At 55.1% G+C, this 114,825-nt stretch carries 111 protein-coding genes, 1 other RNA gene and 2 pseudogenes (2 of these 114 cut by a window edge); 82 read left to right on the top strand and 32 right to left on the bottom strand.

The window, feature by feature from the left end; genetic code table 11:
- The 6 genes and pseudogenes from MELB17_RS02455 to MELB17_RS02430 form a co-directional block, all read left to right on the top strand.
- Window positions 1–209, top strand: partial view of a DUF411 domain-containing protein gene (locus MELB17_RS02455; RefSeq protein WP_007348546.1) — the 3' end only. The gene continues 304 nt to the left of window position 1, outside the view; 209 of the gene's 513 nt are visible here — the last part of the coding sequence; the start codon falls outside the window, past its left edge; its stop codon occupies window positions 207–209.
- Between the two features lie 10 nt (window positions 210–219).
- Complete coding sequence (locus MELB17_RS02450) at window positions 220–1,074, top strand: hypothetical protein (RefSeq protein ID WP_007348545.1); 855 nt, start codon at window positions 220–222, stop codon at window positions 1,072–1,074.
- The gene (locus MELB17_RS02445) at window positions 1,067–1,495 is read left to right on the top strand and encodes a c-type cytochrome (protein WP_007348544.1); all 429 of its coding nucleotides are present in this window, start codon (window positions 1,067–1,069) and stop codon (window positions 1,493–1,495) included. The genes MELB17_RS02450 and MELB17_RS02445 overlap by 8 nt, the downstream gene beginning before the upstream one ends.
- Before the next feature lie 6 nt (window positions 1,496–1,501).
- Window positions 1,502–1,771 (top strand): annotated as a pseudogene (locus MELB17_RS02440) (cytochrome c biogenesis CcdA family protein); the annotation flags it as partial.
- 132 nt (window positions 1,772–1,903) lie between these two features.
- Window positions 1,904–2,152, top strand: a complete 249-nt coding sequence (locus MELB17_RS02435; protein WP_007348542.1) for a hypothetical protein — start codon at window positions 1,904–1,906, stop codon at window positions 2,150–2,152.
- Between the two features lie 22 nt (window positions 2,153–2,174).
- Window positions 2,175–3,761 carry a multicopper oxidase family protein gene (locus MELB17_RS02430; RefSeq protein WP_007348541.1) on the top strand — a complete coding sequence of 529 codons (1,587 nt, stop codon included), beginning with the start codon at window positions 2,175–2,177 and terminating at the stop codon, window positions 3,759–3,761.
- Window positions 3,762–4,247: 486 nt separating this feature from the next.
- Here the strand turns inward: MELB17_RS02430 and MELB17_RS02420 are convergent, their stop codons facing one another.
- Window positions 4,248–5,678 carry a sigma-54 interaction domain-containing protein gene (locus MELB17_RS02420; protein ID WP_007348539.1) on the bottom strand — a complete coding sequence of 477 codons (1,431 nt, stop codon included), beginning with the start codon at window positions 5,676–5,678 and terminating at the stop codon, window positions 4,248–4,250.
- Between the two features lie 255 nt (window positions 5,679–5,933).
- Between MELB17_RS02420 and speB the strand changes: the two genes are divergently transcribed.
- The 4 genes from speB to MELB17_RS02400 are packed head-to-tail and all read left to right on the top strand — an operon-like array spanning window position 5,934 to window position 11,006.
- Window positions 5,934–6,884 carry an agmatinase gene (gene speB / locus MELB17_RS02415; RefSeq protein WP_007348538.1) on the top strand — a complete coding sequence of 317 codons (951 nt, stop codon included), beginning with the start codon at window positions 5,934–5,936 and terminating at the stop codon, window positions 6,882–6,884.
- A gap of 50 nt (window positions 6,885–6,934) precedes the next feature.
- A complete protein-coding gene (locus tag MELB17_RS02410; RefSeq protein ID WP_007348537.1) occupies window positions 6,935–8,320 on the top strand; it encodes a YjiH family protein in 1,386 nt (461 codons plus the stop codon).
- A gap of 11 nt (window positions 8,321–8,331) precedes the next feature.
- Entirely contained in the window at window positions 8,332–9,951 is a 1,620-nt protein-coding gene (locus MELB17_RS02405; RefSeq protein ID WP_007348536.1) for a 5-guanidino-2-oxopentanoate decarboxylase, read from the top strand.
- An 11-nt stretch (window positions 9,952–9,962) separates the two neighbouring features.
- Entirely contained in the window at window positions 9,963–11,006 is a 1,044-nt protein-coding gene (locus MELB17_RS02400) for an aldehyde dehydrogenase family protein (protein WP_227498763.1), read from the top strand.
- Window positions 11,007–11,152: 146 nt separating this feature from the next.
- On the opposite strand, the gene MELB17_RS02395 is transcribed toward MELB17_RS02400, so the two are convergent.
- Window positions 11,153–11,887 (bottom strand): UTRA domain-containing protein, encoded by a 735-nt coding sequence (locus MELB17_RS02395; protein ID WP_007348534.1) that lies wholly within the window; start codon window positions 11,885–11,887, stop codon window positions 11,153–11,155.
- A gap of 282 nt (window positions 11,888–12,169) precedes the next feature.
- Here MELB17_RS02395 and MELB17_RS02390 point away from each other — a divergent pair, with 282 nt between their 5' ends.
- A complete protein-coding gene (locus MELB17_RS02390) occupies window positions 12,170–13,078 on the top strand; it encodes an EamA family transporter (protein WP_007348533.1) in 909 nt (302 codons plus the stop codon).
- A 38-nt stretch (window positions 13,079–13,116) separates the two neighbouring features.
- On the opposite strand, the pseudogene MELB17_RS02385 reads toward MELB17_RS02390, so the two are convergent.
- Window positions 13,117–13,886 (bottom strand): annotated as a pseudogene (locus MELB17_RS02385) (inositol monophosphatase family protein).
- 1,058 nt (window positions 13,887–14,944) lie between these two features.
- Here MELB17_RS02385 and MELB17_RS24900 point away from each other — a divergent pair.
- The 11 genes from MELB17_RS24900 (at window position 14,945) to MELB17_RS02330 (ending at window position 29,238) form a co-directional block, all read left to right on the top strand.
- Window positions 14,945–15,331 (top strand): DUF4102 domain-containing protein, encoded by a 387-nt coding sequence (locus MELB17_RS24900; protein ID WP_007348531.1) that lies wholly within the window; start codon window positions 14,945–14,947, stop codon window positions 15,329–15,331.
- Window positions 15,332–15,343: 12 nt separating this feature from the next.
- Window positions 15,344–16,156 (top strand): tyrosine-type recombinase/integrase, encoded by an 813-nt coding sequence (locus MELB17_RS24895; protein WP_413540274.1) that lies wholly within the window; start codon window positions 15,344–15,346, stop codon window positions 16,154–16,156.
- 24 nt (window positions 16,157–16,180) lie between these two features.
- Window positions 16,181–17,749 carry a hypothetical protein gene (locus MELB17_RS02370; protein ID WP_007348529.1) on the top strand — a complete coding sequence of 523 codons (1,569 nt, stop codon included), beginning with the start codon at window positions 16,181–16,183 and terminating at the stop codon, window positions 17,747–17,749.
- 377 nt (window positions 17,750–18,126) lie between these two features.
- Window positions 18,127–18,342, top strand: a complete 216-nt coding sequence (locus tag MELB17_RS02365) for a helix-turn-helix transcriptional regulator (protein ID WP_007348528.1) — start codon at window positions 18,127–18,129, stop codon at window positions 18,340–18,342.
- A gap of 294 nt (window positions 18,343–18,636) precedes the next feature.
- Window positions 18,637–19,314, top strand: coding sequence for an inovirus Gp2 family protein (locus tag MELB17_RS02360; RefSeq protein WP_007348527.1), 678 nt, complete (start codon window positions 18,637–18,639; stop codon window positions 19,312–19,314).
- Window positions 19,315–19,995: 681 nt separating this feature from the next.
- Window positions 19,996–21,972, top strand: coding sequence for a type I restriction-modification system subunit M (locus MELB17_RS02355; protein WP_007348526.1), 1,977 nt, complete (start codon window positions 19,996–19,998; stop codon window positions 21,970–21,972).
- Entirely contained in the window at window positions 21,969–23,303 is a 1,335-nt protein-coding gene (locus MELB17_RS02350; protein WP_007348525.1) for a restriction endonuclease subunit S, read from the top strand. Before MELB17_RS02355 ends, MELB17_RS02350 begins: the two co-directional genes overlap by 4 nt.
- Entirely contained in the window at window positions 23,300–24,220 is a 921-nt protein-coding gene (locus tag MELB17_RS02345; protein ID WP_007348524.1) for a GIY-YIG nuclease family protein, read from the top strand. The genes MELB17_RS02350 and MELB17_RS02345 overlap by 4 nt, the downstream gene beginning before the upstream one ends.
- Window positions 24,221–24,255: 35 nt before the next feature.
- On the top strand, window positions 24,256–27,444 hold the full coding sequence (locus tag MELB17_RS02340) for a type I restriction endonuclease subunit R (RefSeq protein ID WP_007348523.1): 3,189 nt from the start codon (window positions 24,256–24,258) through the stop codon (window positions 27,442–27,444).
- 121 nt (window positions 27,445–27,565) lie between these two features.
- Window positions 27,566–28,171 carry a DUF6088 family protein gene (locus MELB17_RS02335; protein ID WP_227498762.1) on the top strand — a complete coding sequence of 202 codons (606 nt, stop codon included), beginning with the start codon at window positions 27,566–27,568 and terminating at the stop codon, window positions 28,169–28,171.
- Window positions 28,172–28,233: 62 nt separating this feature from the next.
- A complete protein-coding gene (locus MELB17_RS02330; RefSeq protein ID WP_227498761.1) occupies window positions 28,234–29,238 on the top strand; it encodes a nucleotidyl transferase AbiEii/AbiGii toxin family protein in 1,005 nt (334 codons plus the stop codon).
- A gap of 89 nt (window positions 29,239–29,327) precedes the next feature.
- On the opposite strand, the gene MELB17_RS02325 is transcribed toward MELB17_RS02330, so the two are convergent.
- From MELB17_RS02325 to MELB17_RS02315, 3 genes are all read right to left on the bottom strand, one after another.
- Complete coding sequence (locus MELB17_RS02325) at window positions 29,328–30,131, bottom strand: GIY-YIG nuclease family protein (RefSeq protein ID WP_007348520.1); 804 nt, start codon at window positions 30,129–30,131, stop codon at window positions 29,328–29,330.
- A 271-nt stretch (window positions 30,132–30,402) separates the two neighbouring features.
- Entirely contained in the window at window positions 30,403–30,813 is a 411-nt protein-coding gene (locus tag MELB17_RS02320) for a hypothetical protein (protein ID WP_007348519.1), read from the bottom strand.
- Window positions 30,814–31,092: 279 nt separating this feature from the next.
- Entirely contained in the window at window positions 31,093–31,974 is an 882-nt protein-coding gene (locus tag MELB17_RS02315; RefSeq protein WP_036183192.1) for a hypothetical protein, read from the bottom strand.
- A 116-nt stretch (window positions 31,975–32,090) separates the two neighbouring features.
- On the opposite strand from MELB17_RS02315, the gene istA reads away from it, so the two are divergent.
- Together istA and istB are read left to right on the top strand one after the other, a co-directional pair.
- Entirely contained in the window at window positions 32,091–33,557 is a 1,467-nt protein-coding gene (istA, locus tag MELB17_RS02310; RefSeq protein WP_007348517.1) for an IS21 family transposase, read from the top strand.
- Window positions 33,554–34,309 carry an IS21-like element helper ATPase IstB gene (istB, locus tag MELB17_RS02305; RefSeq protein ID WP_007348516.1) on the top strand — a complete coding sequence of 252 codons (756 nt, stop codon included), beginning with the start codon at window positions 33,554–33,556 and terminating at the stop codon, window positions 34,307–34,309. The genes istA and istB overlap by 4 nt, the downstream gene beginning before the upstream one ends.
- A gap of 153 nt (window positions 34,310–34,462) precedes the next feature.
- Here the strand turns inward: istB and MELB17_RS02300 are convergent, their stop codons facing one another.
- From MELB17_RS02300 to MELB17_RS02290, 3 genes are all read right to left on the bottom strand, one after another.
- Entirely contained in the window at window positions 34,463–35,464 is a 1,002-nt protein-coding gene (locus tag MELB17_RS02300) for a YqaJ viral recombinase family protein (protein ID WP_007348515.1), read from the bottom strand.
- 85 nt (window positions 35,465–35,549) lie between these two features.
- On the bottom strand, window positions 35,550–36,512 hold the full coding sequence (locus MELB17_RS02295; RefSeq protein WP_007348514.1) for a DUF932 domain-containing protein: 963 nt from the start codon (window positions 36,510–36,512) through the stop codon (window positions 35,550–35,552).
- A gap of 29 nt (window positions 36,513–36,541) precedes the next feature.
- Window positions 36,542–36,892 carry a hypothetical protein gene (locus MELB17_RS02290; RefSeq protein ID WP_007348513.1) on the bottom strand — a complete coding sequence of 117 codons (351 nt, stop codon included), beginning with the start codon at window positions 36,890–36,892 and terminating at the stop codon, window positions 36,542–36,544.
- 264 nt (window positions 36,893–37,156) lie between these two features.
- Here MELB17_RS02290 and MELB17_RS02285 point away from each other — a divergent pair, with 264 nt between their 5' ends.
- The gene (locus MELB17_RS02285) at window positions 37,157–38,446 is read left to right on the top strand and encodes an AAA family ATPase (RefSeq protein ID WP_007348512.1); all 1,290 of its coding nucleotides are present in this window, start codon (window positions 37,157–37,159) and stop codon (window positions 38,444–38,446) included.
- A gap of 1 nt (window position 38,447) precedes the next feature.
- Entirely contained in the window at window positions 38,448–39,182 is a 735-nt protein-coding gene (locus MELB17_RS02280; protein WP_007348511.1) for an HNH endonuclease, read from the top strand.
- 301 nt (window positions 39,183–39,483) lie between these two features.
- Here the strand turns inward: MELB17_RS02280 and MELB17_RS02275 are convergent, their stop codons facing one another.
- Window positions 39,484–40,368 (bottom strand): helix-turn-helix transcriptional regulator, encoded by an 885-nt coding sequence (locus MELB17_RS02275; RefSeq protein ID WP_007348510.1) that lies wholly within the window; start codon window positions 40,366–40,368, stop codon window positions 39,484–39,486.
- Window positions 40,369–40,483: 115 nt separating this feature from the next.
- Here MELB17_RS02275 and MELB17_RS02270 point away from each other — a divergent pair, with 115 nt between their 5' ends.
- The 7 genes from MELB17_RS02270 (at window position 40,484) to MELB17_RS02240 (ending at window position 46,086) form a co-directional block, all read left to right on the top strand.
- Window positions 40,484–41,182 carry an ABC transporter permease gene (locus MELB17_RS02270; RefSeq protein WP_007348509.1) on the top strand — a complete coding sequence of 233 codons (699 nt, stop codon included), beginning with the start codon at window positions 40,484–40,486 and terminating at the stop codon, window positions 41,180–41,182.
- Window positions 41,179–41,922 (top strand): ATP-binding cassette domain-containing protein, encoded by a 744-nt coding sequence (locus tag MELB17_RS02265; RefSeq protein WP_007348508.1) that lies wholly within the window; start codon window positions 41,179–41,181, stop codon window positions 41,920–41,922. Before MELB17_RS02270 ends, MELB17_RS02265 begins: the two co-directional genes overlap by 4 nt.
- A gap of 70 nt (window positions 41,923–41,992) precedes the next feature.
- Entirely contained in the window at window positions 41,993–42,799 is an 807-nt protein-coding gene (locus MELB17_RS02260; RefSeq protein ID WP_007348507.1) for a substrate-binding domain-containing protein, read from the top strand.
- Window positions 42,800–42,864: 65 nt separating this feature from the next.
- Window positions 42,865–43,734: a formate dehydrogenase accessory sulfurtransferase FdhD gene (gene fdhD, locus MELB17_RS02255; protein WP_007348506.1), complete on the top strand. Its 870-nt coding sequence runs from the start codon at window positions 42,865–42,867 to the stop codon at window positions 43,732–43,734.
- A 32-nt stretch (window positions 43,735–43,766) separates the two neighbouring features.
- A complete protein-coding gene (gene mobA, locus MELB17_RS02250) occupies window positions 43,767–44,354 on the top strand; it encodes a molybdenum cofactor guanylyltransferase MobA (RefSeq protein ID WP_036183186.1) in 588 nt (195 codons plus the stop codon).
- Entirely contained in the window at window positions 44,330–44,842 is a 513-nt protein-coding gene (gene mobB, locus MELB17_RS02245) for a molybdopterin-guanine dinucleotide biosynthesis protein B (RefSeq protein ID WP_227498759.1), read from the top strand. The genes mobA and mobB overlap by 25 nt, the downstream gene beginning before the upstream one ends.
- Window positions 44,839–46,086, top strand: a complete 1,248-nt coding sequence (locus tag MELB17_RS02240) for a molybdopterin-binding protein (protein ID WP_007348503.1) — start codon at window positions 44,839–44,841, stop codon at window positions 46,084–46,086. The genes mobB and MELB17_RS02240 overlap by 4 nt, the downstream gene beginning before the upstream one ends.
- Window positions 46,087–46,102: 16 nt before the next feature.
- Here the strand turns inward: MELB17_RS02240 and MELB17_RS02235 are convergent, their stop codons facing one another.
- From MELB17_RS02235 to MELB17_RS02220, 4 genes are read right to left on the bottom strand one after another with little or no spacing between them, the layout of a single operon-like run.
- Window positions 46,103–46,579, bottom strand: coding sequence for a DUF6505 family protein (locus tag MELB17_RS02235; protein WP_007348502.1), 477 nt, complete (start codon window positions 46,577–46,579; stop codon window positions 46,103–46,105).
- On the bottom strand, window positions 46,576–47,280 hold the full coding sequence (locus tag MELB17_RS02230; protein WP_007348501.1) for a biotin/lipoate--protein ligase family protein: 705 nt from the start codon (window positions 47,278–47,280) through the stop codon (window positions 46,576–46,578). The genes MELB17_RS02235 and MELB17_RS02230 overlap by 4 nt, the downstream gene beginning before the upstream one ends.
- Complete coding sequence (locus MELB17_RS02225) at window positions 47,277–48,122, bottom strand: Mrp/NBP35 family ATP-binding protein (protein WP_007348500.1); 846 nt, start codon at window positions 48,120–48,122, stop codon at window positions 47,277–47,279. Before MELB17_RS02225 ends, MELB17_RS02230 begins: the two co-directional genes overlap by 4 nt.
- Before the next feature lie 19 nt (window positions 48,123–48,141).
- Window positions 48,142–50,121 (bottom strand): 4Fe-4S binding protein, encoded by a 1,980-nt coding sequence (locus tag MELB17_RS02220; protein ID WP_007348499.1) that lies wholly within the window; start codon window positions 50,119–50,121, stop codon window positions 48,142–48,144.
- Between the two features lie 137 nt (window positions 50,122–50,258).
- Here MELB17_RS02220 and MELB17_RS02215 point away from each other — a divergent pair, with 137 nt between their 5' ends.
- The 10 genes from MELB17_RS02215 (at window position 50,259) to MELB17_RS02170 (ending at window position 58,238) form a co-directional block, all read left to right on the top strand.
- Window positions 50,259–50,837: a DUF3305 domain-containing protein gene (locus tag MELB17_RS02215; RefSeq protein ID WP_007348498.1), complete on the top strand. Its 579-nt coding sequence runs from the start codon at window positions 50,259–50,261 to the stop codon at window positions 50,835–50,837.
- Window positions 50,837–51,460: a DUF3306 domain-containing protein gene (locus MELB17_RS02210; protein WP_007348497.1), complete on the top strand. Its 624-nt coding sequence runs from the start codon at window positions 50,837–50,839 to the stop codon at window positions 51,458–51,460. Before MELB17_RS02215 ends, MELB17_RS02210 begins: the two co-directional genes overlap by 1 nt.
- An 89-nt stretch (window positions 51,461–51,549) precedes the next feature.
- Window positions 51,550–52,161, top strand: a complete 612-nt coding sequence (locus tag MELB17_RS02205; protein ID WP_007348496.1) for a molecular chaperone — start codon at window positions 51,550–51,552, stop codon at window positions 52,159–52,161.
- A 41-nt stretch (window positions 52,162–52,202) separates the two neighbouring features.
- A complete protein-coding gene (locus tag MELB17_RS02200) occupies window positions 52,203–52,391 on the top strand; it encodes a hypothetical protein (RefSeq protein WP_007348495.1) in 189 nt (62 codons plus the stop codon).
- 85 nt (window positions 52,392–52,476) lie between these two features.
- Window positions 52,477–55,362 carry a formate dehydrogenase subunit alpha gene (locus MELB17_RS02195; RefSeq protein WP_036183183.1) on the top strand — a complete coding sequence of 962 codons (2,886 nt, stop codon included), beginning with the start codon at window positions 52,477–52,479 and terminating at the stop codon, window positions 55,360–55,362.
- 15 nt (window positions 55,363–55,377) lie between these two features.
- Window positions 55,378–55,986: a formate dehydrogenase FDH3 subunit beta gene (fdh3B, locus tag MELB17_RS02190; protein ID WP_036183180.1), complete on the top strand. Its 609-nt coding sequence runs from the start codon at window positions 55,378–55,380 to the stop codon at window positions 55,984–55,986.
- Window positions 55,987–56,071: 85 nt separating this feature from the next.
- The gene (locus MELB17_RS02185) at window positions 56,072–57,244 is read left to right on the top strand and encodes a formate dehydrogenase subunit gamma (RefSeq protein WP_007348492.1); all 1,173 of its coding nucleotides are present in this window, start codon (window positions 56,072–56,074) and stop codon (window positions 57,242–57,244) included.
- Window positions 57,241–57,366: a hypothetical protein gene (locus MELB17_RS26030; protein WP_007348491.1), complete on the top strand. Its 126-nt coding sequence runs from the start codon at window positions 57,241–57,243 to the stop codon at window positions 57,364–57,366. The genes MELB17_RS02185 and MELB17_RS26030 overlap by 4 nt, the downstream gene beginning before the upstream one ends.
- A complete protein-coding gene (locus MELB17_RS02175; protein ID WP_007348490.1) occupies window positions 57,359–57,610 on the top strand; it encodes a sulfurtransferase TusA family protein in 252 nt (83 codons plus the stop codon). The genes MELB17_RS26030 and MELB17_RS02175 overlap by 8 nt, the downstream gene beginning before the upstream one ends.
- A 190-nt stretch (window positions 57,611–57,800) precedes the next feature.
- A complete protein-coding gene (locus tag MELB17_RS02170) occupies window positions 57,801–58,238 on the top strand; it encodes a VOC family protein (protein ID WP_007348489.1) in 438 nt (145 codons plus the stop codon).
- 278 nt (window positions 58,239–58,516) lie between these two features.
- Here the strand turns inward: MELB17_RS02170 and MELB17_RS02165 are convergent, their stop codons facing one another.
- On the bottom strand, window positions 58,517–61,030 hold the full coding sequence (locus MELB17_RS02165; RefSeq protein ID WP_007348488.1) for a CoA transferase: 2,514 nt from the start codon (window positions 61,028–61,030) through the stop codon (window positions 58,517–58,519).
- Between the two features lie 343 nt (window positions 61,031–61,373).
- Here MELB17_RS02165 and MELB17_RS02160 point away from each other — a divergent pair, with 343 nt between their 5' ends.
- The 4 genes from MELB17_RS02160 (at window position 61,374) to MELB17_RS02145 (ending at window position 66,874) form a co-directional block, all read left to right on the top strand.
- Window positions 61,374–63,002: a BCCT family transporter gene (locus MELB17_RS02160; protein ID WP_007348487.1), complete on the top strand. Its 1,629-nt coding sequence runs from the start codon at window positions 61,374–61,376 to the stop codon at window positions 63,000–63,002.
- Between the two features lie 76 nt (window positions 63,003–63,078).
- Window positions 63,079–64,236, top strand: coding sequence for an iron-containing alcohol dehydrogenase (locus MELB17_RS02155; RefSeq protein WP_007348486.1), 1,158 nt, complete (start codon window positions 63,079–63,081; stop codon window positions 64,234–64,236).
- 75 nt (window positions 64,237–64,311) lie between these two features.
- The gene (locus MELB17_RS02150) at window positions 64,312–65,808 is read left to right on the top strand and encodes a CoA-acylating methylmalonate-semialdehyde dehydrogenase (protein WP_007348485.1); all 1,497 of its coding nucleotides are present in this window, start codon (window positions 64,312–64,314) and stop codon (window positions 65,806–65,808) included.
- Between the two features lie 154 nt (window positions 65,809–65,962).
- Window positions 65,963–66,874: a LysR substrate-binding domain-containing protein gene (locus MELB17_RS02145; protein WP_007348484.1), complete on the top strand. Its 912-nt coding sequence runs from the start codon at window positions 65,963–65,965 to the stop codon at window positions 66,872–66,874.
- 208 nt (window positions 66,875–67,082) lie between these two features.
- Here MELB17_RS02145 and MELB17_RS02140 read toward each other — a convergent pair whose 3' ends face one another.
- Complete coding sequence (locus MELB17_RS02140) at window positions 67,083–67,541, bottom strand: DUF4124 domain-containing protein (protein WP_036183165.1); 459 nt, start codon at window positions 67,539–67,541, stop codon at window positions 67,083–67,085.
- Between the two features lie 188 nt (window positions 67,542–67,729).
- Between MELB17_RS02140 and MELB17_RS02135 the strand changes: the two genes are divergently transcribed.
- Window positions 67,730–68,626: a chemotaxis protein gene (locus MELB17_RS02135; RefSeq protein WP_007348482.1), complete on the top strand. Its 897-nt coding sequence runs from the start codon at window positions 67,730–67,732 to the stop codon at window positions 68,624–68,626.
- Window positions 68,627–68,738: 112 nt separating this feature from the next.
- On the opposite strand, the gene mqo is transcribed toward MELB17_RS02135, so the two are convergent.
- A complete protein-coding gene (gene mqo, locus MELB17_RS02130) occupies window positions 68,739–70,223 on the bottom strand; it encodes a malate dehydrogenase (quinone) (RefSeq protein WP_007348481.1) in 1,485 nt (494 codons plus the stop codon).
- Window positions 70,224–70,523: 300 nt separating this feature from the next.
- Here mqo and MELB17_RS02125 point away from each other — a divergent pair, with 300 nt between their 5' ends.
- Complete coding sequence (locus MELB17_RS02125; protein ID WP_007348480.1) at window positions 70,524–71,504, top strand: calcium/sodium antiporter; 981 nt, start codon at window positions 70,524–70,526, stop codon at window positions 71,502–71,504.
- Here the strand turns inward: MELB17_RS02125 and msrB are convergent.
- The 4 genes from msrB to MELB17_RS02105 form a co-directional block, all read right to left on the bottom strand.
- Entirely contained in the window at window positions 71,501–71,932 is a 432-nt protein-coding gene (gene msrB / locus MELB17_RS02120) for a peptide-methionine (R)-S-oxide reductase MsrB (protein WP_007348479.1), read from the bottom strand. The two genes, MELB17_RS02125 and msrB, sit on opposite strands and share 4 nt — an antisense overlap.
- Window positions 71,933–71,943: 11 nt before the next feature.
- Window positions 71,944–72,606 (bottom strand): peptide-methionine (S)-S-oxide reductase MsrA, encoded by a 663-nt coding sequence (gene msrA, locus MELB17_RS02115; RefSeq protein WP_036183162.1) that lies wholly within the window; start codon window positions 72,604–72,606, stop codon window positions 71,944–71,946.
- A gap of 164 nt (window positions 72,607–72,770) precedes the next feature.
- Window positions 72,771–74,150 (bottom strand): class II fumarate hydratase, encoded by a 1,380-nt coding sequence (locus MELB17_RS02110; RefSeq protein ID WP_007348477.1) that lies wholly within the window; start codon window positions 74,148–74,150, stop codon window positions 72,771–72,773.
- Between the two features lie 122 nt (window positions 74,151–74,272).
- Window positions 74,273–75,682: a WS/DGAT domain-containing protein gene (locus MELB17_RS02105; RefSeq protein WP_007348476.1), complete on the bottom strand. Its 1,410-nt coding sequence runs from the start codon at window positions 75,680–75,682 to the stop codon at window positions 74,273–74,275.
- 231 nt (window positions 75,683–75,913) lie between these two features.
- Between MELB17_RS02105 and MELB17_RS02100 the strand changes: the two genes are divergently transcribed.
- Window positions 75,914–76,834, top strand: coding sequence for an alpha/beta fold hydrolase (locus tag MELB17_RS02100; protein WP_007348475.1), 921 nt, complete (start codon window positions 75,914–75,916; stop codon window positions 76,832–76,834).
- A 93-nt stretch (window positions 76,835–76,927) separates the two neighbouring features.
- Entirely contained in the window at window positions 76,928–77,677 is a 750-nt protein-coding gene (locus MELB17_RS02095) for an FFLEELY motif protein (RefSeq protein WP_007348474.1), read from the top strand.
- A gap of 19 nt (window positions 77,678–77,696) precedes the next feature.
- Here the strand turns inward: MELB17_RS02095 and MELB17_RS02090 are convergent, their stop codons facing one another.
- Window positions 77,697–77,975: a polyhydroxyalkanoic acid system family protein gene (locus MELB17_RS02090; protein ID WP_007348473.1), complete on the bottom strand. Its 279-nt coding sequence runs from the start codon at window positions 77,973–77,975 to the stop codon at window positions 77,697–77,699.
- A 113-nt stretch (window positions 77,976–78,088) separates the two neighbouring features.
- Between MELB17_RS02090 and ubiE the strand changes: the two genes are divergently transcribed.
- The 9 genes from ubiE to MELB17_RS02045 all read left to right on the top strand — a co-directional run bounded on the left by ubiE (window position 78,089) and on the right by MELB17_RS02045 (window position 84,278).
- Complete coding sequence (gene ubiE, locus MELB17_RS02085) at window positions 78,089–78,880, top strand: bifunctional demethylmenaquinone methyltransferase/2-methoxy-6-polyprenyl-1,4-benzoquinol methylase UbiE (protein ID WP_007348472.1); 792 nt, start codon at window positions 78,089–78,091, stop codon at window positions 78,878–78,880.
- Window positions 78,880–79,542, top strand: a complete 663-nt coding sequence (locus MELB17_RS02080; RefSeq protein WP_007348471.1) for an SCP2 domain-containing protein — start codon at window positions 78,880–78,882, stop codon at window positions 79,540–79,542. The genes ubiE and MELB17_RS02080 overlap by 1 nt, the downstream gene beginning before the upstream one ends.
- Entirely contained in the window at window positions 79,539–81,182 is a 1,644-nt protein-coding gene (ubiB, locus tag MELB17_RS02075) for a ubiquinone biosynthesis regulatory protein kinase UbiB (RefSeq protein WP_007348470.1), read from the top strand. The genes MELB17_RS02080 and ubiB overlap by 4 nt, the downstream gene beginning before the upstream one ends.
- A 21-nt stretch (window positions 81,183–81,203) precedes the next feature.
- Window positions 81,204–81,647 carry a phosphoribosyl-AMP cyclohydrolase gene (hisI, locus tag MELB17_RS02070; protein ID WP_007348469.1) on the top strand — a complete coding sequence of 148 codons (444 nt, stop codon included), beginning with the start codon at window positions 81,204–81,206 and terminating at the stop codon, window positions 81,645–81,647.
- Complete coding sequence (locus tag MELB17_RS02065) at window positions 81,640–81,969, top strand: phosphoribosyl-ATP diphosphatase (protein WP_007348468.1); 330 nt, start codon at window positions 81,640–81,642, stop codon at window positions 81,967–81,969. Before hisI ends, MELB17_RS02065 begins: the two co-directional genes overlap by 8 nt.
- 86 nt (window positions 81,970–82,055) lie before the next feature.
- The gene (tatA, locus tag MELB17_RS02060; protein ID WP_007348467.1) at window positions 82,056–82,298 is read left to right on the top strand and encodes a twin-arginine translocase TatA/TatE family subunit; all 243 of its coding nucleotides are present in this window, start codon (window positions 82,056–82,058) and stop codon (window positions 82,296–82,298) included.
- A gap of 11 nt (window positions 82,299–82,309) precedes the next feature.
- The gene (gene tatB / locus MELB17_RS02055; RefSeq protein WP_007348466.1) at window positions 82,310–82,777 is read left to right on the top strand and encodes a Sec-independent protein translocase protein TatB; all 468 of its coding nucleotides are present in this window, start codon (window positions 82,310–82,312) and stop codon (window positions 82,775–82,777) included.
- Complete coding sequence (gene tatC / locus MELB17_RS02050) at window positions 82,774–83,562, top strand: twin-arginine translocase subunit TatC (protein WP_007348465.1); 789 nt, start codon at window positions 82,774–82,776, stop codon at window positions 83,560–83,562. The genes tatB and tatC overlap by 4 nt, the downstream gene beginning before the upstream one ends.
- The gene (locus MELB17_RS02045; protein WP_007348464.1) at window positions 83,559–84,278 is read left to right on the top strand and encodes a 16S rRNA (uracil(1498)-N(3))-methyltransferase; all 720 of its coding nucleotides are present in this window, start codon (window positions 83,559–83,561) and stop codon (window positions 84,276–84,278) included. The genes tatC and MELB17_RS02045 overlap by 4 nt, the downstream gene beginning before the upstream one ends.
- Before the next feature lie 13 nt (window positions 84,279–84,291).
- On the opposite strand, the gene MELB17_RS02040 is transcribed toward MELB17_RS02045, so the two are convergent.
- The 5 genes from MELB17_RS02040 to MELB17_RS02020 form a co-directional block, all read right to left on the bottom strand.
- A complete protein-coding gene (locus MELB17_RS02040) occupies window positions 84,292–85,215 on the bottom strand; it encodes a DUF808 domain-containing protein (protein WP_007348463.1) in 924 nt (307 codons plus the stop codon).
- A gap of 23 nt (window positions 85,216–85,238) precedes the next feature.
- Window positions 85,239–86,498 carry an FAD-dependent oxidoreductase gene (locus MELB17_RS02035; protein WP_007348462.1) on the bottom strand — a complete coding sequence of 420 codons (1,260 nt, stop codon included), beginning with the start codon at window positions 86,496–86,498 and terminating at the stop codon, window positions 85,239–85,241.
- Window positions 86,491–87,777, bottom strand: coding sequence for a 2-octaprenyl-6-methoxyphenyl hydroxylase (ubiH, locus tag MELB17_RS02030; protein ID WP_007348461.1), 1,287 nt, complete (start codon window positions 87,775–87,777; stop codon window positions 86,491–86,493). Before ubiH ends, MELB17_RS02035 begins: the two co-directional genes overlap by 8 nt.
- Window positions 87,778–87,779: 2 nt before the next feature.
- Complete coding sequence (pepP, locus tag MELB17_RS02025; RefSeq protein WP_036183157.1) at window positions 87,780–89,099, bottom strand: Xaa-Pro aminopeptidase; 1,320 nt, start codon at window positions 89,097–89,099, stop codon at window positions 87,780–87,782.
- Window positions 89,100–89,216: 117 nt separating this feature from the next.
- Window positions 89,217–89,825 (bottom strand): UPF0149 family protein, encoded by a 609-nt coding sequence (locus tag MELB17_RS02020; protein WP_007348459.1) that lies wholly within the window; start codon window positions 89,823–89,825, stop codon window positions 89,217–89,219.
- A gap of 151 nt (window positions 89,826–89,976) precedes the next feature.
- Here MELB17_RS02020 and MELB17_RS02015 point away from each other — a divergent pair, with 151 nt between their 5' ends.
- Window positions 89,977–90,555 carry a DUF2796 domain-containing protein gene (locus tag MELB17_RS02015; RefSeq protein ID WP_007348458.1) on the top strand — a complete coding sequence of 193 codons (579 nt, stop codon included), beginning with the start codon at window positions 89,977–89,979 and terminating at the stop codon, window positions 90,553–90,555.
- A gap of 14 nt (window positions 90,556–90,569) precedes the next feature.
- Here the strand turns inward: MELB17_RS02015 and MELB17_RS02010 are convergent, their stop codons facing one another.
- Entirely contained in the window at window positions 90,570–91,028 is a 459-nt protein-coding gene (locus MELB17_RS02010; RefSeq protein WP_007348457.1) for a DUF3299 domain-containing protein, read from the bottom strand.
- Between the two features lie 137 nt (window positions 91,029–91,165).
- Here MELB17_RS02010 and MELB17_RS02005 point away from each other — a divergent pair, with 137 nt between their 5' ends.
- From MELB17_RS02005 to MELB17_RS01970, 9 genes are all read left to right on the top strand, one after another.
- The gene (locus MELB17_RS02005; RefSeq protein ID WP_007348456.1) at window positions 91,166–91,936 is read left to right on the top strand and encodes an ABC transporter ATP-binding protein; all 771 of its coding nucleotides are present in this window, start codon (window positions 91,166–91,168) and stop codon (window positions 91,934–91,936) included.
- Window positions 91,921–93,219: an ABC transporter permease gene (locus MELB17_RS02000; RefSeq protein ID WP_007348455.1), complete on the top strand. Its 1,299-nt coding sequence runs from the start codon at window positions 91,921–91,923 to the stop codon at window positions 93,217–93,219. Before MELB17_RS02005 ends, MELB17_RS02000 begins: the two co-directional genes overlap by 16 nt.
- A gap of 254 nt (window positions 93,220–93,473) precedes the next feature.
- Window positions 93,474–94,727, top strand: coding sequence for a site-specific integrase (locus tag MELB17_RS01995; RefSeq protein WP_007348454.1), 1,254 nt, complete (start codon window positions 93,474–93,476; stop codon window positions 94,725–94,727).
- A complete protein-coding gene (locus MELB17_RS01990; protein ID WP_227498758.1) occupies window positions 94,706–95,671 on the top strand; it encodes a tyrosine-type recombinase/integrase in 966 nt (321 codons plus the stop codon). Before MELB17_RS01995 ends, MELB17_RS01990 begins: the two co-directional genes overlap by 22 nt.
- Window positions 95,668–96,678, top strand: coding sequence for a tyrosine-type recombinase/integrase (locus MELB17_RS01985; RefSeq protein WP_007348452.1), 1,011 nt, complete (start codon window positions 95,668–95,670; stop codon window positions 96,676–96,678). Before MELB17_RS01990 ends, MELB17_RS01985 begins: the two co-directional genes overlap by 4 nt.
- A 113-nt stretch (window positions 96,679–96,791) precedes the next feature.
- Window positions 96,792–96,998 carry a TIGR02449 family protein gene (locus MELB17_RS01980; RefSeq protein ID WP_007348451.1) on the top strand — a complete coding sequence of 69 codons (207 nt, stop codon included), beginning with the start codon at window positions 96,792–96,794 and terminating at the stop codon, window positions 96,996–96,998.
- A complete protein-coding gene (locus tag MELB17_RS01975) occupies window positions 96,998–97,276 on the top strand; it encodes a cell division protein ZapA (RefSeq protein ID WP_007348450.1) in 279 nt (92 codons plus the stop codon). Before MELB17_RS01980 ends, MELB17_RS01975 begins: the two co-directional genes overlap by 1 nt.
- Window positions 97,277–97,371: 95 nt before the next feature.
- Window positions 97,372–97,551: non-coding RNA, 6S RNA (gene ssrS / locus MELB17_RS23515), on the top strand.
- A 4-nt stretch (window positions 97,552–97,555) separates the two neighbouring features.
- Window positions 97,556–98,197: a 5-formyltetrahydrofolate cyclo-ligase gene (locus MELB17_RS01970; RefSeq protein ID WP_007348449.1), complete on the top strand. Its 642-nt coding sequence runs from the start codon at window positions 97,556–97,558 to the stop codon at window positions 98,195–98,197.
- Here MELB17_RS01970 and MELB17_RS24890 read toward each other — a convergent pair.
- Window positions 98,179–98,319: a hypothetical protein gene (locus MELB17_RS24890; protein ID WP_198136420.1), complete on the bottom strand. Its 141-nt coding sequence runs from the start codon at window positions 98,317–98,319 to the stop codon at window positions 98,179–98,181. The genes MELB17_RS01970 and MELB17_RS24890 overlap by 19 nt on opposite strands.
- Before the next feature lie 167 nt (window positions 98,320–98,486).
- Window positions 98,487–100,028, bottom strand: a complete 1,542-nt coding sequence (gene ilvA / locus MELB17_RS01965) for a threonine ammonia-lyase, biosynthetic (RefSeq protein ID WP_007348448.1) — start codon at window positions 100,026–100,028, stop codon at window positions 98,487–98,489.
- Window positions 100,029–100,226: 198 nt separating this feature from the next.
- Between ilvA and rpiA the strand changes: the two genes are divergently transcribed.
- Window positions 100,227–100,901: a ribose-5-phosphate isomerase RpiA gene (gene rpiA, locus MELB17_RS01960; protein WP_007348447.1), complete on the top strand. Its 675-nt coding sequence runs from the start codon at window positions 100,227–100,229 to the stop codon at window positions 100,899–100,901.
- 123 nt (window positions 100,902–101,024) lie between these two features.
- On the top strand, window positions 101,025–101,552 hold the full coding sequence (gene ppa, locus MELB17_RS01955) for an inorganic diphosphatase (RefSeq protein WP_007348446.1): 528 nt from the start codon (window positions 101,025–101,027) through the stop codon (window positions 101,550–101,552).
- A gap of 84 nt (window positions 101,553–101,636) precedes the next feature.
- Here the strand turns inward: ppa and MELB17_RS01950 are convergent, their stop codons facing one another.
- Window positions 101,637–102,686: a DUF2333 family protein gene (locus MELB17_RS01950; RefSeq protein WP_007348445.1), complete on the bottom strand. Its 1,050-nt coding sequence runs from the start codon at window positions 102,684–102,686 to the stop codon at window positions 101,637–101,639.
- A gap of 7 nt (window positions 102,687–102,693) precedes the next feature.
- A complete protein-coding gene (locus MELB17_RS01945) occupies window positions 102,694–104,724 on the bottom strand; it encodes an EAL domain-containing protein (protein ID WP_198136419.1) in 2,031 nt (676 codons plus the stop codon).
- A 338-nt stretch (window positions 104,725–105,062) separates the two neighbouring features.
- Between MELB17_RS01945 and aroQ the strand changes: the two genes are divergently transcribed.
- The 10 genes from aroQ to MELB17_RS01895 form a co-directional block, all read left to right on the top strand.
- The gene (aroQ, locus tag MELB17_RS01940; protein ID WP_007348443.1) at window positions 105,063–105,500 is read left to right on the top strand and encodes a type II 3-dehydroquinate dehydratase; all 438 of its coding nucleotides are present in this window, start codon (window positions 105,063–105,065) and stop codon (window positions 105,498–105,500) included.
- Window positions 105,501–105,530: 30 nt separating this feature from the next.
- Window positions 105,531–105,995, top strand: coding sequence for an acetyl-CoA carboxylase biotin carboxyl carrier protein (gene accB, locus MELB17_RS01935; protein WP_007348442.1), 465 nt, complete (start codon window positions 105,531–105,533; stop codon window positions 105,993–105,995).
- Between the two features lie 18 nt (window positions 105,996–106,013).
- Entirely contained in the window at window positions 106,014–107,360 is a 1,347-nt protein-coding gene (gene accC / locus MELB17_RS01930; protein WP_036183150.1) for an acetyl-CoA carboxylase biotin carboxylase subunit, read from the top strand.
- A gap of 28 nt (window positions 107,361–107,388) precedes the next feature.
- Window positions 107,389–108,282 (top strand): 50S ribosomal protein L11 methyltransferase, encoded by an 894-nt coding sequence (gene prmA / locus MELB17_RS01925; RefSeq protein WP_007348440.1) that lies wholly within the window; start codon window positions 107,389–107,391, stop codon window positions 108,280–108,282.
- A gap of 80 nt (window positions 108,283–108,362) precedes the next feature.
- Window positions 108,363–109,484: a DUF3426 domain-containing protein gene (locus MELB17_RS01920; protein WP_007348439.1), complete on the top strand. Its 1,122-nt coding sequence runs from the start codon at window positions 108,363–108,365 to the stop codon at window positions 109,482–109,484.
- 224 nt (window positions 109,485–109,708) lie between these two features.
- Complete coding sequence (gene dusB, locus MELB17_RS01915) at window positions 109,709–110,707, top strand: tRNA dihydrouridine synthase DusB (protein ID WP_007348437.1); 999 nt, start codon at window positions 109,709–109,711, stop codon at window positions 110,705–110,707.
- A complete protein-coding gene (gene fis, locus MELB17_RS01910) occupies window positions 110,704–111,021 on the top strand; it encodes a DNA-binding transcriptional regulator Fis (RefSeq protein ID WP_007348436.1) in 318 nt (105 codons plus the stop codon). Before dusB ends, fis begins: the two co-directional genes overlap by 4 nt.
- 31 nt (window positions 111,022–111,052) lie before the next feature.
- Window positions 111,053–112,633: a bifunctional phosphoribosylaminoimidazolecarboxamide formyltransferase/IMP cyclohydrolase gene (gene purH, locus MELB17_RS01905; protein WP_007348435.1), complete on the top strand. Its 1,581-nt coding sequence runs from the start codon at window positions 111,053–111,055 to the stop codon at window positions 112,631–112,633.
- Between the two features lie 17 nt (window positions 112,634–112,650).
- Window positions 112,651–113,937, top strand: a complete 1,287-nt coding sequence (gene purD, locus MELB17_RS01900; RefSeq protein WP_007348434.1) for a phosphoribosylamine--glycine ligase — start codon at window positions 112,651–112,653, stop codon at window positions 113,935–113,937.
- Between the two features lie 103 nt (window positions 113,938–114,040).
- Window positions 114,041–114,825, top strand: partial view of an alpha/beta fold hydrolase gene (locus MELB17_RS01895; RefSeq protein WP_007348433.1) — the 5' portion only. The gene runs 163 nt beyond the window's last position; 785 of the gene's 948 nt are visible here — the first part of the coding sequence; its start codon is at window positions 114,041–114,043; its stop codon lies beyond the right edge, outside the window.

Below are 114,825 nucleotides of genomic sequence, written 5' to 3'. Positions count from 1 at the left end.
TTGGTGACCTGGTGATTGAGGGGCATGTGCCGGCAGATGACATTGTCGCTTACCTAGAAAATCCCCAGTTCAATACAGTAGGGCTTTCAGTGCCCGGCATGGTCCAGGGCAGCCCCGGTATGGAAACCGGCAAGAAGGATAATTACCAGGTCATCGCCTTCAGTGCCAACGGCCAGCAAACTGTATTCCGCGAACATAACGATTACTGAGGTCGGCGCCATGAGTGCGATAGTTTATCACCTGAAATCCGCGCTCTCGCGCGTTTTCCCAGTCATACTTGCTGTGCTCATGCCCGTTCTGGTTCAGGCCCAGCCCGCGGTCGATACCCTTCCAATGAAGGCACTTACGACCAACTCGTCAGGTAACCTTCTGGTGTTGCGGGAAAGTGGCTTGACTGTCATTGAAAACGGAATAGCTACCGGGATGTCATTACCGCCGTCAGATTCGGACGCTAAGCCCGCTTCACTGGCCAAGGGTGCGGATGGAAGCATCTATCTGGCCGGCCCGGGCCTGGGCGTCTGGCGGTACGACGGTGCCGGTGAGCGCTGGCAGTCGCTCAACAACACCCTGCCCAATCTCGGTGTCACTGCCATGGCGGCCCACGCCACCCAGCCCGAAACCCTCTACGCATACCTTGAGGAGGGCGGAATGTTTCGGTCCAGGGACGGTGGCGCCAAGTGGGTGAAAGTGGATAACGGTCCCGAGGAGCCGGTGCAGGCATTCCTGCACTCGGATATGCCTGGCAGCATGGAAAGTGGCTGGCTTTTCGCAGGCACAACCCGCGGTGTCGCACGTTCCATGGACTGTTTCTGCTTCTGGGGCGATGCGGGTGATCTGCGAGGCACTGTGTCCGCCATCAGCTATGATCCTGCAGCTCCGGAAAACATCTACGCCGTGGTCGAAGGGCAGCTCCATCATAGTGCTGATGGCGGTGAAACCTGGATAAGCCTCACAGTACCCCAAGACGTGACTGCTCTTGCCTTCTCCCCAGTTCAGGGACTTGTAGTAGGCACCGCCAGCGGAGACCTGCTTGCCCCTAGTGCAGATGGCAAATGGTCGCCTGTCCATGACTAAGTTGATTGGTTTGCTGGTCTTGCTCGTTGTACCCGCCCTTGCGGGTGCCTCAGGCGGGTCTGTGAGTGCGTTCAGTGCGCCCCCGGAAGTCGCCCAGGGGCGCCAGATTTATGAGCAATACTGCGCAGCCTGCCACGGAGGGCAGGGTGAAGGTGCCACCGCCTGGAAAAAGCCGGATGAGAAGGGAGAAATTCCCCCGCCACCTCACGATGAAACCGGCCACACATGGCGCCACAACGATGGCATGCTGTTCAAGATGATTGCCGAGGGGTGGCGGCACCCCTTCAATAAATCCGACAGGCTTACCATGCCTGCTTTCGGTGAAAGTCTGTCTGACCAGGAAATAGGCGCGGTAATAGAGTATCTCAAGACCCTCTGGACGGATGAACAACTGGAGTACCAAGCGACGGAAAGCCAGTAGCCATGTCTGGCGCCTTTCTTTTCACCTTGCACTCTGCCGCTCGTACCCGGCTATTTGTCCGTCGGTACCGTCGGAGCGGTGAGTGAGGCTTCGAATCGCCTGAAAGGTTTGTGGCTGGGCGTCTGTTTTGCACTCGGGTTCAGCATGGTTTTCGTCGCGCGGGGCGCGAACGCCAGTCTCTTCGGGCAGTGGCGAATGGCCTACCGGCAGGAAGCCAATCTGGTGGCTGGCGTACTGATTGTGCTGATGGGCCTGTTCATGCTGGGCCGGTGGTCATGGTCTGGGAAATTACCACAGGTTTGATCTAGTTTAGCGATTCGCTGCCTTAACAACTGCTGCCTATTGACCATTGAGCTAGTCATAGGTTTAGGCTAGCAGAATTACATACCCTCTATCGAGGTCTCAACCATGAAAAAGCTCACCCGATACACCGCACTCATACTGTTTGCTTTTTACTCTGTTTTGGCGTTTGCCGACACATCGTCCGGCCCTGGACGTATGGGCGAATCCGGAATGATGAACAGTGGAATGATGGATAGCGGCATGATGGGCAGTGGTATGGTGATGGTCTGTGTGCTTGTCGGTCTATTGGTTTTAGCGTTGCTGGTGCTCGGGATTCTGGCGCTTGCCAAATTCTTGCGGCGCAGAAAATCGTAAACCACAGCGGGGATCCGTCACGATGCGGGACTTTATTCCGGCTCGGCGAACCTTTTTAAAATCGGTGGGCGGAGCGGCGACTTTTGCGCTGCTGCCAGCGCCGCTGTTGCTCAGTGGCTGTCAGCAAGGCGCCGCCGAAACCGATGCGAAAGACTCAGGCCTGGATGAGGGGCCTTTCGACGTAGAATTGACATTGTTTGCTCGCCCCGACGTCACGCCCATTCTCCCCGGCGCCGCCAGTGAAGTCTGGCGTTACACGGCCAGGCTGATCAAGGGACCGGACGATACGCTCACTCACTCAGACGACAGCTATGTCGGTCCATTGATACGGTTGCGCCGCGGCCAGCACGTCAGAGTCCATATTGAAAACCACCTTCCTGAAGCCACAACCGTGCACTGGCATGGGCTGCACGTGCCACCGGAGGTCGATGGCCAACCGCGCTTTCCAATACAGCCGGGCGCTACCAGAACGGTCGGCTTTTTGGTGGATGACCGTGCGGGGCTCTACTGGTACCACCCTCACCCGCACGGGGAGGACGGTGGACGCGTTGGTTTTCAATCCTACGCTGGGCTTGCAGGCCCTCTTATTATTGAAGATGACCATGAACGCGAACGTAATTTTCCAAACGGCAACCAGGAACTGGTCATGGTGCTGCAGGACCGCAACTTTGCCGGCGAGAATGAATTGACATACCTCAGTGACGGCATGGGGTCGATGATGACCCGGATGCAGGGATTCAAGGGCGATCACCTGTTAGTCAATGGCAAACCGGCTGCAGTGAAAGAGGTTTCAGCAACGGCTTATCGCTTGCGCATACTTAACGGTGCCAACGCGCGTATCTACAAACTGGCCTGGAGCGACGGTCGTCCGGTAACCGTTATTGGCACTGGCGGTGGGCTGTTGGAAACGCCCGAAGAACGCCCCTACGTCACGTTGGCACCCGCCCAGCGCATTGACCTGTGGGTCAGTTTCCAGGATGACCCCAAAGGCGCCGAGATTCAGTTGATCACTGAACCGCATCGCGCGAGTGACATGATGGACGGCGGCATGATGATGGGCGGTATGATGGGAGGCTCCGACAACACGTCGGACAAACCCACGCCATTGTTGACACTGGCTGTTAATGGCGCAGCCCAAAAGGCCGTGCGCCCACTACCGGGGCGACTGAGCAGTGATCTGGATAGCTTGCCCCGGCCAGATGACACCACGAAAATCCGGCCTTTCAGGCTCAGCATGAAAATGATGCGGGGCTTCGCTATCAATGACCGTCAGTTTGAGGGTGCGACCGTCGCCGATGATGAAGTGGTTTCACTGGGTACGACCGAAATATGGGAATTCTTTAACGACACCATGATGCCCCATCCGATACATGTACATGGGCTGCAATTTATGGTGGTTAGCCGCCGAAACGCCAACGCTCGCTCCGCTCGGCAACTCAAAGCAGGGATCGTAGACTCGGGATTGCACGATACCGTGTTGGTATTGCCTGGTGAGCGGGTCCAGATTGCTCTGACCTTCAAGGATTTCAAAGGACTCTATCTTTACCACTGCCACAACATGGAACATGAGGATAACGGAATGATGCGCTACTATGAGGTACGAAAATGATAAGAACGTGAGAGTCCGACTGAGCCCGCTGTTGTTCAAGGGCATCGCACACGCCGGTCAGCTTGAGTTGGCGCAAGTCGAACGCCAAACGCGTTGCCGCGCCGATGTCGGCGGCGACATCAAGCAAGACAAGTGGCTTGGAAATGGTTCGGTCGGCTTAATCAGCGACGCCGGCTCATGCCTATTGGCCGCCTGTTATGGATCGAGGCCGAAGATCGGGGCTATCGCGCCCTTGTTCTGGGGTGCGGCGCTTTCTCACGGAGGTAACCTCGTGTTGAGAAATGTGAGGTTACTGTAGGGTGAAATTCGCTGGCGTGGCAGGTCGTCTTGGAATGGACAGTCACTATTTTCTTACTCGTATAGAGCGCTGCCAGGGTGTGGTCTTGTTGGGATGTTAAGGCGTGGCCGCCTGGGTCAGTGGTTTAGGAAATACACCTCATCGAGTGTCGCGTCGTCCAATCCTTGACTGGGCCTCTCCACAGCCCCTCAATCGCGCTGCTTGGTGGCCTTGAGTCCGTGACGTTTAAGCTTGCGCACCACGCTGGGCTGGCTGATGCCCAGGCGCTCGGCAATGGCGTAGGTCGTCGGCAAGGTGTCGCACAGGTCGGCCAGTACCTGTCGCTCGGCGCGTGCCAGATAGCCTTTCAAGGTCTCGCCGTCCGCCATGCCGGTCAGCATCGTTTCCTCACTCGCCACGCCCGCAGGCGCAGGCTCGTCAGTGATCCCACGCACCCTTACCGCCGATGCGTCGATCTGATCCCCGGGCGTTGACAACCAGGCCCGCTCCAGCCAGTTTTCCAGCTCGCGCACGTTGCCCGGCCATTCACCGCCCATCAGCTCGGGCCAGACACTGGCATGCAACAGCTTCTGACGCCCATAGCGTTGGTTAAGCTGCGCCAAGCACACCTCGACCAACGCCGGAATGTCCTCACGGCGTTCGCGCAGTGGCGGCAGAGTGATCGGAATCACATTCAAACGATAATACAGATCAAGCCTGAAACCGCCCTCCTCAACCCTGCGCGCCAGATCCTGATTACTGGCCACCACCAGCCGGAAGTCGACCCGGCGAGGTCGCGTGTCACCCAAACGGGTCAGAATTCCGTCCTGGATGGCCCTGAGCAGCTTGGTCTGCATCAACAGCGGCAGCTCACCGATTTCGTCGAGAAAGACGGTGCCACCTTCGGCCTGCTCAAGCAGCCCCGCCTTGCCCTGGCGCGCCGCACCACTGAATGCACCAGCCTGATAACCGAACATTTCCGATTCGAACAGGTTGTCGGGAATCGCCCCGCAGTTGACCTCGATGAAAGGGCCATCGCCACGTCGGCTCCAGCGATGGAGCTGCCGGGCGAACGCCGTTTTGCCAACGCCGGACTCCCCCAGCATCAGCACGGTGGCATCAGAGGGCGCCACCCGCTTGAGCAGCAGAGCGATTTCCCGCATGACGCCGCTGCGCACGCGCAGCTCGCCCAAGGCATCGTCCAGCGCCTGGTCATCGGCACTGTGCGGCAAACGGTGACGCTTGAGATGCTCGCTGAAGCGCTTCTGCAGCAGCGCATATTCGTCTTGAAGCAACTGGAGATCCGTGAGGTCCCGCGAACGGCTGACTATTCGTTCGAGGCGGCCAGCAACGAACACCGGATACGCTTCGGCAATTACATTCCGCCCGGTACCGGTCACCTGCATCAGCTGCGCCATCTTACCGGTTCGCATGACTTCCAGGGTGATGGAGGGCTTTAATACGCCACGCGCCTCCAACGCCTGCACCGTTGTGCCCATCAGTTCTCGACGTGAAAGACCGTAGACCGCGGCGGCGCCCGGGCTTACGTCCAGCACCCGGCCGTCGCCGGCGACGATAAAGAAGTGATCGCTGGCCGTCTCGACGATGGTCTCCAGCACATGCTTGTCGATGTCGCTCACCTGGAGCTCCCTTTCCAATACCGTTGATTCATTATGGTATCGATGATTCATTTGCGAATCAAAACTCCGTGCTATTGATTCGTTTATGCATCAATCGCGGTGACCATGTGCCTCACGGCGGGCTTCCGTACTTGGCACGAGAACTGCTGAGTTATGGAGTACTTAACGATCTATAAGAACAAAGTCACGATATCAGGCCGGATATTCAGCCGACTCGATAACAATGCCTCGAAAGGGCTTCAACAAGGAGAGAACATGAGCGATTTCAACCAACCCATGGGTGGCAACGAGATGCCCCGCTTCGGTGGCCCCGCCACCATGATGCGATTGCCCGCGCAGGACACCGCCGAGGATCTGGATGTTGCCTTCGTCGGCATTCCCATGGATATCGGCACCTCCAACCGCCCAGGAACGCGCCTGGGGCCGCGGCAAATTCGCGATGAGTCGCGCATGCTGCGCCCTTACAACATGGCGACCCGAGCCGCCCCCTTCGACAGCTTGCAGGTCGCCGATATCGGCGACGTGCCGATCAATACCTTTAACCTGCTTAAGAGCGTAGAGATCATCACTGCGTTTTACGACCGGCTGCTGGAACACAACTGCATACCCTTGACCCTGGGTGGCGAGCACACCATCACGCTGCCCATCCTGCGCGCCATCGCCAAGCGTCACGGCCCGGTGGGACTGATTCACATCGATGCCCATGCCGACGTCAACGATCACATGTTCGGCGAGCCGATCGCCCATGGCACTCCCTTCCGTCGTGCGCAAGAAGAGGGGCTGCTTGATGCGCAACGGGTCGTCCAGATCGGCCTTCGTGGCACCGGCTACTCCGCCGATGACTTCGATTGGTGTCGGGAGCAGGGCTTCCGTGTGGTCACCGCCGAGGCTTGCTGGTATCGCTCTCTCGCGCCACTGATGGCCGAGGTGCGTGAGCAGATGGGCGATGGCCCAGTCTATATCACCTTCGACATCGATGGGCTCGACCCCTCGGTCGCCCCCGGCACCGGCACGGTGGAGATGGGTGGCCTGACCGCCTCCCAAGGGCTCGAGATCGTGCGCGGTGCGGCCGGTCTGAACATCGTGGGCGGCGACTTGGTCGAGGTCTCGCCACCCTATGACACCAGCGGAAATACCGCCCTCATGGGCGCCACCCTGCTCTACGAGATGCTTTGCGTGCTGCCCGGCGTCATGCGCCGCGATTGAGATTCCCGGCCACGCCGATACAACAACGATAATTCAAGCTGAGGTACTGTATGTCATCTTCCCTCGATATATCCGACAACATAGCGCTTGAGGGCGCCCCTCTATCTCGGCATGGACTGATTAAGTTCCTCGTGCCTTCGCTGCTCGGCGTGCTGCTTTTCTTGGTGCCCTTCTCCGTGGGCGGTACCATCAACATCGGCATGGGGTTCGCCGCCGATGGCCTCAAGGCCCTGCTGGGGAATGCCCTGCCGGCCATCGCTACGGTAGTACTATGCCTGTCCGTGGCACTGACCCTGGTGGTCAAGTTTACCCATCCAGGCTGGGCGCGTGAGGGCAAGGTCGAGGAACTGTTCGACGTGGCGCCGCTGTGGGTTGTCATGCGGGCGTTGGGTGCCGTCTTCGCGCTGATGACCTACTTCCAGGTCGGACCGGAATTCATCACCGCCTCTTTCACCGGCGGGGTGATGCTTAACGACCTTGCACCGGTGCTGCTGACCTTCTTTTTCTTTGCCGCCATCCTGCTGCCATTTCTAGTCGACTTCGGCTTCATGGAGTTCATCGGCAGCATGGCAAGAAAGCCGTTTCGCCTGATCTTCAACTTGCCGGGGCGCAGTGCCATCGATGCCACCGCCTCGTGGATGGGCTCGGGCACCGTCGGCGTGCTGATCACCACTCAGCAGTACGAGAAAGGCTTCTACAACTGTCGCGAGGCGTCGGCCATCGCCACCAACTTCTCCATCGTCTCCATTGCCTTCGCGATTCTGGTGGCCAGCTTCATCGGCATCAACCACCTCTTCGTACCTTTCTACCTGACGGTGGTGGTCGCCGGTCTGGTAGCTGCGGTGATTGTGCCACGGTTGCCACCGCTGTCGCTCAAGCCCAATACCTACTATGAGCCGGTAGGCTGCCGCTTGCAGGAGGAGCCTACCGGCGACCAAGGCCTGCTGCGCTTCAGCCTGGGCATGGCCGTGGCCCGCGCGGAGAAAGCCCCGAGTCCGCAGCAGCTGGTGCGCATCGCCCTATTCAACGTCGCTGATATCTTCTTCGGCCTGCTGCCGCTGGTCATCGCCATTGGTACCGTAGCGCTGATCCTGGCGGAATTCACGCCGCTGTTCACTTGGCTGTCGATGCCTATCGTGCCGGTACTGCAGTGGATGGGCCTGCCAGAGGCAGAGGCCGCGGCTCCCGCTATCCTGGTAGGCTTTGCCGACATGTTCCTGCCGGCGGTTCTGGGTAGCAACATCGAGAGCGAGCTGACGCGCTTTGTGATCGCCTGCCTGTCGTTGACCCAGCTGGTCTACATGTCAGAAATCGGCGCCCTGCTGCTGAAGTCGAAGATCCCGATGAAACTTTGGGAACTGTTAGCCATCTTCCTGCTGCGCACGGCCATTACCCTGCCGATCATCGTCGTCATGGCCCACTGGCTGGTAGGATGAGGAACTCTGACATGACTTGTGCTGAACTGCTGATTCGATTGCTACGTGATACCTATGGCCTCGACACCGTCTTCGGTATCCCAGGCGTGCACACCATTGAGCTCTACCGCGGCCTGGAGGGAGGCGAAGCCGCGGGCATCCGCCACGTATCGCCGCGCCACGAACAGGGCGCAGGCTTCATGGCTGACGGTTACGCACGCGCCACCGGACGCCCCGGGGTGTGCTTCATCATAACCGGGCCCGGAATGACCAATATTGCCACGGCGATGGGTCAGGCGCTTGCCGACTCCATTCCCATGCTGGTGATCTCCAGCGTCAATCGTCGCGCCACCCTAGGAATGGGTCAGGGACGCCTGCATGAGCTACCCAGCCAGCAACAACTGATCGCCGGGGTCTCGCGCTTCAGCCACACCCTGCTCGATCCCGGCCAGCTACCCGAGGTGCTGGCCCGGGCCTTCGTGGTGTTTCGCAGCGAGCGACCCGGACCCGTCCATATCGAGATTCCCATCGACCTGTTCGATGCACCGGTCGCGGCACCGAGCCAGTGGCTACCGCCGATTCTGTATAGGCCGGCGCCGGACCCCCAGGGTCTCGCCCAGGCAGTAGACTGGCTCACGGCCGCCGAGCGCCCCCTGGTGCTCCTCGGTGGCGGCTGCGTGGATGCCCCCGACGCGGCGCGCCATCTGGTCGAACGTCTCGACGCGCCGACCGTAACCACGATCAATGCCAAGGGGCTGCTGGGCCGACACCATCCGCTCGACCTGGGCGCCAACGCCGCCCTGCCGGCGCTGCGCGAGCTGGCGGCGAATGCCGACGTGATCCTGGCGGTGGGCACCGAACTCGGCGAGACCGATTACGACGTGGTGTTCGACGAGGGCTTCGCCTTGACCGGTCGGCTGATCCGTATCGACCTGGATGCCCAGCAACTGGTGCGCAACCAAGCGCTGGCGCTAGGCTTGGTGGGCGATGCCGGCCGCAGTCTCGAGCTGCTGGTCGAGCGTCTGCCGCACCCCATGCAGAAGGGAGGTCGGGAACGCACGGCGCTGGCCCTTGCCAAACTGGACCTAGCCAACGATCCGGCCTTCGCGCCCTTCGTGCCACTCTATGCAGCCCTCGCGATAGCACTACCGGAGGCCATTCTGGTCGGCGACTCGACGGCCCCGGTGTATGCCGGCAATCACCTGGTCTCGCAGCCGGCGCCACGGCGCTACTTCAACGCCTCCACCGGCTACGGCACCCTTGGCTACGGCCTGCCTGCCGCAATAGGCGCCCAGCTCGGCCAGCCGGCACTGCCGGTGATCGCACTGGTCGGCGACGGCGGCGTGATGTTCACCCTGTCGGAACTCGCCACCGCCGTGGAAGAGCGCCTGCCGGTGGTCGTTCTGCTGTGGCACAACGCCGGGTACGAAGAGATACGCCGCTTCATGGATGCCCACGGTGTCGAACACCTCGGCGTCGACCTCAAGGCCCCCGACTTTCTGACGCTCGCCCGCGGGTTCGGATGTCGGGCGACTCGCGTCGACAGCCCCACCAGCCTCAGTGCTGCCCTAGCCAGCCGGCCTCTGGACGGCCCGATGCTGATCGAAGTGGACGCGACCGGTTGGCAGCGCTCGCTGGCGACCCCTCAATGACGGATACCCCCATGACAGGACTCGACATGCCCTGTCTCGACAAGCAGTTCATCAACAACCAATGGGTGGCCAGCCACGGGCAGCGCCGCCTGACAGTCACCGACCCGTTCCGCGAGAGCGTGATTGCCGAGGTCACCGCAGGCGACCCGGCAGACGTGGATGTTGCGGTGGCAGCCGCCCGGCTCGCCCTCCCCGCCTGGCGGCGCCTGAGCGGTACCCGCCGGGCCGACTATCTTGACGGCTTCGCCGACGCGCTGACGAAACGCCGCGAGGCGCTGATCCGTCTCTCCTCGACCAATAACGGCAAGGCAATAGCGGAAGCGGCGATCGATCTGGACGATGCCATCGCCTGCTATCGCTACTATGCGGGACAGGCGCGGGCGCTGGATGCCCGTCAGGGAGAATCCGTCGCACTGGAGATGAAATGTGTCGTGGCGCGCTGCTATCACGACCCGGTCGGTGTCGTGGGACTGATTACCCCCTGGAACTTTCCGCTGGTGACCAGCGCCTGGAAGCTTGCGCCGGCGCTCGCGGCCGGCTGCACGGTGATACTCAAGCCCTCCGAGGTAACGCCGCTGCCCGAGCAGGTGCTGGCCGATATTGCCCTGGACATCGGTTTGCCCGCCGGTGTTCTGAACCTCCTGCATGGCGATGGACAGGGCATCAGCCGCCATCCCGGCATCGACAAGGTCTCGTTCACCGGCAGCAACCGGGTCGGCGAAGCCGTCATGCGGGCGGCAAGCGACACGACCAAGGGCATCTCGCTAGAGCTGGGCGGCAAGTCGCCGATTCTGGTTATGGAAGAAGAGGCCATCGAGCTGGCCAATGACAGCGACTTCGGCCTGGTCGCCACCGTGATCAGCGGCGACAGCGAACGCGCCCAACGAATCGGCCGTGAAATGCAAGCCGGCAGCATCTGGTTCAACAGCGAACAACTGGTGCTGTCAGAGACCGGCTGGGGCGGCTTCAAGCGCAGCAGTATCGGCCGAGAGCTCGGGCCCTGGGGGCTCGCAGCCTACCTGGAGGTCAAGCACATCATCGGCCCTGCTTCCTAATTTAATGGAGCAAACAGCAGCGCGATGCCCGTAAAACCATCTAAAAGCTGAAGTTCGCCGTGAAGATCAGGCTCTGGCAGAAACGACCTCATTGCTGGTGCTGTCAAAAAAGCTCGAAGCCTTGTACGGCGAGAACCCGGACAGCTCTATTCTGAGTCGGCAGCGTTGTTTAATACGTCCAACGCAATTTCAATTATATCATGGCGCCAGAACTCCTGATCGAACTCAACGACCTGATCATTCTGATCATAACTGGTTCGGGTAAGAAATAGCCCTGGCGCACCCGCAACCACATTAAGTTCTGCAGCCTGATCACCATTCAATGGTGCTGGGTACATATTCACCCGTGTTCTGCTGATACGAATGCCATAATGTTCGCGAAGAAGTGCAGTCAATGAGCAATCCAGAGGCAAATCCAGCAAACCCGGACATAATGTTGCATTAACATGAATGTGTTCGACCAAGACTGCACGCCCATCAATCGTCCTACATCGACGAAGCAAGTGTACTGGGGCTCCGAGCTCAATGCCCATAGTGCGATTTGTCCAAACAGACGCTGCCAATTCACTCTTTGAAAGAATTATCGTCTCCGGCACGTGGCCCTGAGCACGAACGTTATCCATGAAACTGATATTCTTGGACGGATCATAAAAAAGTCTTGGCGGTGAAACATACCAACCGCGACGAATTAAGCGATAGATCAGGCCCTCTGACTCCAGCTGCATTAAAGCCTGGCGCACGGTTACTCGGTTAAGATCATAAGTTTTACTAAGTTCTCGCTCTGACGGCAACTTCGCATGGTGTTGCAGCACAGATCTCTCAATATCGCCTGCCAGCTTATCCCTGAGCCTCAGATAAAACGGTATATGGAGATCTTTCATGCGGTGTATACCTGTGATTATAATCAGTAATCGGCGGAATTATACGTAGCGATTCGTACTTAAGCAACGCACTAACCCATGAGTTTGCCATGATATTCCGCTAAGTCCGGGGGCATTAAAAGCAGCCCTATTGGCTACGTAAAAATTCGAATAGAAGACTCCATTAGCGCAGATTTTCAGCTTGCAAGGGATACTGGTCTACACCATAATTACGGTACCGCTTTAAGGTAAAATATCTTCAAACCCGCAGCTCTAAACAAATCAGTAGAATGGAATCGTGGTATGAGCGTTTTTGCAGGGTTTCTGCTGGTTACTTCGGCATTTTTACACGCAGGCTGGAACCTACTCGGAAAAACCGTTCATCCGTCTCCAGCCTTTTTCCTAATTGCCACTTTGTTTTCCTGCCTATTATTGACTCCCGCTATTCTGATCAACGGCGAAGACTTGTTGTCGCTGCCGCCTCTGATATGGCAGCTTATTTTGCTAACCGGTTTTTTTCAGGCTATCTACATGTGGGCGTTGGCAGGCGCTTACAAACACGGTGCGATTTCCATTGCCTATCCCCTATTACGTGCGTTACCGGTATTACTTATCGCAATCATGACAGTTCTTCTGGCTCAGGGAGAAAGTCTTGGGCTGCTTGCCATGAGCGGCATCATACTAGTCTCGATCGGCTGCCTGATAATACCCATCCCATCTCTGCGAGGGATCAGCTTCCGTACGTTTATAAATATGTCGTGTTGCTTTGCATTAGTAAGTGCTCTTGGCACTGTCGGATATACACTTGTCGATGACAAAGCACTGACCCTACTCAGAAACAACGAAGCCTTGCAATTGTCTGTCAATGAAATAAGCCTGATCTACCTATTTTTTGTAAATATGAGTGCTTCGGTATGGTTATGTTGCATAGTGTTACCTAATAGGACTAGCCGCGAGCATGTGCGCGAGATTGTTCACAAACATCTTTCAAAAACCGCATTAACCGGCTTCGCCATGACACTCACCTATGCGCTGGTGCTGATTAGCATGGCCTACGTAGATAACGTCAGTTACGTAGTCGCTTTTCGCCAGCTCAGCATTCCCATTGCCGTCATTTTTGCCATCTATCTGCTTAAAGAGCCAGGCACACCGTCGAAATTGATCGGCACTCTGACCCTCTTTACAGGGATCGTTTTAATCAGCCTTGCCTAATATGAATGAAACCCGTTTCCAGGTTTTAAACCTCCCGTTTACTGGTTCGCGCCGGCGAGCAACGCCAAGGCTGCAGAATGCAATTCTGGGGTCCCTGCCGCTATCACGGAACCCTCACTATTTCGATGCAGCGCGTTTCCCTGCCAATCCGTTATGACGCCTCCTGCTTCTTGAATAATTGGCACAGCCGGCATCCAATCATAAGGATGAAGACTCGCCTCGACTACCAGATCAATATGGCCAGAAGCCCGTAGCTGTAGCAATCGCCGCCATACCTGCGCAGCCTCACCGCAGATTCCAATTTTTTGAGGCGTGCAGCCTGACCAGTATTAAACATATTTGGTTCAGTGCTGAAAAGTGTGGCTGAACCGATGTCAGTAACATCGGATACGTTACAGGGGGCGCCGTTAAAGGTGGAGCCTTGCCCCAAAACACCAATCCAACGTTCGTTTAAGATCGGGATATCAATGGCGCCTATCAGAAACTGCTCTTCTCGCGACACACAGATCAAAGTCCCGAAAAGTGGCAGGCCGCTGATAAAACTTTTGGTGCCATCAATGGGGTCCAGCGTCCAGGTATAAGAGCCCGCTCCTAACTGATCCTCCCCTTCCTCCCCTACAATGCTGTACTCAGGGAAATGCTGGTGTATCACCTTGCGCATGGCTGCCTCAATTTCCTGATCGGCCAGAGTTACCGGGCTTAAATCTCTTTTGGCAGTTACTGCAAGCGACTGACGAAAATAATGCCGTGCTATGGTGCCCGATTCGGCAAGAGTCTCGTGCACAACCTTCAAAAGGGAGTCCTTCATATTCATGGCAATTTCCCAAGTCGAGAGGCCGTCTAAGACCGCCCGTGAGTTTAAGGAATTTGTGGCGTCTTAAAGCGCTGGTGTTCGCCAGAGCGAGCAGCCGCGAACGTAACTTCATAGTCAACAACCAGTGTATTATCCTTACGCTGGCAGACGTAATCACAATCATCATGGCCATGGCAGCAGCCGGCGCAATATCGCCGGCCCCTTCCATATTCAGAACGGACCAAGTGTGCCGTTTTCTATTCGCCAGTCTCAAGAACTGAGCGCGGCTACACGCTAGCAAGGCAGGGCAGCGTTGGTGTTCTACCTCGCGGTGCAACGCTATACTTTAGCCTTGATGATGTTTTCGAAATCACAACGACGGTTGCGTCGTAAAAGCCTGCTTAGCGACATTATTCAGGGGATTGACTCGGGTCGTCGCCCTAGAGGAAAAATCCGGCGGACTAGCGATTTTTGCAGGTTCGGTAACGCATAAAAAAACCAACCTCGTAACGAGGCTGGCACAAAGGCCCGGGTAGATGCTTCTGTCGGGCGAACTGAGCAGTGATCAATCTGCGTAATGCTGTGGCCACTGGGGTGGTTCACGTAGGTTGAGAACGAGAAACTCCCCAAAGCCGTTCCCGGTGTGCCATCAGCTTCGCGGTTGTACTGTTCGCGCAAATCTCCAATGGCATTCGGTTGGGCTGCTGCAATGCCCGCTTCCTGCAGAATGTCTGCCCAGTAGTTGGCCGGCGCTGTCTGGAAAGCTGCGCGTAAGAACTCGCTTCTTGCGCCCTGGCCTTCGGGTAGCCTGAAGTTAAATCAATAGAAGGACACAAGCATGTAGATCCTAAAGCACAGTGCTGCCGGACGCGGGTTCAATTCCCGCCGCCTCCACCAACCAAGAGTTTCAAGGGGTCCAGCGAGATCTACTGAAACGCCCTAAAGCCCCGATTTCGGGGCTTTTTTTATGCCTGCCTTATCCATATTGATCCACTGGCATCCACGCTCACTTGTGGGTAACATTGTGGGTAACAGCACTTTTTCAGAAGTCGTTACCCACAAATTGGACAATCATGGCCCACCAGCTCAACAAACTCTCTGCCAACGAAGTCAAAAATGCCAAGGGCTCCGGTAAGATACGGAAGCTGGCAGACGGTGGCGGCCTGACACTGATCCTCAAGGGCGAGTCCAAATATTGGTGGCTAAGGTATCGTTTTGCGGGTAACGAGAAGACACTATCGCTGGGCAGTTACCCACAAGTGACTCTCGCAGCTGCGCGCCGGGCTCGCGATGAAGCCAAAGCATTACTCCAGCAGAACACCGACCCGAACTCTCACCGACAGCGGGAATCCACACGGAGGATATCAGACAGCGAGAATACTTTTCGCACGCTCTGTGAGGACTGGTATAAGCAGAAACACTCTGTTGAAGTGACGGAGGCGCATGCAGTCCGGAACTAGAGAAGACTAGAGATCTACACCTTTCCTCTACTGGCCAGGCGCCCTATCCGTTCCATTCTGCCCGCAGATGTCCTGCAAGCCCTGGATGCCATTGTCAAAAAAGGCAACACAGAGACCGCTCACAGGGTCAAAACCCTCATTAGCCTGGTATTCCGGTATGCAGTTGCAACATCGAGGGTCGACTCCGACGTTACCCGCGATCTGACCGGTTACTTACCCAACACGCAAGTGAAACACCAGCACGCGTTGGTTCGCCCCGAAGAAGTCTCACAGCTATTAAAAGATATCCATGCTTATCAGGGCCACTTTGCAACCTCAGCCGCCTTGAGGATTTCCCCGCTAGTGTTTACGCGTCCCGGAGACACCAGACAGATGCTCTGGGAGCAAGTAGTTTTCGACAAGGCGCAATGGGAGCTACCATCGACAAAAAACGGCGCACCCTTGATTGTCCCCCTGTCGCATCAGGCATTAGCCATACTCAAGGAATTAGAGCCAGTCACGGCGCACCGCAGTCGTTATGTATTTCCCAACGCCAGGGATGCAAAACGGCCTATGAGCAATGTTGCTATCAAAGCTGCACTTGATCGAATGGGATACGGGGGAAAGATGACCGCCCATGGATTTCGGGCGATGGCCCGGACTCTACTGCAGGAAGAACTCAAGTACCCCGTCCACCTGATCGAAATGCAATTAGCCCATCGTGTTGCGGACATGCACGGCCGCGCCTATAACAGGACAGAGTTCATCGATGATCGCAAAGAGATGATGCAAGCTTGGGCAGATTACCTAGACAATCTCAGGCACCCGCCTGACTCCACCCATTAATTGACATCGTGAGCCCGAAACAAGATGAGCAACCCAGCGAACCCATACAAATACCCGCCACGAGTTAAAATTCCTAAGCCAATACCCCCGACGAAGAGCGATCAGGTAAGGGCAATTGTCGACCTCACATTGTCCGTCATGCAGAAACGCTTGCATAAAAACGGAAATGTTTACCTCGTAGATACTGAAACCAGAAAGGTCTTCTTCATTGACGAGGAGACAATTTTTAACAAGATTACATGCTTAGCATTCTCCAGGTACGGTATCGTTATTAGCAATTCAGCAATAGAAACAGCGAAACGTATTCTCAAAGCTGAAACTGACGCTAATCCGAGCAAGATAAGTATTAGAGTTGGTATAGGGCAGCACTCTTATTTTTTGGATCTAGCTGACGGAACGAATTTTATTCAATATTCATCAGATGGCGCTGAACAATTCCTCCTTAACCCCCAGTCTAAGCACCTCCTAGATGTTGATTTTTTACGACCGCCCAACCTTTCCCGCATCGACGCTAGAGTTCGCCATAATTCAGGTTTACCTGGGGCCTTGCTGTCGAACCCTGATGAAAAAGAATTTCCTTATCTGCTATCACAAAAATCGCCTTATCTGACTTATATACTAGGCCTGACCAACATTCCAGAAACATACTACAGCACTGTGATAACTTGGATGGTTTGCACACTTTTTCCGGAGAGAGACCAAACAATTCTGGAAATAACCGGTGCAGAAAACTCTGGAAAAAGTACCGCAGCCTGGATTATTAAAAGCTTGATAGATCCGACTGATAAAACATTAAATGAAGCACCAAACTCGTCAAAAGAATTACTTTCCCTCGCTCAAAATAATTACATAATTGCAATAGATAATGCAGACGACATTCCAGAGCCTATGCAAAAGCAGATTTATGAGCTATTAAACAATGGAATAAATAACCAGATCAACCACGGAAACTCGGGAAGTAACTGGACCATCAATCTAAGGAATCCGGTTATTGGTGTGAGTACATCCTCAATGCTTTCAAATCCACTTCTTATCAAAAAAGGAATATCTATTGATCTTCCAACACTAGATGCAGAAACCTTAAATGAAAATTTAGATCAGCTATTTCAAGAAACCAGATATCAGGCCTTACTTGAATTGGTAAATATTGCAGCCGGCACACTTAATAAGCCAAGATCACCATCACTTAAAATTAATGACGTAATATATTTTGACAACTTTGCACTAACGGGGGCAATGGTCTGCAAATATTTTCATGCCAATATTAACTCATTCACAAAAACACTTAGTGAGTTAAGAAGCGAAAGCAACGAAAATATCATAGATGAATCTGTTGTCGCCAGATCTCTTCTCTTATGGGCAGCTGAGAACCCTAAATATAAAGAACCAAAGCCGTTAAATGATTGGCAAAAATACCTCTTTAAAAACCTTCCAGAAGAAGACCGTAATGACTGGCCAAAAAGCACGCGGAAATTTGGTGCTGAATTAAAGAAAATTGCCCCTCGGCTTAAGAAAAAAGGAGTCTTTTGCCAATCATTAGGAAAGCAAGGATCGAACGTTTTTTGGGAGATTCGAGTCAGTGAGATCACTTGAATCCGCTAAAGACATTTAAGACATATAAGACATTAAAACGTAGTTTGGAACAATATTTTTTTATAAAGGCCAAGAACAGACCTGGCATTGGCCTAATCCGTGCGGATTTTCTCACGAATTCACTGTGCTTTTGCCTGCACCGTCCCACCGACGCTCCACTAAGTTTGTGATTATTTCTGCTTGAGCCGAACACACGACTTCCGAGTTGAGCATCGATTAGCGCTTCAGCTTATGATCATCAAAAAGCCCAATTCCCGCCCAACACCTCACTTTCTAGCGATACCTAAACTGGGGCCTGTCTCCATCGATTCATTGGCATCTATTATTGTTTACACGCTTGCCAGATCCTCTGAACCCATACGCTTTGGAGGACATACATGAGAGTACTGAGACTTAAAGACGTCATTGAAAAGACCGGTCTAGCGCGTTCGACTATTTACAAGTACGTTGACGCGGGCACTTTCCCCAAACCCATCCCTCTTGGCGGCCGGAGCGTTGGCTGGCTCGATTCCGAGATCCATGACTGGATCACAGGACGAATTGAAAAACGTGACACCCAAGACCACCCAATGAACTGCAACTCGGTTGCTTAACCGAATCTCCCGAAAATAACCGGTGCCTGCCCAAACAACCTTGATATTGATGCAGAGTAACGTCGTTCTGAAATACTTGTGCTCGCTCGAGCAACTTTAAATCAACAGTAACGGCACATCAGAAAAACAGGTGTAGGTTTTAAATAGTATTTACTTACTGGCTCCTATCTATCTATATCATCGTTATATAAAAACCAATTAAAGAACTAGATCAGACAACTTTAGGAAGCCTATCCATCAAACAGGTGAACTAGATGTTGTTGTGTCTGGCAATTGGATAACAAGGAAACAATCATGACTGAGACACCTTTTCTCTACAGATGCCCTAATGATCCAAACCTCTGGATTTATAATGGCTACTACTACAGTGGAATGCCGCTTATTTGGCAGCAGGGCCCGTTCATTCACAATTACCTTCAGCGTATTGATGAAACGATTCAGGGAGCAGTACGGGAGCATGCCAGTATAATGGCCGTTAGAGTAGACCTCAGACTTCCTCTGCGGTTTGACTGGACGCGTCAACCAGACTGGCGCCCTGTATTCAGCAGGTTCATAGCTTCACTGAAAGCCAAAATAGAAGCGAGACAGTCGAAGACCATACGAGATGGAAAAAGATTCCATTCGACTAAACTCCATTTCGTTTGGACCCGAGTGTTTGGACAAAGCGGCAAACCGCACTATCACTGCGCTTTGTTTTTCAATAAGCAAACCTTTCGCGGACTGGGTGAGTTCAAACCCTACTCAGGAAGCCTCTACGACATGATCAGCAGCGCCTGGGCCGGCGCACTCGGAATGGACCAACATGAGGTAGACGGGCTCGTGAGCATCCCCAAAAACCCCATCTATAGAATCAGGAGAGGAGAAAGATACGACGACCTTTTTCGCCGCCTAAGCTACTTCGCAAAGCTCGCAAGCAAGCTATTTGGATCAGGCAACCACAACTTCGGCTCGAGCAGGACTTCTAGCAACTGAGTAGTTGTATACTCCCAGCCCCTTCTCGCCTCCCCGCTTTGCCTCCCCGCTTTGCCTAAAAGAATAGCCCCTATAAAAAAGAAACCAAACCACCGCCAACGGGTGCGGAATTCGCCAAGTGTTTTAAGGGTGATATCGCCACAGAATACCAAGCAGGTATAACTAGTGAGTGTGGGTGCCGCACGAGAGCTACCCCAATGATCGAGTGGCCACGCTCCTCGAGTTGTTTCCCTGCCATCATCGATATTGCACAGTCTGCCCGTCAATTAGAATTCCGGTGGGTATACCATCGATCAATTACTCGCCATTCACCTTTTAGATGCATCAAGCGGAGCCTATCGTATAGATTAAAACAGAGAGCCGGCGCCGTGAATGCAGTGGTCGTTCATGGGCACCGGTAGACGGCAAACACGGGGTCAAGCAAGCCCCCTGTAACAGTTCCGACCGGAAACATTGTAGCCAACAAGGGGTTAGGCCCACACTAAAACACCATCAACACCGACATCGGGTATAACAGGCCTGGCACTCATCCAAGCTGCTGAATTCTGGTATGGTATTGCCTCAGGAAGAGTCTGGGACTTGTTGCCCTAGCCCCAGCTCACGCCTCACAAAACAACCTTCTCTGGGCTACCCTTGGGCAGTCACCAGTCAAGCATATCAACCGCATGGAGTAGTCCCCGAGTGAACGCCGAGAACAATAGTCAGATCGCCGCCTTTATCTGGTCCGTAGCAGACCTTCTGCGAGGCGATTTCAAGCAGTCCCAGTATGGCCGAGTTATTCTCCCCTTCACTCTATTACGGCGCCTGGAGTGCGTACTGGAGCCCACAAAGGACCAGGTACTGGTCGGCGCCCGCGCGCATGTTGATAAGCCAGACGCCGTTCGCGAGAAATTGCTGCTGCGCGAAGCAGAGCAGACTTTTTTCAATGCCTCACCGCTGTCATTGGGTTCGCTGTCTGACACTCAAACCGCTGACGATCTGATGAGCTATGTGCAGTCCTTCAGCCAGGATGCCAGGGAAATCTTCGAGCATTTCCATTTTGAGGATTTTGTTCAGCAGCTCAGTGCTAACAACCTGCTCTACCAGGTGGTGCAACGCTTCGCCAGCATCGACCTGAACCCCAAGCGCATCTCCAACTTCGGTATGGGGTTAATCTTTGAAGAGCTGATTCGCAAGTTTGCTGAAAGCTCCAACGAAACCGCCGGGGAACACTTCACCCCCCGTGACATTGTGCATCTGACCACCTCATTGGTGTTGACAGGCCAGGAACATAAGCTGCAGCCCAACAGCATCGTCACCATTTATGACCCCACCGCTGGCACAGGCGGCTTTCTCTCAGAAGGCGACGAGTACATTCAGCAGGTCAGCGATAAGGTGACCGTCTCCCTGCACGGCCAGGAGCTGAACCCGGAGTCTTACGCCATCTGCAAGGCCGACATGCTGATCAAGGGCCAGAAAGTCGAGCAGATCAAACTGGGCAACACCCTCTCCGACGACCAGCTTTACGATCTAAAAGCCGACATTATGCTCAGCAACCCACCGTTTGGGGTGGAATGGAAAAAGGTCCAAAAGCAGGTTACTGATGAACACAAGTTCAAAGGCTTTGATGGCCGCTTCGGCCCGGGCCTGCCCCGGGTCTCTGACGGCTCCCTGCTGTTTCTACTGCACCTAGTCAGCAAGATGCGCGATCCCCGGGATGGCGGCTCGCGCATTGGCATCATTCTGAATGGCTCACCGCTGTTTACCGGGGGTGCTGGCAGTGGCGAATCCGAAATCCGCCGTTACCTGCTGCAAAGCGATATGGTGGAAGCCATAGTCGCTTTGCCCACGGACATGTTCTACAACACTGGCATCTCCACCTATATCTGGATTCTGTCTAACAACAAGCCTACAGAACGGAAAGGCAAGGTTCAGCTGATTGACGCTTCAGACCGGGCCTCCAAGATGCGCAAATCCCTGGGCAGCAAGCGCCAGCTTGTCAGTGAGACCGACCAGGATGAGATTGTTCGGCTTTATGGGGAATTCCAGGAAACCGAGAAGAGCAAGATCTTCCCCAACGACGCGTTTGGCTACCGTCGCATTACGGTGGAGCGCCCCTTACGCCTGAACTTCCAGACATCTGATGAGCGCATTGCGCGCATCACGGAAGAAAAAGCGATCCAGAAACTGGAAGAAGAGGAGCAGGAGAAAATCCTCGCCGCCTGTCGCGCCATCGACAGCAACACCCTCTACCAGAATCGCCCAAGGTTCCAGAAGCTGCTGAAAGCTGCGCTGACTAATCACCAAGTCTACCCCGGCACACCGCAACTCAAGGCCTTAATGAATGCGCTGAGCGAACGGGACCCGGAAGCGGATATCTGCGAAAGCAAAGGTAATCCAGAGCCTGACGGCGGCCTACGGGACAACGAGAACGTGCCCCTGGGTGAATCAGTGTACGACTACTTCAAGCGGGAGGTGATACCCCACGTGCCGGATGCCTGGATCGACGAGTCCAAGACGGATGAGCAGGATGGTGAAGTGGGTATTGTCGGTTTTGAGATTCCGTTTAACCGCCACTTTTATGTGTTCACGCCGCCGCGACCACTGGACGAGATTGATGCAGACCTCAAGCAGTGCACCGACCGAATCAAGCAGATGATTGAGGGATTGTCGGCATGAGTTTTCCGAGGTATTCCGAGTATAAAGATACTGAAATAAACTGGATTGCCCAGATACCGACTGGTTGGCAAATAGCATCACTATCAAAACTTTTTTCGATAAAGGCAGGAGGTGACGTTAACACAGACGTATTTTCAGAAACTCGAACTCATGATCGTCCGTTTCCCATTTACACTAACGCAAATAACCCTAATATTGTTTACGGCTATACAAGTAAAGCTAAGTACGGGCCTAACTGTATAACGGTTAGCGGGAGAGGCTATGTAGGATTTGCGGCTTTTCGTGATCATATTTTTGATGCGATTATCAGACTTCTTGTTCTCACTCCTAAAAAAGATTTGAACTGTAAGTTTTTCGAGTACTTTATCAACGAGGTTGTGGATTTTAGGGAAGAAAGCTCAGCAATTGGACAACTTTCTACAAATCAAATAGCACCCTATAAAGTTGCATTTCCAGATTGCCGAGAGCAATCCAAGATTACCCACTTCCTCGACCACGAAACCGCCAAAATCGACACCCTGATCCACGAACAGAAGCGTCTGATCGAACTACTCAAGGAAAAGCGCCAGGCGGTGATCTCCCATGCGGTGACCAAAGGGCTTGATCCCGATGTGCCGATAAAGGATTCCGGGGTGGAATGGCTTGGGGATGTGCCGGCGCATTGGGGGGTCGCAACCATAAGACGTTTCGCAAAAGCCGTTCGGACAGGAGGCACACCTAGCTTGGAAATGCCCAACTCGGAGATTGCTGATGGAATAAACTGGTTTACCCCAGGAGATTTCAATGGCTCTTTAATGCTGCATGAGTCCGAAAAACAGTTGCGTATATCGTCAATTTCGTCGGGCGATGCGAAGTTGTTCCCTGGAGGCTCAGTTCTTGTTGTTGGGATCGGCGCAACATTAGGGAAAGTTGCTAAGGTCGATGACGATTTTTCCGCTAACCAGCAGATCAATGTGATAGTGCCTGGCAAGCGAATAAATGGGCATTTTCTTGTTTATAGCCTCTCAGCCCAGAAATCCCAGATGAGGTTTGTTTCCAACGCCTCAACCATTGGAATAATGAACCAAGAAAAGACCAAAGATATTGTCTTGGTACTCCCCCCAGTTGAAGAACAAACGCAGATAACTGAGAGTTTAGACCGTGGGGTTCAGAACCTTGATCAGCTTGTAATAAAAGCTGCGTCAGGCATTCTTCTACTTAAAGAACGACGCTCGGCCCTAATCTCTGCCGCCGTCACCGGCAAAATCGATGTCCGCGACTGGCAACCACCCGCAGATGAAAGTACTTTTGATAAGGAAATGCGCCAGGCAGAAATAAAGGTGACAGCATGACCCAAGGCCGCAGCATCCGCCTATTCCTGGTCGACGGCAGCCCCAACGGCCTCCTCACCGCCGAAATAATGAACTGGACCGGCCATGCTCTCACCGGCCCGCGCACCAAGCTCACCGAGCTTGTCCAGCGCCCCGAGTGCGGCCGCACCGGGATCTACTTCCTGGTTGGCCCTGATCCCGAGAACACACTGCGCCCGCTGGTCTATATCGGTGAATCCGACGACGTAGCCAAACGCCTCAAGCAACACAATCGCCCAGAGTCACAAGGCGGCAAAGATTTCTGGGAAAGAGTTTGCCTGATTACCAGCAAAGACCAGAACCTTACCAAAGCCCATGTGAAATACCTGGAAAGTCAGCTGATCGGCCAAGCCATTAAGTCAGGCCGCTGCGGGCTGGTGAACGGTACGGCCCACGACTACAGCGTGCTGCCGGAATCCGACCAAGCCGATATGGCGTTCTTCACGGAACAAATCCGCACCATCCTGCCGGTGCTGGGGTTTGAGTTCTTCCGCGACCCCTCCGGCACTAAACTGACGGGGTCAGGAGATGCCTCGGCGATCTCTCCGCTCTTCGAGCTGGAAATCCCCAAATATGAAATTCGTGCCCAAGCCCAGGAAGTGGATGGGGACTTTGTGGTTTTAAAAGGTTCCCATGCACGGGTTAAATGGGCTGGTTCCCAAAAGGGCTACGCCAATCTATTTGATCAGTTGGTGCAGGATGGGGTTTTGATGGAAGGCCCCACTGGCGGGCGAGTCTTTAGCCGGGATCACGGTTTCTCAAGCCCGAGTGCGGCAGCGGCGGTTATTTCAGGCCGCAGCGCCAATGGACGGACGAAATGGACACTGGTTGGCAAAAAACAAACCTACGGCGACTGGCAAAACGAGCTGGTCAGCGCTGAAGCGCCAGAGACGGAATAAGAACAAGGTCCTGAAACTGAACAAGGAGTAGCACAGTGGCCGATAGCCAGGAAAAGACCTTCCAAAAAGATATCCTCACTGCACTGGCGGGCCAGCAGTGGTTAATCGGCAAGTCTGCGGACTATGACCGTACCAATGCCCTGTACCCGGAAGACCTGGTCGGCTACTTCCAAGCGGCCTACCCGGACCGCTGGGACAAGTTCTGCAAGAACAACCCTCAGAACCCGGAACAGGTGCTGATCAAAGCCACCACCCGGGAACTGGATAAGCGCGGCACCCTGGAGGTGCTACGCCACGGTTTTAAGTTACCGGGGGTGAAAGTCGATCTATGCAGCTTCCGGCCCGACCATGGCATGAACCCAGACGCACTGAAACGCTACAGCGCCAACCGCCTGCGAGTGGTGGAAGAAGTGTCCTACTCCCCCCATGCCCGGGAAGGCGAATACAACCCGCGCCTGGATTTGGTGCTGTTCGTGAATGGCCTGCCCACCGCCACCCTGGAGTTGAAAAGCGAATTCAAGCAGTCGGTGGAGAACGCCAAACGCCAGTACCGCAAGGATCGCCCGGTCAAAGACCCCATCACCCGCAAGCCCGAACCTCTGCTCACCTTCAAGCGTGGCGCTCTGGTGCATTTTGCCGTAAGCCAGAATCAGGTCGCCATGACCACCCGATTGGCCGGGAAAGACACCTTCTTTCTGCCGTTCAATCGTGGCACTGAAGAAGGCGGCGCGGGCAACCCACAAGCGCCGGATGAAAACAGCTATGCCACCGCTTATCTTTGGGAACAACTATTCCAGAAAGATGCCTGGCTGAAGGTGATCGGCCGTTTTCTGCACCTGGAGAAGAAAACCGAGGACGACTTCCACGGCAAACGCACCACCAAAGAGACCATGATCTTCCCCCGCTACCACCAGTGGGATGTGGTCAATCAGCTCGTGGGCGCTACCCAAGAAGAAGGCCCCGGCAAACGCTATCTGGTGCAGCACAGCGCCGGGTCTGGCAAGTCCAACTCCATTGCCTGGGCCGCCCATCAGCTGGCCCAGCTGTATGATGCCGAGGGCAACAAGCTGTTCAGCTCGGTGATTGTGGTAACGGACCGCACGGTGCTGGACCGGCAGCTGCAGGACACAATCTACCAGTTTGAGCACGCTCAAGGCGTTGTGCGCCCGATCACCCGTGACATTGGCAGCCAGAGCAAATCAGAACAACTAGCGGAAGCCTTAGCTGAGCGTACCCGTATCATTATCGTCACCATCCAGACCTTCCCTGCCCTGTTTGAAGCGCTGGACAAGCATCCCCAACTGGCCTCCGGGCAGTATGCGGTAGTAGCGGACGAAGCTCACTCATCACAGACCGGCTCTTCGGCTACCAAGCTCAAGTCCATTCTGGGGGCCGCACTTCCTGAAGGTAAAGAGCCCCCCGAAGGTGAGGAAATCAGCGCTGAAGAACTTCTGGATGCAGCGGTCACCGCCCGTAAACCCAGCGAGAAAATCAGCTACTACGCCTTCACCGCCACCCCCAAGGCCAAGACCTTGGAGCTGTTCGGTCGGCCACCCAACCAGGACGAGCCAACGTCAGCCAGCAACAAACCGGAAGCCTTTCACCTTTACTCCATGCGCCAAGCCATCGAGGAAGGTTTTATTCTGGATGTGCTCAAGTGTTACACCACCTACTCCACCGCCTGGAAGCTGGCCCACCCCAACGGCGAGGATGACGAGGTGGACTCCAAAAAGGCCCGCATCAAGCTGGCCCGCTGGGTTCGCCTGCACCCTTACAACATCAACCAGAAAGTGGAAGTGATCGTCGAACACTTCCGGGAGCACGTGAAGCACATGCTGGACGGCCAAGCCAAGGCCATGGTGGTCACCAGCAGCCGACAGGAAGCCGTGCGCTACCAGCTGGCCATGCAGGCTTACGCCAAAGAACAGAATTACCAGGACGTGCACCCATTAGTGGCGTTCTCGGGCACGATTCTGCCGGATGGCATAATCCCCGAGGAGGTCTCGGAAAACAGCCAACTGCTGAATCCCGGATTGAAAGGGCGTGACCTGGCGGATGCTTTTGATACCGACGATTACAACGTGATGATCGCCGCCAACAAATACCAGACCGGGTTCGACCAGCCCAAACTCTGCGCGATGTACGTGGACAAAAAGCTGAAAGGTGTGGACTGCGTGCAAACCCTCTCCCGCCTGAATCGCACCTTCCCAGGCAAGCAGACCTTCGTGCTGGATTTCTTCAACGATCCCCAGGAAGTGCTGGAAGCCTTTTTGCCTTATTACACCAAAGCCGAACTGGAAGGCGTCTCCGATGCCCAGGTGGTGTATGACCTGCAGACAGCGCTCGACCAGGAACAGATTTACCACTGGAACGAGGTCGAATCCTTCGCCATCGCTTTCTATGACACCCGGGCGGCAGCCAGCAAGCTCACCTTCTTCTGCCAGCCAGCAAAAGAGCGCTTCACCAAACGCTATAAAAACCTGCTGGAAGAAAAGCAGTCAGCCAGAGCCGCACGCAAACGGGCCGAAAGCGATGGTGACAAGGTCGGCCTGACCAATGCCGAGAAAACCCTCAAGGATATCGGCGAGGGCCTGGACCAGCTGGATCTCTTTAAGAAGAACCTGACCAGCTTTGTGCGGGCTTACGAGTTCCTGTCACAGATCGTCAGCTATGAAGACCGGGAGCTGGAGCAGTTCTGCGTCTTCGCCAAGCACCTCTCGCCTCTGTTACGCATAGATCGGCTGGACGATGACGAAATCGATGTGTCAGAACTGGCTCTGACCCATTATCGACTCACCAAGCGCAACGAGCAGCAGCTTAAGCTTTCCGAGGAGTCCGAAGAGTACGCCCTTAAACCGCTTTCCGATGTGGGCTCCGGCAAAGCCCATGACCCAGAGAAAAAGCGCCTCTCTGAGATCATCGACACGCTGAACGACCTGTTTGGCTCAGAAGTGAATGATGAAGACCAACTTCACTTCGCCCAAGGTGTGGCTGACAGGATACGCCGGGATGATTCCGTGATGGCCCAGGTGAATAGCCACTCTCCTGAACAGGTAATGCACGGGTTATTTCCAAAGCGGGTGTCAGACATGGTGCTGGATGCCATGACGGACCATGAGAAGCTTTCTATGGAGGTGTTGGGCGATGAGCAAACACAGAGGGGGTTTGCGTTGTTGATATTGCGGATGCTCGCCGGATCGAAAACGGTTCCTCGGGAGCTATAACCTTACACTCAATGGCTATAGTCCTGACACGAACTCCCTTGCAAGCATTGATACGAGCGGGTTAATATAAACTCACCTCACTCTTCTTATGTCAGGTTAAAACATGTCTACGTCAGAGAAAGTGACCCGTCAATTGCAGCGCATGAGGCGGGGTGTCCCGTTTTCTATCAATCAGTTCCACGAACTGGGCACCGCTGCGTCTGTGCAAAAAGCGCTGAGTAGGCTTGCGCAGGAAGGTGTGATTGAACGAGTAGCCAAAGGCATTTATACACGCCCCAAGGCATTGGCCAGCATGCCATCAATCAAAATCACAGCAAGTGCTGAACAGATAGCCAAAAAATGGGCGCAACAAAACGGCTACACACTGGTAAGGCAGGGCATTGAGTCCGCCTATCGACTTGGCCTTCAGACACAGGCTCCCGTCAAAACGGTGTTTTGGAGTAACGGCGCCAGCAGAACATTTTCGGTTGGCAATGAAGTTATTGAAGTGCGACACGTTGCGGAATCAAAGCTGCGCTGGAAATCACGCCCTGAAGGCGAGTTGCTGCGAAGCTTCACCGTCACCCCAGCCAATTCCGTGAAACTCAGCGAATTGAAAAAGGCGCTTTCCAGGCTGAAACTTTCCGAAGCAGAAAGCCTCTCGGCAATCAAAAAGCTCAAGGCGACGCCTCTGCCTGAAGGGTGGCACGTCAAATTGGAGCAGTTTGAAAAGGAAATGATGGTTTGACGGACATTTTCGACTTCTATCGCGATCCGAAAAAGCATGGTGACCTGAAAGCTATTCTGGACTTGGGCGCCCAGAATCATCCTGCTGGATTAGCCCAGAATTTCCTGGAAAAGGATATATGGGTAGCCGAGATACTGCGCCTGCTCTACGACGAAAACCTGCTTGGCGCTCACTCAACAGCCTTCAAAGGCGGAACTGCCCTGAGCAAGTGCTGGAAGGTTATCGAGCGTTTCTCGGAGGACATCGACCTTTCCATTCACTGGAGCGAACTTGCAGGCGAACCCGACGAGATCGCAGCGTGGGAGCAGTCCACTCAAAGTAATAGCCAAAAAAAGAAATTCCGTGAGCAGCAAACAAGGCTACTGACAGAATGGTCTGGCGCCCTAGTCATTCGCCTCAACGAAAGACTGGCGAAATACGGGATTGATGGGCTTCGAGCGGAGCTGGAACCTGACTCAAAAGGGGAAAAGATCAACATCCATTTCCCAAGACTGAGCAGCCACGACAGCAACTACCAACTCGATTACATCCTGCTGGAATTTGGTGGCCGCAACCGGGGCCGGCCAACGGTAAGCCATAATGTCGCGTGCTATTTATCAGAGCTGGATGAACTTCAAACCATCGCATTTCCGCAAGCGACGGTTGCCGCCTATCACCCGGGGTATGTACTTTGGGAAAAACTAACTGCCCTGCACCAATTTTCGACCCAAGAAAAAGACCCAGATCCTCATCGACTGGCAAGGCACTGGTACGACGTGGATTGCCTTCTTCAACAAGATGATTTCACCAACGCCCTCGATGCAACCGACGCAATGACGGATGTCGTGACCATGAAGAGCCAGCGATGGGCACAGAAGGGCGTCATCTTTGAGGAAGTGCTTGAAGGCCGATTGGTTCTTGTACCAGAAGGGGAACGGCTCAAACAGATTGCAGCGGATCACAAAGCCGCCATAGAGGGCAGGATGTTTTTCGGTGTTCCGGATGATTTTGAAACCATCATTTCAAGGTTGCGGGAAGCTCAGGATAGGATAAATGCCGGTATCAGCCGCGTTAAGCACGGCCAATAAAGCTGATCAGGAAGACCACACACTGATTTCGGCACTCAATAACGCCAGTGAAGCTACGACGACACCGGCTTATTCTTAATTTATCGTGATCAAACCATAAGCTCTTGGAAGTCCAAGGCAAACGTCTCTTCCAAAAAGGCCACAGTAGAAGGCTGCGCATCCAACGAAGCTCGGACCAGCTGCGACGTAAACAACCCACTGCGAGCCTTCCAGTAGGCTTCAGACCTTTTTCTTACCGAAATCCAATCGACCAAGCATACATATTCTGACTTATCCAGATCGTCACTGTTTTCGACTATCTGAGGGCACTTCAACTCAAGCTGCAGGAGGGGGCCGCTATCAACGTACACCTCGCGAACAGGCCTTGCCTTTTGTGTTATCTGACCGACGCCTACAAAGCCATGACTCTTTAAGTAAGCCGCAACAACATCCCCTTCCTCGAACCCCAACATTGCGTCACGGAAGCGAGGAGCCTGCCCTCCAGAAATGAAACCAAATTTCACGTAGTCGTCCCAGTTCCGATGAGGCCCCTCACCGATATTGTAGTAATAAAGGCCATTCTGGTAATCAAATCCAGACAGCTTCTTATGGAGTGCATCATGTGGCCGGAAATTACTTGAATAATGTCCTGACGAGATATTGGTTAGGTGCTTTCCCAACTTCCAAAGAAGTGTTTTTTCAACCAGGAGCGCATCATGCTCAGAAAGGTTTCGAGCGATAACGCGAACAAGTGGCTCCAGCCCTTCCTTCCTGATAGCTTTTATTCGTCTTGATTTCTCTGTATCGGAGATCTCACTCAGGTGCGCGTTTTTTCGGGAACCTTTACCCTTCCCGAAGTAGAACTCTTCGAAATTTCGAGGGTCGATGTAAACGTAAACGTAATAATCAGTCATGAAATCCGTCGACTCTCAATTCGAGCCTGCTGTGGGCTGTGGGCTGTGGGCTGTGGGCTGTGGGCTGTGGAATGGTAGCGTTGCGCGCTTACCCGGAAAACTGTGGTCTAAGTGCTCCAGATTTTAACAATAGGCGCTATTTTTAGATTATTTATTAACCAATTCTAGGTCAAAAAAAGCCTCCGACCTTTTTCTACAACCTAAACGTTTGGCTTTGCGGCGTGCTGGAGCGCAGCGTAGGCGCGTCCGCCAACAGCCACTTGTTATGATTTCACTCAACGAATTTGTCATAAGCACGCTCCTCACACAGGGCGTTCCATATTTTTTGTGGGATCAATTTGCTTGCCCAGCCATAGTAGCCCCACGTTTTGGCGATATCTTCCTGCCAGCAGGCATCACACATTAACGAATGATAATGGACATTATTTGTTACGATGTCTTGATAAATGGCATGCAAGCTCTTGGGATTATTGCAATAGCACTTGAATTTCTTGTCTCTTCTACGCTCATGAAGCGGACCTACGAGACGCTCGTAAATTTTTGGATGACACTTTTTAAGACGCTGATTTACCGCATCTAGAACATCAATTCGATTGTTGTTGATAGCGTTGTCGCGCAGATTCAGCAGGCTCTTTTCAGAGTCATATCTCCCCTGATGGACTCTGGAAACAATGACGTTCACACTAATCTCCTTGTGACTAATAACAGTGGCAATGTCGCATCCCACGTTCTTAATAATGCTACTTTTCTGTCACGCTACGCGGAGCTAAGCCCTTTATTTAACAATAGCTTAGCCCAATTATTCTAGCACCACCATGTAATCGCTTGGATTCTTTGTTAGCCCGTTTCCGTCTAAGAGGCATAAACCCTACCCGGTTTACGCACAATCCAGCGATTCCAACAAAAAAATAAACATACGCAGGCTCAGGCAAGTGGCCCGTTTAGGACCACTCGCTAACATCTATCCAGAAGCTGACTTAGTGGAGTTCAGATCTTTCCGCAGTTTTGATACGACAGAAGAATTATCCAGCGAGCCTTCGCCTGCCGTAGCAGGATAAAACTCTTCAATCACCTGGCTCATTTCATCCTCGTCATACTCAAACAGCGCATTGCTAAACCCCTTTGCAGCAGCTGCATCCAAAGCTGCCTGGTCAACGCCCTCCTCCTTCATTTGTTGGGCTTTCTCTCTGGCTTGGGCAACCGCCTCCTGCAATGGCACCCCTTCCTTGATCACCAAATCCACGTAGTAAATCGGCGTACGGCGGCTTTGCGTGGTGCTTTTTCCTCGTAGCTTCAACTCCAACGGCATATACGCTAGCAGGCCGCCCGACACGGCCTGGTAATAACTGAGCCTGGCTGCCAGTGTCCGTATGCTGTTGTACCCCGTGGTGCGGAAGATGAACGTACCCAAGTCATCATCATCACCCACCTTTACGTTCAGACGGCCATAGGGCTTGCACAGCCCGCCTTTGCCAAACTCGCACAAGCTTGGTGAGGGGCATGGCAAAGACTGCACTCCTGACTGCGTAAGGCGCCTGCACATGTCGCCATTACCCACACAAATCGGCCGTCCGCTTTTCCGATCGAACATGGTGTATTCCGCTCGCAAATTGAGATCTGCTTCATTGAACAGCATGCGTACCGGAATGGTGCGGAGCTTGCCGTTAGGCGCGTCTTTTCGTAGTGCTTCATCGAGTGGGTGCAACAGCCAGCCGTCCTTTTCCTGGACTTGGGATGTAATGGTGAATTGGTTGTCTTTCTGCGGTAACCGGATGCCGTTCTTCTCGATTACCCGGCCAATGCTGATGCGCCCCAACACTGGGTGTTCGGCGACAATTAGGATGACCGGTTAACGACAATTATCTTGGCCGGTTGGGTGTAACAATCGGTACTTTGTTTTCCACTGTGGAGCACAAGGTGCCTGGTCAACACATAACCAACCGACAAGAGGAGCTGTACATGCAGCACCGACAAAATGGCGCAAGCCAAGAAGTAGCTGCCGCCAAGGCAGGCGTTTCTGTCCGATCTGGGCGACGCATCGAGACATCAGCACAAAAACCCTGCCTTGACACCGAGCGGCAATGGCGTACCCGAGAAGATCCACTGGAAGCGGTTTGGGAAACAGAGTTGCTCCATCTGTTAGAAAATGAGCCTAAGCTGACCGGTACAACTCTGCTTGATTATCTGCAAGAGCATTACCCTGAGCACTACGATCAGACCATTCTGCGCACCCTGCAACGCCGTGTGAAGCTCTGGCGGGCGCTACACGGGCCGGAACGCGAGGTCATTTTTCGCCAGCAGGCGGTTGTGGCGCAACAGGGGTTTTCTGATTTTACCCACCCCGACAACCCGGTTACGATTCAATCCAAGACCTTTCCACACCTGCTCTATCAATTTCGATTGGCCTACAGCGGTTGGCGCTCGGTTACCGTCGTTCAAGGTGGTGAGAGTTATGCGGCTCTGGCGGCGGGCTTGCAGCGAGCCTTACAACAGGTGGGTGGCAGTCCCATTGAGCACCGCACCGACAGCTTAAGCGCGGCACGCAATAACCGTCAAAACGTGTGGACTGAGGCTTATAGCGAGCTGTGCCAGCATTACCGCATGACACCCACTCGCAATAATCTGGGGCAGTCCCATGAAAACGGCGTGGTGGAGTGCGCCAATGGCTCGCTCAAGAAACGCTTGGCACAACAGTTGTTATTGCGCGGTCACAGTGACTTCGACGGTGTTGCGCACTATCAGGCTTTTATTGATCGCGTTGTCGACAAGCTCAATCAGCGCAACCGATCGCGCGCGCTTGAAGAGCAGGCGGCCTTGCAGCCTCTGCCGGAGTTTACGGCGGCCGAGTATCAGACCCTCCACCTTAAGGTGACGCGCAGCTCAACGATCGAAGTCCGGCGCGTTGTTTACACCGTGCCATCGCGGCTGATTGGAGAGTCGGTACAAATCCGGTTGCACCACGACAAGCTGGTGCTGTTCGTCGGACAGCAGCCGGCACTGACATTACCGCGCATTTACCCCAAACCTGGCGAGAATCGCGCCCGCAGCGTCAATTACCGGCACGTTATCCGCTCGCTGGCCTCGAAGCCGCAGGCCTTCCGTTACTCTCAGTTGCGTGATGACTTACTCCCGGACGACAACTACCGTCAACTCTGGCAGCTTGCGGATACGCACCTTGAAGCCCGAGAAGCCTGCAAATGGATCGTGACAACATTGCGACTGGCCTTCGAGTACGATGATGAACAGTCGCTGGGGGAGGATCTGCTGATTGAGGCCCAAGCAGGCCGGTTCGCGTCCATTACCGAGATTCAGTCACGCTACCTTCGCGGCAACCCAGACCTCAAGTGCTCTGCATCAAGCCAACACACCTTAGTGAGCTACGACGAGCTACTGTCCTCGATCAACAGTCAGGAGGCACAGATATGACAGGCTCTGTCGCTTTACTGTTAAAAGAACTCCGTCTGCCGGCCTTCCACCGTCATTACCAATCGCTCTGGGAAACCGCCATTGAGAAGAACTGGTCACACACCGATTACCTAGCGGCATTGTGTGAGTACGAGCTCTCAGACCGCTACCAGCGCCGGACCCAGAAGTGGGTACGCGAGGCAAAACTTGCCGCCAACAAGACCTTCTCAGCGCTTGATCAAAGCGCGTTCAGCCGCCCCTGCAACACCGCACTGGCAAGGCTGCAACAAGACAGTGACTGGGCACACCATGCCGACAATGTGCTGTTGATTGGCCCCAGCGGCACTGGCAAAACCCATATCGCTAATGCACTGGGTCATCAACTCACCGAACAGGGGGTACGCTGCAAACTGTTCCCTGCCATAGCGCTGGTTCAGCACTTACAACAGGCCAAGCGCGATCTCGACTTGATGACAGCCATGACACGGCTGGATAAATACAGGGTCGTCATCATCGATGACATCGGTTATGTAAAAAAGACGGATGCAGAAACCCAGGTACTGTTCGAGTTCATCGCCCATCGCTATGAGAGTGGCAGTCTAATCGTCACAGCCAACCAACCATTTAGTGAGTGGGATCAAATCTTCCCAGACAGCATGATGACTGTAGCGGCCATAGACCGGCTGATACACCACGCAACTATTATCGAATTAGAGGGGGAAAGTTACCGAAGACAGCAGCATCTCAAGCAGGCTGCAAAGAGTAAGAAGTAAGACCACCCAACCGGCCATCATAGTTGTCGCGGACCGGACAGGATAGTTGACGCCGAACAACTGGGGGCGTAATGGCTAAACCTTTAATCATGATAACTCTCCTGAAAAAAGGGCCACGGGGCACTTGTCATACCCGCGTGGCCAATGGGGTGTTCATGCTTGAATGAGGAACCGTCGGCTTCCCGACTTGGTGATTGGGTATTGATTCAGGAGCCCTGGCTGATCCTGAAGCAGCTTCTTCGTATTCAGCCCAACCGAATCTTTGCTTCGTTTCCAGCTGACGCTTCCGCTTGGGAAAGTGGCCTTTGAGGCATCACCCATTTGGCTTTGGATGCGCTGCTTGAGGTGCGACTCGGTGGATTTCAGGGTTTCCATTTCAGAACGAATGGCCAGAAGCTCGTCAAACGCCTGGGACAGCTCCTTGCTCTGGCTGAAGTCCAGGGTTTCCCCTTTATCCATTGGGTAGAGATGGCGCAGCGCTCGATCGGCAGAATCGGTTCCGTCAACTGGTGGCGGGGTATCCGTTTCAACGAAGTCCCAGAACTGGCGCTCCAGTACAATCAATGCGGCGATGAGCTCTTCATTCCGTTCAATTCGATAGATTTTCAGTTCTTGCCCACACAGCAGCACGCAGACATCGGCCGCCTGCTTACCCGTCACAGCCAACTGGTGCTGTACCTGACACTGGATGTAGTCCGGCACACCCTCTTTCCAAAGACGTGAACCAAACTCCCCGGCGGTTTTGCATTCCAGGATCTGCACTTCGTCATCCGCAGCCACGGAATAATCGAGGTTCGCCAGCATCCAGTGCTTATCCGGATCGGAATGCTGCAGTACCGCATTCACCCGACGCACTTTGCGGCCTGTCTGCTGGCTGTATTGCTCAGCCACGATGGGCTCCAGAACATGGCCCCAATACACTGGTGAGCTCGGGTCGTCGGAATCTGGCTTTGGTAAGCTCGCATCCCGCCCGGTTTTGACCATCCACAGCTCAAGCTGGGATTGATAAGGGTTCATGCCAATGGCTGCGGAAGCATCGCTACTGCCTATGCCCTGCTTACGCACCTTCAGCCACTCATCTCGACTGAGATCCTTTGTAGAGACCAGCCTCAAAGCTGGTCGCTGCTTCTGAATTACTTTTTCACTCATGCCCATGATGTTTCCTCCAGACATAAAAAAGCCCCGCAAGAGCAATAAGCTCAAACGGGGCTTTATGACGTTTTGGTGTTAGTGAGGGGTGTTAAACCACGAGAGACATGGCCTGTTCTAGTGCACGATTCTTGACGGCAGCGCCGGTTCCGAACCAGGCAGAATCCAGCCGGTGGTCAATTGTTTTAGCCCGACGCTGGTGATCGATGAATTCGGTGACGGCATTCAGCAGGCCATAGGCTGTGCCTTCTGAGGATGCCAAGTTGGCACCCATGCCCTCGCCTTCATACAGGCCCAGTGCTTTAGCCATGGAGCGTTCGTTGGTTTTGCCAACGCCAGCGCCAGAGTCATCGGTGAACACCTTGAGAAAGTAATTTCTGGCCTCGGTGGCTTTCACCTTCCGATCGCTCAGGGTTTTCAGGCGGTACATGAAATCGTCCCAGGCGGAAACGGATATGCCCAACTGTTTCTTCACCAGGTTCGCATCGAATGCTGTGTTGTGCTTCACCTTGACTGCAGTAGCGGTGGCATCCTTAAGCGCCACAGCAAGGGTGTTGTTACACACCACACGGATACTGGTGAATTGAGCTGTTGTGGCCATGGTGCCGTCACAAGCCGTCGCCAGAAGCACATAGGCATTGGTTTGGTCGTTGCCCTTCAGCACGCCGGATTGACCGGTACGGGCCAAAGCCCACATTTTACGGCCACCTTTCAGGACCCCAGCGGTTTCCAGCTCGAAACCGGATACCTCAGTCAGATCCCGGTAAAACTCCAGGATTTCCTCTGGCTGAACCACTTTGAAGCGGTTACCCACCACAGACAGCGGCGCCCGGGTATCCGAGCGGTACAGCACTTTGCTGTCCGGGTAAGCCAGGATCTCTCCGAGGTGGCCGGAGGCGTTGGTAACAAACCGCACGGGGCTTTCTTCAATCTGCCAATCCAGACCGGCCTGCTTCGCCCAAACTTCCAGAGGTTGGTTTGAAGTGAGTTGATTCCCCAGGCCATGCCAAGGGGTTTGGCCAACGTAGGCCATTTGCTCGATAAGATGAGCCATAGTTGTTCTCCTAAGAAAATGCGGGGGAATTAACGAATATCGTTCTCAGAGCCAGAATCAGCACTGAAGGAATAGCCACACTCCAGGCAGTGGTAATTGTCGAGAACGCGGTCATCCAGGACATCGCCCAGAATCACGCCAGCGGATGCACCGGTTGCGCCGCCCAGCAGCGCACCGATGACAGCACCACCGATACCGCCCACCGTTGCGCCTACGGGACCGGCAACGGCACCCAGTGCAGCGCCTGCTCGAGCGCCTGCCGTTGCAGCAATGTACCCGCCATAGGCACCTGCAGAAGCACCGACCACACCGGCCGTTTTCTTACCGTAGTTATTCTTGCCAATCCGAGTGGACTGGCAGTTGGGGCATTGTTCAGCCATTGGGGTTACCTCTGTGAGCGGGGAGGGAGGGCGCTTTCAGTGCCCTAGTACACAGAGGTGATATAGGTTTGAAATCTGTTTAAATTAGAGTCAGGAAGCAAAGCAAAAAGCCGTTGCAGTTACGGAAGATTTCCATACGAACCTATACGGTGGAGGGGGAAATGTTTAAGAACCCCGCCCAAGAAGCGACAAAGTTGCTCCTTAAAGGGTAAAGTAGACGAATCTCCCGATACTTACGAGAAAGCGTCGCCAAAGAGAGCGCACATGAACCTTAAAGAGATTAAGTTAAAGAACTTTCGCTGTTTTGAAGAACAGTCTTTTCAGTTACATCCAGAGTTCAATTTAATTGTAGGCATCAATGGCTCTGGCAAAACCGCCCTGCTTGACGCGATCTCTGTGGTAATTGCCACTTGGCTTTTAGGCTTCAGGAACAGACCGGACAAAAAGTCGCTATCCACTGGCGATGTAAGGCTGAAATATGTCGTCAAGAACGACGAACCTCAGTTCATCGAGTCATGGCCGGTAACGGTAAAGGCTGAGGGAACGATTAATGATAAGGATGTGCGCTGGGAGAGATCTAAGCACTCTGAATCTGGAAATACCCGCTACGGCAATGCAAGCGAGCTAATCTCGCTTGCTCACGATCTGGATGGAAAGCTTGGTGAAGACGTATCTCTGCCACTAATAAGCTATTACGGCACTATGCGACTGTGGCAGGACCCTCGTCAATCCAAAGTACGGCCCGACGTTGTCATCAAGAAAAAGCCCTCTCCGTTAGATGGATATCGCCATTGCGTCGACCCACGCATAGCTACAAGGGAGCTTGTGGCGTGGTTTGCTTCTCAAGAGTGGAGCGCCTATCAACATCGCAAAGAGCCCCTTATGCTAAGAGTCGTGCGTGACGCAATCCTGTCATGCATCGACAAAGCCGAGCACCTTAGCTATGACCCAAAGCGTAAGGAGCTAGTCCTGACCCGCGATAGTAGCGACCCGCAACCGTTCAGCACCTTGAGTGACGGTTTAAGGTGCGTTTTAGCTATGGTCGCAGACATCGCCCAAAAGATGGTGAAGCTGAACCCACACTTGGGAGAAAAAGTCCTCAGAGAAACGGCGGGCGTCGTGTTGGTAGACGAGCTGGACCTGCACCTTCACCCCAAATGGCAGAAACGAATCATTGAAGATCTGAGGACAACTTTCCCGCGAATTCAGTTCATTTGTACGACCCATAGTCCTTTTTTGATCCAGGCCCTTAGGTCAGGAGAGGAGTTATTGGTGCTGGACGGTCAGCCGATCGCTCAGCTTGCAAACAAACCTCTCAAAGAAATTGCTGAGGGCATAATGGGTGTAGAAAACTCAGAAACCAGCCACCGCTATCAAAAAATGAAAGAATCAGGTAAGCGGTATCTTGAGTTGCTGGATGAGGCCGAGCTCTCTCCCGACGATAAACTTGAGGAATTTAAACGACAATTAGCAGACTGCATCGCTCCCTACGCGGACAACCCAGCATATCAAGCAATTCTTGAGATGGAACGAATCAAGAAACTAGGAAGTTAAAATGCGTCCCATCAGAAAGCAGTTATCGCCAGTACCGGGAGATTTTGATGAATATTCGGACGCTAAGCCTGATTTGATCAGCCGACTAGGCATGTACTGTAGCTACTGCGAGAGACCAGTCAGCACCAACCTCGCAGTCGAACATATCGAACCCAAAAAGGGTCCTCACGGCCAGCCGCACCTAACAAACCGCTGGGAGAACTTCCTCCTCGCGTGCGTAAACTGCAATTCAACCAAAGGTGATAAAAAAGTAGATCTGCAAAACCTGCTACTTCCTGACCGTGACAACACCTCAGCAGCCTTCGTCTACCGAAAAGATGGCAATATAGATATTCACAACGCTCTAACTCAACAACAAGCTACGCTCGCAGAGAATACCTTAAAACTCGTGGGTCTGGATAAACCTAAATCAGTAGCACTAGACGCTAATGGTAAAGAAGTTGCACTTGATAGGGTTTCTCAACGCATGCAAGCGCACTTGCTCGCAGAACGTGCAAAAGACAATTTGACCGCGTGCAACTTGGAGCCAATGAGAAAGCAAATCGTCGACACGGCGTTTATAACTGGATATTTCAGCATTTGGATGGCGGTTTTTGACGGAGAGATAGACATGAAGCTTCGCTTCGTTAATGCTTTTAAAGGCACGAAGGACAGCGAGTGTTTCAACCATGTAAATGCCGACCTGATAATGCCGGCACCCAATCCGGATTCCTGGAGTAACGGTAGCAAAGTGTGATCCTCTATAGGGGAGTTGTGGGTAATTTTGTGGGTATCGAACTATTAGGACTTTAAAAGTTACAAATTTTTCAATTAATTAATGACCTTATTAGCGTGACGCCGTCTCCACCAACCAAGAGTTTCAAGAGGTCCATCGAGATCCACTGAAATGCCCTAAAGCCCCGGAAACGGGGCTTTTCTATGCCTGTCTCATCCATATTGATCCACTGGCATCCACGCTCACTTGTGGGTAACGTTTCGGGGAAAGTCTTATTCAACCTTGCCTATAACAAGGGGCTTCCATAAAAGTAAAACGTCGCTTATGCGTTGTACATCACTTGTCCGAGCTCGCTGATATCGTAACCGCCCAGTTCCCCGGCGCGTTGGGCGAACTGTTCGCATTGTGCAAACGCCAGCAGGCGCTGACAGGCCGGTTCAAAGTAGTGCCGGCGGCGCATGGCCAGATCAAAATGCTCCTGCTGCAGTGGAATAAAAGCCAGTCTCTGCCGTCGCGCAACGGCTTCGATTGCAAGGCCCACGTCTGCCTCACCCTGGCGAATAGCCAGAGCGAGATCGTCCTCACCGAGCGACGGATTAGCGGCCCACGTAAGATCTTTGGCGTTGATGCGGTCACGAGTAAGAAAACTCTGCAGCAACTGGCTCGCGCCGGCATCAGGCTGACGATGGGCGACACGTATGCCGGGGCGAGCGATGTCTTCAAATCGAGAAACGCGATGGGGATTATCATAGGCTAAAAGTAGCCCTTGCTGGCGTTTCGCCCAGCGAATCAGCACCAGGTCACGCATGCCGCCAAGGCCTAGAGTAGCGGGGTCGTTATAGCGTTGGTTTTCCGCATGCCAGATATGCATGCCGGCAAGCATCGCGCGGCCGTCGAGCAGTCGCTGAACACCATCGCCGCTTCCCTGACACAACAACGCCAGCTCGGCGCCGCTTTCTTTGATGGCCCACTCCAACAGCGGGTCCTGGCTGCCCGCCAGCACCGGTGGGGTCGGCAGGCCTGTCGCGTCGTCCCCTCCCAGATGGTTCATCAGCCAAAGATCGATACGCTGACGCGGAAACAGAAGCTTTCCTGTCACTCGTACGCAGGGAATAACGCCCTGGCTGACCAGATCATAAACCTTGCGTTCTTTCAGGCGCAGATAATCGGCGACTTCCGACGTCGTTAAGTAGGCGGGGAGGGGCATCGTCTCTCCTGCTGCATGGATAAACGTAAGACTGTTTTAAACTGCATGAATTTCAGCAGACAGTGCAAAGCGTAATTGAAAACAACATTATGCTCAACATTAAGGAGACGCCGCTGTGGAAAATAATGCGTTTTATGTGGCGCTGTCGTTACTGATGAACCTGGACGCCGCATTATTTCAGATTGTGGCTCTGTCGCTGCAGGTTTCGCTTTTGGCAGTACTGGCCGCGGCCCTGCTGGGGTTTCCGCTGGGTGCAGCGGTCGCGCTATGGCGCTTTCCCGGGCGCGGAGGGGTGATTGTCGCGCTTAATGCCCTGATGGGGCTGCCCCCTGTTGTGGCCGGGTTGACTGTTTACTTACTGCTCTCGCGCGCTGGGCCTCTTGGTGAATGGGGGCTTTTGTTTACGCCGACGGCTATGGTGATTGCGCAGTTCGTGCTGGTGCTGCCGATTCTGGCGGCGCTGTCGCGCCAAAAGGTGGAGGAGCTTCTGGGTGAGTACCGGGAACAATTCATTTCACTGGGTATGTCGCGGTCACGAATGATGCCGACCTTGTTGTGGGACGCCCGCTTTACGCTATTGACCGTATTACTCGCCGGGTTCGGCCGCGCCAGCGCCGAGGTGGGCGCTGTGATGATGGTAGGAGGCAACATTGATGGTGTCACAAGGGTAATGACGACTGCCATTGTGCTGGAAACCAGCAAGGGCGACCTTCCGCTGGCGCTGGGGCTGGGGATCGTACTGCTGACGCTGGTAATGCTGATTAATGCAGGCGCTTATGTGGTGAGCGAATTGGCCAAAAGGCGGGTGGGATGACTTCATTTAACGCACTGCTCAACGCCGCGTCCACGCTTTGCCCGCCAACAGCGTTGCGCTTTAAGGGCGTCGCTTTCAGCCACCTGGGCGAGACGCTGTTAGGGCCTTGTTCATTTACCCTGACGGGGCCTGGCCCCACACTGGTTATGGGGCCTAATGGCGCTGGAAAGAGCATTTTGCTGCGACTGGCCCACGGCCTGCTTTCCCCCACCCAGGGACAGGTGTCCTGGTCCGGCGAGGGGCGGCCCCGCCAGGCAATGGTGTTCCAAAACCCGGTGCTGTTGCGCCGCTCAGCTGTGGCCAACCTCACCCACGCGCTGGCGGTGAACAATACCCCGCGCAAGGCACGCAGAAAGCTCGCCCTTGAGGCGCTTGAGCGCTTCGGTCTGACTGCCCGCGCCGATACGTCGGCTCGCGTGCTCTCAGGCGGCGAACAGCAGCGTCTGGCGCTGGCTCGCGCTTGGGTGCTTGCCCCCGCTGTGCTGTTTTTGGATGAACCCACTTCCGCGCTCGATCCGGCGGCAATTAAAGCCGTGGAAACCGCCGTGCGCGAGTTTCACCAGCGGGGAACACGCATCGTCATGACCACTCATGACCTATACCAGGCCAAACGTCTTGCCGGGGATGTACTCTTTCTTGCCGGCGGAAAAATACACGAGCACACCCCCGCTGAATCCTTTTTTAGCTCACCTGTGTCGAAAGAGGCGCGAGCGTTTATTGCCGGAGAACTGGTCGAATAGTGCGGTTCTTGCGCCTTTGCCGAGTAGTTGTTCAATGCAAGTTTTCAAAACACGGCAGGAGAATAACAAAATGAGAAAAACATTAACGCTCGTACTCGCAGGCTTAACCACCATGGGCCTGGCCGCTGGCGCCTACGCCGATGACTACATTACTCTTGCCTCGACAACCTCGACCGAAAACTCGGGGCTATTCAATGCTATCCTTCCGCAGTTCAAGGAGGCCACCGATATCGAGGTACGTGTAGTCGCGGTAGGCACCGGGCAGGCCTTCGAGATCGCCCGCCGCGGCGATGCCGACAGCCTTCTCGTACATGACACGGCCGGCGAACTGCGTTTTGTAGAAAACGGCTACGCCACTGAGCGCGCCGATGTGATGTACAACGACTTCGTAGTGATCGGCCCGGGTAATGATCCGGCGAATGTCGGGCAAGCTCAAACCGTCGCCGAAGCGTTTGCGAACATCGCCCAGGCACAGGCACCGTTTGCCTCTCGCGGCGACGACAGTGGCACCAATCGCGCCGAGCTGCGTCTTTGGGAAAATGCCGGCGTTGAGCCTGATGGCGACTGGTACCGCGAACTCGGCAGCGGCATGGGCCCAACGCTCAATACCGCCGCCGCCATGGATGCCTACGTAATGTCAGACCGCGCCACCTGGGTGGCATTTAAAAACCGGCAGAACCTGACACTACTTTTTGAAGGCGACGACGTGTTGTTCAACCAGTACGGTAGCCTGCTGCTCTCCAAAGAAAAGCACCCGCATCTCAAGCACGATCTGGCTGAGAGGTGGCACGAGTGGCTCATCTCCGAGCAGGGCCAAAAAGCGATTGCCAACTTCCAGGTGGACGGACAACAGCTCTTTTTCCCCAATGCAAAATAGGCTAGTCTCTATTTTCCGCCATTGAGGTCTAAACTAGTGGCGTTTCTGAAAGGACAGCAACAAACATGACGATCACCTATCTTCTGCCGAACCCTGCCGACCCTCGGCTATCCCGTACGGTTGAGGGCGTTGACGAAAACGGTCAACCGAAGTCGATCAGCGTGATCGAAGAGCGTCCTCTGACCATCTATCTGAACAGTCAGGAAATCGTCACGGCAATGACCATCGGCGATCATCCGGAGTACCTGGCACTCGGTTTTCTGTTGAATCAGGGTATGCTGAAAGAGACAGACAAGGTCACGGGGATTGATTTCGACGAAGAATTGGAAGTTGTTGTGGTCCGCACCGCGGGTGTTACTGATGTTGAGGACAAGCTGGAAAAGAAAACCCGCACCTCCGGCTGCGCCGTGGGCACTGTGTTCGGTGACATGATGGCAGGGCTCGACGGGCTGTCACTGCCGGATACACCGGTGCACACCAGTACCTTTTACGATCTCTCCTACCAGATTAACCACACGCCCAGCCTGTACATGGAAACCGGCGCCATTCATGGCACTGCCCTGTGTCAGGGCCTTCAGATTCTGGCTTACATGGAGGATGTCGGGCGTCACAATGCGGTCGACAAGATCGCAGGCTGGATGCACTTAACCGGCATCCAGGCGTCGGATAAAGTCCTCTATACCACTGGACGCTTGACCTCCGAAATGGTGATCAAGACAGCCCTGATGGGGATCCCTACCCTCATCAGCCGATCAGGCTTTACGGCCTGGGGTGTCGATATTGCCCAGCAGGTTGGGTTAACGCTGATCGGACGGATGCGAGGCAAGAAATTCACCTGCCTCAGTGGCCAGCACCGTCTGGTGTTCGATCAGGACTTGTCGCAGATTCCCGATGAAGACAAAAAAATGCGGCGCAAGGGCGCTCAGCGTGATTGACTCGAGCGGAGCACTATTAATGGGAACGGAACATGACTGAGTGCGCGGTCATTCTGGCGGGAGGCCAGGCAAACCGAATGGGCGGTGGTGACAAAGGACGATTGATGCTGGGCGATCAGTCATTGATCCATCGCGTCATCGATCGAATCACACCGCAGGTCGGCGCCGTAGTGTTGAATGCCAATGGGGATTTGAGTCGTTTTGATGATCTGCGTTTGCCCGTGGTAGCCGATTCTATCGCCGATTTTCCGGGCCCGCTGGCCGGTGTGCTCGCAGGCATGGATTGGGCTGCCGAGCAGGGGCATGAATGGCTGATCAGTGTCGCTGCGGATACCCCTTGCTTCCCACTGGATCTGGCAGCGCGATTGGCCGAATGCCATACCCCGGTGGTTTTGGCCGCCACGCCGGATCCGGAGCGTGGCCGACTGCCCCAGCCGACCTTTGGCCGTTGGCAGGTCGCTTTGCGACATGATCTGAGGGCCGCCTTGAATGACGGCGTTCGCAAGATCCGCCAATGGACCCTGGCCAAGGGTGAGTCGTTGGTATTGTTTGGCCCGGACGATTTTTTTAATATTAACACACCGGAAGATCTGGCTTGGGCGGAGCAGCACCTGAAGTGAACGTCATCGGCATTGTGGGCTGGAAAAACTGCGGGAAAACCACCCTGGTCAGTTCATTGATTCGTGAGCTGACCAGCAGAGGGTTAACGGTAAACTCGATCAAACATGCCCATCATGCGGTGGATGTGGACCAACCCGATACCGATAGCTACCGTCATCGTGATGCCGGCGCCAGGGAGGTCATACTGGCGGGTGGGCAACGCTTCGCTATCATGCACGAGTTGCGCGGCGCAGACGAACCAACACTTGAAGAACTGCTCGCCCGGCTGGGGCCCTGCGACTGGGTCATAGTCGAGGGGTTTAAAGCCCATTCACACCCCAAAATTGAGGTGCACAGGCAGGAGTGCAACCGTGAGCCACTGTACCCGAACGACGCCAGCATCATTGCTGTGGCAACGGACTATTCTCCGGATTTTGCGGGTCCTGGTTTTGATATGAACGACGTGCCTGAACTCGCTGACTTTATTCTAAATTCTGGAAAGCCATGAACCCGCTTCGTAATGACTGTTTTGCCTTGCCCCCCGGGGTAAACTGGACGCCGGTAAACGAGGCGCTGAAGCGATTGCGCTCACGCTTACACCCAGTAGTGGGTGTGGATCACGCTGTCCCGCTGTCGCAGGTAAATGGCCGGATACTGGCGAGCGATGTCTATGCGCCTCGCGCTCACCCCCCCAGCAGCAATTCTGCGGTCGATGGCTATGCGTTTGCAGGGCCTTTGACCGAGGTGCCCTGCGCCCTTCCTTTAATTGATGGCCGAAGTGCCGCCGGGGAGCCGTACAAGGAGCATGTGCCTGAGGGACACGCTATTCGGATTCTAACCGGCGCGGTGATACCGGCCGGCACTGATACGGTGGTTCTGGAAGAGGACTGCGAAGTCGTCGGTGATCAGCTACATTTGAACGGCACATTAAAAGCGGGCGCCAATCTGCGTAAGGCCGGTGAAGACATCAAGGCACAGGACCGGATTCTAACAGCGGGCACCCGCCTGACGCCTACCCAGATTTCAGTCCTCGCCAGTGTTGGTGTCGAGTCGGCCGAAGTCTATCAGCGGCTTCGCGTCGGAGTCCTGTCCACGGGTGATGAGGTGAAGCCAGTCGGTTCAGCAGTCACCGATTGGCAGATTTACGATGCAAATCGCCCGATGCTAAGCGCTCTGGTAGCACAGCTTGGCTATCAGCTGGTGGACCTGGGCCACGTGCTGGACCGGGCCGAAGACGTCAAAGCGGCGTTGGAGCGCGGAGCTGAGCAGTGCGACTTGATCCTGACCAGTGGAGGCATTTCCGCAGGCGACGAGGACCATGTGTCGAAAACACTGAAAGCCCATGGTGAAATCAGCAATTGGCGCATTGCGATCAAACCGGGTCGCCCCCTGGCGCTGGCCATGTTCCAGGGCACGCCCGTGGTGGGTTTGCCGGGGAATCCGGTTGCAGCCTGGGTTTGCGCGCTGTGCTTTGGCACACCCGCGATGGCGCTGCTGGCAGGGGGGGAGTGGTTCGAACCCCAAGGCTATATTGTTCCCGCCAACTTTTACAAGAACAAAAAGCCGGGGCGCAACGAGATGTTGCGAGCTAGGGTCCGTAATGGGCAGGTTGAGGCATTCGGCTCTGAAGGCTCGGGCCGGGTCACCGGCTTGGCCTGGTCCGACGGTTTAGTGGATTTGGACGACAGCGCTCAGCAGATAGAGCCAGGAACTCCAGTGAGGTTTATTCCCTACGCCAGCTTCGGCCTGTAATGCCTGTCGAGCATAATCAGTCGTAGCCGCCATGGACGGCAAAGGCTTCAAGCGAAGCATCTTGCGGTGCGCGAGTGTGGTAGGTCTCCTCAACACCCAACTCTGTCAGTGTGCGGCTGACCATCATCAGGGTGTTGTCCTCAAAGTCCTCGCACATGCTGCGCATCTGGTCGATTTCTTCGCAGGCGAAGGGGTAGGCAGCATCAATATCCGGCGCATTATAAAGCTCGACAAAGGTTTTCGCCAGGGTTGTGCGCAGCTGCTCCAATTCGGCTTCAGTGATGCTGCAAACACCAACAAAACTGGCGCGTCCACCAGATTCTATGCTGTACCAACCGTTACTGAAGGCCTGACGAGCCTTACCCTTCAGCTCGGCTTCGGTCCAGTTGGAAAATTCAAATCCGCCCGAGATTGCCCATTCTCCGCTGGGCGCCGGCAGTGCAAATACGTTTTGGTCAGATATATCCAGGCGCAGGGTTCGGGCCAGTTTCATGTGTGCTCCGCGAATTCAATCAAACTCAGTGTCTCGGTCATGACATCCTGGCGCAATAGCATCCGGCCTTTTTCATCCAGTCCAAAAAAGACACCGGGCTTTGGGTAGCTAATCGTTTCACCCAGAGTGTCGCAGCGTGGCCGCCACTCTTTGTGTACGCGCTCGAATCCGCTATCCATGAAGTGGGTCAGCCACAACAGGGTGTGTTTGGACCAGCTTTCCAGCAGCGCCATGGGGGTGATTTCGACGCAACCTTCCTCTTGCAGACAGGTTTCATTCGGGTTTTTGCCAGGCTCGTCGTTCAAAGCCTTGAAGGCCACATGAATGCCGATGACTAGCCATTTAGGACGCGCTTTGGGATCTGACACGTCCGCTGCAAAGCGGACACCACCGCAGACCGCGCCATTGACCTTGATGCGATCAGGCCATTCAAAGTGCACGGGCACTTCCGGCGGCGCCAGTGCGCCCAGACTTTTGGCCAAGCCTATTTGGGCAACGTAGACGGCTTGAATAGCATCTTCCAAAGGCGTTTCCGGCGCCAGCACTAAGGCCGCGCGCAAGATGTCGACCGCCTCGGAGTAAAAAATCGTGCCCGAATCGACTCCTGCGATGGCTCGGCTGACGGCTTTATCAAACGGATCTGTGTGTTTGGCAACCACTTCGCCAGAGAATAGCGGCGGGAATTGAGGTGATTCGCTCATCGCATGGCCTGGGCGTAAACGTCAGAAGCGATAATTTCATCCGCAATGCGCTGGAAGGTTTGGGCCTGAGGGCTTTCCGGCTTTGACACCACAATTGGAACCCCGCCGTCCGAACCGATACGAATGTCCAGGTCGAGCGGGATTTCTCCCAAAAAGGGCGCTCCAATCTTTTTTGCCTCAGCCCGGGCGCCGCCGGATCCGAAGGGGTGATGCTCTTTACCGCAGCCGTCGCAGACAAAGGATGCCATGTTTTCAATTAAGCCAAATAGTGGCACTTCCATCCGGTTGAACATATCAATGCCTTTGCGCGCGTCCATCAGTGCAATGTCCTGAGGTGTCGAGACCACAATTGCACCCGCAACAAAGAATTTCTGGCTCAGGGTCATCTGGACGTCACCTGTGCCCGGCGGAAGATCCACCAGCAACACGTCCAGCCTGCCCCAATCCACCTGGTTCATCATCTGCTCCAGGGCACCCATCAGCATAGGACCGCGCCAGATAATGGCTTCGTCATCCGGGGTCATCAGACCCAGGGACATCAGGGTCACACCGTGGTTGCGCAGGGGCAGTATGGTATGCCCGTCAGGGCTGGAAGGGCGCCCTGAAACACCCAGCATGCGGGGCTGGCTGGGGCCGTAGACGTCGGCGTCTAATAAGCCAACTTTAAGACCTTTCGAGGCTAGCGCGACAGCCAGATTGGACGCCACTGTCGACTTGCCTACGCCGCCTTTGCCCGAGGAGATGGCAATGATGCGATCAATCCCCTCCGGGTTTTTGTCTTTCGGCCGGGGCGCGTCTGAAGCGATCAGCCCGGGTTTTCCTACTTCGGTGTATTGAACCATGCTGTGTCCTGTTTGGTTTTTAGTTGTCTAGGTAGTCGTCCCTGGTGCGAACCCGGGGACGCTCGCCCATCGCCATGGGCGAGTTATCGCCGTGGAATTGGGCTTTGACTCGACAGTCGTTACACATCTTAATTAGCTGAACATTATCAGCGTTGGTGTACATCCAGTGTTTGTTCTCCAATTTTTCAACAATTCGGTTAATGGTGCTGGCAACGCCAAAGGGAGCGCCACAATTGACGCATTCGAAAGGGTCTTCGCCATGCAATGCTCTTGGGATCAGCGCATCGTTCGACAGATCCAGCCGGGGCTTCAGAATGATGGCCGTTTCCGGGCAAGTGCTTTCGCAGACGCCGCATTGAACACAGGCGTTTTCCGTGAACTGAACCTCTGGCCGGTCCGGATGATCGCCCAGGGCACCAGTGGGACAGAGCGATACGCAGGCCAGACAGAGCGTGCACTTGTCGGAATTGATCTCGATTGCGCCGTAGGGTGCACCCGCTGGCAGGGCAATCGGCGCTTCGATCCTGTCTGCCATTGCGGCGACGGTGACCCGTGTGATGTCACGGCGACCGCCGACCAGTAAAATCGGTTCGCTCACTCGCCCGACGTTGTCTCCAGCCTCGCCAAGTTCCTCGGCTGCGATCACACGGACTCGGCTGGGGGAGTTTTTGGTACCGCTGAGCATAGCCTGGGCCAACTCAACTTCAGCGGTAACCGCCTGGCGGTCTGTCTTGTTGTCCGCCAGTATCAGAACTTCGGCGTAGCCCGCGCCAAACGCCGCCATTATCTCAGCATGGCCGATACGATCGATATGCTCCAGACCCAGCGGAATCAGGTCGTCCGCCAGTCCATCGTAATATCGTGCCAGGAAGGCAATGGCGTCCGCACCAGCGCCCAACGTATGAAAAACCAGGCGCGGGGTTTCGTCGGTATGCTCGCGATAGACCTTCGCCATAACCGCCATAACTTGGGTCAGGGCCTCGAAGGGAGTTTCGTTCATGGTTACGGCCGACGTCGGGCAAACCGCCGCACAGGATCCGCACCCGGCGCAAATATCCGAATTGATTTCTACGTGGTCCCCGGCGGAAAAAATCGCCTCGGTGGGGCAAACGTCCAGACAGCGGGTGCAACCGGGCTGATTCGCCCGGGAGTGCGCGCAAAGGGAGGTTTCCAGCTTGAAATACACGGATTTCTCAAACTCACCGACCCGGTCCCTGGCAGTCAAAGCAATACGTTCTAACTCTCCGGCTTTGGTCGGATCGGCCCAAAAGTAGCCGTTGCGTTTTTGATAACTGGGAAACGCCGGCTCGCCGCCACGCAGGTCGATAAACACGTCGCACTCACTACGGGCGGTGGCTTCAGCCTCGCCGTAACCGAGGGCGCCGCGACCCGCGAGATTCAGGGTCTGCAGCTGAGCAAACTCCAGTTTAAAGCAACCTAACGCGCCCTGAGCGGCCGTCAGTTGACCTTTAGCAACGTTGTAACCGGCGGAGGGCAGCTGTATCGGCCCCGCATCATTGACGATGCAAGTGACGCCCAGTTCGTCCTGCACCAGCTCGGCCATTCTGATGGTCTGCTCGGTGGGGCCGACAATGCAACACACACCGCTGGACTGAATGGTTTTCAAGGGCACCATAGGAGCCGGTAGTTGGGCCGCGGCGATCAAGGCTGCTTGCTTGGCGTGTACGCGTTTGGGCTTTGCGCTCGATGCGCTCCAGCCAGCGCGATCTCGGATGTCGATGGTACTCAGCGGCGCGGATTGCTGAATTTCAGCTTGTACGTCCTCGCTTAAACGCTCGAATAAGGCGGCCTGTTGGCCACAGGCAATGAGCAATTCGTTACTGTCACCCAGGTGCTCGGCGGCAGTCTTCATATCTTTGCCGCACAGTTGATCCACCACGATCACCTGCTCAGCCGCCGCGGCCGTTTGCAGTGCCTTGGGATTAAAAGACTGAGTTTTGTCGCAGGTACATAACAGTAGGGTTTTGTGTGCCGTCATAAGAGTTCAAACTCTTTTAGTTGTTTTATACGCATACATGGTTATTGCCGTTTGTCGAGCATGCCACAGTCGTTTGTCATTGGACAATTGAATAATTGTTTGGGCTCTGCTAGCTTTATAAAAAAAAGAGAGTTGCCATGAGCAGTCGCACAGATAACTGGAAACGCGAGTTACAAGTTGGTGCCGTAGTTCGCCGGTCGCCTGGTGTGACGCGGTGGGCGCGGGATATCTGGAAGCCAGTGGCTGTTATACTGGGCGCACCGGAGGCGTTTTGGAAAGAGTTGGTCCGCGAAGGCGAGGTGGTCGATTACCACGCTGGCACTGTGGCAATGGAATTATTTCGCGCCGATGTAGAGTCCTACCTTGTCTCCTTGAATATGACTGTCCCTTCGGTGTGGGTCATCCTGGATCGTGATGAAAGCCATCGGTCCCCATCAGGCTGGTTCGTTAGCACCATTACCGCGAGTGCCTTCGAGGCTCAGGAAGCCTTGGACAGTGGCGAGAGCATCGTCGAAGCTGTGCCGATTCCCGAGTCTCTTGCAGCCTGGATCGACGAGTTTATCCAGATGCACTACATCGAAGAGCCGTTCAAGAAACGCCGTCGCGACAAGCACCGGGTTGATGGCATCCAGGATGGAAAAGGCGATGTACGTATCCCTCAACAGAGCGACGTTTTCCGCGCACCCGCCCACATTAAAAAACCAAGAGTTCACTGATGACTGAGTCACGCTTACAGCGTTGGACACGCAAAAAAACCAAAGCTGGCAAAGAAACTGAACTCGCTCCCGCTTCGACGGTTGAGCCCGAACTGTCGTTCGAAGAACAGGAACTTGCCGTTAATGAGGTCATGCCCGAGCTTGGGGTATTGGAGAAGTACGATTTGCCTGACCCGGATGCAATCGAGCTGGGCACAGACATTACAGGGTTTATGCGGAAAGAGATTCCTGAACTTCTGCGCCGCAAGGCCCTGCGTGCGCTTTGGAAGTCCAACCCGGTTCTGGCGGTGCTGGACGGACTTAATGACTACGATGAAGATTTCTCTGATGCCGCCATTGCAGGCAACGCCGTAAAAACCCTGTACAAGGTGGGCCAAGGTCTAATCGATAAAACCAAAAGGGTTGACGTGCCAGCTGAGACTCAGGTCGAGGCTCTGGAAACCGTTGCCCCCGTGGTTACCCCAGAACTGGGCGCCGAAACACCAAAGCCCGAAATCACTGCTGATTCCTTGGCCACTACTCACCGTTTCGAACCTTCAGTTATCGAGGCTGAGGCGAAAGTGACCGAAGCTGACGTGGAACCTTCGCCGCGCTATCGCCCCCGGATGCGTTTTGAATATTAGTATTTGTAGACAAAGTTGCGCGAAAAGCGAATCGGTTATATAAATACTAGTGAATGTAACCGTCAAACAATAACTCCAAGGACAAAGATTTGACTAACACAGCTGAAGTTCAGTGCCCTCGCTCGATCAGCGACGAAGATCGTGCGCGAGCCCAAATATATCAGTTGCTGGGTGTCTTGCTGGGCGGCCCACCTTCAATTGAGCTACTTCGGGGGTTGGCATCCTTGCAGGGTGACGACACCCGGTTGGGGTCCGCCTCCAAAAATCTGGCTGCTCTTGCGGAACGCACCGCACCTGGTGACGCCGAGCGGGAGTACAACAACCTGTTCGTCGGCCTCGGGCGCGGTGAACTACTGCCGTACGCCAGTTATTACCTAACCGGTTTTTTGAACGAGAAGCCCCTTTCGGATTTGCGTACCGATCTGATGGCCAGGGGCATCAAATCCAGTGACCACGTTAAAGAACCTGAAGATCATATGGGCACGCTGTGTGAAATCATGGCGGGCATTATTGCGGGCGAGTTCGTGTGCGACAGTGATTTGCCTTCACAAAAAGCCTTTTTTGACGCGCACTTGGCAAAGTGGGCGGCGTTGTTTTTTACTGATTTAGAAAAAGCGCAAACCGCGATCTTCTATACTCCTGTGGGCACGTTGGGTCGGGCTTTCATGGCTGTAGAGGCTGATGCGTTTGCAATTCAGTAACGGGGATCTATCCGATCCCTTAACTCAGGTAGAGGTGTCCTATGGACAACCAAAAGCGTGAAAACAGCCGTCGCCGTTTCTTGCGGATGGCGGTAACTGCAGTTCCGGCTGCCGTTGCACTGGTAGTGGCACCGAACGCCGCAGCCAAGGTCGTTAAAGCCGCCCCTAAAAGCCGCGGTCTACGTGACACTGAGCACACACGTAAATATCTGGAATCGGCTCGCTTTTGAGGAAGCGTGAGTCATTCAAGGTTGCGTGATGCTCTTGGACGATTGCATTTCCAGAAAACGAGAATAAAAAAAAGAGGTGCCTGATATGTTAAGAAAGAAAACCAACGGGGTAGCGAAGGGCTCCCGTACAGGATCTTTACTTTCACCCCTCGCCGCAAAAACTATGGACCGCCGTGGGTTCTTGACTGCCTCCGGTGTCGCCGTGGGTGGACTGGCGGCTTTGTCGCTGACGTCTACGCGCGTTGAGGCTGCTACCCCGTCGACGGGGGGGGGCGAAGTAGTTCGCAAAAAGTCAGTGTGTACGCACTGCGCGGTCGGCTGTACGGTCGAGGCTGAAGTTCAAAATGGCGTATGGACTGGCCAGGAACCCGCTTGGGACAGCCCCATCAACCTGGGTGCCCACTGCGCTAAAGGCGCCGCGGTGCGTGAGCACGCTCATAACGATCGCCGTCTGAAATATCCCATGAAAATGGTCAACGGCCAGTGGCAGAAGATCCCCTGGGATCAGGCGATCAACGAAATCGGCGACAAGATGGTGCAAATCCGCGAAGAGAGCGGCCCTGACTCGGTTTACTGGTTGGGCAGTGCGAAGTTCTCGAACGAACAGGCCTACCTGTTTCGTAAGTTTGCGGCCTACTGGGGCACCAATAACGTCGATCACCAAGCCCGTATCTGTCACTCAACGACGGTAGCCGGCGTAGCCAACACCTGGGGCTACGGTGCGATGACCAACTCGTTCAACGACATTCACAACTCCAAAGCAATCTTCTTGATCGGGGGTAACCCCGCAGAAGCACACCCGGTGTCGCTGCTGCACATTTTAAAAGCCAAGGAAGAAAACAACGCGCCGCTTATTGTGTGCGATCCACGTTTCACGCGCACCGCGGCTCATGCTGATGAGTATGTGCGTTTACGTCCGGGTTCAGACGTCGCGCTGGTCTGGGGCATCCTGTGGCACATCTTTGAAAACCGCTGGGAAGACAAGGAGTTCATCCGTACCCGAGTTTACGGCATGGACGAAATCCGTGAAGAAGTCGCGCGCTGGAACCCTGCGGAAGTTGAGCGCGTTACCGGTGCTCCGGGTGCTCAACTCGAGCGCGTCGCGCGTACGTTGGCTAATAATCGCCCGGGTACTATCATTTGGTGTATGGGTGGTACCCAGCACACCAACGGTAACAACAATACTCGTGCGTACTGTATATTGCAGTTAGCGCTGGGTAATATGGGCGTCGCCGGCGGCGGTACCAATATCTTCCGCGGTCACGATAACGTTCAGGGTGCCACTGACCTGGGTGTCCTGGCTGATACCTTGCCCGGCTACTACGGCCTGACCGCTGGTGCCTGGGCTCACTGGGCACGCGTCTGGGACGAAGACCTGGATTGGTTGAAGGGTCGTTTTCCCTCATTCGATAAAAACGGCAAGACCCTCGCCATGATGAACGAGAAGGGCATTCCCGTGTCTCGCTGGATCGATGGTGTTCTGGAAGCCAAGGAAAACCTGGACCAACCCGATAACACCCGCGCTATGGTTCTGTGGGGCCACGCGCCCAACTCGCAGACCCGCATGCTTGAAATGAAGGAAGCCATGGAAAAGCTGGACCTTCTGGTCGTAGTGGATCCCTTCCCCACCGTTTCAGCGGTGCTGCATGATCGCAAAGAGGGTGCTTACCTGCTGCCAACGACCACCCAGTTCGAGACCACGGGTTCCGTCACCGCCTCGAACCGTTCGCTTCAGTGGCGTGAAAAGATATTCGAGCCCCTGTTCGACTCGAAGGTCGATCACGAAATCATGAAGCTGTTTGCCGACAAGTTTGGTTTCACCGATCGCATGTTCCGCAACATTGCTATCGAAGGCGACGAGCCGGTGATTGAAGACATCACTCGTGAATTCAACCGTGGCATGTGGACCATCGGCTACACTGGTCAATCGCCGGAGCGCCTCAAAAAACACATGGCGTACCAGCACCACTTTGACAGGACCAGCCTGCGTGCGGTGGGTGGACCCTGCGATGGTGATACCTACGGTCTGCCGTGGCCGAGCTGGGGTACGCCCGAGATGAACCATCCGGGAACCGCAAACCTGTACGATCTGTCGCTTCCAGTATCACAGGGGGGGCTCACCTTCCGTGCCCGCTTTGGTGTTGAGCGCGATGGCGTAAACTTGCTTGCTGACGGTGTTTACTCGAAAAACTCAGAGATTAAAGACGGGTACCCCGAGTTCACCATGCAAATGCTGATGGATTTAGGCTGGGATAAGGACCTGACGGCTGAAGAGCGGGCCAGCATTGATGCGGTGGCGGGTGCCGAGACCAACTGGAAGACCGATCTGTCAGGCGGTATTCAGCGTGTTGCGATCAAGCACGAGTGTGCACCCTTTGGTAACGCCAAAGCCCGTGCGGTGGTCTGGAACTTCCCGGATCCAGTGCCGGTTCACCGCGAGCCGCTGTACACCACGCGTCGCGATCTGGTCAAAGATTACCCGACTTATGCCGACAAGCATTTCTGGCGTGTCCCGACCCTGTACGAGTCAATTCAAAAGAAAGACTTCAGCAAAGACTTCCCCATTATTCTGACTTCAGGCCGCTTGGTTGAATACGAGGGTGGTGGTGACGAGACGCGTTCAAACCGCTGGCTGGCGGAACTGCAGCAGGACATGTTCATCGAGGTGAATACGCGCGACGCGAATAACCTGAACATTCGCGACGGCAAGGACGTCTGGGTTTCTGGCCCTGAGGGCGGACGCATCAGGGTGAAGGCGATGGTCACCGAGCGCGTCGGCGAAGGCGTGGCCTTTATGCCGTTCCACTTCGGCGGACATTTAGAGGGTAAGGACCTAAGGGACAAGTATCCCAAGGGCTCTGATCCCTATGTCTTGGGCGAATCCACTAACACGATTCAAACATACGGGTATGACTCGGTCACGCAGATGCAAGAGACCAAAGCCACCCTGTGCTCGATTATGCCGGCATAATAGGAGGTGTAGACCATGGCACTTGAAGGACAAGCACGCGCAAAATTCCTTTGCGACGCCGAACGCTGCATCGAGTGTAATGCTTGCGTAACGGCCTGTAAGAATGAGCATGAAGTCCCTTGGGGCATCAACCGTCGACGCGTCGTCACCATCGAGGATGGTAAACCCGGCGAGCGTTCAATCTCGGTGGCTTGCATGCACTGTTCAGACGCGCCCTGTATGGCCGTTTGCCCTACGGATTGCTTTTACCAGACTGAAGACGGAATAGTGTTGCACTCCAAAGACCTGTGTATCGGTTGTGGGTATTGTTTTTATGCTTGCCCCTTCGGCGCGCCCCAGTTTCCCCAAGCGGGCAACTTTGGTAGCCGTGGCAAGATGGACAAATGTACGTTTTGTGCAGGCGGTCCAGAAGAAGACAACTCATCGGCCGAGTTCTCCAAGTACGGGCGCAACCGTATTGCAGAGGGCAAGTTGCCGATCTGTGCGGAAATGTGCTCGACCAAAGCGCTGTTGGCCGGTGATGGCAACGAGGTGGCAGACATCTATCGCCAGCGGGTGGTGAGCCGTGGTTTCGGTTCGGGCGCCTGGGGATGGGGCACGGCCTACGAGAAGAAGGGCGCTTAAGCCCGCCCGACTGCTCCGGGGCCCTCGGGCCCCGGAATTGCTTGGGGCAAAGAATTCTTTTTGTCCGTTCCGTTGGAGTGCTTCCATGAACTTTAAAATATTTGGTGTCGCCGTTTTTGTATTGGCTACACTGATCTTCAATCCTGCCTTGGCGCAAGAGGCCTCCTCTGTCGATCGGACTGGTACTGGGGGAGCTCAAACCCTGGACGATATCATGGCTCGTCAAGCGCAGTTGGAAGTTGACGAGACCTTTCGGTCTGAGAACCTGGGTGATCCAGCCGATGCAGCGCTGAACAGTGATGAACTGGGTACTCTGGGAGGGCGCTCTGATGCCGACATCTGGCGCGGCATTCGTTACAACGAGATTGACTCCAGCACGCAGGTCCGGGGGCCTGCGGTTGACGTCCTGATCCAGGACGGCGGCATATCCTGGTATAAGCTGCGTGAAGGACCGATCATTACCTACGGCGGTGGCGCACTGTTAGGCACCATTCTGCTGCTTGTGGTGTTCTACTTTGCGCGCGGAAAAATCATGATCGACGGTGGCCCTGCGGGCACCAAGATTGAACGATTCAAAGCCATCGAACGGTTTGGCCATTGGTTGTTGTCGGGCTCGTTTGTCGCATTAGGTATTACGGGCCTGCTGACCCTAATGGGGCGCAGTTTCCTGATCCCTGTTATAGGGCCTGAAGCCTTTTCGACTCTGGCGATCGGCTCCAAGTGGATTCACAACAACATTGCATGGGCCTTTATGTTGGGTCTGGTGATGACCTTCGTCATGTGGGTGGCGCACAACATCCCCAATAAGCTGGACTGGCAGTGGCTCAAGGCGGGCGGCGGTATTTTCACCAAGGCTCATCCTTCAGCAAAGAAGTTCAACGCCGGTCAGAAAATTGTTTTCTGGACTGTGATGGTGCTGGGTTTCTCAGTGTCTTTGTCAGGCTTGTCTCTGTTGTTCCCGTTTGAAATTTTTATGTTCGCCGATACGTTTGCCATCATGAACAGCATTATGGGAACAGACTTCCCCACAGTGCTGGCACCGCACGAAGAGATGCAGTACGCCAACATCTGGCACTCGATTGTCGCGTTCGTGATGATGGTCGCAATAATGGCACATATTTATATCGGTTCAGTCGGTATGGAAGGTGCCTTCGATGCCATGGGTAACGGTCAGGTTGATGTGGAGTGGGCGCGTCAGCACCACGATCTGTGGGTCGCTGAGGTCGAAGCTAAACAAGGCAAAGGAGAATCATCGTGAAAGTCATGATTTTCGCATTTGTTGCAGCCCTAGTCATCGCCTCTCTCGCCCCTGTAGTTCTGGATCAGTTCGGGTGGTCTTCTGCCGAGCAATACAGCAGTGAGAGCGTGCGGCTTGAATGATCAATCAGAGCTATATCAAGAGGTACTCCAAATCGATGCCATCGGTCTGGTGTGCCCTCTTCCCATCTTGCGTTTAAAAAAACGCACTCAGGTTTTGCCCAGCGGCACTCAGATAGAGTTTCTGGCCGATGACCCCAGCGGTCGACGGGATTTACAGACGCTGTGTAAGCTGACCGGACACAGGATTGAGTGGATTCGCGAAGAGGATGCCGGTGTCATCCGTTATCGTATCTGTTTAGCCTAGTTGGCGTTCGAGAGATGGACGTTGTACTGATTTCATTTTCAGCACGCACTAACCCCAACGCTAGCAGTGCCGCTGTGGCAAAAACGGCAGATAATGTGTTACGAATACGGTTGTCTGTTTTAATTCCATACATAATGCGTAGCGACATTCAGCCATTCATTTCATATTTATCATACCGGGGACACACATTATGGCCGTGTTAGATCCATTTCATCTCGCCATACAAGTTCGAGATATAAACGAGGCTCGCCGATTCTATGGTGATCTTTTAGGCTGCCCCGAAGGCCGCTCATCCGACAGCTGGGTTGATTTCGACCTGTACGGTCACCAGTTTGTTTGTCATCTCAACCCTGCACTAAAAGAGCAATCCGCAAGCAGTCATAAAAACCCTGTAGACGGCCACGGCGTGCCCGTTCCGCACTTTGGGGTGGTTCTGGAAATGGATGCATGGAACAAGCTATCTGCAAAACTACGTGAGCACGGAGTGGCTTTCGAAATTGAGCCCTACATACGCTTTAAAGGGGAGCCAGGGGAGCAAGCGACCATGTTTTTTTACGACCCGTCTGGCAACGCTCTGGAATTCAAAGCCTTCACGGATCGCGAAGCCCAACTATTCCGCAAAAACTGAGTCTCTGAATCCGATATTTACGACTCATTGCGAGGGCCAGCGCAGTGAGTTACTTTGCCTAAAGCCTTGCCAGGTTTTGCAGTGTGGTGGATCCACTCGCGTTGCGCAGTTTCTATCAAATCTTCGGCGTAGTAAGTGCCAAGATTCAGGGGATTGACTCGGGTCGTCGCCCTAGAGGAAAAATCCGGCGGACTAGCGATTTTTGCAGGTTCGGTAACGCATAAAAAAACCAACCTCGTAACGAGGCTGGCTTTTTGTCAGGCGGAAAACGCCCTGTTTTAGCTTGGCAGGTATTCCCTGCTCCAGCTCAACCCTGCGATGTCACGCTCAATCATCGATTCAACTTCCGCTTCGGTATAGCCGATACTGGCCAGAACGCTGCGGGTGGAGTGACCGAATTGCTCGGCTGGCACAAAGGCCCGGGTAGATGCTTCTGTCGGGCGAACTGAGCAGTGATCAATCTGCGTAATGCTGTGGCCACTGGGGTGGTTCACGTAGGTTGAGAACGAGAAACTCCCCAAAGCCGTTCCCGGTGTGCCATCAGCTTCGCGGTTGTACTGTTCGCGCAAATCTCCAATGGCATTCGGTTGGGCTGCTGCAATGCTCGCTTCCTGCAGAATGTCTGCCCAGTAGTTGGCCGGCGCTGTCTGGAAAGCTGCGCGTAAGAACTCGCTGGTACTGGCCGCTGAACTAATGCCTTGTAAACCTTCGATGCCTTCGAGCTTGTCCATCTCCGAGCGGTTTGAGTCCAGGAAAACCCAGCCCTCACTGGTTTTATAAAAGTGCGACAACTCGTGGTGACCCAGTGCTTCCCGTCCGGATGGCTCGTTGAACGGCGCTCGGCCCTTATAGTCAAAGGCAAACGGAATTTGGGCAATGTTGGTCACCGCCGACAGGGAGGTGCGTGCGCGAGTGGCCTGGCCAGTTTTCAACTTGTGATAGAGAGAAACCGCCATACCCAGGCCCGCAGCAAAGCCACAGTTTACGTCCAGAGTACCGAGGTGAGCGTGCTCTTCTGGAGTAGCCGGGCCACCGAAGCGGCTCATGATGCCACTGTTTGCCTGAATAATGTCGTCGTACCCGATGTAGTCAGTCTTGGGCCCGAGCAGAGGACCACCAAGGCAATCGAGGCGACAGAACAGAACACCGGGGTTCAAGGCCTGCAGGCTGTCGTTATCCAATCCCAAGGGCTTCATTTGGCGATCTGGCGCATTAATCACAACCATGTCCACTGAGCGCACAAGGCGGTTAAACCCCTCGCGACCTTCCGCTGTGGTTATATCCATCAACGCACTTTGTTTATTGACGTTGGTCTGGAAAGTGAACAATACGCCAATCAAAGGATCGTACATCGGCTTGACCGTATCCAGCTTGATCACTTCTGCCCCAAAGCGGCTTAAAAAAGCGGTTGAATGCGGCCCTGCAATCACGTTGGTAAGGTCCAGAATACGCAGACCTTCTAGCCAGCCGTTGCCGCTGGCCGGCTGAATGGCCTGGCCGGTAGGCCGGGTTACCGTTTCCTGCGCCGCAACTGCGGACAGCTCAACCAGTGCTTCATCAAACGAAACCGTTTTGCGGGGACGCGGCGCGAGCATGTCTGCGGCGAACTCTTCCAGCCAGGCAATTGGCCCGGGCTGTTTCATCAGGCCAAACTCAGAATCGTTAACCTCAACAATCAGGCCAGCAGCGTTGGTGTGCTCATCATTCACCCACTCCTGGGTGGTGCGATGCGGCGCGCCGGGAATCTGACCCTCGCCAAACAAGACACCCCACTCTGTAGATGTCTTAGCCAGGAACGCTTTTTTCATCTTCTCGGAAATGATGTCAGCCCACTTTTTGGGTAGTGGATAAACGCCAATAGAGGTCTCGCCATCCCACTCGGCAACGGGCGCGTGCAGATCTTCAACTTCGGGTAACCCAGCAGCCTTCAGCTCGTCATAAACTCCCAGCAGTTTCAATGCACGTTTGGCATGATTGCGATGCGACGGACAAACGCAGTAGAACATGCGACCGTCAGCACACTCATAGGTGCGATAAAACGGATCGAGATATTCCTGCAGGTCTTCGTAACTCAGATCAAACTCGATGTTATTGGCCTTGCGGTATTCGATTTCATCTTCCCGCATGGTCTTGTAGCGGCTGGGCAGGCCGTCAATAACGTAGGAGTTGTAAGACAGGCCTTCCATCAAGGCAGCGGCAATCGGTACTTCAACGTGGTCACCCCGGCCGGTTTTTTCCCGCTCCAACAACGCGAGCACGGCGGCGCTTGAAGCGAGTGAGATAGCATAAGCTGAGCCCAGCGGGAGGGGGGAGAAGCTAGGATTAACGCCCATCAGCACTCGGTTAAAGCCCATGTCGGTGAACGCACCGCAGGTGGCAGCAACCACGGCTTCAGTCGCCTTCCATTCACGACGCAGATCATCGTTGCTGGCAAAACCTGGCACTGACAGGGTGATCAGTTCGGGACGATTAGCACGCAGTTTTGCGAAGTCTAAACCCATTTTTTTCATGACGCCCGGCCGGAAGCTTTCGATAACGATATCGGCTTTTTCGATCAGTTTTTTGGCCCGTGCCAACCCGGACTGACTTTTTAAGTCCAGCTTCAGACAGCTTTTGTTACGGTTCAACACAGCATTAGCTGGGTGGTCCCATTGGGGGCCATTAGGAGGATCGACGTGCACAACAGTGGCACCGAAGTCGGCCAACACCATGGCTACAGCAGGGCCGGCAATCTGCTGGCCAAAATCAACAACGCGCACACCTTCTAACGGCAGGGGGTTCTTTTTTGTCATTGCTCTTAATCCTTCTCGCTGTGCATCAACGTTTGTTGAGCTGTTATGAAAACCGACGATGATTCGGTGGTGATCATGTTAAGAGCACAACTGACGCTGGAACCAACGATAAAAAAGAGCTCTGAGACCCCAATTTATTTATAGGTAGTGGCTTAAGATGACGTGGTGGCGGCGCAAGCCATAAAAAAAATAACACCTTAGGGGCGGTTTTTATTGGTTCCAATCTACAACCAAACCCGACGAAAATAGCGGCACTTTGATTGAGGATGCCGAGACATATCAGGAATTCAGTGAGACAGAGCGAACAAAAATAATTAAAAAACTCCAAAAGAGGCTGCAATGTATGGACAACAAAAAAGACTATATCCGCTCGACCGGCTGGCTGGCTGGGACCCATCCAGTCATGTCGGTGGGCGCGGGTATTTTGGTGCTTGCGTTTGTTTTGTTTACCGTCAGTGACCCCGAATATGCGAATGCGTTGTACGGCGCGGCCAAGAATTTTATCGCTAAAGAACTGGCGTGGTATTACGTGGGTTTGGTCAGCGTTATTTTGTTTCTGGTGATTGGTTTGGTGTTTACTCGTTTCGGCAGCATACGATTGGGCAAGGACACTGATCGGCCAGAGTTCAGTAATTTTTCCTGGTTTTCCATGCTGTTTGGAGCAGGTATCGGTATTGGCATCCTGTTCTGGAGTATTGCCGAGCCTATTTCGTATTTCCAAGGCAATCCCTTTATCGCAGAAAACCAGCAACTGACGGTGGAAGCAGCGCAAGTCGCCATGCGTGTGTCTATCTTCCATTGGGGGCTGCATGGTTGGGCTTTGTTTGCCATGATCGGTCTGATCTTGGCTTATTTTAGCTACCGCAAAGGCTTACCTCTTTCTATTCGTTCCAGTCTGTACCCTATTTTTGGTGAGCGCATTTATGGCCCGATTGGCCACGTCGCTGATTTGTTGGCCGTGTTTGGTACCGTCTTCGGCATCGCCACCTCTCTGGGGATGGGCGCACAGCAAATGAATACCGGGTTGAATTACCTGCTAGGTGTTGAGGTTTCAACGTCGACTTATATCCTTTTGATTGCCGTGATTTCAGTCATTGCGATGATATCGGTCATTACCGGTGTAGACCGAGGTATACGTATATTGAGTGAGCTTAATATGCGCTTGACGATGGTAATTCTGGGGCTGTTTGTAGTGTTCGGCCCGACGGCCTACCTATTGGGAGCACTGGTGACCAATTTTGGCGACTACGTTGTCCACGCCGTTGAATTGGGCTTTTGGGTGGATCCAGATCCGGAAAGCCAATGGCAGGGTTGGTGGACCATTTTCTACTGGGGCTGGTGGCTTTCCTGGTCACCGTTCTGTGGTATTTTTATCGCCCGCATATCCAAAGGCCGTACCGTTCGCGAGTTTATACTTGGCGTATTGATCGCCCCGACTTTGTTAGCGGTTGCCTGGATTACTATCTTTGGCAATACCGCCATGTTTATCGAATTGTTCGGCAATGGCGGAGTGGTTGCTGCGGCCAATGCGGATACCACCATGGCGCTGTTCAAAACAATCGAACTGATGAATACCAACAGTTTGGTCGTTACCGTGATGGCAGGTATTTGCACCTTTATGCTGGTGACTTACTTCGTGACCTCTGCAGACTCTGCAACCCTGGTCGTGTGTACCTTAATTTCGATGGGTGATAGTGAGCCTTTGGCCCGTTATCGTGTGTTCTGGAGCGTAGCGATTGGTGCAGTGGCTTCAACCCTGCTGTTGACAGGCGGTCTGGCTGCTTTGCAAACCGCCACCATCGTTGCCGCGTTACCCTTCTCATTCATACTGATCATGGCCATCTACGGTCTGTTTAAATCACTGCTTGAAGAGCCGATACCAGGACAGCTGCATAAAGCCGCTGCCGTGGTAAGCGACGCTGAATTGCTGACGAGGCGACCTGAAGTAGCTGTGGCTACGGTTTCTCTCTGATCTTCAACACCACTACTCAGGGCCTCGGATCCACGCTGGGGTGAGGCCCGCAACGTTAAAAACAAGTGGAGCAAATATGGTTACTCAAGTCATTCTCCCGCGCATTCTGCAAATTGGCGAAGGAGCTTCACAGCAATTACCGCAGGTGCTGGCGAGCCTGGGTTGCAGTCGCCCATTAATCATCACCGATAAGATGATGGTTAAACTCGGTTACACCCAAACTATTCAGGACTGCCTGGCGGCGAGTGGACTGTCGGCCGACGTGTTCGATGACACCGTGCCGGAACCTACGGTTAGCTCAATACAGGCGGGCGTTGCCAAAGTACGCGACGGTGATTACGACAGTATTATCGCCCTTGGCGGCGGTAGCCCCATCGACAGCGCGAAGGCCATCAGTATTCTGGGCAAATTTGGCGGCGTGATGCGGGATTACAAGTTTCCGCGCATTGTTAACGAGTTGGGTTTACCCATCATTGCCATACCCACCACAGCCGGCACTGGCTCAGAAGTGACCAAAGTGACGATCATCACGGACGAGTCCAACGATGAAAAAATGCTGTGTGTGGGCGTTGGTTTTATGCCGTTAGCGGCTTTGGTTGATTTTAACCTGACCTTAAGCCTGCCCAAACGCACCACCGCCGATACCGGTATCGATGCCCTGACCCACGCGATGGAAGCCTACGTTAGCCAGAAGGCGAGCCTGTATACCGACGGCCAGGCCATTGCAGCAATGCGCTTAATCGGTCCGAATTTACGTCGCGCGTTTCATGATGGCACCGACAAACATGCTCGCGAGCGAGTCATGCTGGGATCCACCCTGGCCGGTATTGCCTTTTCCAACGCCTCGGTGGCTTTGGTACACGGCATGAGCCGACCGATTGGCGCAGCGTTCCACGTGCCCCACGGGTTATCCAACGCCATGTTACTGCCTGCGGTTACCGAGTTTTCCATTCCTGCCGCTGCGGAACGTTATGCTGACTGTGCTCGTGCTATGGGCGTTGCTTCTGAGCAAGACAGCACTGACGTTGCCAACAGCAAACTAATGGCCGAGCTTTATGCCCTGAATGACGAACTGGAGGTGCCGACTCCGGAACTGTTCGGTATCGATCGCGACGAATTTTTCCGGCTGCTGCCCACCATGGCTGAGCAGGCTTTGCAGTCTGGATCCCCGGGCAACAACCCCCGTGTACCCAGTGCCGATGAGATTATCGAGCTTTACAAAAAGCTCTGGTGAAGCTGGCAGCCCAACAACTTTTTTGATAAAAACAACCCTTACACGCGCAGCGTGAACTCACTTTGAGGACGTATTATGAGCACCGTAGGACATTTGATTAACGGCCAGATTGTTAACGACAAAAACCGTACCCAGCCTATTTTTAATCCTTCTACCGGTGACTCCACACGGCAGGTTGCGCTGGCATCTAAAGCCACGGTCGAACAGGCTCTAGCAGCAGCACAAGCGGCTTACCCTGCGTGGCGCGCGACTCCACCCATCAAGCGTGCCCGCATCATGTTCCGTTTCAAGGAACTGCTTGAGCAAAACGCAAATCACATCGCCCAGTTAATCGGTGAAGAGCACGGCAAAATTCAACACGATGCTCTTGGAGAGCTGCAACGCGGGATCGAAAATGTGGAGTACGCCTGCGGCGCTCCCGAACTTTTGAAAGGCGAGCACAGCGCTAATGTTGGCCCCGGCATTGACGCCTGGAGCGAGTTCCAACCGCTGGGCGTGGTTGCGGGTATTACACCGTTTAACTTCCCGGCCATGGTTCCGCTGTGGATGTACCCGATGGCAATTGTTTGCGGTAACTGTTTTATCCTGAAGCCTTCAGAACGCGATCCTAGCTCTACGCTGTTCATTGCTCAACTGTTGCAAGAAGCAGGCTTGCCTGACGGCGTTATGAACGTGGTCAATGGCGATAAAGAAGCAGTGGATACACTGTTACGAGACCCTCGCGTTCAAGCGGTTAGCTTCGTGGGCTCAACCCCCATTGCCGAATACATTTACACCACCGCCAGCGCTCACGGCAAGCGTTGTCAGGCTTTGGGCGGTGCCAAAAACCACGCCATCGTAATGCCCGATGCTGACATGGACAATACAGTGAACCAGCTGCTGGGCGCCGCATTTGGCTCCTCGGGTGAACGCTGCATGGCGCTGTCAGTTGCGGTTGCCGTGGGTGACGCTGCCGCTGATGCCTTGGTTGCCAAAATGGCCGAAGCCATGAAGGCGCTGAAAGTAGGTGCGTACAACGTCCCTAGCAATGACTTTGGCCCCGTGATCACCGCTCAGCACCGCGACAAGATCGTGGGTCATATCGACAGCGCAGAGAAGCAGGGCGCACGCATTGTTGTAGATGGTCGTAACCAGGTCGTTAACGGCCACGAAAACGGCTTTTTCGTGGGTGGCACGCTCATTGATCGGGTTACTCCTGAGATGACAAGCTACCAGGAAGAAATTTTTGGACCGGTGCTTCAGGTGGTGCGCGTTAAAACCATGCAGGAGGCCATGGATCTTATCAACGCTCACGAGTACGGTAACGGCACCTGCATCTTTACACGTGATGGCGAAGCCGCACGCTACTTCACCGACCATATCATGGTTGGCATGGTCGGCATTAACGTGCCCTTACCGGTACCCGTGGCATATCACAGCTTTGGTGGCTGGAAGCGATCCCTGTTTGGCGATTTGCACGCCTACGGCCCGGATGGTGTGCGCTTCTACACGCGTCGCAAGGCGATCACGCAACGCTGGCCTTCCGCCGGAGTACGCGAGGGCGCCGAATTCTCGATGCCAACGATGAAGTAAACGTACAGAGTTACCGCCTGTTTGTTGTAAGTTGATTCTTGGCGGTGTGCTCACAAGGTGAGCCACCGCTTTTTTATGCCTGGCGAGATGCTGGCATTAAATCAAGAGACAAAACACAATACGGCGCTCAACAACAAAAACAGAGTTGCGGACCATGAAAAAGAGACTTCCACCGTTAAATTGGTTGCGGACTTTCGAAGCAGCAGCACGCCATCTGAACCTGACCCAGGCTTCGGTTGAATTGAATTTGACCCAGGCCGCAACCAGTCAGCATATTAAGGGGCTTGAGTCCCAGCTCTACACGGTCTTGTTCCGGCGATTACCGCGGGGCTTGGAATTGACAGACGCAGGCAAGGCGTATTTGCCAGTGGTGCATGAGTGCATCAGGCGGCTCACCACAGCAACCGAAGAAATCTTCGGTCAGAGCAAAAATCGATTGTTAACTGTCAGAGTGAATCTGGTGTTTTTTACCACTTGGATTGCCCCTCGGCTTGCCGGCTTCTACGAGCAATATCCGGATGTGGGTGTCCGTTTCACCAGCAATATCTGGCTGGACAAAGAGATACACACCCATGATTCCGATATGGAAATTCGCTACGGCAAGGGGTATTGGCCGGGCTTCGATGCCGATCGGCTGAGTTGGGACCAGCTATTTCCTGTCTGCAGTCCGCGTCTGGCGAGCACCCTTGGGTCGATCAACCAAGCGGACCTAGGTGCCTGCGAACGGCTGAGCAAACAGACGCTGCTGCACGTTATCGGTTACGAGGAAGGCTTGGGCCATTGGCTCGATCAGGCTGGTTTGTCTGACATCCGGTTTTCCCATGAAATTCAGTTTGATACCTTGATTTCTGCGCTAGAGGTGGCAAAACACGGGGGCGGCCTCGCCCTCGGCAGGACGAGTTTGGTCGAAGATATGCTCGAAAAGGGCCTGCTTGTAGCGCCGTTTGCACAAAAAGTCCCAACGGCCGAAGCCTTTTATCTCCTGCGTCCGTCTAACAAATACGTTCATCCACACGCTGAAATTTTTCGTGGCTGGTTAATAAAAGAGGCCAAACAAAAACATTAGTTCTGAAAAAAACCTACTTGGCCAAACCCTGATCCCGCAAACCGTTCAATGGTTCTGCTGCTGATTTGGCAGACAGGTTAAGGTCACATGACCACTACTCCCAACGACAACGGCTGGGCGAACTGGCCGCTAAGCCCCATCCGTTCGATGGGCTTTTGGAACTGTCGCAATTTTGCTCAATTTTTTTATAATTACGCAAATACGCTCACTATCGCCGCAAGCACTCCCAGGCACGCTTGCTCGTCAGCTCCCGCCTGTCGCGTCTTAGCCGGTTTCCTCGAGAGACTGAATAGCCACCGGCGCGCAATCGGCTTTCTATATTGCCGATGCGGTCTGCATAATTCTCACAGGTTTTTTGCTGGGCAATCTGGGCCGCATTGGCTTGCGCGCGTTTTTGAGCCTTACCCTCAGACGTTGCACTGACCGAGTTCTGCTGCGAGTCAGGCTGAAGGCCCTGCAAACGGTCGCCACGGCGTCGGTTATTGTCAGCGACAGGAATCACAGTAGGCCTTCGGAAGTCAATCGCCTGGCTGCCGGGAGTTTTGGGCTTGTCGGTGAAGTGGGTAACGCCTTTGGCGTCGGTCCAGCGGTAGTAATCGGCTTTTGCCACGCCAGACAGGCTGACTAACACCACCATAACAGTAATGGATATCGGGACGGGTCGCATCGTTCATTCCTTTGACGTTTGCGGTTCGGCACAGCAAATGGGCTATCACTCAAAATCAGAAGATAACATGCTAAATAAGTGCTCGCACAAATTGTGTCAGTGACGCTGTTTTTTTACCCTCATCGGTTATGCTGTGTTGCTCTACCCGTAATACTGGGTATTCATTTCGTTTTTTGACAGGTGTGCTTATGAGTAGCCAACCCAAGCAGCTGCAAAAATTGCTGCTGTTTCAACTGACAGATCACCGGCAGTTTGGCCTGGGCACTCTGAAAATTCGCGAAATCATGCCGTTCAGGCGTCTTAGTCGGCTGCCCCATAGCCACCACGCCATTGTTGGCACGGCCACCTTCCGTAACGCGGCGGTGCCGGTAATTGATATGGCCGCGGCTATTGGTTACCCGGCGTTAAGCGCGGAAGAGCGCGCCGAAGCCTCTATTATCGTGACCGACGTGCAGCGTCAGGAAATCGGTTTTATGGTGCGCAGCGTGCAACGCATCGTTGAAGCCGATTGGAAAAAGGTGTTACCGCCGCCCCAGGCCCTGGGTAAGAACGCGTTTATTACCGGTTTGCTAACCCTTGATGGCGCTCTGGTGCAACTGCTGGATCTGGAATTGTTGCTGGCTCGAGTATACCCGGAGTCTTTGAACAGTCAGGACGTGCTGATGAATGATATGGAGATAGAAACCCTACGCAACACGTCGATTCTGCTGGTAGATGATTCACGGGTGGCGCGCAAACAGCTCTGCGATGTGCTGGATCGCAAGAATATTGGCTATCAGGTACTCGAAAGCGGCACGGCCGCGTTCGAGTACCTGCTGGATAGCAGCGCCCACGGCAAACCGGTGAATATTCTGGTGAGTGACATCGAAATGCCGGGCCTGGACGGCTATGAACTGACGTTCAAGGTGCGCGACAACAGCCAACTGCACCAGCCATATATTATTCTGCATACCTCACTGAACAGCGAAATGAGCCTGAGTTATGCCGAACAGGTCGGCGCTGACACCGCGCTAACCAAGTTCGACGCTGAGGAACTGATGCACGCTATGTTAATCGCGGCGAAAGGGCGCCAGCAGAAGATCTAATGGCCCGTCTATTATTCCCGGCACCATTATTGCCGACAGCGTAAAACAAGAAACCGGAGCCAGCTCACCAGGCTCCGGTTTTTTTATGCGTTTGCCCCGTCAGGGTTCCGCGTCACGGTTTGAGCTTGAGGGTGGTGAGCGTACGCTCACGCACTTTAAACAGCATCTCTTCGTCCTCTTCCAGAGACTGGCCGTACGATGGCACCAAAACTTTCATGCGCGCCTGCCACTCCGGGGTTTTCATTTTCTCGGGGAAGCAGCGCTGCAACACGTCGAGCATGGCGTTTGCTGCTGTTGAGGCGCCAGGCGAGGCGCCCAGCAGCGCGGCTAGCGTGCCATCTTTGGCAGCGACTATTTCGGTACCAAACTCCAGCTTGCCGCCGCCGTCTTTGGATTTTTTGATAATCTGCACCCGTTGGCCTGCGTCCTGCAGGCGCCAGTCGCCCTCGCGGGCATCCGGGAAGAAATTGCGCAGTGCGTCTACCCGGTCGCGGTGGGACTGAAACACTTCGCCAATCAGATAGCGGGTCAGGTCCATGTTGGACTTGCTCACCGACAACATGGGGCGCAAGTTCGACGAGCGCACCGAACTGATCAGGTCAAACACCGAACCCTGTTTCAGGAAGCGGGTGGTAAAGCCGGCAAAGGGTCCAAACAACAGGGCCGGCTCGCCGTTAATAATGCGGGTATCCAAGTGTGGCACCGACATGGGCGGCGCACCAATCGGCGCTTTACCGTAAACCTTGGAATGATGCTGCTGCACCACTTCCGGCCGGTCACACACCAACCACTGGCCGCTCACCGGAAAACCGCCGTAACCTTCGGCTTCATCAATCCCTGATTTCTGCAACAGAGGCAGAGCGCCGCCGCCCGCACCGAGGAACACAAAGCCGGCTTCCAGTTTGGTCTGCTCACCGGTTTCCTGATTTTTTACCCTTATTTTCCAGCGCCCGTTATCGCGTTGGTCAATATAGTGCACCGGGCTGTTCAGCATTAGCTCGAAACCGGGCTGGCTTTCCAGATGTTCTACGATGCTGCGGGTCAGGGAACCAAAATCCACATCGGCGCCGTGCTTTATCCGGGTAGCGGCAACGCGCTGCATGGGGTCACGGTGTTTAACGATCAGCGGCATCCACTCGGCCAGGTCTTCCGGCGACTCGCTGTATTCCATTTCACGAAACAGGTGGTGCGCACTCAGGCGTTCGAAGCGGCGTTTAAGGAAGGCAACGTCTTTTTCGCCCCAGACGAAGCTCTGGTGCGGAGTACGGTTTATGAATTTTTTCGGATCGGGCAATATGCCCTGCTCCACCAGGTAAGACCAGAACTGCAGCGTTACTTCGAATTGGGCGTTTATCTGCAAAGCCCGGTCGATGGCCACATCTCCCTCGTCGGTTTCGGGGGTGTAATTCAGCTCGCAGTAGCCGGCGTGACCGGTACCTGCGTTGTTCCAGCCATCGGTGCTTTCGTGGGCAATATGGTCCAGACGCTCCACCAAAACGATGTCCATGGCTGGGTCTAGTTGCTTCAGTATCATGCCGAGGGTAGCGCTCATGACGCCCCCACCGACCAGCACTACGTCTGCCTGTCTTACGGCCATTGGTTTTTCACCCTAGCGAGTATTGAGCTTGTGTGCTCTTTCACGATCAGCAAAAGAGCCTGTCGGAAACCAGCCAGATGGAGCTAATAATGCTGGCAACTGTTTCCTGAATGCAATGTGACGATTATCTCGGCTTTCGGCGCACTATTAAATTGTAATAGGCAACGGTTGCGCGTCATGTAAAGACTCGCCTGGCCCGGGGATCCTGTCTCCGTTGTAATTGATTTTCCCGACTTTTCCAGACAATATCACCACAACTTTAGTCTCACACCCCCCCGGTTTAGTAAAGAGATAGCACGTATGTTACTGGCGATAGGTGCAATCATTGCCGGCTTGATTGTTCTGGTGTGGAGCGCCGACAAGTTTGTAGACGGGGCCGCAGCCGCCGCTAAGCACTGGGGCATGCCCACCTTGCTAATCGGCATGGTGATTATCGGCTTTGGCACATCGGCTCCCGAGCTGGCTGTTTCTGCTATAGCCGCGATGGAAGGCAACTCCGGCCTGGCCCTGGGCAACGGTTACGGCTCCAACATTACCAACATAGCGCTGATTGTTGGCTTAACAGCCATCATTGCGCCCATTGCCGTGCATTCACAAATCATCCGCAAGGAACTGCCACTGCTCGTCGGCCTTACCCTGATTGCCGGTTACCAGCTGATTGATGGCGAGCTGTCGCGCACCGACGGTTGGGTTTTGCTAGCGGTTTTCGCGGCGGTGATGGGCTGGTTCATATTCCAGGGCCTGCGCAATAAAGATGACTCTGTTGAAGCTGGCCTAAAGGAAAGCGCGCTGGCCCACCCCATGCCGCTGAGAAACGCCGTTTTCTGGCTGATTGTGGGCTTGGTGCTGCTGGTCGTCAGTTCCCGAATGTTGGTTTGGGGCGCGGTTTACGTTGCCCAGAGCTTGGGCATCAGCGATCTGGTTATTGGCCTGACCGTTGTCGCCGTTGGCACGTCTTTGCCGGAGTTGGCTTCAGCGTTGGCCGCGGTGCGCAAAAATGAGCACGATCTGATTCTCGGCAACATTCTGGGTTCGGGTATTTTCAATACCTTGGCAGTGGTCGGCCTTGCCGCAACCATCAGCCCATTGCAGGTGGACCCAGAGGTTCTCTATCGCGACTGGTCACTGATGCTGGCGCTGACCGTTGGCTTACTGCTGATGGGCTTTGGCTTTGCCGGCCGCAGCCGCATCATCAGTCGGGTAGACGGTGGTATTCTGGTGCTGGTCTACGTGTCGTACACCGGCTACCTGTTAACCACCATGATACCCGCCACCGGCTAATCGCCAGCGTTTTCCTTAAACATCAGGGCCACCGAGTTCAGGCAGTAGCGCTGACCGGTGGGCGCCGGGCCGTCTGGGAAAACGTGACCCAGATGGCTGTCACAGCGCGGGCAGCGAACTTCTGTGCGACGCATGCCCAGTGTATCGTCTTCAATATAATGAATGTGTTGCGGATCGAAGGGCTGAAAAAAGCTGGGCCAGCCGGTACCCGAATCAAACTTGGCGTTAGAGTTAAACAACGGCAAGTCACACAACCGGCATTCGTAAACACCCTGCTTTTTGTTGTCCAGCAGCGTGCCGCAAAACGAAGGTTCGGTGCCATGGTCTAACAATATCCGACGCTCGTCGGCGCTCAGGCCAACGGCTTTCTCTTCAATCTGTTCCGCTGTTAGCTGCGTCAAATCGTATCCTGCTGCAGATTCGGCCAAAATAGTGCTCCTTACGCTTTATTCGAGTGGTCGTCGGTAGATCTAGACGTTACGCCCGGCTTTAGCCGATCGCTATATTGGTCAACCAACTTCTGCACTTTGGGTGCAGCAACTGCCATGATATAGGGCTGACCCGGGTTGCGAGCGGCGAAGTTCTGGTGATCTGCTTCTGCGACGTAGAAGGCTTCCAGCGGCTCCAGTTCCGTCACAACCGCCGAGTGGAACACGCCTGCCTGGTTCAACTGTTCAATATACGCTTGCGCGACCTGACGCTGCTGTGCCGACTGATAAAAAATAGCCGAACGGTACTGGGTGCCAATATCGTTACCCTGGCGGTTGCGCTGGGTGGGGTCGTGAGCCACCGAAAAGAATACCTTCAGCAAGCTGCCCAACGACACCTGGGTCGGGTCGTATTCAATCTTAATCACTTCGGCGTGGCCAGTGGTACCGGTGCACACAGCCTTATAGTTAGCGCTGTCAGCAGATCCGCCAGCGTAGCCGGATTCAACCGAGTGCACGCCGTTCATGGCAATAATTACCGCCTCCACGCACCAGAAACAGCCACCCGCAAGGACTATCTGACCGCTGTCCTGGTCTGCGGGAAGATCCTGCTCTGGATCCGGAAACCGGCTGCGCGGCACGGTCATGCCGGGGACGCTACAGGATGTTGTCATTACTACCTCCGCAAATACGTTTGTTTGTGTAACTATTGTTCGTTCAATTTGATCACGCGGACCACTCGTGTCCCGCCTGGAACATACCGCCGTGAGTGTCCCGTCTGGTTATTCGGACTCTCAGAAGCTCAGTAGGTTCACGAATGAGCCATAATGGACACTCGCTACCCTGCCAACCCGCCGCGGGTCAGTTTTAACGGGTCCATAAGCTGCTCAAGCCGCTCGCGGCTGAGACCACTGCGCTCTTCAGCCACATCAATTACCGGGCGGCCACTGGCGTAGGCTTCTTTGGCAATTTCAGACGCCAGGCTGTAACCAATTTCGGGGTTTAACGCCGTCACCAGCACGGGATTACGGCCAACACCTGCGTTTAGATGCTCTGCGTTGACGGTAAAGCCTTTTAGTGCTTTGTCACTCAGCAGACTGCTGGCATTGCTTAACAGGCCAATCATCTCCAGCAGGTTGGCACCGACCAACGGTAACATCACGTTGAGCTGGAAATTACCAGACTGCCCGGCGTAAGCGATAGAGGCATCAAGTCCCATAATCTGGGCGCCTACCATAGCCACAGACTCGGGGATCACCGGGTTCACTTTGCCTGGCATAATGCTGCTGCCTGGCTGAAGTACCGGAAGGCTGATTTCTGACAGCCCGTGAATGGGGCCGCTGTTCATCCAGCGCAAATCGTTGGCGATTTTTGTCAGCACTATGCCAAGCCCACGCAGCTGCGCCGACAGCGCCACCGGCGCATCCACTGCGCTCTGTGCCACAAACTTATGGGCTAGTGGCTTGAAGCCAAAACCGGTATTGGCTTTCAGACAGCGGGTAAACTCAGGCGCAAACTCGCTAACGGCATTAATCCCGGTGCCTACAGCCGTGCCGCCCTGGGGCAACGCCAGAAGCTCATCTGCTGCACGTTCGATGCGCGCCTGTGTCGCTTTCAATTGCTCGCGCCAAGTACGAAGCTCTTGGCCCAGGGTCACCGGCATTGCGTCCATCAGGTGGGTTCTACCGGTTTTTACCTGCTCGCCATACATGGCTTCGCGCTCGTAGAGAACGCCTTGTAAATGGGTCAGCGCCGGCACCAGATTCTGGTGAATCGCTATCACCGCGCTGATATGGATAGCCGACGGGATGACATCGTTAGAACTCTGGCTCATATTCACGTGGTCGTTGGGATGAACCATCACACCACTGAGCTCGGCCAGTGCCGCGATCACCTCGTTAACATTCATGTTGGTGCTGGTGCCAGAGCCGGTCTGGTAGCGGTCTACCGGAAACTGATCATAGTAATCACCGGCCAGCAACTGGTCACAGGCTAGCACAATAGCATCGCGAACCGGGCCATTGAGCAAGGCCAGGCTGGCATTAGCTTCCGCCGCGGCTTTTTTTATCTGCACCACGGCGGCGATGAACGCCGGCGGCATGGGTTGCCCGCTGACGGGGAAGTTCTCGATGGCGCGTTGGGTTTGTGCTCCCCAAAGTGCGTTTTCCGGCACCCTGACGTCGCCAAGGCTGTCGCTTTCTACCCGTTCATTGCTCATGGAACCTCCTTGAAGAAATGATGGTCTCTGCCGCACGCTTGAGGATGTGAGATCCTGGGGCGCCTATCCCAATACTGTAGACACTCAGCAGGTTTTTTGACAATGCGCGACGTTATGGGGGCTCAATTATCCAGATAGCTGACAAGCGCTTGATTCAAAGCCACCATACAATCGCTCTGAAAGCGCTGCACATCCAGGTTGGCAGAATGGTCGGCAACCACTGTCAGTCGCAGCTGGCCGGCGTAGCGGCAAGCGGTTACGCTTATTCCCGCATCGGCAATTTGCGGACTCCAGGCCACCAGTTCGTCAACCCGACAACCCGCCAAATAGCGAACCACTCCGGCACCGTCGAAACTGGCTAGTGCTGCACTGGGGCGAGCGGCAAAAGGCCATAGTGGCGTCTGTTTTATCATTTCAGGCAAAAAAGCGTTGCAGGCGGTCAGGCCCCAGGTTAACAACGGTTGCAGGCTGTCGCGAAGGCGGCGAACCTCCTGTTTTATGCGATACACCCGTTCCACAAAACTGTCGCCGTCTATTGGCAGCAATAACCGTTCACTGCCACTGCCATTACCCGGCTCAGACAGCGCTGGCCTTAAACTGGCGGGCAGTTGGGGACGAACATCCACTGGCAGCAACAGGTTAATTTGGGCCTGTTCCAGCGCCTGCGGGCTCAGCCCGAGCTGCGCCTGCAAAGCCGCCGTTATACAGGCCGCCAACACGTCGCGGCTGCTAACGCCCAGCGTCTGGGCCGTCGCCTGTAAACGCGCATCGGGAATCGCCGCAGACCAACAGCACTGGCGCTGGCCGGTTAATGGCCGGCTCAGATTGCTGGGGCTGTCGTCTGGCTGGGCCAGGTAACTGCCTAACTGGCCCGCTAGCTCAAGCGCCGTGGCAGCGCTTGAGCTAAAAGTGCCCGGCAGCTGCCCAGCAGCAGCGGCTGCCGTCTGTACCGCGTCGTTTTCGGGCGGCGGGCCCTCGGCACCAAAAACACGCTCACTCAGCCAATTTTTAGCGCACTGCAGCCAGCGTTCAAGGTCTGCCGGATGCGCTGCACCGTAAAGTACCGGGTGTTGCTGCGGCGACGCGGTGAACAGTTGTTCCAGCAGTTGCGCCAACGAAGCGCTATCAGCGTAACAATGGTGTATCCGCATGAGCAACAACCCACCACCAACGGCGTTGGGCGCCAACCAGAATTTCCATAATGGCCGGTAAATGGGCAGCGGCTGGCTGATAACGGCGTTTATCCAAGGTTGCTGCTGGGGTGAAGTAAAACGGTCCAGCACAATATCCAGATGCTGGCGCACATCAAAATCGACACTTTCCTGCCAGCGCCAATAGCCAGCATAAGGTTCCGGGCGAAAGCGAAAACGCTCCCAGGCACCCCAGTAAACATGCAAGAATTCGCGCAGGCGAGCAGCTGTCAGCCCCTGAACACGAAGCAACACGGTGGTAACCAGCGGGTTTTCCGGCCGTTCGGCAGCCAGCCAGCCTGCGTCGGCAGGCAACATCAAATGCAAAGCTTGCTGGCTCAAAATCCGCTGCCTTTTGTATAGGATGAGCTAAGTTGCCGTAATCTCGGCGAATCCTGAGACTGAGAATAGAACGATATTGTGCCAGACATCCACCAGCGCCTCCAGAGCCTGCTTATACCCGGCGCAAGGTAAAAGTGTTGCACACGGCTTTACCTGCAGGCTTATAATAAGTACAGAGCCAAGCCACTGTGCTGTAAATGCAGGCGCTCGCTATAACGATCAGGAGAGATTATGCAGGCAAGCCATATTCGAAAACTGATCAAACCTATCGAAAACGCTTACGCCGAGATGTTTTCGGGCCAGGTATTTTCCATCGGCGAAGGTGCGATTTCTGTGCGCAATCACAGTGGCCCAGCCGAGAACACGGTGGTGTGCATACACGGTTTTATGGAAAATCACTGCTATTTTACCCAGGCCTATAACGCCCCCACCACCGAACTGATCCTGATCACCTGCAGCAATTACCATGTGCCTGTTAGCGGCGTTATGCCGCAGACGCCCGACTGGGCGGTGGACATCAAGCATTTGGCCGGCACCATCGAATACGATGCCTGCATACTTAACCAGGCCATGCGCAATCTTATAGGCAGCAGCAACGTGCGCATTCACGGCCACTCCCGCGGTGCCGCGGTAGCGCTAGAAGCTGTTCGCCAATGGCCAGAGCTTTACCGCGACATAGAGCTGGTACTGGAAGCCCCGATATTACCCCAGGGCCGCGCCCACCCACTGATGCTAGCATTACTGGAACCACTCAGTCCCAGCATGTGGCCGTGGATTGTCCGCCTGCTGAACAGCACTCCCAATTCGGCTTACAACCAGACATTTTTTGGCAAAACGAACCGGCGCAAGAGAAAACTGCTCAGCAAGCTGTTCCACGCCACCAAAGATCACCTGACCATTGTGCGCAATATCGACAATCTGCTGGCCTGGATGGAGCGCACCGACACCAGCGTTTACCAGCACATCACACGCGGCATTGTGCTGATTCCAGCCACTGACCGGGTGCTCGACCGCAAAGCCATGCTGGCCAGTGCCCGCGAGGGTGGTGAAAACTTGAAGATTGTGGAAACCACGGCGCCCAGCCACTTTATCATTCTGGATGACAAAAAATGGATACCGGATTTAGCGCAGGTTGCGACTGCTGACGTCTGATGTCCCCAATCGCTATTGATGACACTTCAGCACACGTCACTCTACTCGGTTACAATGCCGCCCCCGATTCAACCGCCCAGCCGGAGCCTTTTCATGTATCGCCAGCGCTTGGTTGAAACCGCCGTTCACAGCGATAACGCCCGTCAATTGCAGCATTGGCTGCTGGCCTATCATGATTTTCGCCAAGGCCACAGCCATAACCCGCTGCAACAGCAAGGCGCTCAGGTGGCCAGCTGGCAGGCCGCTCGGCTAAAACAGACTCACCAGGATTTATACCAGAACCCGGGCTATCACGAGGGGCTGGAGTTTTTGCTGACGGATTTGTACGCGCCCGCCGGAATGAGCCATCGCGACGACAATATCGATCGGGTTTTTCCAAAAATGGTGAAGTGGCTGCCAGACCACCAGTTACGAACCCTGGCCAGACTGGTGGAGCTCAACCTGCTGACCCAGCAACTGGACCATAATCTGGCCAGCGCGTTGCATAGCCATCAGATGAGTGCCGCGGCACTGGCAGTAGACGACTACTGCCTGGCCTACCGTTACGCCAATGACCAACACCAGCGACTGCGTCAGATTGAACTGATCGCCGATGTGGGCCATCGCCTTGACCGCTACGTGCGCAACCGAACACTGGGCTGGCTGCTGTCGATGGGCCGCGGACCGGCGGAGATGGCCAACCTGCAGGATCTGCACAGTTTTCTGCACCGAGGCTACAGCGCGTTCCGGTGTATGGATGACGTCGGCAAACTAATTGACCGGCTAGTGCTGCGTGAACAGCACATTATGGATAACATACTGGCCGGTCAATCGCAGCCCTTTGAACTGCCCGCCTCGCTTTGATGCGAGCCGCTTTACGGCTTCAAACGCGAATAATCTGATCTAACTGGGATTCGATTTCCTGTGCAATCCGGCCCTTCATAGGCCGCAACAGCAGTCCCAGCTCCAAGTAGACGTGCAAGTCGCCGTTATTAATCGTGAGCTGGCCTTGCACTCCGCTGCGCTTGATTTTCATAACATCGCCTTCCCACGCGTAAGTCACAGCAAAACGGCTGGACAGATCGGCAGCCAAGGTCTCAGCCGCTTCACGCGCGTGCTGTTTGTCCATGGTATGAGTGCGGTGAATATCAATAATGGACATAAATCAGTTTTCTCTCGCGAAATGATAGGTTTTACAGTGTAAGGCGGTATTAAACTTGTAGCCAACCCCGCAGGCGTTAGAATACGGGACTCAGATTCTGACAGGACAGTTCCATGAGCGATCAGCAAACGCCAGCCAGCGCCGCAACTCCGGGCAGCCCGCAAGACGACGTCACCCATTTCGGTTTTCGCGATGTGCCAAAAAGCCAGAAGGCCGGCCAGGTAGCCGAAGTTTTTCACAGCGTTGCCGGCAAATACGACCTCATGAACGATTTGATGTCGATGGGTGTTCATCGCCTGTGGAAACGCTTCACGATTGAGCTCTCCGGCGTGCGCCCGGGGCACCAGGTGCTGGACATCGCAGGCGGTACCGGTGACCTGACCATGAAGTTTTCGGATTTGGTCGGGCCCAGTGGCAAAGTGGTACTGGCTGACATTAACGCCTCCATGTTGAAAGTCGGTCGCAGCCGCCTGGCAGACCGCGGCTACGCCGGCAACATTGAATACGTGCAAGCCGATGCTGAACACTTGCCATTTCCGGACAACAGTTTTAATGCCGTATCCATCGCCTTTGGTCTGCGCAACGTGACCGACAAAGACCAAGCTCTGAGGGACATGGCTCGGGTACTAAAACCCGGTGGTAAACTGATGGTGCTGGAGTTTTCCAAGCCCACTAACCCGTTGCTAAGCAAGGCCTATGACAGTTACTCGTTCACCGCTTTGCCGTTTATGGGCAAGTTGATTGCCGGCGACAGCAAGAGCTACAAATACCTGGCGGAATCCATCCGTATGCATCCAGACCAGGACACCCTTAAAGCGATGATGGAGACCGCTGGCTTCGCCAACTGCAAATACCACAATATGACCGGTGGCATTGTGGCCCTGCACGTGGGAATAAAACCCTGATGTTCCCTGGCCCTACCCTGCTCAGCGCTGCCAGCGCCATTGTTGAAACGGCGCTGAACCAAGCCCTGGAGTTTGACCCGGCCGGCCGCAAAGCGTTGTTGGCAGCGCTGACTGCCCCGGTACAGTTTGACCTGACGGCGCCCATCGCATTAACCCTTACCCTGACCCAAGGCGCCAAAGGCGTGTTGGTGGGCAGCCAGCCGGCCACTCAGCCCGGGCTGGTGATTGGTGGGCCGGCTATGGCGTTTTATACCATGGCCAGCGGCGACACAAGCGCCATTCAAAACGGCCGTTTAAGCATTAGCGGGGACACCGCTCTGGCACACCAGTTTCAGCGTGCCATTGAACAGTTGAATCCGGATTGGGAGGCGGCCATGGCTCGCCATCTGGGCGATGTGCCCGCTCATTTTCTGGCCAAACGCTTACGCAATGGCGTGAAGTGGAGCCGTGATGCGCGACATAGCATGGCCAGCAATCTGGAAGAATACCTGCACGAAGAAACCGGCGCCTTACCCGGCCGCCGCGAGCTTGAGGCCAGCTTTCAGGATATAGATGCCCTAAGCCTTCGGGTTGAGCGCCTGGCCGCCCGCGTGGAGTTCCTGCCCCAGAGCCAGCCGCCCGCTCTCCCGTCTGAATCGCCTGAAAAACAGGAGAATTCGTGAGCCGTCTGCAACGCCTGTTTCGGATATTTTGGGTATTCTGCCGCTACCGACTGGATATTTTTCTGCCCCTGGCCGAGCTGCCGCCAGTGCTGAAAATCATTTTCATACTGGCGCCCTGGCATCTGTTTCCGCAACCCAAACTCGACCGCGGTGACCGTTTGCGCATTGCTCTGGAAGAGCTGGGGCCGGTGTTTGTCAAATTCGGCCAAATACTGTCTACCCGGCGCGACTTGCTGCCGGACGACATGGCCGACTCGCTGAAAAACTTGCAAGACAAAGTGCCACCGTTTCCAAGCGATAGCGCCCGTGAAATTATAGAGCGCGCGCTGGGCGCTCCGGTCACCGAGCTGTTTGCCGAATTCAGCGCAGACCCCATGGCGTCTGCATCGGTGGCTCAGGTGCACGCAGCCACGCTGAAAAACGGCCAGAAAGTGGTGGTGAAAGTGCTGCGTCCGGGCATTGAAAAAACCATCCGTCAAGACCTCAGCCTGATGTACCTGATGGCCGGAATGCTTGAAAAATACTGGGTAGAAGGCAAACGCCTGCATCCGTTGGAAGTGGTGGCTGACTACGACTCCACCATTCACGACGAGCTTGACCTGCAGCGTGAAGCCGCCAACGCTAGTCAGCTGCGGCGTAATTTCGACAACTCGCCGTTGATCTACATTCCCTTTATCGACTGGGACTTCACCCGCAAGCAGGTGCTGGTCATGGAGCGTATTCACGGCGTGCCCATTGCGGACGTTGCTACGCTGAACGCCGCCGGCGTGAATATGAAAGTGCTGGCCGAAAAAGGCGTGGAAATCTTTTTCACCCAAGTGTTCCGCGACAGTTTTTTTCACGCCGACATGCACCCCGGCAACATTTTTGTGGATATTTCCAACCCTGCCGACCCCCAGTACATCGCCATTGATTTTGGTATTGTCGGCACCCTGTCCCCAGACGACCAAAGCTATCTGGCCCGCAACCTGCTAGCATTTTTTCGCCGCGATTACCGCCAGGTGGCGCAGTTACACATTCAAAGCGGATGGGTACCACCGGAAACCCGGGTTAACGAATTTGAAGCGGCTATTCGCACCGTGTGCGAACCAATTTTCGAGCGTCCACTGAAAGAAATTTCCTTTGGCCACTTTCTGCTGCGCCTGTTTCAGACTGCCCGCCGCTTCAACATGGAAGTACAGCCTCAGCTGGTGCTGCTGCAAAAAACCCTGCTGAATGTTGAGGGTCTTGGCCGCCAGCTCTATCCGGATCTGGACCTGTGGAGCACTGCTCAACCATACTTGGAGCAATGGATGCGCAAGCGTATTGGGCCATCCGGGTTTTTGAAAACCTTGCAGACCCACTTTCCGGCTTGGCTGGAACAGTCTCCGGAGATGCCGCAGTTGATTCACGATGCATTATTGCAGCTACGAGGCGCGGGCCCCACCGAACAGCAAAATCGCGACACTCTGGCGCTATTGAGAGAACAGCAGTTGCGCAGCGAACGGCGTTGGCGCCGGGGCTGTATAGCGGCGTTGTTAGCCGCAACTGCGGTTGCCGCCAGCCATCCACCCAGCCAACAATGGCTCAGCGGTTTGCCGGTGTGGAGCTGGATATTGTTTATTGCCACTGGCGCGCTGGTATTGCGCGGCAGCCGTTAACCCGCTTTCAGGACTGAACCCATGGAGCAAACACCTGCCAATGAATGCCAGCCAGCCTGGCTTGACACCATCCGCTGGACAGCAGACGGCCTGGTACCCGCCATCGCTCAGGATGCCGACAGCGGCGACATACTGATGATGGCCTGGATGAACGCCGAATCGCTGCAGCTTACCGTTACCGAAGGCCAGGCCGTGTATTGGTCACGATCCCGCGGTAAACTCTGGCGCAAGGGCGAAAGTTCGGGCCATCAGCAAGTGATAAAGGATATTCGCCTGGACTGCGACGCCGACGTAATTTTGCTGAAGGTCGAACAAAAAGGCGGGATTGCCTGTCATACTGGTAGGCGAAGTTGCTTTTACCAATCACTGCAACACGGCCAATGGCAAAGCGTAGATCCGGTACTGAAAGACCCAAGCGCCATTTACAACACAGCAAAAAGTGCCAAGGAGCCCAACGGTGAGTGACGTATTGCAACAACTGGCGCAGGTGCTGGAAGCCCGCAAGAACGCCGATCCTGATAGCTCTTACGTGGCAAGCTTGCACGCCAAAGGGCTGAACAAAATTTTGGAAAAGGTTGGCGAGGAGTGCACTGAAACCCTGCTCGCCGCCAAAGACGCCGAGCACAGTGGAAACAACGACGAGCTGATTGCCGAAACCGCCGACTTGTGGTTTCACACCTTGGTTATGCTGTCACGCCTGGGTGCGGGGCCGGAAGACATTACTCGCGAACTGGCACGGCGATTCGACCTGTCGGGCCTGGAAGAAAAAGCGTCGCGCCAAGAATAGGGGTATCTACCTCACAAGAGGTTTTTTACAGTGCCACCAGTGGCGTACAATAGCGGCCACTGCCAACATTTGAACGAGGATTCACCATGGGCATCAGTATTTGGCAACTTCTTATTGTACTTGGCATTGTTATTTTGCTGTTCGGAACTAAAAAACTGCGCAATATCGGTACCGATCTTGGCGGCGCCATTCGTGGTTTTAAAAAGTCCATGACCGATAACGATGGTAAAACCGACACCTCCAATCCGGATAACCTGGAGGAGAAAGACAGCGCACAGTTTCAGCAGTCCGCTGCGGACGACAAAACCCGGGATAAAACCCAAAGCTGAGAGCCCGCTGAATGTTTGATATCGGCTTTCTTGAGCTACTGATCTGCGGCGTTATTGCTTTGCTGGTGCTAGGGCCCGAGCGCTTGCCCTCGGCTGCGCGCGCTGCCGGGCGTTGGATAGGGTCTGCGCGCCGTATGATGAGCCAGTTTACCTCGGAGCTTGACCGTGAGCTAAAGGCCGAAGACTTGCGCCAGGAGCTGCGCAAAGCTGGAGATGTTGGCCTAAAAGATGTTCAGAAAACTGTCCGTGATGCCCTGGATGAAGCTAAAAAATACGAAAACATGGTCAAACCAGTGCAGAACCAGTTGGATCAGGCCAACCGCAAAGTAACATCTGAGTTGTCTGAGCTGTGGGACGAAGATGGAACACCCTCCATCGCAAAACCCGCCGACATCTCGCTGGGAAAAGCCCCAGAAAGCCCGGTCGACCTTAACAAACCTTCCCCCAGTTCTGGGGATGCTTCGGACACGCGTTCATGACAGAACAGACCGGGGCCGCTAACCACGTGCCCGACCAGCCTGAAATGCCGCTGATTGAACATCTACTGGAATTGCGTAACCGCCTGCTGAAGATGGTGCTGGCGGTGGTGGTGTGTTTCGCCTTTATTTACCCGTTTGCCAACGAACTTTACCTTTGGTTGTCTGAACCTATCCGCAGCCTGCTGCCGGTGGGCCAGAGCATGATTGCCACCGATGTTACCTCGCCGTTTTTTGCCCCTCTGAAGCTGGCCCTCGTGCTGGCGGTGTTTGCCGCCATCCCGGTCATTCTGTACCAGCTTTGGAGCTTTATTGCCCCGGGCCTGTACACCCATGAGAAAAAAATAGCCTTTCCACTGCTTTTTTCGTCAGTGCTGCTGTTCTATCTGGGTGCTGCTTTTGCCTACTACGTGGTGTTTCCACTGGTTTTCGGTTTCTTTACCTCGGTTGGCCCTGAGGGCATTGTGGAACTGCCAGACATCACCAGCTATCTGAATTTCGTGTTGAAAATGTTCTTTGCCTTTGGCGTGGCGTTCGAGATTCCAATTGCCACCATTCTGCTGGTTATTACCGGCATCACCACGCCGGATGACTTGGCGGCCAAGCGCCCTTATGTGGTGGTTGGTTGCTTTGTTATCGGCATGCTGCTGACCCCGCCGGACATTATCTCGCAAACCTTGCTGGCGCTGCCCATGTGGATTTTGTTTGAGCTCGGCATCCTGTTCGGCCGCTTGATGAAGCGCAAAGTTGCGGGTACCGGCGAGGAAAAAGAGCCCGGCAGCGAATGAATTTGGCTCTGCTGTTCGCCGCGGATTTCATTTCTACCGATACCGTGCGCTTGAGCGATCGTCGCCTGGAACATTTGCGCAGCATTCGTAAAATCGCCGTGGGCGATAGCGTGCCGGTGGGCCAAGTGAACGGCAATATGGGTGTGGGCCGGGTTACCAACCTGACTGCGCACTACGCCGAACTTCACGTCAGCCTTGACCAAGCCCCGCCAAAACCTCTGCCACTTACACTGATGCTGGCCATGCCGCGGCCAAAAATGTTCCGTCGCACTCTACAAACCTGCGCTACCCTGGGCGTAAAAGAACTGTGGCTGATCAACAGTTACAAAGTGGAAAAAAGTTTTTGGCAGACCCCATGGCTGCAAGAGCCGGCGCTGCATGACAACTTGGTGCTGGGGCTGGAGCAAGCTCGCGACACATTGATGCCAAAAGTGCACATTCGCAAACTGTTCAAGCCCTTTGTGGAAGACGAGCTACCGGCGCTTCTGGCCGGCAAACAGGCACTGGTGGCACATCCCGGCAGTGCACAGCCTTGCCCTGTGCACCTGCCAGGCCCGGCGGCCCTTTGCATTGGCCCCGAAGGTGGCTTCACCGATTACGAAGTGAATAAACTGCAGCAGGCAGGGTGCCAGGCTGTACATCTGGGCCAACGTATACTGCGGGTAGAAACCGCCGTGCCGGTGCTGGTCAGCCGGTTGTTTGACGGTTGCGTGTAAGCTTGCCTAACCCTCAGCTTTGCTTAGCTTCCGGCTTTTTAAATCGCTTCAGCAGTGGCGTCAGCACCGCTACCAGCAACAACCCCGCTACCAGGCCGAACACACCGTTGGCCAACATGGGCACTGCTGCTCCGGCCATCTCTCCCAGGCCTTCGGCAAAACTCTCAATATCGTGGCCGATGGCGGAAAAACCATGGGTAAGAATCCCCCCGCCCACCAGAAACATGGCAATGGTGCCAAGTACCGACAGGGTTTTCATCATATAAGGCGCAAACCACAAAATACCGTGACCCAGCTTTTGCGCCAGGGCGCTGTCTTTTTTAGTCAGGTACAGACCGCCATCGTCCAGTTTTACGATACCCGCCACCAAACCGTAGACACCCACCGTAATCATAAACGCTACCACTGACAGCACGGCGAACTGCATGCCGATGGGCTGTTGAGTCACTGTGCCAAGGGTAATCGCAATGATTTCTGCCGATAAAATAAAGTCGGTGCGGATGGCGCCCTTTATTTTGTCTTTTTCCACGTGTTTCAGGTCGACTTGCGGGTTTTTCAGGGCTTCTTTCAGGTCTTTTTTATGCTGGTCGTGTTCGACCTTGTGCAAAAACCGGTGCACCAATTTTTCCGCGCCCTCGTAACACAGAAAGGCACCGCCGAGCATCAGCAAGGGGGTTACCAGCCAGGGCGCAAAAAAGCTGATGGCCACCGCCGCAGGCACCAGAATCGCCTTGTTCAGCAGCGACCCTTTCGCCACCGCCCACACCACCGGCAACTCCCGCGAGGGCTTTACGCCGGCAACCTGTTGCGCGTTCAGCGCCAAGTCATCACCCAGCACGCCGGCGGTTTTCTTGGTGGCAACCTTGGTCATCAACGATATATCGTCAAGAATGGTGGCGATGTCGTCAATCAGTGCAAACAGGCTGCTGCCGGCCATGGATTATTCTCTATTTAAAAAGTTTAGTCCCTTAGCCCCATGGCTTCGGCGGCCAGTCGGTTTTTCAGGGGTGCCAACTGGTTAAGCCAGTTCATGCCCTGATTGCGCAGCCACCGTAACGGCAGTTCGTCGCGGCCAAACAGCTGCTTTAAACCTTCCATGGCTGCCATCATGGTTAAATTTTCCGATTTGCGGCGGCGCTGGTAGCGCCCAAGCACCAGAGCATCTCCGGGGTTCAGGCCCAGCTTGCGGGCACGCTTTAATTCCTCCAGCAATACCGCCACGTCGCCATAACCCAGGTTGGCACCCTGGCCCGCCAGCGGATGAATACTGTGCGCGGCGTCGCCCACCAGCGCGAAGCCTGGCGCTGTGTAATTCATGGCGTGGCGCTGGCGCAGAGGAAAGGCAAAGCGACGGGAAATCGCTTCAACCGAATCCTCCGGCAGCTCGATTGCCCTCGCCAGTTCGGCGTTGAAAGCGACGTCATCCAGCGCCATCAGGCGCCGGGCTTCAAGCGTGTCCTGAGACCACACAATCGAACAGAAATGTTCGTCGCCGTTGTCAGCCTGCAACGGCAGAAATGCCAGCGGGCCAGTGCGGGAGAAACTTTGCCGCGCGGTGTACTGGTGCACCTGTTTGCTGCGCACCGTGGCCACAATGGCCTGTTGATCATAATCCCATTCGCGGGTAGGCAGGCCAACTAACTGACGCAACCGTGATTGCGCGCCGTCTGCGGCTACCACCAATCGCGCCCGCAGGTGCTGGCCATCTTCCAGGCAAATACCGGGTGCATTTCCACCCTCCCCATCCGGCCCGTTCGCCAGCCAGCCAGCCACCTTGGCGCCGCTAAAAATGGTCGCCGGGCTGGCTTCCAAAGCATTAAACAGGGACCGCACAATATGGCGATTTTCGACAATCGTGCCCAGCGCTTCGGCGCGCATTTCTGCGGCATCGAATTCTATGCGCCCCGTGCCTTCGGCGTCCCACACTGTCATCGTCTGGTAAGGGCAGTGACGGCCCGCGGCCACTTCTGCCCAAGCACCAAGCCCTTCCAACAACCGCTGGCTGGCCATGGAGACGGCGCTCACACGGGGTTCGAAGTCATCAACACCGGTCGCCGGCTGCGCAGCGGCCTGCAACTTCGCCAGGGGGCTGGACTCAACCAGAACAACTTGCCAACCCTGTTGCGCCAACCCCAAAGCCAAGGCCGATCCCACCATACCGCCACCAACAATCATAATGTCCGCCACAGCGGGCGTTTTTGAGCTGTGCGCTTCAGTCATGGCTCAACGCCTTGCTGTTATGGGAACCGGGGCGCTGAATGTGGGCTTTGCGACCGCCCAGGCCCATGGCGTTCCCTGCGAACCAGCGTTTTGCTGCGGGCAGTAGGTCTAACCCCATTAAACCGGCATCTCTGGCCGCAGCGAGCGGTGGCAGTGGCGAGCCAAAAATCTGAATCAGGGAGTCGGAAAAACCAGCGGTTTGCACGCGGTCGCTCTGGTGTAATTGCTGGTAACGCTGCAATACCGCAAGCTCGCCGGGGTTGCTGCCTTGCTCACTGGCCAGGCGGAATTGCTCCACCAGCGTCATCAATCCGCGCAGGGCCAGATTGAAACCCTGGCCTGCCACCGGGTGTAAGCTGTGGGCGGCGTTGCCCACCAATGCAATGCCCGGACGCACCGGGTTGTCTACCAGCGTCAGCGCCAGCGGGTAGTGATTGCATTCGCCAATGCGGCTGAAGCGCCCCAGGCGCCAGCCAAATCGCTGCTGCAAACGCGCGCACTTGTCGGCGTCTGGCATGGCCAACACCTCTTCCAGCTCGGAGTCCGATAAGGTCCACACCAGCGCCGACTGATGGCTTGCGCGTGTTGGCGAACCATGGGGTAGCAACGCCATGGGGCCGCTGTCGGTGAAGCGCTCGTAGGCAGAAAACTGATGACTGTCGGCGGTGGTTACGTTAGCAATCAACGCATTCTGGCCGTAGGGCTGGTGACGAACCTGAAACCCCAGGCGCTCACGCAGATCAGAACGGCCGCCGTCAGCTACCACCAGGCAGCGCGCGCTCAGTTCCCTGGTTTCACCTGCGGTGGTTACCGTCACGCGCACATTGTCACCGTGGCAGGTCATGTCAGTCACCTCCGCCGGCGCCAACCATTGCACCTGCGTTTTTAACAGCTCACGCACCAAACACAAGCCCATCCAGCGGTTATCCACGACGTAGCCCAAGGCATCCTGGCGGTATTCTGCGGCGTGCAGGCGGGCAGCGCCAAAATGGCCGCGGTCCGATACGTGTATGTGACGTATCGGGGCGGCGTGCTGGGCCAATGCAGGCCACAAACCAAGCTGGTCATAAATCATCTTGGAACCCCAGGCCAAGGCGGTCGAGCGCGCATCGTAGCTGGGCTGGTAACTGCTTGGTTCAGCGTTGCTGGCGAGGGGGAAAGTCTCCGCCACGGTTACACGCAGTTGGGGCACCATGCGCGCCAGCGCCAAAGCCAAGGTCGCTCCGGCTAAACCTCCGCCGGCAATCAGGATATCGGTATCCGTATCGTTTGCCGTCACGCTCAGCCCGCCATTAGTGCTTCAATTTCGTCGATTGTTTTTGGCACGCCGTCAGTCAGCACGCGGCAGCCGTCTTTGGTGACAACCACGTCGTCTTCAATACGAATGCCAATTCCACGCCAGCGATCATCCACGTCGGTGTTATTCGGTGACACATACAACCCGGGCTCCACCGTCATAACCATGCCCGGCTCCAGCTGGCGCCAGGCATCACCCACCTTGTAGTCACCCACATCGTGAACATCCAACCCTAACCAATGGCCGGTGCGGTGCATGAAAAACGGTTTAAACGTTTCATTGGCGATGGCGTCACCCAGTGGCCCAGCAATCAGGCCCAAATCAATCAAGCCCTGAGCAAGCACATTCAGCGCCGCTTCGTGGGGCTGGTTCCAGTGATTGCCAGGGCGCACGGCATCAATCGCGGCAAACTGGGCATTCAACACCACGTTGTAAAGCGCCTTTTGAGGCTCGCTGAAATGGCCGCTCACCGGAAACGTGCGAGTAATGTCCGAGGCGTAGCATTCCAGTTCGCAGCCGGCGTCGATCAACACCAGATCGCCGTTGTTTAGGGGCTCGCTGTTTTCGATGTAATGTAGAATACAGCCGTTCACGCCGCCACCCACAATAGATGGATACGCTGTCTCGCGGGTGCCGTGCTGGCGGAACGTATGAATCAGTTCGGCTTCGAGATGGTATTCACCCAGCCCCTCGCGGGCGAGTTTCATGGCGTTGCAGTGGGCCTGGGCTGAGATTTCGCCGGCCTTGGCCATCACTTTGATTTCATTCGCGCTTTTATAAAGACGTAAATCGTGCAGAAGATGCTCTACCGCCGCAAATTCGCCGGGGGGGCGAGCGCCGGTGCGCACCTTGCTGCGAATCACTTTTACCCAGTCCATAACACGGGTGTCAAAACCACGGTCTTTACCCAGCGGGTAATAAATGCGGCTGCGGCCCTCAATCAGGCCCGGCAGGATATCGTCGATGTCACCAATCGGGAAAGCGTCGTCCACGCCGTAACGCTCAACGGCGCCTTCCTGGCCCACTAAAAAGCCGTCCCACTGTTCCTTTAAAGGATCGCGCTCTTTGCAGAACAACACCGATTCGCCATGAGCGCGCCCGGGAATCAACACCAGCACCGACTCAGGCTCACCAAAGCCGGTTAAATAATGAAAATCGCTGTCTTGGCGAAACGGGTGCAAAACGTCGCGATTACGCACGCGTTCTGGCGCCGAAGGCAGAATGGCAATGCTATCCGGCGCCATGTGGCCCATCAGCTTGCGGCGGCGCTCAGCAAATTCCTTTACAGGTATCATCGACGTCATACAGTCTCCAACCATTAAAATGTTCAGGGCCAAGACGGTCCTTTTTTCTCATGAGTTCTAGTGCGCTCTCGTGAGCTTCAGTGAGTCTTAATGAGTCTTAATGAGGCCTAATGAGACCTAATGAAGAGTAGGGGGCGTCTTGGCCGGTTGCTCCGGCTCGTTAAACTCGGTAAACACGGCCAGCGCACCCAACCTGACATACTCGGTAATTTCTACCAGCTGCTGATCGTTTTCTTCGCTCGCGTCTTCTTCGTCAGACAGCTGGCTGATCGCGACCATGTCTTCCATCAGCTCGCGAATTTCCTCCGGCGCCTCGCCCAGCGACTCACCCGCCGCCAGTGCCATGCCCGCCAGGAAGCCACGCACCCACGAAATTAACGATTCCAGCCTTTGCTCAAGCGCATAATCATCATCTGGAAGCAGGGGCTGGAAGCTCATATCCATACTGCTCAGCTGCGCCAGGGCCTGTTGGTAAATACCCGCGGCGAACACCCTAAGCTCAGGCGACTCTTCCAACGCTGTCGAAGCCAGCCCGATATGTTCGCACACCATGGTGGCACACTCGTCTTCTTGCATACGCCCACCAGCGGCGAAACGACCACACAGAACACCGTGTAACTCAGACGGGTGGCTGAACGCTTTGTGCGCCAGAAACACATTGGCCCAGCGCTCGAATTCCGCAGAAATCTCGATATTTGGAGCAGCGGAAGCATCGGATAAAGACATGGAAAAACCCTAATAGGTGAATAATAAAGATTGCCATTATCCTAGCATTGCAGCGCCTGCATGGCACTTTCTGTTGCCTTAGAGCACATTCTGTTGCTTTTTCATCGCACTCGGTCAAAGATGTTATAACATAACTTTACAGGAACCCGTCATGACATCCCGCAACCCTTTAACATCTCTAAAATCTATAAACTCTCTGAGTGTTGCCATTGGCCTGTGCCTGTGCGCGTTGGCCACCACCAGCACAGCCAGCGAACAGCAACCACACCAACACGGCCATGCCCAGCTGCAGATGGCGGTGGAGAACAACAACGTTGACCTGATTCTGACCAGCCCCGCCTTCAACCTGCTGGGTTTCGAACATGAACCACGCACCGAGCAACAAAAACAGACCCTGGAAAACGCCAGGCAGTGGCTAACGACCCAAGCACTGATTGCGCCCGCCGGTGGCAACTGCACGATGGAATCGGCCAGCATGGACTTCAGCGCAAAAGCGGCGGAACAAGATCATCACGATCACGACCACCATCACGATGAAACCATGAACGAACATGCCAACATAGAAGTCAGTCAGGTGCTCAACTGCAAAAGTGCGGATATCGGCGGCCAGCTTACAACCCCGCTGATCGCCCAATTTCCGGAGATACAGGAACTGGACGTGGAGTGGGTAACCAACAGCCGCCAGGGCAGCACAAAACTGAGCTCATCCGATAACCAATTCCAGCTCTGAAAAGTTCAAAAGCATCAATACTCATAAGGATAAATCGACTCCACCGCCATGGAATAAGACGAGGTCCCGATCACATTCTCGGTACGATCAATCAAAATCGTAACCTCAACCCAGACCGGGTCGTAGAGCGCAGTCAGCTTGAAGCCTTTTTTGTATTTCATATGGATAAGCTGATTGGGTGGCGGCGGTGGCACATGAATACAGGCACCAAAATAAGGCACCAGGAAAAACTCCAGAATGCGCATATCCTCTGTCGTCTTCAGCGGCACAACGAAACCCGGAATACGGCCCCGGGTATTGGCCATGGCCGTTACCACACGCCCGGTCATGATCTCGTCCGGCAGCAAGGGCGGGCCTTCGCCGTCGTGCACAATTTCCGGCATGCTCTCGAGCAGTGCCAGATCCTCCGCCGGCATCAAATCCAGCCAATCAATCTCCGGTAGCTCCGCGTGCGCCAAAGGTAAAAATACCATGAGCAGCAACCCCAGGGGCAAAGCAGAACAGCGCCGAACACAACTCACTCTGTGCAACTTATTAGCCATGTATTCGTTTAACCCCGCCAAGCTGTGGATTGAAAAGAGTTATCATACACCCGCCAGAATCAATCACCATGACCAAAACGACAGCCACCATGATCACTCCAGACTCTGACAGCGCAAGCGCTCCGCTTGCCCTGCCCTCTCTACAAATCCGAGAGCTGACCTTTCGCTGGCAGTCCCGCCAGCCTGCCCTGACTTTTCCGGATATCAATCTGGACGCCGGCGACCACCTGTTTTTACGCGGGGCCAGCGGCAGCGGTAAAAGCACCTTGCTGGGCCTTCTGGCCGGGCTAAACACCGCAGACAACGGCGACATCCGCCTGCTAGGAAAGTCTATAAGGGGCCTTGCACCCTCAGCACGGGATCGTTTCCGCGCCGACCATATCGGTGTGATCTTTCAGCAGTTCAATCTGGTGCCCTATCTGACCGCGCTGGCTAATGTCATTCTTCCCTGTCAGCTTTCCCCCGTTCGCCGTGACCGCATCAGCTCAGAAACCCGCACCTCAGACACCCGGGCCGCCATTCACGCCAAAGCAAAAACGCTTCTGTCAGCGCTCTCTATTCCCCAGGAACTGCATAGCCGCAAACCCGCGCAGCTGAGCATTGGTCAGCAGCAACGGGTTGCGGCAGCCCGCGCGCTGATGGGCGCACCGGAGCTGATTCTGGCTGACGAGCCCACTTCAGCGCTGGACAGCAACAATCGCGATCGCTTTATGCAGTTGCTGCTGGAGATGGCGCAGCAGAATAAAACCTCGGTGGTGTTTGTCAGCCATGACCCGGCCCTGGCACACCATTTTCACCACCAGATTGAACTGGAGCAGCCATCATGGCTATCTTCATGACCACCCGCATGACAGCCCACCTTGCTCTGACACTCACCAAATCCAGCCTTTGGCACCGCCGGCGGATACTGTTGCTGGTTACCCTCACGCTCACGCTCAGCGTGAGCCTGCTGTTGGGCATCCAGTATGTGCGCAGCGAAATTCGGCAGTCGTTCACCAACACCATCAGCAATACAGATCTGATCATCGGCGCCCGCAGCGGTCAGTTGAACCTGTTGCTATACAGCGTGTTTCACATTGGCGATGCGACGAACAACCTGAGCTGGCAAAGTTATCAAGCTCTGAAAGACGACGAGCGCTTAAGCTGGCTGATCCCCATTTCCCTGGGCGACAGCTACAACGGCCACCGCATGGTGGCAACCACCAGCGCCATGTTCGAGCACTTTCGCTATGGCCGCAGCCAGCCGCTGACACTGCAGCGCGGCCAGTGGTTCAACGATCTGTTTGAGGTGGTATTGGGCGCCGATGTCGCCCGTGCTTTCAATCATAGTGTTGGCGACCAGCTCATTATGGGCCACGGAGGTGGTAGTGTGAGCTTCGCCCGCCACGACAGCACGCCGTTTACCGTAACCGGCGTGCTTGATACCACCGGTACGCCGGTAGACCAGGCGGTTTATATCAGCCTGGACAGTATGGAAGCCATGCATGTGGGCTGGGAGTCTGGCGTGGGCATTCCCGGGCGCACTTTAACCCTGGAGCAGGCCAAACAGCGCAATTTTATCCCGTCCAACATTACCGCCGCATTTGCCGGCGTAGAACGCAAAGTACTGACCTTTCGTATCCAGCGCGACATCAACACCTATGGTAAAGAGCCGCTAACCGCCATACTGCCCGGCGTTGCCCTGAGCGAGCTTTGGCGCCTGTTGGGCCAGTTTGAAAAGGCGCTGCTGGGCATCACCGGCTTTGTGGTCGTGGTATGTCTGATTAGCCTGGCCACGGTGCTGCTGACGTTACAGGCCCAGCGATCAGCCGAAATCGCCATACTTCGTGCAACCGGCGCCTCTGCGGGTTTAATTGCCAGCCTGTACCTGCTGGAATCATTGGCAATCGCGCTGCTGGCCTGCGTTTTAGCGTTGGCGCTGGGCGCTGCCGGTATAGCCGCCGTCAGCCCTTGGCTACAAGCCAACTACGGCGTTTTGCTTACACTGCGCCCACTGAATCCGGACGAGTGGATTCTGCTGGCAGCGGTGCCGGTTGCTGCACTGGTGATTGGTTTGATGCCGGCGCTGAGCGCCTGGCGCCGCGGCCGGCGTCCGGGCTGGCAAGTACTGGATGACGTCTGAAATCTTTACCCAAACGGGGATAACAGAGCTGTAAATTGACCGGTATCCCGTGCGCACTTATAGTTGACAGTTCTTTCGGTTATGCAAAGCTTCGCATAACTACAATTATCCTCACCCTATAATTATGCAAGGTTTGTTGGGCTATTCCGGCAAAGGCCAGTGGCGACGAAGCTTTTAGCTGTGTTGTAGCTATCGAGCTTTGCATAAAAACAGTGTTTCCTGTGGGCTCGTCCCTAACCGCAGGAGCACACACCATGCCCGCCGATAAAACCCTCACAAACCTTGTTCGCTACAACTGGCTGATTGATAGTCCGCTCGAGAGCGTCGTTTCATCCTACATTAAGGCGCTGCGAGGCCAGCGCTACGCTGATCGCACCATCAGAATCTATTTGGGCTGCCTTGCCCATTTTGGTTTCTGGCTTAAAGCTGAAGAGCTCGAGTTGACGCACGTCGATTCATCCCTTATTAAACGGTTCGTGCGCGAACACCTCCCGGCGTGCACCTGTCCCGTACCCTGCTACGATTCTGTAGGCTGCTCCGGAGCGGCGCTTCGGCATCTGCTCAAAATACTGATGCGTTCACAGCCATCGCCAACGATGGCGAAGGATCCAGTGACGATCGAGCTCACTCGGTTCGCCGAGTACTTAACGGATACTTGCGGGCTATCATCAGCCACCCGTGACAGCCGAGCTCAACACGTTGGGGCGTTCCTCTACGACGTAGGCGTTACTGATACCGTGAGCGTCTTGTCGCTGTCGGCGACCGACATAGATGCTTACTTTTCGACGCTGACGTCGCGCCTACGGCCGGCATCGCTGCGTATCGTGTGCAACAGTCTGCGTAGCTACTTTCGTTACCGTGCCGTGCGCGGTGACGAGACCGACGGGCTAGCGGCAGCGCTTCCACGAATCGCAGACTGGCGCCGGGCCACGTTGCCCAAGGTATTGTCGGACGCCGAACTAACGGCCTTTCTGGATGCCTTCGATCGCACGGACCCCGTTGGCCTGCGTGACTATGCCATCGCGCGCTGCCTGCTTGATCTGGGTTTACGCGGTCACGAAGTAACCTACCTCACGCTGGAGTCGATCGACTGGCGCAGGGCAATACTGACCATCAGCGGTACCAAAAGTAAACGCATTCAACAGCTTCCCCTGCCTGCGTCCACGGGAGAGGCGGTAGCGCAGTATCTGCGACAGGGACGCCCGCAGACGACGAGCCGCAGACTATTCGTCCGGCACCGGGCACCGCTCGACACGCCACTGAGCGTTCCGGCCATTCGCAATTCAATGAACCGCGCCTTTGTTCGTTGCGGTTTGCGCGATCAGTTCTGCAACACACACGTGCTGCGGCGAACGATGGCAACGCAGCTACAGCGCGCTGGGGTCTCAGTCAAAGAGATCGCCGACGTATTGCGTCACAAGAGTCTTGACACTGCCTACAGCTACGCCCGCGTTGACGTGGAGCAATTGCGCGCGATGGCACTGCCGTGGCCCGGGAGCCCGTCATGAGCGCCCGGTTGTCTTGGATGGCGCGGGTCGAAGCGTACCTGGCGTATCGTCGTCGTAACGGATTCGAGCTAACCATCGACGCAACGCAGCTTCAGTCATTTGCCCGTTTCGCGGATGAGGTCTCTCCTGAAGGGCATCTGACGGTGCCGCTCGCTGTCGCATGGGCACAGACTTCGCAGCTTAAGGCGTCGTTTACCTGGGCGCGCCGCATCGGGATTCTTCGCGGTTTCGCCCGCTTTTGCCAGCGCGAGGATCCGGCGACGGAGGTTCCACCGCGAAGTCTCTTTGGTTCGGCCCACCGGCGTCTCATCCCACACATCTACACAGAAGCCGAACTGTGCACACTGCTTGAAGCCACGCATGGCTTGGCGCCCACCGAGGGATTGCGTCCAGCAACTTGCCACTGTGTTTTTGGCTTGCTCGCCGCGACCGGGCTACGCATCGCCGAAGCACTGACACTAACCGCGGCTGACGTCGACATGGACAGTGGCGTTTTGCATATCCGCGAAGCGAAGTTCCATCAGCAGCGTCTCGTACCGCTGCATCCGAGCGTTACCGACTCGTTGCGCGCCTATGCACGACAGCGAGATAGGCTCGTGCCACGGCCTTGTTGTGACAAGTTCTTCCTGCGTGATGATGGCAGCGGCGTAAATCAGCCCAGCATGCTGTATGCCTTACAGAGGCTGTGTCAGCAACTGGACTGGCAAACGCGCGGTGACTATCAGCGTCACCGCCTGCATGACATCCGGCACACCTTCATCGTGAGAAGCATGCTGCGCCTCTATGAAGAGGGCGTAGATATTGATCGTGCCATTCTGGCGCTATCAACCTACGTCGGGCACGCCAAGGTGAGCGACACCTACTGGTATGTCACCGGCATTCCCGAACTGATGGCGATCGCCGCCGAACGCTTTCACCTCTATACGCAAGGAGAGGCGTCATGAACCCCTTGCTCACCGCTCCCACCGAATTCGGCGCGTTGCTCCAGCGCTTCTTCGCCGAGCGCTTGATCCAGCAACAGAACGTCAGCCCCCGAACAGTCGCTGCCTATCGCGATACCTTCAAGCTCTTGCTGAACTATGTGGGACGCGCAACGGGCAAGCCACCTGCCATGCTGGCACTGTGCGATGTCGATGCGGCCTTGGTGCTGAATTTCCTCACGCATCTCGAGACCGAACGGCACAACACCATTCGCACGCGCAATGCAAGATTGGCGGCGGTTCGTGCCTTTGCCCACTACGTCGCCTCACAAGCGCCGCCAGCTCTGCATCTTGCACAACAGATTCTCGCGATACCTATGAAACGCTTCGAACGACCCATGCTTGAGTTCCTGTCTCGCGACGAGGTTCGCGCGCTGCTTGCAGCCCCGGGTATAACGACCTGGTGCGGGCGCCGCGACACCGCCATGCTCACGGTGCTTTACAACACCGGCGCTCGGGTTTCCGAACTGATCGGCATCCGGGTGGCCGATATCACGTTGGCGGCAACCGCCTCTGTGCGCCTACATGGCAAGGGCCGCAAACAACGAACCGTGCCTCTATGGAAGGAAACGGCGAAGGAAATCCGGCAGTGGCTAAAATACGCCGACTTGCATGTCGAGCAACCCCTCATTCCAAACCGCAGCGGATTGCCAATGACGCGCACCAATGTGGCCGAACGACTGAACCTGGCCGTCAGCACCGCGACAAAGATGTGTCCACAGTTAGCAGGCCGCAGGATCTCGCCGCATACCTGGCGCCATACGACGGCCATGCACCTGTTGCAGGCGGGCGTCGATCTGACCGTGATCGCGTTGTGGCTCGGTCACGAAAGCCCCGTCACCACTCACGGCTATGTCGAAGCGGACATGGGCATGAAGGAGCGGGCCCTTGCCGCCATCACCCCACCTGCGACCCAGCACAAGCGCTACCGCCCGACGGACGCACTCCTCCAGTTCCTGGAAAGTCTCTGAAATTATGCAAACCTCCGCTCGCGCTCCGCCCCTGAAAATACCGCTTGTGTTCCGACGAACCTTGCATAATTATCGGGTGCAGATAATTACCACCCATCGAGATCAGGCGCCCCATGGAACAGCCCGAAGTACAGGTGTTGGCGGACAAGCTGGATCAGCTTCTTGAACGCTACGGCAAGCTTGAGCTGGAAAACCAGGCACTAAAAACACGCCAGGAAGACTGGATTCGCGAGCGGGCTCAGCTGGTTCACAAGAACGACCTCGCAAAAACCAAACTTGAAGCCATGATAGGCCGCCTGCGGGCACTGGAGCAGCATTAATGTCCACCAAATCTACGTTTGAGGTGAAAATTCTCGACAAGGAATACCTGGTTACCTGCCCCGAGCAGGAACAAGAAGCATTGTTGCGATCGGCACGATATCTAGACCGTAAAATGCGGGAGATCCGTAACAGCGGCAAGGTGTTTGGAACCGAGCGAATTGCGGTGATGGCGGCGCTGAATATCACCAACGAAATGCTGGAGCGCGACACCATGTCAGAAGGCAGCAGCACGTTGCTAAAGGCCATGGACGACAAGCTAAACATCGCCCTAAAGTAACAAAAAAGCTTATAAAACAGCAACAAGCGACGATTTTTAACGGAATGGCCAAGAGCACTTGCAATAAGCCCCCATCTTGACCTTATAATGGAATCACCTTCCTGGGCTGTACGCTCGTCGGGTACGTCCTCGAGCCGATGCGCTTTACCCAGGTGGCCACTTTAGGGCATTGTGTGCATGTCCCCTGCGGGGGAAAGCCTAATATGTCACAGCGGTCACCGACCTTGAACTTGGGTTCAAGGACCTACATCCGATAACGGCAGCCCGGGAAGCTTTATTTTGAGCGACAGCATCGCCCACCCCTCTTTTTTACCGTCTTCTGCAGACTTGAACACTTCCCGCAATCAGTTGCGTAGACACTTGCGCCAACAGCGCAATGCCTTGTCTCCTTTGCAACAAAGACACGCATCGCAGCAACTGGCCAAGCGCCTGTTAGCCAACCCCGATCTTTATCGCGCCCGCCACCTTGCCATCTATTGTCCAAACGATGGTGAAATCAGTCCGCTGCCCTATATGCAAGCTGCGCGTCGCCGCGGCATACGCGTTTACTTACCGGTATTGCATCCGCTAATACCCGGGAAGCTGGTTTTCAGCCCTTACACGTCGCACACCCGCCTGCGCCCCAATCGTTTTGGCATTGCGGAACCTGCATTTAGCGCCGGCCTGAAACGGCCAGCCTGGGCGATGGATGCAATATTGTTTCCGCTGGTAGGGTTTGACGAGCGCGGAGGAAGGCTGGGCATGGGCGGGGGGTTTTACGACCGGACATTTGCCTTCAGCCGCACTCGGCCAAGACTCGCACCCAAGCTGATTGGCCTGGCTCATGATTTTCAGAGGGTGGATAGCTTACCGATTGAGCCTTGGGATGTGCCTTTGCACTCGGTGGTTACAGAGCGTGGCTGTTATCGGGTAGTGGCCTGATACCAAGGCTCCGCCGCTCGGGGGCCCTGTTCAGACGCTTGCAGCGAGGTGAATCCGGTAATAATAAGGCCAGCAGCGAATATCAATGCGATGGTGCGGATCATATCTGGCTTGCGGCCCATTTCTTAACTCCGGAACTGCTGTGATAACCCATACAGGAAACGGAGGACTGATGCCGCCGTTAATAGAATGACGGAAGACTATCACTCCCCCGCCATTTTACAATTTTTGACAGATTAACTTTCAGTAACTCAGAGATCCGGGCAGGCACTCAGCGCCCGCGACGCGATCAGCTAGAGTGGCTGTTGCCGTTTCCTGCCCCAAGAAACAGCTGGTAAGCTTCGTTATCGGTCATGTTTTCATAGCGGAAACCGACCTTCTCAAGCATTTTTTCAAAATCCCTCACTTCGTCATCGTCCACTTCAGCGCCCAACAACACGCGGCTGTAAGCCGCACCGTGATTGCGGTAATGAAACATCGAAATATTCCAACGCGTGCCCAGCGACATCAAAAATTTCAACAAAGCCCCCGGACGCTCGGGGAACTCGAACTGGAACACTTTTTCATTGCTGATACCCGGAGCGTGCCCCCCCACCATGTGGCGAATGTGCTGCTTGGCCAAGTCGCTGTCTGTCAGGTCCAGCACCAAATAGCCGGTCTCGCGCAGTTCCCGCACCAGTTCGTCTCGGCCCAGGCCACCGGCCTGAATCTGAATGCCGACAAATATCGTGGCTTGTTTGCTGTCCGCGTAACGGTAATTGAACTCGGTGATATTGCGCTTGTGCAGAGCGTTGATAAAGGTTTTGAAGGCGCCTGGTTTTTCAGGAATGGTCACCGCCAGGATGGCTTCACGCTTCTCGCCGATTTCGGTGCGCTCCGAAATATAACGCAGACGGTCAAAGTTCATATTGGCGCCGCTGAGCGTAGCGATCAGATTTTCATTTTCGATTTTTCCCCGTTCTATATATTTTTTAATACCGGCCACACCAAGCGCCCCAGCGGGCTCGGCAATGGAGCGGGTGTCTTCAAAAATGTCTTTAATCGCGGCACAGATTTCATCGGTGGATACGGTGATCACTTCGTCTACGTGATCTTTGCAGATTTCCCAAGGGTAGGCACCAATCTGTTTGACTGCCACGCCGTCGGCAAATATCCCAACTTCGTCCAGTATTACCCGCTTGCCGGCTTTCATCGCTGCCTGCAAGCAGTTTGAGTCTTCCGGCTCTACACCTATTACTTTTATCTCCGGGCGCAGATATTTTATGTAGGCGGCCATACCGGCAATCAGCCCGCCACCGCCCACACAGACAAACACCGCGTGGATGGGTTTGCTAAATTGCCACAACAACTCCATGGCGACCGTGCCCTGGCCGGCGATAACGTCTGGATCATCATAAGGAGGAATGTAGGTATAACCGTGCTTTTCAATCAGCTCGTGGGCGTGGGCCGCGGCTTCGTCAAAAGCGTCGCCTCGGAGCACTACCTTGGCACCGTGCTCACGCACAGACCTCACTTTAATCTCCGGCGTCGTCTGGGGCATTACGATGACGGCCTTGATGCCCAGTTTTTTTGCCGACAAGGCCACCCCCTGGGCGTGATTACCGGCAGACGCACAGATTACACCCTTGGCCTTCTGCTCCTCCGACAACTGCACCAGCTTGTTATAGGCCCCGCGAATCTTGAACGAGAATACCGGCTGCAAATCTTCACGCTTCAAAAAAATGTTGTTGCCGAAGCGCCGCGACAGGCTAACGGCTTCGGTCAGCGGCGTTTTATTGGCAACATCGTAAACGCGGGCATTCAATATTTTCTTGATATAGCGTTGGGGCATGTCGATTCCGCAATGTAATTTAAGAATGAATTAGGCGTGATTCGAAAGAAATTCCCAGTAATTCGAAAGAAATTTGGCGTGAGGCATCACTGGAAGAATCCATAGTGTAGAAAGTTTTACCCGCAACCGTCTATAAGCAGCCCGCCCAGACGCTGTATACTGCAAGTATCTCATTCATTTTCCGCAACGGGCTCAACCATGAACCAGGACGAACTGAAGCAAGCGGTCGCCAAATCCGCTATCGACTACATCAGCCCACGCCTGAACAGCAGCAGCGTAATTGGTGTGGGCACCGGCAGCACTGCCAACTGCTTCATTGATTTTCTGGCGGCCATTCGCAACGATTTTGACGGCGCCGTGGCCAGCTCCGAAGCCACCGCTGAACGCTTGAAAAGCCACGGCATTCCCGTTTATGAGCTGAACAGCACCGCCGATCTGGAGTTTTATGTAGACGGCGCCGATGAAGTCAACGAACAGCTGGAACTGATCAAAGGCGGCGGCGGCGCGCTAACGCGGGAAAAGATTGTGGCTGAAGTGGCGCAGACGTTTATCTGCATCGCCGACGAGTCCAAAAAAGTAGACATTCTGGGTGAATTCCCACTGCCACTGGAAGTGTTACCGATGGCCCGCAGCCACGTTGGCCGGGAAATCGTGAAACTTGGCGGCGATCCGGTGTACCGCGACAATTTTACCACCGACAATGGCAACATCATTATTGACGTCTATAACCTGGACCTGTCGCGCCCAATTCAGGTGGAAGAACGCCTGAACCAGATTGTAGGTGTGGTCACCAACGGCCTGTTTGCCCGCCGCCCCGCCGATCTTCTGCTGCTGGGCACAAAAACCGGTGTACGGACTCTCAAGCGCGGCTGACCCACTCGACCGGCATGGAAGCCAAGGTCGGCTGGCATGCCAGACCAACGTTTAGTTTCGCAGAGCGATGCAGTTTCGTACAATGGCGCTCACTTTTTAACCCTACCCAGGAAGGACCACCCGATGCAATTCGACAACATCCCTGCCGGCAAAAATGCACCCGAAGATATTTATGTAGCCATTGAAATCCCGGCCAACAGCTCACCGGTGAAGTACGAACTGGACAAAGACATGGGCGCCTTGCTGGTAGACCGTTTTATGGCCACGCCCATGTTCTACCCGGCCAACTACGGTTTTATTCCCCACACTCTGGCCGACGACGGTGATGCCCTGGACGTACTGGTCATTACCCCCTACCCGATTCAGGCTGGCTGTGTGATTCGCTGTCGCCCGGTAGGCGTACTGAACATGGAAGACGAAGCCGGCGGCGACGCCAAGCTGGTCGCAGTACCCCACGACAAGCTGACCACGGCTTACGCCCACGTACAAGATGTGACTGACTTGCCAGAACTGCTGCGCAACCAGATTCATCACTTCTTTGAAAACTACAAGGCGCTGGAAGCCGGAAAATGGGTGAAAATCCAAGGCTGGGACAATGCAGCGGCTGCGAAAAAAGCCATTGTTGACGCCATCAAAGCTTACGGCGGCTAAAAGCGTATTGCTTTATACGGTTCACAAAAACCCGGGCATTAAGCCCGGTTTTTTTGTTGCCTGCACCTCAGTGGGAGCCAATTGCTAGCCCCGCGACAGTAACTCCCGCATGTCACTGATCGCCGCGTTGGCCCGCGATAAATAGGCCGCCATGGTCAGCGAATGGTTGGCCATTATGCCAAAGCCACTGCCGTTGAGAATCACCGGACTCCACATGTCGCCCTGCGCTCCCTCAAGCTCAATGATGATCTGCTTAACACTGGCCGTAGCGTTCTTGTCCTGCAATACCTTGCGGAAATCCACTTCAATGGCACGGAATATATGCAGTAACGCCCAAGAACTGCCGCGGGCCTCGTAAAACACATCGTCTATCTTGGTCCAATCGGTTTTTACATCAACGCCTTGGGCTCGCTCATCCAGCGGATCCTGGCCCTCAAAATCCGCTACCGTGTCGGAAATAGAGGCTTTACCCACACTCTCACCCAGGGTGCGGGACAAGCTACCCAAACGGGTTTCCAGATCTGCCAGCCAGTTGTTCAAGCTATCGGCGCGGGCAAAGAACTGGGAATCGGTCTTCTCCGGGTTCGACAGCCGGTCCAAATACCGCTTCAAAGCGGTGATCCCGCGGCGATATTCGGATTCGGTTGAGGGAATCGCCCAGCTATCGCTATCAAAGTGCAACTGGGGCTCGGCAATGATCAGGTCCGCGTCTTCCGAGGATTGGCTCTGGGCGCGACTGATGTCTTGACGCATGGCTCGGGCCAGGTCACGCACTTGCACCAGCACACCGAATTCCCAGTTGGGCACGTTGTCCAGCCAAAGGCCCGGAGGGAAAATGTCGTTGGTAATGTAACCGCCGGGCTTGTCCAGCAGAGTTTCCGCGATTCGGATCATGGTGGCGGTGGTGGCAAAACCAGTCACCGGTTCACGCTGCATGGCGTTGGCGGTAGCACGGGTGTGTTCACGCACAGAGAAACTGTCGGGCTCGCTGCTCCAGTACATACCCATGATCATGGCAATCAGCAGGTAGAACAGCACAACGATAAGCAGCAACTTACCCACCATTCCACCACCGGAGGAATCCCGGGCATCGCCTTTTTTGTCCTTGAAATACTGCCTGATTTTGCCTGGCATAAGCGTATTATTCCCCTGTCAATTGGTGGTTGCCTGCGGTAAACGGACGCCCCAGATGGTAGCCCATTGCGCCATCAATGCCCAAATTACACAGTACCTTGAATTCCTCGACGGTTTCCACGCCACTGGCAAACACTTTCACACCGCGACTGTGGGCAATATCAACGACCGACTTCAAAAAGAAGCGGTTATCGCCATGTTCGTCAATGCCATGGGTGAAGCTGTTGTCAATACGCAGAGCTTCCAGTCGCAGATTTTTCAAATAGCTAAACGGCACTCCGCCTACGCCAAAACGATCAACCACCACCGACACCTGCAAGTCGTTCAGCGACTGCACGAGCCTGGTAGCTTCCTCGCGGTGGCGGTGAATGGCCAATTCCGAAATGCCCACCCACAGGTTGCGGGCCACCGCTCCTGCTGCTTTTAATTCTGCCAGCAGGTCCTGCTGAAACTGTGGGTTTGTGACTGAGGCGTTGCCCAAAGAAACAGCCAGCGGCATCTGCGGACGCTGGCGCAGATGCGCCAGAACGCTGTGTACCAATTGGCGATCAATAGCCGCAATCAGCCCAAGGTGCTCCGCCATAGGCACAAACAGCGCGGCCTTTAGCGCGCCATCGGCCGTATTAATGCGCGAAAATACCTGATGGTAAAGCGGCTCACCATGAACCGGCCCTGCACAATTAATCACGGGCTGAAGCCACAGTGCAAAACGCTTCTGCGCCAGAGCTTCCTGCAACGTTGAGCGCCAGGCCTCAGCGCCCAACTGTGCGCCGCCACCGGGCACCAGCAAGCGGCAGCCAGACTCGCTCTGCGACTGGGCTTGGCGCAGGGCGTTGTCAGCGGCGATCAGCAACTCCGGCACGCCGGCGCCGTCAACGGTTGGCGCCAGCCCCCCGTGTACTGCAACCGCTAAGGGGTCGGCAATGGCACTGTAGGCGTCATCAATATCCGCCAGCAGTGACTGACACCAAGGCAAGGCATCGTCAGAGCTGACACCGGGCAGATACAGCACGAACGAGGCGCCCATGCGCCGACCCGCAAAAGCATCGGCGTGCTGGCTGATAAAGTATTCGATGATTTTGGCCAGGCGTGCCAAAAGCCGGTCACCCTCCTGGCGCCCCAGCAACACATTGAACTCCGCAAACTGCGACAACTGAAAAATCAGCAGCACGCCCGGCGCCGATCGCTCCTCAGACTGCACCTCTACTTTTAGGCGCTGGTCAAAAGCGGTGCGGCTGGCAAGGCCGGTCACCGGATCTTCATTGTTGAACTTGCGCAGCTGCTGAATCAGCCGTGCCTGCCCATAAAACAGCTTTTCCAGCTGATCGGCCATGGTATTCATGGCCACGGTGACTTGGCGCAGCTCACGGGCGCCTGCCACCCGAATGCGTTGGCGGAATTCACGCCGGCCAATCGCGCCAGCCTGGCGCTCCAGTGCATGCAGCGGCTGCAGAGTCTGCCGCAGTAACAACCACAGACATAGCAGACCGATACCGCTGATAACGGCGGCACTCAAAACCAGCGCCGCTGCGATGCGCCAAAGGTCCTGATACGCCCCCCCGGGATGACTGACCACATTGACCAAACCCAGGCGCTGCCAGCCCCGCACCACTTGGGCCGTGGCAACCGGTGTCGGCAAATCTGCGAAGTGAACAAACCAGGCGGGTGCGTCAACCTTACTGAGGCCCATACGGCGCCCAGCCACCACAACGCCCGAATGGTCAAGATACTCCACAGATAAATAACGCCCACTGTCGAATACCGCATCAATCAAAGAGCTCGATGCAATGGGGTCGCGACCGTCAATGGCGTTCGACAGGGACAAGCCAACGGCAGTAGCGCCATCCTGAGCGTGGCCAGCCAGCTGGCTGCTGACATACTGACGAAAATAGCCGTAGCTAGCACCCACACTTGCCAACAGCACCGCTACCAGCAACACCCCGGTGAACAGCAGCAGCAAAGCGCGCAACGAAAAACTACCTCGCTGATGATCCAGGCAGACTAACTGACTACTCATCCGGGCGTGTGCCTGAGTCATAAATGAACTGCTCCGGGAGTTTGGTGTTGCGTGCGACGCTCACAAAAGGCGAACCTTCCCTATAATAGTCACTATAACGCCGATTATTGTAGTAAGCGTACGCCAAATCCGCCAATGGGTTGCTCTATATGGAACCAACGTCTTATGGACGCTGTTGCAGCGCTGTCTGATAATAATCGGCAGAATCAGAATGGCTGGGCCTGCATTAGGTCACATGAAGGCTCCTGATAACCATCCAAACTTATCAAAAAGTATTGATATGAGCAGCATAAGTGCGCACCATGGGCACATTGTGTCGCTAACTTTGGCAATTCTGCAAAATAAAGGTATTGGTTTTTATGGCAAGTATTCTCGTGCTTCACGGGCCAAATCTGAATATGCTGGGCGCCCGCGAACCTGAGGTATACGGCTACGAAACCCTCGCAGAGATTAATCAGCGCCTTCAGAGCAGCGCTGCAGCTGCGGGCCATCATCTGCTCCACCTGCAATCAAACGCCGAATACGAATTGATTGAACGCATTCACGCCGCCAAAGCGGAAGGTGTGGACTATATCCTGTTTAATCCGGCGGCTTTTACCCACACCAGCGTCGCATTGCGTGACGCGCTGTTGGCGGTTTCCATACCGTTCATTGAGGTGCATCTGTCCAATGTGCACCAGCGGGAAGCATTTCGGCACCACTCCTATTTTTCGGATATCGCCAAAGGCGTTATCTGCGGCCTCGGCAGCCAGGGCTATGACCTGGCGCTTCAGGCTGCATTGAAACAAACGCATTAACTAGACCTTACAAAAGAGGCTGAAGAAATCATGGATATTCGCAAAATCAAGAAATTGATCGAACTGCTTGACGAATCCGACGTCGAAGAACTGGAAATTCACGAGGGCGATGATTCCGTGCGTATCTCGCGCCGCCGTGAGCAGCCAGCCGGCACGCATTACGTCAGCCACATGCCACCACAACATGCAGCTCCTATGTACGCGCCAGCGCCGGAAACCCCGGGCCCGGTTGACCATGAGGCCAAGCCTGCAGCGCCCAAGGGCCATACCATTAATTCACCCATGGTGGGCACCTACTACAGTGCGCCATCACCTACCGCGCCGGAATTCATCGCCGTGGGCCAATCGATCAAAGCCGGTGACGTTATCTGTATCGTGGAAGCGATGAAGATGATGAACCAGATTGAAGCTGACAAAAGTGGCACCATCGTCGAAGTGCTGGTCGAAAACGGCCAGCCGGTGGAGTTTGACCAGCCTCTGGTCGTCATTTCCTGAACCCGGTGATTGTGAACCATGGACATGTTAGAAAAAGTATTGATCGCAAACCGCGGTGAAATTGCCCTGCGAATTTTGCGCGCCTGTAAAGAATTAGGTATCAAAACCGTCGCCGTGCACTCTCAGGTCGACCGCGACCTGATGCACGTACGTTTAGCCGATGAAACCGTCTGTATCGGCCCCAACAGCCCGACCGACAGCTACCTGAATATCCCTGCCATTATCAGCGCGGCGGAAGTAACCGACTCAGTGGGCATCCACCCCGGTTACGGCTTTTTGGCGGAAAACGCCGACTTTGCCGAGCAGGTCGAAAAAAGCGGGTTCCGCTTTATCGGCCCCAGAGCCGAGACCATTCGGCTGATGGGCAACAAAGTGTCGGCCATCAACGCCATGATCAGTGCAGGCGTACCCACCGTTCCGGGCTCTAACGGCGCGCTGACCGAAGACGACGACCTGACTCTCAAAGTCGCTAAAAAAATTGGCTACCCGGTGATTATCAAAGCCGCATCGGGCGGCGGCGGTCGCGGTATGCAGGTGGTGCATTCAGAAGCCGCATTGCTCAAGGCCGTACAGATTACCCAAACCGAAGCTCGCAGCGCGTTTGGCGACCCGACCGTGTACCTTGAAAAATTCCTTGAGCGCCCGCGCCACGTGGAAGTTCAGGTACTGGCAGACATGCACGGCAACTGCATTCACTTGGGCGACCGCGACTGCTCGTTCCAGCGCCGTCACCAGAAAGTGTTGGAAGAAGCGCCGGCGCCGGGTATTGACCCCGAAGCCAGGGAAAAAACCCTGAAAGCTTGTGTTGATGCCTGTAAGGAAATTGGCTATGTGGGTGCCGGCACCTTCGAATTCCTGTATCAGGACGGTGGTTTCTACTTCATCGAAATGAACACCCGCGTGCAGGTTGAGCACCCGGTATCAGAAATGGTGACCGGCGTGGATATCGTGCGCGAACAGCTGCGTATCGCCAGCGGCCTGCCATTGCAGTACACGCAGGACGACATCAAGATTACCGGGCACGCCATCGAGTGCCGAATCAACGCAGAAGATCCCCAAACTTTTGTGCCCAGCCCTGGTAAAGTGAAGCACTTTCACGCTCCCGGCGGTAACGGTGTGCGGGTGGATTCGCACCTTTACAGTGGTTACACCGTACCGCCCTACTACGATTCGCTGATCGCCAAACTGATCACCTGGGGTGACGACCGCGAAATAGCGCGTCGGCGCATGAAAAACGCCCTCGACGAGATGGTGGTTGAAGGCATTAAAACCAATCAGCCGCTGCACCGCAGATTGGTGCGCGATGGCGGCTTTAAACAGGTAGACTTCACCATTCATTATCTTGAAAAACTGATTCAGGACTGAGTCCTGCGTCGTCAATGCGGGAAGCAGTATGCCCTGGATACAACTAAAGATTCCGGCTGACCCAGACAACGCCGATCAACTCGAAGACGTGTTGATGGAAATGGGTGCGGATGCGGTGTCGATGGAAGACGCCGCTGACCAGCCTTTGTACGAGCCGGACCATGGCACCACACCTTTGTGGAGCCAAACCACCGTAACCGGACTGTTTCAGTCCAGTTACGATATTACCGAGTTGTGCTCCAACATCCGCGACGCCTGGCACCAGCAAACCCAGCAGAGTCTGGCGGACATAGACGTAACGTTGGTTGAAGATAAAGACTGGGCACGGGCCTGGATGGACGACTTCCACCCGCTGCGCTTTGGCGAACGTTTGTGGATAGTACCCAGCTGGCACGACGCGCCTGATCCAGACGCAGCCAATTTGCTGCTGGACCCAGGCCTGGCGTTTGGTACCGGCACCCACGACACGACGGCCCTGTGCCTGCAGTGGCTAGACGGCGCTGATGTACAGGGCAAACAGGTGATCGATTATGGCTGTGGCTCCGGCATTTTAGGCCTGGCCGCACTGTTGCTGGGTGCAGACCATGTAATGGGAGTCGACACCGACCCTCAGGCGCTGGAAGCCAGCCGTGAAAACGCCCGCCGCAACGAAGTGGACGAAAGCAGGCTGTCTTTATATCTGCCGAAAGACGAACCCGACGCCTTGGCCGACATTACGCTCGCCAATATTCTGGCTCAGCCACTGATCGGACTGGCACCACACCTGGCAGCAAAAACCCGCCCAGGCGGCGACATTGTGCTGTCTGGCATCCTCAACCATCAGGCCCGCGATGTGATGGCGGCTTACGAGCCCTGGTTTATTATGGATGAACCAGAACAGCAGGGTGAATGGATACGGCTCACAGGGCGACGCCACCGTTGATAGCGCCACGATTGATGAAGCAGTAAGGCCAAAGATCTAGACGACCGTGCATTCAGTTTCTTTGTATTCAAGGATTTAGAATGACTTCCAGCAACCTTCAAACTCAGTGTCCCCACTGCCAGACGCGTTTCCGGGTAACCGAGGAACAACTGGAGGTTGCCAAGGGGCGAGTGCGCTGCGGCAGCTGCATGAAGATTTTCAATGCCTTTGAGAACCGCATCAAAGAGCCAAAACCTGTTGTTACAACACCCCTGGAGCCGGTTATCAACCCGGATCCGGACGACGATCTGGTGTTTGCGGACAACCCGGAAGAAGATGCAGCCCACGGCGCTTACATTAAAGCCGATATGACGTTTGCCGAAGACGAGCTCAGCGACAGTTTTCGCTCCATGGACCACAGTGTTTACAGCGATGACATCGACAGCAGCAGCGATATAAACCTGGATTCGGACGAAAGCTGGGCCCGCGCCATTTTGAATGAAGCCAGCCGTCCCGACAGCCCAAGGCGCCCAGCCCATCCCGTCGAAGCAGCGCCGCCCAAGAATGAACCACCCGCTGAAGCTCCAGATATTGAAACGCAAGGCCTAGCGCAACCCAACGACAGCTGGCCGTTGCCGTCCGAGCATCAGATTTACGCCGAGAGCGGCGCCCGACCGCAGCACACGCCTTACAGCAATCTTCGCCAAGAACCCATTCCGGTTCAGCGCAATCACGGCGGAAAAATCCGGGCGCTGGCCTGGTCACTGATTGTTGTGGCCATTCTGGGGGTGATCGTCTCACAGCTGGCTTGGGTTCAGTTTGACAAATTTTCCAAAATTCCCCAGCTGCGCCCTTTTTACGAGAAAGGCTGCGAACTCGCCGGTTGCACGCTGCCACCGCTGATAGACATGAGCGCCATAGACAGCCGCAAACTGGTGGTAAAAACCAACCCTGCCAACCGCAGCGAACTGGTGGTAGACGCTGTGATTATCAACCGTGCCGCATTCGCACAGCCGTTTCCGGCCATTGTTCTGACCTTCGCAGATTTGAACGGGCAAGAGGTTACACAGCGTGTATTCAGCCCTGCAGATTACCTGGCAGACCAGGGCGCACAGTTGCGGGAAATGCCGCCGCAGACCCCGATACGCATTGCCATCGCCATCCAGGACCCGGGACAAACGGCGGTCAGCTACAACATCGACTTCCGCTCACAGGCCGAGTAGGCCAGCGAGAGCCTGCTGGCCGAACTCAACTTATAAGCTTTCGCCAAGCGCACGAAAGTCAACCAAAAAGCACGAAAAATAATCAATTTTTTCACAGCTTTGCCTCTTCAATCGCGGCCGCACCAGCGGTATCATTAGCGCCCTCCGGAATTCGGCCGTTCAATTATTGAACAATTCACCGGTATTCAGGCCTTGCGTTAACTTCCGTAACACGGATTCAGATCATGCTGCCAACGGCAAAAATCGGGCCGTATACCTTGCCCAATCCGCTAATTGTTGCGCCCATGGCCGGTGTAACAGACCGGCCGTTTCGGCTGCTGTGTCGGCGTATGGGCGCAGGACTGGCAGTTTCGGAAATGGTGATTGCTGATAGCAAAATGTGGCACACCCGAAAATCTCGCAGCCGTCTAAATCATCAAGGTGAGCCTGAACCCCGCTCGGTGCAGATTGCCGGCGGAGATCCGGAGATGCTAGCGCAGGCGGCTTGTATGAACGCTGCGTCTGGCGCCCAGATCATCGACATCAATATGGGTTGCCCGGCGAAAAAAGTCTGTAATAAAGCGGCCGGCTCTGCCCTGATGAAAGACGAAGCTCTGGTGCTGCAGATTCTGAAGGCGGTGGTAGCCGCCGTAGACATACCGGTGACCCTAAAAATGCGAACCGGTTGGGATGAAAATCACCGCAACGCGCCGATTATTGCGCGCATGGCAGAAGAAGCCGGTATTCAGGCGCTGGCCATTCATGGCCGCACCCGCACCGACAAATACACGGGCAATGCCGAGTACGACACCATTGCCCGAGTGAAGTCCGACGTTGGCATTCCGGTCTTCGCCAACGGCGACATCACCAGCCCGGAAAAAGCGCGCGAAGTGCTTCAATACACCGGGGCCGATGGCCTGCTGATTGGCCGTGCGGCTCAGGGCCAACCTTGGATTTTTCGGGAAATCCTGCATTTTCTGGAAACAGGCGAACACATGAAACCGCCGCCACTGGATGAAGTGGAAACGATACTGAGCGAGCACCTGCTGGCACTGCACGATTTTTATGGAGAAACCATGGGTGTGCGCATTGCCCGCAAACATGTGGGCTGGTATTTGCAATGCCACGACCAAAACAAACGCTTCCAGCAAAGCTTCAACGCCATAGACAACGCGTTGGAGCAGCACGACAGCATTCAACAGTATTTCGCAAGCTTACGAAATGAAGAGGTATTCGCAGCATGAAAGCTGAAACTTTGGCAAACGACACCCTGAACGCATCCGCCAATGATGACATTCACCAACTGCAAACGGCTGGCACCAGCGGTAACTCAGTCACCCTGCGTGACAGCGTAGAAATTGCACTGACCAACTACTTCACCCAGCTTGATGGCGCTCCGGTAACCGAGGTTTATCAATTGGTGCTATCAGAAGTAGAAGCTCCATTGCTAGAGCAGGTGATGAGGTACACCCGCAACAACCAGACCAAAGCGTCCACCATGCTGGGTCTGAACCGCGGCACCCTGCGCAAGAAGCTCAAGCAATACGATCTGCTTTAAACCCGACATCCGATCCGGAAGAATGTGAACCATGGCAAATCAGGCAAATACTCCCGTTCGTCGTGCGCTGATCAGTGTCAGTGACAAAACCGGCATTGTTGAATTTGGTCGCGCGCTCAGCGAGCGCGGCATAGAGTTGCTGTCCACCGGCGGCACCTTTCATCTGCTTAAAGAAAACAACGTCGCCGTCACCGAAGTGTCTGACTACACCGGTTTCCCGGAGATGATGGATGGCCGGGTAAAAACCCTGCACCCGAAAATTCACGGTGGCGTTTTGGGCCGCCGTGGCACCGACGACGCCGTCATGGCCGAACACGGCATAGACCCCATCGACATGGTGGTGGTGAATCTCTATCCGTTTGAAGACACCATCGCCAATCCGGATTGCGACTTGGCGACCGCCATTGAAAACATCGACATTGGCGGCCCCACCATGGTTCGCGCGGCAGCCAAGAACCACAACGATGTGGCCGTAGTGGTGAATACTCGCGATTACAACCGGGTATTGAAAGAACTGGAAAGTAACGATGGCGAACTGACCTTTGCTACGCGTTTTGACTTGGCCGTAAAAGCCTTTGAGCACACCGCCGGCTACGACGGTGCTATCGCTAACTACTTGGGTGGGCGCACCGCCGATAACGACAATGCGGATTTCCCGCGCACCTTCAATGCCCAGTTTGTGAAAGTGCAGGACATGCGCTACGGCGAAAACCCGCACCAGCGCGCCGCGTTCTACGCCGAGCGCAACCCGAAAGAAGCCTGTGTGGCGACCGCTACCCAGCTCCAGGGTAAAGCGCTGTCGTACAACAACGTGGCCGACACCGACGCCGCGCTTGAGTGTGTAAAACCCTTCGCCGACCCGGCTTGCGTGATCGTCAAGCACGCCAATCCCTGTGGTGTAGCCATTGGTGCCGACATTCTGCAAGCTTACGAGCTGGCCTATGCAACGGATCCCACCTCAGCGTTTGGCGGCATCATTGCCTTCAACCGCGAGCTGGACGCAGCGACCGCCAGAGCCATTATTGATCGCCAGTTTGTGGAAGTGATCATCGCTCCCAGTATCAGCGCCGAAGCAGTAGAACTGATAGCCGCCAAGAAAAACGTGCGTTTGCTGGCCTGCGGCGAATTTGACGGTGAGCGCGCCCCGGCATTGGATTACAAACGCGTGACCGGTGGCTTACTGGTGCAAGAACGTGACCTGGGCATGGTTGCCATGAGTGATGTAAAAGTGGTCACCCAACGCCAACCCAGCGAAGAAGAACTGAACGATTTACTGTTTGCCTGGGAAGTGGCCAAGTACGTCAAATCCAACGCCATTGTGTACGCGAAAGCGGGCCGTACCATCGGCGTGGGCGCCGGCCAGATGAGCCGCGTGTACAGTGCCAGAATTGCCGGCATCAAAGCCGCCGATGAAGGCCTGGAAGTAAAAGGCTCGGTCATGTCGTCTGACGCCTTCTTCCCGTTCCGCGACGGTATTGATGCCGCCGCCGCTGCCGGTATTACCGCGGTGATCCAACCTGGTGGTTCCATGCGTGATCAGGAAGTGATCGACGCCGCCAACGAGCACGGCATTGCTATGGTGTTCACTGGCATGCGCCATTTCCGCCATTAACCCGTAGGGACAGCATCATGAATATTCTGATTATTGGTAATGGCGGGCGCGAACACGCCCTGGCGTGGAAAGCCGCGCAGTCGGAACTGGCCGATACCGTCTTCGTAGCGCCCGGTAATGCCGGCACCGCCACCGAAGCCGGTGTGGAAAACGTCGCCATCGATGTGATGGATTTGAACGGCTTGGCTGATTTCGCCGCCCGCAATAATGTTGGCCTGACCATCGTGGGGCCCGAGGCGCCACTGGTTGCCGGTGTTGTGGACTTGTTTGAAGAGCGTGGCCTGAGAGTGTTTGGCCCCAGCGCCGGCGCCGCGCAGCTAGAAGGCTCAAAAGCCTTTACCAAAGACTTTCTGGCGCGCCAGAAAATCCCTACGGGTTCCTACGGCAACTTTACCGACGTTGATGAAGCATTGGCCTACGTGCGCCAGCAAGGCGCGCCTATTGTGGTTAAAGCTGACGGCCTGGCTGCGGGTAAAGGCGTGATTGTGGCCATGAATCTGGCCGAAGCGGAAAACGCCGTCCGCGATATGCTGGCGGGCAACGCGTTTGGCGACGCCGGCAGCCGCGTGGTGGTTGAAGAATTTCTGGACGGCGAAGAAGCCAGCTTCATCGTCATGGTCGACGGCGACAACGTGCTGGCCATGGCGACCTCGCAAGACCACAAGCGCGTGGGCGATGGCGACACCGGTCCCAACACCGGTGGCATGGGTGCTTATTCCCCTGCCCCAGTGGTGACCCCCAACGTGCACCAGCGCATTATGGATGAGGTGATCTACCCAACCGTGCGCGGCATGAAAGCCGAAGGCCACCCCTACAAAGGTTTCCTTTACGCCGGCCTGATGATCGATTCTGCCGGTGCTCCCAGGGTGATCGAATTCAACTGCCGCTTTGGCGATCCGGAGACTCAGCCCATCATGCTGCGCATGCAGTCTGATCTGGTGGCTCTGTGTCAGGCCGCGATTGACGGTAAACTGGACCAGTGCAGCTCCGATTGGGACCCCCGAGCCGCCGTGGGTATTGTTCTGGCGGCAGGTGGTTATCCCGGCAGCTACAGCAAAGGCGATGTTATCTCTGGCCTGTCGGAAACCGAAACTGAGGGCGAAAAAGCTTTCCACGCCGGCACAAAACTGGATGGCAACCAGGTGGTCACCAACGGTGGCCGGGTACTCTGCGCAACCGCACTGGGCAATACCGTGACCGAAGCCCAACAACGGGCTTACAAACTTGCCAGAAAGATAAGCTGGAACGGTGCGTTTTACCGCAAAGACATCGCGTATCGGGCCATAGCCCGCGAGCAAGCGTAATACGACATCCTGAGCAAAAGCCCGGTCGTTGACCGGGCTTTTTTATGGGGTAATGTGAACTCACTTGCCTGCCCCATCACACAAACAGCCTGGAACTGCTCAAATGCTGCAAAAGTCACCCTCTGCCGTCTTTTTCTTGCTCTTATCCATTGTGCTTTTAAACGCATGCTCCCGCCATGACATATACCAAAAGGCTATCGACTTCGAGCGTTCCACCGCCGGACTTGAGGCTGCCAGCATCACCCTGGGCGAACTGGACATTGCGTACCTGCGAAACGCAGAAATGAACAGCGGCGATACCATCGTGATGGTTCATGGTTTTGGTGCCAACAAAGATAACTGGACCCGCATGGCCCGGGAGCTCACAGATAAATTCAACGTTTATGCCATAGACCTTCCGGGCCACGGCGAAAGCAGCAAGCCGCTGGATCTCGGTTATCGGCTGGACCAGCAAGTGGCTCACCTTGCCCGTATTCTTCAGGCTCTGGACATTGCCGAGATGCACATAATGGGCAACTCCATGGGCGGCGCCATTACGGCTTTGTATGCCGCCGCTTATCCGGAACAGATCAAAACCGCCGTACTGTTCGACCCGGCTGGTATTCTTGAGTACGAGAGCGAACTGTTTGATTTAGTCGTCGCTGGTGACAATCCGCTTATCCCCTCAAAACCCGGCGATTTCGAGCGTCTGATGGATTTCGCTCTTGAGAAAAAGCCGTTTATTCCCTGGCCCGTTCTTGGGGTTATGGAAGACCAGGCTCTTGCCAATCAGACGGTAAATGAAGTGATCTTTGCCGCCATCCGGGACGCTGGATTCGAGACGGATTTCCGCAGTATCATCAGCCGCATCAAAGCCCCGGTACTGGTCGTCTGGGGCAAGGAAGACCG

The organism is Marinobacter sp. ELB17 (assembly GCF_000169375.1).
Lineage (GTDB): Bacteria > Pseudomonadota > Gammaproteobacteria > Pseudomonadales > Oleiphilaceae > Marinobacter.
Note: the sequence above shows the minus strand (reverse complement) of the source record. Positions and strands in the feature narration are given on the sequence as shown.

Excerpts from the sequence above, each read along its gene's own strand:
- speB (WP_007348538.1), top strand. The coding sequence starts at position 5,934 with ATGAGCGATTTCAACCAACCCATGGGTGGCAACGAGATGCCCCGCTTC.
- accB (WP_007348442.1), top strand. The coding sequence starts at position 105,531 with ATGGATATTCGCAAAATCAAGAAATTGATCGAACTGCTTGACGAATCC.
- MELB17_RS02185 (WP_007348492.1), top strand. The coding sequence starts at position 56,072 with ATGAACTTTAAAATATTTGGTGTCGCCGTTTTTGTATTGGCTACACTG.
- rpiA (WP_007348447.1), top strand. The coding sequence starts at position 100,227 with ATGAACCAGGACGAACTGAAGCAAGCGGTCGCCAAATCCGCTATCGAC.
- ppa (WP_007348446.1), top strand. The coding sequence starts at position 101,025 with ATGCAATTCGACAACATCCCTGCCGGCAAAAATGCACCCGAAGATATT.
- MELB17_RS02285 (WP_007348512.1), top strand. The coding sequence starts at position 37,157 with ATGAACCTTAAAGAGATTAAGTTAAAGAACTTTCGCTGTTTTGAAGAA.
- MELB17_RS02200 (WP_007348495.1), top strand. The coding sequence starts at position 52,203 with ATGGACAACCAAAAGCGTGAAAACAGCCGTCGCCGTTTCTTGCGGATG.
- MELB17_RS02015 (WP_007348458.1), top strand. The coding sequence starts at position 89,977 with ATGACATCCCGCAACCCTTTAACATCTCTAAAATCTATAAACTCTCTG.
- fdh3B (WP_036183180.1), top strand. The coding sequence starts at position 55,378 with ATGGCACTTGAAGGACAAGCACGCGCAAAATTCCTTTGCGACGCCGAA.
- MELB17_RS02220 (WP_007348499.1), bottom strand. The coding sequence starts at position 50,121 with ATGACGGCACACAAAACCCTACTGTTATGTACCTGCGACAAAACTCAG.
- fis (WP_007348436.1), top strand. The coding sequence starts at position 110,704 with ATGAAAGCTGAAACTTTGGCAAACGACACCCTGAACGCATCCGCCAAT.
- MELB17_RS02135 (WP_007348482.1), top strand. The coding sequence starts at position 67,730 with ATGAGTAGCCAACCCAAGCAGCTGCAAAAATTGCTGCTGTTTCAACTG.
- MELB17_RS02260 (WP_007348507.1), top strand. The coding sequence starts at position 41,993 with ATGAGAAAAACATTAACGCTCGTACTCGCAGGCTTAACCACCATGGGC.
- MELB17_RS02430 (WP_007348541.1), top strand. The coding sequence starts at position 2,175 with ATGCGGGACTTTATTCCGGCTCGGCGAACCTTTTTAAAATCGGTGGGC.
- MELB17_RS02000 (WP_007348455.1), top strand. The coding sequence starts at position 91,921 with ATGGCTATCTTCATGACCACCCGCATGACAGCCCACCTTGCTCTGACA.
- msrA (WP_036183162.1), bottom strand. The coding sequence starts at position 72,606 with ATGACAACATCCTGTAGCGTCCCCGGCATGACCGTGCCGCGCAGCCGG.
- MELB17_RS02295 (WP_007348514.1), bottom strand. The coding sequence starts at position 36,512 with ATGGCTCATCTTATCGAGCAAATGGCCTACGTTGGCCAAACCCCTTGG.
- ubiE (WP_007348472.1), top strand. The coding sequence starts at position 78,089 with ATGAGCGATCAGCAAACGCCAGCCAGCGCCGCAACTCCGGGCAGCCCG.
- istA (WP_007348517.1), top strand. The coding sequence starts at position 32,091 with ATGCAGCACCGACAAAATGGCGCAAGCCAAGAAGTAGCTGCCGCCAAG.
- MELB17_RS02350 (WP_007348525.1), top strand. The coding sequence starts at position 21,969 with ATGAGTTTTCCGAGGTATTCCGAGTATAAAGATACTGAAATAAACTGG.
- MELB17_RS02265 (WP_007348508.1), top strand. The coding sequence starts at position 41,179 with ATGACTTCATTTAACGCACTGCTCAACGCCGCGTCCACGCTTTGCCCG.
- pepP (WP_036183157.1), bottom strand. The coding sequence starts at position 89,099 with ATGACGTCGATGATACCTGTAAAGGAATTTGCTGAGCGCCGCCGCAAG.
- MELB17_RS02170 (WP_007348489.1), top strand. The coding sequence starts at position 57,801 with ATGGCCGTGTTAGATCCATTTCATCTCGCCATACAAGTTCGAGATATA.
- MELB17_RS02040 (WP_007348463.1), bottom strand. The coding sequence starts at position 85,215 with ATGGCCGGCAGCAGCCTGTTTGCACTGATTGACGACATCGCCACCATT.
- MELB17_RS02400 (WP_227498763.1), top strand. The coding sequence starts at position 9,963 with ATGACAGGACTCGACATGCCCTGTCTCGACAAGCAGTTCATCAACAAC.
- MELB17_RS01945 (WP_198136419.1), bottom strand. The coding sequence starts at position 104,724 with ATGACTCAGGCACACGCCCGGATGAGTAGTCAGTTAGTCTGCCTGGAT.
- MELB17_RS02325 (WP_007348520.1), bottom strand. The coding sequence starts at position 30,131 with ATGACTGATTATTACGTTTACGTTTACATCGACCCTCGAAATTTCGAA.
- tatA (WP_007348467.1), top strand. The coding sequence starts at position 82,056 with ATGGGCATCAGTATTTGGCAACTTCTTATTGTACTTGGCATTGTTATT.
- mobA (WP_036183186.1), top strand. The coding sequence starts at position 43,767 with ATGACTGAGTGCGCGGTCATTCTGGCGGGAGGCCAGGCAAACCGAATG.
- MELB17_RS02165 (WP_007348488.1), bottom strand. The coding sequence starts at position 61,030 with ATGACAAAAAAGAACCCCCTGCCGTTAGAAGGTGTGCGCGTTGTTGAT.
- ilvA (WP_007348448.1), bottom strand. The coding sequence starts at position 100,028 with ATGCCCCAACGCTATATCAAGAAAATATTGAATGCCCGCGTTTACGAT.
- MELB17_RS02125 (WP_007348480.1), top strand. The coding sequence starts at position 70,524 with ATGTTACTGGCGATAGGTGCAATCATTGCCGGCTTGATTGTTCTGGTG.
- MELB17_RS02230 (WP_007348501.1), bottom strand. The coding sequence starts at position 47,280 with ATGAGCGAATCACCTCAATTCCCGCCGCTATTCTCTGGCGAAGTGGTT.
- MELB17_RS24900 (WP_007348531.1), top strand. The coding sequence starts at position 14,945 with ATGGCCCACCAGCTCAACAAACTCTCTGCCAACGAAGTCAAAAATGCC.
- MELB17_RS02145 (WP_007348484.1), top strand. The coding sequence starts at position 65,963 with ATGAAAAAGAGACTTCCACCGTTAAATTGGTTGCGGACTTTCGAAGCA.
- MELB17_RS02445 (WP_007348544.1), top strand. The coding sequence starts at position 1,067 with ATGACTAAGTTGATTGGTTTGCTGGTCTTGCTCGTTGTACCCGCCCTT.
- MELB17_RS02080 (WP_007348471.1), top strand. The coding sequence starts at position 78,880 with ATGTTCCCTGGCCCTACCCTGCTCAGCGCTGCCAGCGCCATTGTTGAA.
- MELB17_RS02210 (WP_007348497.1), top strand. The coding sequence starts at position 50,837 with ATGACTGAGTCACGCTTACAGCGTTGGACACGCAAAAAAACCAAAGCT.
- MELB17_RS02280 (WP_007348511.1), top strand. The coding sequence starts at position 38,448 with ATGCGTCCCATCAGAAAGCAGTTATCGCCAGTACCGGGAGATTTTGAT.
- dusB (WP_007348437.1), top strand. The coding sequence starts at position 109,709 with ATGCTGCCAACGGCAAAAATCGGGCCGTATACCTTGCCCAATCCGCTA.
- prmA (WP_007348440.1), top strand. The coding sequence starts at position 107,389 with ATGCCCTGGATACAACTAAAGATTCCGGCTGACCCAGACAACGCCGAT.
- MELB17_RS02215 (WP_007348498.1), top strand. The coding sequence starts at position 50,259 with ATGAGCAGTCGCACAGATAACTGGAAACGCGAGTTACAAGTTGGTGCC.
- MELB17_RS02240 (WP_007348503.1), top strand. The coding sequence starts at position 44,839 with ATGAACCCGCTTCGTAATGACTGTTTTGCCTTGCCCCCCGGGGTAAAC.
- MELB17_RS02090 (WP_007348473.1), bottom strand. The coding sequence starts at position 77,975 with ATGTCCATTATTGATATTCACCGCACTCATACCATGGACAAACAGCAC.
- MELB17_RS02160 (WP_007348487.1), top strand. The coding sequence starts at position 61,374 with ATGGACAACAAAAAAGACTATATCCGCTCGACCGGCTGGCTGGCTGGG.
- MELB17_RS01995 (WP_007348454.1), top strand. The coding sequence starts at position 93,474 with ATGCCCGCCGATAAAACCCTCACAAACCTTGTTCGCTACAACTGGCTG.
- MELB17_RS02275 (WP_007348510.1), bottom strand. The coding sequence starts at position 40,368 with ATGCCCCTCCCCGCCTACTTAACGACGTCGGAAGTCGCCGATTATCTG.
- MELB17_RS01950 (WP_007348445.1), bottom strand. The coding sequence starts at position 102,686 with ATGCCAGGCAAAATCAGGCAGTATTTCAAGGACAAAAAAGGCGATGCC.
- MELB17_RS02390 (WP_007348533.1), top strand. The coding sequence starts at position 12,170 with ATGAGCGTTTTTGCAGGGTTTCTGCTGGTTACTTCGGCATTTTTACAC.
- MELB17_RS02195 (WP_036183183.1), top strand. The coding sequence starts at position 52,477 with ATGTTAAGAAAGAAAACCAACGGGGTAGCGAAGGGCTCCCGTACAGGA.
- MELB17_RS02100 (WP_007348475.1), top strand. The coding sequence starts at position 75,914 with ATGCAGGCAAGCCATATTCGAAAACTGATCAAACCTATCGAAAACGCT.
- MELB17_RS02095 (WP_007348474.1), top strand. The coding sequence starts at position 76,928 with ATGTATCGCCAGCGCTTGGTTGAAACCGCCGTTCACAGCGATAACGCC.
- istB (WP_007348516.1), top strand. The coding sequence starts at position 33,554 with ATGACAGGCTCTGTCGCTTTACTGTTAAAAGAACTCCGTCTGCCGGCC.
- MELB17_RS24890 (WP_198136420.1), bottom strand. The coding sequence starts at position 98,319 with ATGGGCCGCAAGCCAGATATGATCCGCACCATCGCATTGATATTCGCT.
- MELB17_RS02005 (WP_007348456.1), top strand. The coding sequence starts at position 91,166 with ATGACCAAAACGACAGCCACCATGATCACTCCAGACTCTGACAGCGCA.
- accC (WP_036183150.1), top strand. The coding sequence starts at position 106,014 with ATGGACATGTTAGAAAAAGTATTGATCGCAAACCGCGGTGAAATTGCC.
- MELB17_RS02035 (WP_007348462.1), bottom strand. The coding sequence starts at position 86,498 with ATGACTGAAGCGCACAGCTCAAAAACGCCCGCTGTGGCGGACATTATG.
- fdhD (WP_007348506.1), top strand. The coding sequence starts at position 42,865 with ATGACGATCACCTATCTTCTGCCGAACCCTGCCGACCCTCGGCTATCC.
- MELB17_RS02450 (WP_007348545.1), top strand. The coding sequence starts at position 220 with ATGAGTGCGATAGTTTATCACCTGAAATCCGCGCTCTCGCGCGTTTTC.
- MELB17_RS02410 (WP_007348537.1), top strand. The coding sequence starts at position 6,935 with ATGTCATCTTCCCTCGATATATCCGACAACATAGCGCTTGAGGGCGCC.
- MELB17_RS02405 (WP_007348536.1), top strand. The coding sequence starts at position 8,332 with ATGACTTGTGCTGAACTGCTGATTCGATTGCTACGTGATACCTATGGC.
- MELB17_RS02150 (WP_007348485.1), top strand. The coding sequence starts at position 64,312 with ATGAGCACCGTAGGACATTTGATTAACGGCCAGATTGTTAACGACAAA.
- MELB17_RS02110 (WP_007348477.1), bottom strand. The coding sequence starts at position 74,150 with ATGAGCAATGAACGGGTAGAAAGCGACAGCCTTGGCGACGTCAGGGTG.
- MELB17_RS01985 (WP_007348452.1), top strand. The coding sequence starts at position 95,668 with ATGAACCCCTTGCTCACCGCTCCCACCGAATTCGGCGCGTTGCTCCAG.
- MELB17_RS02345 (WP_007348524.1), top strand. The coding sequence starts at position 23,300 with ATGACCCAAGGCCGCAGCATCCGCCTATTCCTGGTCGACGGCAGCCCC.
- hisI (WP_007348469.1), top strand. The coding sequence starts at position 81,204 with ATGGAGCAAACACCTGCCAATGAATGCCAGCCAGCCTGGCTTGACACC.
- mqo (WP_007348481.1), bottom strand. The coding sequence starts at position 70,223 with ATGGCCGTAAGACAGGCAGACGTAGTGCTGGTCGGTGGGGGCGTCATG.
- MELB17_RS01980 (WP_007348451.1), top strand. The coding sequence starts at position 96,792 with ATGGAACAGCCCGAAGTACAGGTGTTGGCGGACAAGCTGGATCAGCTT.
- MELB17_RS02290 (WP_007348513.1), bottom strand. The coding sequence starts at position 36,892 with ATGGCTGAACAATGCCCCAACTGCCAGTCCACTCGGATTGGCAAGAAT.
- aroQ (WP_007348443.1), top strand. The coding sequence starts at position 105,063 with ATGGCAAGTATTCTCGTGCTTCACGGGCCAAATCTGAATATGCTGGGC.
- MELB17_RS02435 (WP_007348542.1), top strand. The coding sequence starts at position 1,904 with ATGAAAAAGCTCACCCGATACACCGCACTCATACTGTTTGCTTTTTAC.
- MELB17_RS02020 (WP_007348459.1), bottom strand. The coding sequence starts at position 89,825 with ATGTCTTTATCCGATGCTTCCGCTGCTCCAAATATCGAGATTTCTGCG.
- MELB17_RS02395 (WP_007348534.1), bottom strand. The coding sequence starts at position 11,887 with ATGAAAGATCTCCATATACCGTTTTATCTGAGGCTCAGGGATAAGCTG.
- MELB17_RS02155 (WP_007348486.1), top strand. The coding sequence starts at position 63,079 with ATGGTTACTCAAGTCATTCTCCCGCGCATTCTGCAAATTGGCGAAGGA.
- tatC (WP_007348465.1), top strand. The coding sequence starts at position 82,774 with ATGACAGAACAGACCGGGGCCGCTAACCACGTGCCCGACCAGCCTGAA.
- MELB17_RS02360 (WP_007348527.1), top strand. The coding sequence starts at position 18,637 with ATGACTGAGACACCTTTTCTCTACAGATGCCCTAATGATCCAAACCTC.
- MELB17_RS02365 (WP_007348528.1), top strand. The coding sequence starts at position 18,127 with ATGAGAGTACTGAGACTTAAAGACGTCATTGAAAAGACCGGTCTAGCG.
- MELB17_RS01920 (WP_007348439.1), top strand. The coding sequence starts at position 108,363 with ATGACTTCCAGCAACCTTCAAACTCAGTGTCCCCACTGCCAGACGCGT.
- purH (WP_007348435.1), top strand. The coding sequence starts at position 111,053 with ATGGCAAATCAGGCAAATACTCCCGTTCGTCGTGCGCTGATCAGTGTC.
- MELB17_RS02010 (WP_007348457.1), bottom strand. The coding sequence starts at position 91,028 with ATGGTATTTTTACCTTTGGCGCACGCGGAGCTACCGGAGATTGATTGG.
- MELB17_RS02225 (WP_007348500.1), bottom strand. The coding sequence starts at position 48,122 with ATGGTTCAATACACCGAAGTAGGAAAACCCGGGCTGATCGCTTCAGAC.
- MELB17_RS02235 (WP_007348502.1), bottom strand. The coding sequence starts at position 46,579 with ATGAAACTGGCCCGAACCCTGCGCCTGGATATATCTGACCAAAACGTA.
- MELB17_RS02370 (WP_007348529.1), top strand. The coding sequence starts at position 16,181 with ATGAGCAACCCAGCGAACCCATACAAATACCCGCCACGAGTTAAAATT.
- purD (WP_007348434.1), top strand. The coding sequence starts at position 112,651 with ATGAATATTCTGATTATTGGTAATGGCGGGCGCGAACACGCCCTGGCG.
- MELB17_RS02140 (WP_036183165.1), bottom strand. The coding sequence starts at position 67,541 with ATGCGACCCGTCCCGATATCCATTACTGTTATGGTGGTGTTAGTCAGC.
- tatB (WP_007348466.1), top strand. The coding sequence starts at position 82,310 with ATGTTTGATATCGGCTTTCTTGAGCTACTGATCTGCGGCGTTATTGCT.
- MELB17_RS02045 (WP_007348464.1), top strand. The coding sequence starts at position 83,559 with ATGAATTTGGCTCTGCTGTTCGCCGCGGATTTCATTTCTACCGATACC.
- MELB17_RS01975 (WP_007348450.1), top strand. The coding sequence starts at position 96,998 with ATGTCCACCAAATCTACGTTTGAGGTGAAAATTCTCGACAAGGAATAC.
- MELB17_RS02300 (WP_007348515.1), bottom strand. The coding sequence starts at position 35,464 with ATGGGCATGAGTGAAAAAGTAATTCAGAAGCAGCGACCAGCTTTGAGG.